Origin of the sequence: Kribbella sp. NBC_00382 (assembly GCF_036067295.1) — a bacterium.
GTDB lineage: Bacteria > Actinomycetota > Actinomycetes > Propionibacteriales > Kribbellaceae > Kribbella.
In genome coordinates, this window is the sequence record NZ_CP107954.1 from 1,240,319 (window position 1) to 1,348,390 (window position 108,072).

Here is a 108,072-nt window from a genome sequence, read left to right on the forward strand (position 1 = left end):
AAGACCTTCGCGTAGAAGGCGTAGGTGAGCCAGAGCAGGAAGCAGAGCATCCCGATGAAGGCGGTCCCGAGCACTCGTCTGGTCATGGTCAGCCCGCCAGCCTGACTGTGGTCGTGGTGCCCCAGATCGCCATCGACAGCAGCAGGTCGACGACGTTGATGACGACGATCGAGGTCCGGACCGCGCGGCCGACCGCGACGCCGACGCCGGCCGGGCCGCCGGTCGCGTGGTACCCGTGGTAGCAGTGCACCAGGATCACCAGGACCGAGAAGACGAGCACCTTGCCGAAGGACCAGAGCACGTCGCCGGGCGGTAAGAACAGATGGAAGTAATGGTCGTACGTCCCAGTGCTCTGGCCGTAGAACGTCGTCACGGTCAGCCGGGTGGCGAAGTACGAGGACAGCAACCCGACGACGTACAAGGGCACGACCGCGATCAGGCCGGCGATGATCCGGGTGGTGACCAAGTACGGCAGCGACGGGACCGCCATCACCTCGAGGGCGTCGATCTCCTCGCTGATCCGCATCGCGCCGAGCTGGGCGGTGAATCCGCAGCCGACCGTCGCGGCGAGCGCGATGCCGGCGATCAGCGGGCCGATCTCGCGGGTGTTGATGTACGCGCTGACGAAGCCGGCGAAGGCCGAGGTGCCGATCTGGTTCAGCGCCGAGTAGCCCTGCAGGCCGACCTCGGTGCCGGTGAAGAAGGCCAGGAAGGTGATCACGCCGACGGTGCCGCCGATCACGGCGAGCGCGCCGGTACCGAGCGTCACCTCGGCCAGCAGCCGGAGGATCTCGCGGCGGTACCGGGTGACCGACTTGCCGGACCAGGCCAGCGCCTTGATGTAGAAGGCGAGCTGCTCACCGAGCCGGTCGAGCGAGTGCAGCGGCTTCTTGACCAGGGTGTCGACGAGGAGGGACATCGTCAGGCCCCCTTCGGCGGTACGAGCTGGAAGTAGATCGCCGTCATCGAGAAGTTCGCGACGAACAGCAGCATGAAGGTGATCACGACGGACTGGTTCACCGCGTCGCCGACGCCCTTCGGGCCACCGCCCGCGTTCACGCCCTTGTACGAGGCGACGACCGCGGCGATGAAGCCGAACACCAGCGCCTTCGCCTGGCCCTGCCAGAGGTCTGGCAGGTGGGCGAGCGCCGTGAACGAGGCTATGTAGCTACCCGGTGTGCCGTCCTGGAGGACCACGTTGAAGACGTAGCCGCCCATCACGCCGACGACGCTGACGAAGCCGTTGAGGAAGAACGCGACCAGCATCGTGGCCAGCACCCGCGGCACGACCAGTCGCTGGATCGGGTCGATGCCGAGCACCATCATCGCGTCGAGCTCTTCGCGGATCTTGCGCGCGCCCAGGTCGGCGCAGATCGCCGAGCCGCCCGCGCCCGCGATCAGCAGCGCGGTCGCGATCGGCGACGCTTCACGGACCACGGCCAGTACGGCGGCCGAGCCGGTGAAGGCCTGCGCGCCGAACTGCTTGATCAGCCCGCCGACCTGCAGCGCGATCACCGCGCCGAACGGGATCGCGACCAGCGCGGTCGGAATGATCGTCACGCTCGCCACGAACCACGCCTGCTGCAGGAACTCGCGCAGCTGGAACGGCCGCCGGACCGAGGCCCTGGCGGTGTCGAGCGCGAAAGCAAAGAGCGATCCTGCATGCTTCAGCGGGGCGGTGGCGGACACGGTCACGAGGTCGTCACCACGTCACTCGCAAACGACCCCGGTGGGGGCGTCACGCCGTTGTCTTCGCACCATTGGCCCGGCGGGCGCTGGGTCGGACGCAGTACGCCGGAACTGGGCAGCTGCTGGATCGGGATCGGGGGCAGCGGTGGCAGCTCCTGGTCGGCCTCGGCGGCGAGCTCGTCGGCGTCCTTCTCCTCCGACATACCGATCGGGCCGATCCGCTGGGCGTTCAGGAACTGGCGGACCACCGGCTCCTCGCTCGACAGCAGCATCTCGCGCGGGCCGAACATCGCCAGGTGGCGGTGGTACAGCAGGCCGATGTTGTCCGGCACCGTGCGCGCTGTGTTGATGTCGTGGGTGACGATCAGGCAGGTCGCCTGGGTCATCTCGTTCAGGTCGATGATCAGCTGGTTCAGGAACGCGGTGCGGACCGGGTCGAGGCCGGAGTCGGGCTCGTCGAACAACAGGATCTCGGGCTCGAGCACGAGCGCGCGGGCGAGGCCGGCGCGCTTGCGCATCCCGCCGGAGATCTCGCCGGGGAGCTTGCGCTCCGCGCCGACGAGGCCGACCATCTCCATCTTCTCCATCACGATGGAGCGGACCTCGGACTCGGACTTCTTGGTGTGCTCGCGGAGCGGGAAGGCGACGTTGTCGTACAGGTTCATCGAGCCGAACATCGCGCCGTCCTGGAACAGCACACCGAACAGCTTGCGGACCTCGTAGAGCGCGCGCTCGGAGCAGGTCGCGATGTCGACGCCCTCGATGTGCACGTGACCCTTGTCCGGTTTGAGCAGACCGATCAGCGTCTTCAGGAATACGGACTTCCCGGTACCGGAAGGGCCGAGCATGACGCAGATCTCACCGGCGGGCAGCGTCAGGGACACGTCGCCCCAGATCAGCTGACTTCCGAAGGACTTGGAGAGTCCCTCGACACGGACCTCTACGCCCACCGGTCCTCCTCACGGGTTCGTCACGCAGCCCCGACCGACGTGCTTTCGCCGGTTCAACGAGGGCGCGGTTGCTTAGGTTACGCACGAGTACGGTTTTACGTAACCCCTGTCTGTCAAGTGATCACGACCGAAGAGTCACGTCTCGGTCACGCACCGGAACCTTGGAGATCCTAGACCTCGTCCGGACATGCCGAAGGGCGGCCCCGTAGGACCGCCCTCCAACTGGTATCACTTTGTTGTGCGGCTAGGCCGCACAGGTCACTTGAGGGTGACGGTGGCGCCGGCGCCCTCGAGGGCTTCCTTCGCCTTCTCGGCCGAAGCCTTGTCGACCTTCTCGAGGATGGCCTTCGGCGCGCTCTCGACGAGGTCCTTGGCCTCCTTCAGGCCGAGGCTCGTGAGGCCACGCACCTCCTTGATGACCTGGATCTTCTTGTCGCCGGCCGACTCCAGGACGACGTCGAACTCGTCCTGCTCCGCGGCCTCTTCGGCCGGGGCGCCCGGGGCGCCCGCAGCGGCGGCGACGGCGACGGGAGCGGCGGCGGTCACGCCGAACTCCTCCTCGAAGGCCTTCACGAACTCAGAGAGCTCGAGCAGGGTGAGGTCCTTGAACTGACCGAGCAGCTCTTCGGTGCTGAGCTTCGCCATTTTGGCGGTCCTTCCTTCAACGTGTTGCTAGGTGATCACTGAATGGGGTGTTGCGTGATTCGAACGAGTCAGCTGTCGGCTGACGCGGTCTCCTCGGTGCTCGCCTCGGCAGGTGCGTCGACTGCGTCCTGCACAGCCTCCGCAGCCGGAGCCTCGTCTGCCACGGGGGCAGCCTCGGCCGGCAGCTTGTCCTGCAGCGCCGCGAACAGGCGGGCAGCCTGCGCGAGCGGAGCAGCGAACAGCGACACCGCTTGCTGCGGGGCCGCCTTCATCGCACCTGCGAGCTTCGAGAGGAGAACCTCACGCGACTCCAGGTCAGCGAGCTTGGTGATCTCGTCGGAGCCGAGTGCCTTGCCATCCAGCACACCGCCCTTGATGACGAGAAGGGGGTTTGCCTTGGCGAAGTCACGCAGCCCCTTGGCCGCGACCACCGGGTCGCCCTTGATAAAGGCGATGGCCGACGGACCCTCGAGCAGGGAGTCGAACGACTCCACACCCGCGTCCTTGGCCGCGATCTTGGTCAGCGTGTTCTTCACCACGGCGTAGTGCACGTCATCACCGAGCGTAGTGCGCAACTGCCGCAACTGCGCCACGGTGAGTCCGCGGTACTCGGTCAGTACGGCGGCGCCTGAGCTTCTGAAGTTCTCAGTCAGCTCCGCGACGTCGGCTGCCTTGTCCGGCCTCGCCATGGGTCTCCTTCCGCCCTGCAGTTCAGCAGGGTTGGCTTCTCTTGCCGCGCAAGCCTTAAGGGACCCAGAAAATCGAAAACGCCCCTGCGCAGGCGCAAGGGCGTGAAGAAACTACTCTCACTTACTTGTCACCTGCGCGGGCCGCCCACGAAATTCATGGGACCTTCAGTTGCTCCGGGAGCAACGACCAGCGGTCTTCGGCAGCCTCAAGAGTAACCGCCGGTGACACGACCACCAAATCGGTTACTCCGGCACCTTCGGCCGGGGCGGGATCCAGTACTTCATCGCGGTCGCCGCGGCCCAGCCGGTGAGTCCCATGAAGAGTACTGCGGGCCCGAGGGCCGCCACGGCTGTGACGGCGGCGATCATGAACGGGCCGGCGGCGCTGCCGGTGTCGGCGAAGAGACGGAACGCACCCAGGAACTGTGCCCGGCCGACCGCCGGCGAGGCATCAGCGCCCAGCGTCATGATCACGCCCGCGCCCAGTCCGTTGCCGACCCCCATCAGCAACGCGACCGCGGTCAACGCCAGCGCCGAGTGCGTCAGCGGGAGCAACAGGTGCGCCAGACCGAGCACGAACATCGACGGCACTGCGACCCACTTGCGCCCGAACCGGTCCATCACCGAGCCGGCCGGATAGAAGAGCAACATGTCGACGGCTCCGGAGATACCGAAGATCAAGCTCGTCGTCTGCGGATCGAGTCCGATGTGCTCGGCCCAGAGCGGGATGACGACCTGTCGCGATGCGCGGACCGCGCCGACGAGGAGGGCCCCGACGCCGAGCGTACGGAGTACCGGGAGGTGCTCGCGGATGACCGCGGTGGTGGATTGCATGACGACTGGATTGGCGAGGCGCTTGCGGCGTACGGACTCGATGTCGGGGAGGCTCAGCAGGACCACGCAGGCGAGGGCGGCCGCCACCAGGTGGACCCAGTAGGCGCCGTCGGTGCCGAGGAACTTCATCGCGAAGGCGCCGAGGAACGGGCCGATGAAGGAGCCGATCCGTTGGACGCCACCGAGGGTGGACAGCGCCCTGGCCCGGAGTTGTAGCGGGACGGCTTCACTGAGGTAGGCCTGTCTGGCCAGGCCCCAGACGGCTGCGGCGAGACCGGTGGCGCCGATGGCGAGGGCGAGGCCCCAGACGTTCGGGACGACCAAGCATGCGACGAGGGCGGCCGAGACGAGAACGGTCGCCGCCAGCATTGCGCGGCGCTCACCGATCCGCGCGGTGAGCGCTCCGGCCGGGATGTCGCCGATCACCTGGCCGACACCGGCGGCCGCCACGACCAGGCTGGCGACGGCGATCGAGGCGCCGAGGCCGCGTGCGGAGAGGGCGACGACCGGGGCGATCGCGCCCGAGCCGATGCCGTACAGCAGCGCCGGTAGATAGATGGACGGAGCGATCTTCCAGAGGCTGACGGGGTCTGCCATCAGTGCGCGGCTGTCTCCAAGGCGAGGGTCCTGAACTCAGCCAAAATATCCCGCTCGACCTCGGCCAGGGACCGCGTCTCACCATCGGTGATCCACTGCCCGAAGGCGACGGCGAAGACGGTGACGCAGGTCTCGGCCGCGAGGGTCGCCGCTGGGTCCTTTATGCGGCGCTTGCGGAGTGCCTCGGTGATCGCGGTTGCCAGACCGGCGAGTTTCAGTAGCTCGCGCTCCTTCAGCGGCTGGTTGGCCTGGATCACCTGGTTGCGCTGCTTCGACCAGGTACGCCGTTCTTCGCCGAAGAACTCCGCTGTCGTGGTCAACGCCGTGGCGACCACGTCGAACGGCGGGCCTGGTGGCGCGGCCTCGATGGCGGCCACGAACGCCTTTTGCAGCTGGTCCTCGCCGTCGAACAGGACTTCCTTCTTGTCCGCGAAGTGCCGGAAGAAGGTGCGCTCGGTCAGGCCGACGCTCCTCGCGATCTCGCCGACCGTCGTCTGCTCGAACCCCTGCGCGACGTACAGCTCCAGCGCGGCGACGCGCAGCCGATCCGTCGCGCCCGGCTCCCATCGCACCATGCCGGACAGTCTAGATGATGACAGCGACTGACATCGCGAGCTATTGTAGTTGATGTCAGCCACTGACATAACTTTTCCGAGGAGAACTCATGCGTGTATTCGTCACCGGGGCATCAGGCTGGATCGGCTCCGCGGCCGTCGACGAGCTGCTCGCCGACGGCCATCAGATCGTCGGCCTGGCTCGCTCGGATGCCTCCGCGGCCGCGTTGGCCGCCAAGGGCGTGGAGGTACTGCGCGGCGATCTCGACGACCTGGACGCGCTGCGCACCGGCGCGGCCGGCGCCGACGCGGTCATCAACCTCGCGAACAAGCACACCTTCGACGCCGCCGCGAACAACGCCGAGCGGCTGGCGGTACAGACCATCGGGGACGAGCTGGCCGGCTCTGACCGGGTGCTCATGATTGCCTCAGGCATCAATCCCGTCGCCGGCCGCGCCTCGACCGAGGCCGACCCGTCACCGCTGCACGGTCCCGACGCGCCTCGCGGTGGCGCCGAGAACCTCGCACTCTCCTACCAGGACAAGGGTGTGCACCCGATCGTCGTCCGCTTCGCCCCGACCGTGCACGGCGCCGGCGACCACGGCCTGATCCGGATGCTCGTCACCGGAGCCCGGACAGCCGGCTTCTCGGCGTACATCGCCGACGGCGCCAACCGCTGGCCCGCCATCCACCGCTCCGACGCCGCCCGGTTGATTGCCCTAGGCATCAACAAGGCTCCCGCCGGCACCATCCTCCACGCCACCACCGAAGAAGGCGTACCAACCCGAGCCATCGCCGAAGCAATAGCCCAGGGCCTCGACATCCCCGCCACCTCCGTCACCCCGGAGGACGCGGTCACCCACCTCGGCTGGCTGGGCGGCTTCTTCGCCATGGACCTACCAACGTCCAGCACAGCCACCCAGACCCTCCTGGGCTGGACCCCCACCGGCCCAACCCTCCTCGAAGACCTGCAGACCTCCAGCTACTTCCAGAACTGACAACAGCCAGTCAGGACGGGTGCGCGACCGGAACGACAACGAGAAGTTCTTCAAGGCCTTTGAAGTCGTCGGGATTCGTCGTGAAAAGCGGTAACTCCTCGGCGACGGCAATGCTGGCGATCATCAGGTCGGCAATCCGGCGCCGCGGCGTCCGGCCGGCCGCGACGACGGCCGCGCAGATCCGCCCGTAGATCCGGGCAGCCTCGGCATCGAACGGGATCGGGTCGAACTCGCTTTCGGCCCGCTGGAGGATGTCCATCCGCCGGGCCCGCTCCGCGTGCTCGCTGTAGCCGGCAGCGCTCCGCACCTGATGAGGGCCTGCGGAGAGCTCGGCCAGGGTGATGGCAGAGATGGCCATCTCGTCGGGCAACTCCGCGGGATCTATCCACTTCCGCAGGATCACGATGTTCGTGTCGAGCAGCCCCTGCCGGTGATCAGCGGGCATACGGGTCGTCCGCCTCCTGGTCGATGTCGACCTGCTGGTCGGCGCGGAAGTCTTCTAGCCGGATGTCCGGCGCCGAGTGCGACATCGCGGCGAACTCGCCGCGCGGGACGAAGCGTCGCCGGCCACGCAGTGGGATCAGCTCGCCGATCCGATGACCGTCCCTGGTGACAGTGAAGGCCTGGCCCCCTTGCACGGCGTCCATGATCTCCTTCGACCGCGTCCGCAGGTCACGTTGGGTGATCTCGGTCTGTGCGCTCATGAAGTCAGAATAGCCGGATATGGCACGTGGTGCTACCAGGTAGCACCACGTGCTCGCCGGTCAGGAAAGGACCGCGAGGGCGTCGATTTCTACCAGCATTTGGGGGAGGGGGAGGCCGGTGAAGACGGTGGTGCGGGAGGGGAGGATGCCGCTCGGGGTGCGCGGGGTGACGAACTCGGCGTAGGCCTCGTTCATCGCGGCGAAGTCGTCGCGGGTGGTGAGGTAGACGCGGAGCATCAGGACGTCGTCGAAGGTGGCGCCGCCGGCCTTGAGGATCGCCTCGATGTTCTGCAGGACGCGGGTGGTCTGCGCCTTCACGTCGCCCTCGTTGACGAACGAGCCGCTCTCCGGGTCGACCGAGCCCTGGCCGGAGACCTGCAGCACGTTGCCCTTGCGGACTCCCTGGGAGAACACGGGCATCGGCGCGGGAGCGTCGGGGGTGGAGATGGCGGTCTTGTCAGACATTTCGAGGGGTTCCTCTCGATCGGTTCGTTGGATTAGTCGGCTAGTTGTTGTAGTCGGCGCCGATGGCGGCCGTGGTGGCGAGCAGGTCGGGCAGCAGCTCCAGCACCTGCTCATAGTTGAGCAGAACGTCCGGCACCGACACCGAGACGGCCCCCACCACCCGGCCGGAGCGCTCGGTGATCGGCGCCCCGATGCAGTTGATGAACGACTCGTGCTCGGCCCGGTCGTGCGCCCAGCCCTGCGACCGGACCAGGTCGAGCTCGTCGCGCAGCTCGTCCGGTCCGGAGATCGTGTTCGGCGTGAACCGGTGGTACTCGATGGTGTTCAGCAGACCTTCCCGCTGGCGCTTCGGCTGCGCGGCGAGCAGCACCTTGCCGACAGCGGTGCAGTGCAAGGCAGCCGGTACGCCGATCTGGCTGTACATCCGCACCGACTGCACACTGTCGAGCTTGTCGATGTAAATGACCTGCCCGTTCTCGTACGCCGCCAAGTGCACCGTCTGCCCGGTCCGCTGGTTGAGCTGCCGCAGATGTGGAGCAGCAACAGCCCGTACTACGTGTTGCTCCCGCGCTGCATCGGCCAAGGAGAACAGTCGCGAGCCCAGCCGGTAGCGGTGGGCCTCGTCGCGGCGTACGAACCGCTCGACCTCCATGGTCCGCAGCAGCCGCAGCACTGTCGTCTTGTGGACGTCGAGCTCGGTCGCGAGCTGGTCCAGTGACCGGTCCCCCTCCCCCAGGCTCACCAGGATCTGCAGGGCTCTCGCCAGACTCTGACTCACACCACACCTCCCATCAGCGCAGGGGACCTGACACCGGCCGGGCCGACCATCGTGTTGGCCCAGTCCTCATCGGAGCAGTCCAGCAACGCCTGCCGCACCCGCGCCTCGGGAGGCGTCGCGTGGTCGTCCGGCACGGCCAGTACCGCCGCAGCGCTCAGGTGTCCGAGCCGCAGCCGCTGCTCCATCGGCAACCCCTGGAGCGTCCCAGCCAAGTAGCCAGCAGCAAAGGCATCCCCTGCCCCCACTGGCTCCACCACGTCGACAGTGAGCGCCGGTACTTCGGTACGCCGCCCACCAGGCTCCATCGCGAGAGCCACATGAGCATCCGACTTCACCACGATGGTCGCCCGCGGCCCGAACAGCTCGCGCAACTCAGCTGGGTCACTGGTCCCGGCGAAAACCATGGCCTCGTCCGCACCGATCAGCACTACATCCGCCGCGCGCAGCAATCGCCACAGCGGAGCAGGGTCGGTGTCACGCCACAGCGCCGGCCGCCAGTTGAGGTCCACACTCAAGGTGAAGCCCAGGCTGTCCCGTAGTGCCGCCAGCCGGTCCAGCAACTCAGCAGCGGTAGTAGAGATCGCCGCAGTGATCCCAGTGGTGTGCACCAGCTCGGCACCGACCAACCGGTTGCGCACTGCGGGCCGATCCAGGAAGTCGGCGTCCATCGCCGCCGCAGCCGAGCCGGAGCGGTAGTAGTGCATCCGAGTCCGGCCGTTGATCGTGTGCTTCACATAGAGCCCGGTCGGCCGGGTCGGGTCGTCCTCTACTCCCCCGACCTCGACCCCACGGCTCTGCAGGTCACTCAGCACATGCCGCCCGAAGCCGTCCGCGCCGAGCCGCGAGATCCAGCCCGTCGGGATCCCTAGCGCGGCGAGTCCACCCGCGACATTGCACTCGGCGCCACCGACCGAACGCCGGAACGTCTCGACGTCCTCCAGCGGGGCACCGGTCTCGGCGGCGAGCATGATCATCGCCTCGCCCAGACAGACCGCCCGAGGTACCAGATCGGCCATCGATGAGTCCTCTCGGGCGGGATGTCGTTGACGGAAGTTCTGACGCGATGCTACAACCGAGACATCAGAATGCGCAACGAACGTTGCGCAGAACGCAACCAGCGCAGAGGACGTCATGTCAGCTTCGTACGATGCCGCCGCCGTCGCAGCCCTGGCCGACCAGCAGGTGAGCTGGCGGGACAAGGCCCTGCCGCCTGCTTTCTGGGGCCGGACCGTCGCCGACGTACTGGCCGGCAAACCGCGACTGTCCGAGCTGCCGACTCCCCTGCTCACTCTGTCCGCGCCCGGCCTGCAGCACAACGTCGAGACGCTCGCCCGCTGGTGCACTGAGCATGGGGTCCAGTTGGCCCCGCACGGCAAGACCACGATGGCTCCGGCGCTCTGGGCGAAGCAGCTCGAGGCAGGAGCCTGGGGAATCACGCTGGCGAACGTCTACCAGCTAGGAGTCGCCAGGGCGTACGGGGTGAGCCGAGTGATGATCGCCAACGCGGTGGTCTCGCCACTGCAGCTCCGGTGGATTGCTGATGAGCTCGCGGCCGACCCGTCGTTCGACGTGATGGTGTGGGCGGACTCGGTGCGCACTGTCGAGATCATGGAGGCAGCGCGGGCAGCACACGTCGATGCAGGGCCGCGGCAACTCGACGTACTGGTTGAGGTTGGTGGAGTCGGTGGGCGGACGGGTGCTCGTGGTGTCGACGCTGCGCTCGAAGTAGCCGCTGCTGTTGCCGCTGCTCCGACGCTGCGGCTTGCTGGGGTCGCTGGCTATGAAGGGGCGATCGCGCACGGCGCTGACGAGGAGGGGCTTGAGCATGTCCGCTCCTACCTGCGGGACCTGGCCACTGTGCACGAGAGCCTCAAGTACGACGAGGGCGTAGTACCGGTCGTCAGTGCGGGTGGTAGCGCGTACTTCGAGCAGGTGGCGCAGGTACTGGCTCCACTCGCCAAGCAAGGTGCTCGCGTTGTACTGCGGTCCGGTGCCTACATCGCGCATGACGACGGCTACTACCGCCGAATCTCTCCGCTGGGCTCCGTGCCGCGGACCGACGGTGACCGGCTGGTACCGGCCATGCACGGCTGGATCCGGATCACCTCGCAACCCGAACCAGGGTTGGCGATCTTCGATGCAGGCAAGCGCGACTTACCGTTCGACGAGGACCTGCCGATGCCTCAGCTGCTCCGGCCGCGCTCCGCCGACGAGCACGTGCGGCCGGTCGAAGGCATGACCGTGACGAAGATGAACGACCAGCACGGCTTCCTGCGCTTCCCATCAGAGGTCCCGCTGGTGATCGGCGACGAACTGCGGGTGGGGCTGTCGCATCCGTGCACCGCCTTCGACAAGTGGGGCCTGATCCCCGTCATCGACGACCCGGACGCCGATGACCCGGTGGTCGTCGACCTGGTTCGAACGTTCTTCTCATGACAGACCTACTCATCACCGGCGGCACCGTCATCGACGGGACCGGCTCGCCGGGCGTCCGGGCCGACGTCGTCGTCGACGCCGGCCGAATCGTAGCCATCGGCAACTACTTGCCGGGAAGCCTCAGCGCCGACCGGACGATCGACGCGACCGGGCTGGTCGTCGCGCCCGGATTCATCGACATGCACGCGCACTCGGACCTGCAGATCCTGGCCAACCCGGACCATACGGCCAAGGTCAGCCAGGGCGTCACGCTCGAGGTGCTCGGCCAGGACGGGTTGTCGTTCGCGCCGATCGACGACCCGACGCGGACCGCCGTACGGCGCCAGATCGCGGGCTGGAACGGAGAGCCGGACGACTTCGACTTCTCCTGGTCAACGGTCGCCGGCTACCTCGACCGGCTCGACCAGGGGATCGCCTGCAACGCGGCGTACCTGGTCCCGCAGGGCACGCTCCGGATGATGGTGATCGGTACTGCGAACCGCCCAGCCACAGCCGCCGAGCTGGACGAGATGAAGCGACTACTGGCCGAAGGACTCCAGCAGGGCGCAGTCGGGATGAGCAGCGGCCTCACCTACACGCCCGGCATGTTCGCCGACACCGCGGAGCTCGTCGAGCTGTGCAAGGTCCTCGCGGAGTACGGCGGCTACTACAGCCCGCATCAGCGCTCGTACGGCAAGGGCGCGCTCGAGGCGTACGGCGAGATGATCGAGATCGCCCGGCAGTCGGGGTGCGCGCTGCACCTGACCCACGCGACGATGAACTTCGAACCGAACAAGGGCCGCGGCGTCGACCTGCTCGCGATGATCGACAAGGCCCTCGCCGACGGCGTCGACATCACCACCGACACCTACCCGTACTTGCCTGGGGCAACCACTCTGTCGGCGATCCTGCCGAGCTGGAGCGCCGAGGGCGGCTCCGACGCGCTGCTCGCCCGGCTGGCCGATCCGGCCGACCGCGAACGGATCACCTACGAGCTGGAGCAGGTCGGCACCGACGGCTGCCACGGCTGCGTCACGGACTGGAACACCATCGAGATCGGCGGCGTGAAGAACGCGACCCTCAGCGGCGCGGTCGGCAACACCGTCGCGGAGATCGCGGCCGGGATCGACAAGCCGCCGTCCTGGGTCTTCTTCGACCTGCTGATCCGCGACAACCTCGCGACGACGATCCTGCAGCACGTCGGCCACGAGGAGAACGTTCAGGCGATCATGAAGCACCCGACGCACACGGGTGGTTCGGACGCGATCCTGGTCGGCGGCAAACCGCACCCCCGGGCATGGGGCACCTTTCCCCGGTACCTCTCCCAGTACGTCCGTGAGCTGGGCGTTCTCGAGCTCGCCGACTGCATCCACCACCTGACCGGCCGACCCGCTCAACGACTGCGGCTGACCGATCGGGGGCTGGTCCGCGAGGGGTATCACGCGGATCTCGTGCTCTTCGACCCCGACGGCGTACGGGACACCGCGACCTTCGACAACCCGCGCCAGCAAGCGCTCGGCATTCCGTGGGTGCTGGTCGGCGGTGTACCCGTCATCGAGGACGGCCACCGCACCGACGCCCTCCCCGGCCGCGCCATCCGCCGTACCTCTTCCGCCGCCCCCACCGCCCCCTGAGGAAGGAAACTAGATGACCACGCTGGACCTGCTCCGCGCCGACCGGGTGCTGAGCGTCGTACGCGCTCCGGCCCTCGACGACGCCCGCGACCTGTGCTCCGCACTCGTTGCCGGCGGCATCCATGTGATCGAGCTGACGTTCACCACACCCGACCTGCCTCGGCACCTCGAGCGGGCGGCGTCCGGTGATACCGGAGCAGTCGTAGGCGCCGGTACGGTCCAGACGGCGGCGCAAGCTCGCTCGGCCGTAGACGCGGGTGCTGCCTTCCTGGTCACGCCGGGCCAGGGGCCCGAGGCTTCGGAGATCGTCAAGGCTGCCCACGATGCCGGAATCCCTATCGTGCTTGGGTCTTTTACGCCGTCCGAGGTGATGACGGCGCTGGCGCTCGGTGCGGACGCGGTCAAGATCTTCCCCGCGCATCACCTCGGCCCGAAGTACCTGAAGGACCTCAACGGCCCGTTCCCGGGAGTACCGCTGGTGCCGTCCGGAGGTGTCAACGCCGGTAACGCCAAGCAGTTTCTCGATGCCGGCGCGCTCGCGGTCAGCGCCGGTACCGATGTCGTCTCCCCCGCCGACATCACCGCCGCCAACTGGTCCCAGATCACCAGCAACGCAAAGGCTTTCTGCGCCGCATTGAGCTGACCCGCCCCATCCACCCCTCGGAGCGTCCCCATGTCCGGAGTCATCGACTGGCTGCACCATGACACGGCAGGCTTGCTGCTGCTGTGTCTGGTGGCCATCGCGCTGCTGTTGTTCCTGATCATCAAGATCAAGCTCGAACCGTTCATCTCGCTGCTGGCCACCGGCCTGTTCCTGGCCCTGGCCGCCGGGCTGAACGTCCGAACCATCGTCGGTACGGCGCTCAAGTCGAGCGACTCCGTGCTGGAGAAGGGCTTCGGCGGCATCCTCGGCCATATCGCCGTCATCATCGGCCTCGGCACCGTGCTCGGCGCGCTGCTGGAGAAGTCCGGCGGCGCCGACGTGCTCAGCCGCCGGCTGCTGAAGCTGTTCGGCCCGAAGGGCACCCCGGTCGCGATGGGCCTGGTCGGCCTGATTTTCGGCATCCCGGTCTTCTTCGACATCGGCATCTTCGTGCTCGCCCCGCTCGTGTACGTCGCGGCGAAACGCGGCGGCAAGTCACTCGTGCTCTATGCCTTGCCCGTACTGGCCGGCCTCTCGATGACGCACGCCTTCCTGCCACCGCACCCGGGTCCGACCGCCGTCGCCGGACTACTGCATGTCGACATGGGCTGGCTGATCATCATCGGCCTGGCCTGCGGGCTGCCCGCGTTCGCCGTCGCGGGCATCCTCTGGCCGCTCTACATTGCTCCCCGGGTACCGGTGACCGTGCCGGAAGAGTTCGTCGCCGCTGAGGTCGAGGGCGAGGAGAAGCCCGAGCCGCCGCTGGGTCTGGTGATGGCGGTCATCCTGCTGCCGCTGGTACTGATCCTCGGCGCGACGTTCGGGACGCTGATCCTCGATCCGCATCGTGATCTGCTGAGCTTCCTCACGTTCCTCGGCAACCCGGCCGTCGCGCTGTTGCTCGCCGTGTTGCTCGCTTACTACCTGCTCGGCGTACGGCGTGGCATGACGAACGCCGAGTTCAGCGAACTGAGCAGCAACTCGCTCAAGCCGGTCGGCATGATCCTGCTCGTCGTCGGTGCGGGTGCGTTCTTCGGCGCGGTCATCTCGGCGACTGGTGTCGGTGCTGCCCTCGCCAAGAGCCTTTCCAGTGCTGGGCTTCCGGTCCTGCTGCTCGCGTACGTCATCTCGTGCGGCCTGCGGATCGCGCAGGGCTCGGCGACCGTCGCGATCGTGACGACCGGCGGCATCGTCGGCCCGCTGATGACGGACCAGGGCTACTCGCAGGCGCACCTCGCGCTGATCGCGGCGGCCATCTGCGCCGGCTCGATCATCCTCAGCCACGTCAACGACGGCGGCTTCTGGATCGTCGCGAAGTACTTCAACATGACCGTCAAGGAGACCCTGCTGACCTGGTCCGTCCTGGAGACCATCCTCTCCCTGGTCGGCTTCGGCATGGCTTCCCTGTTGTGGGTGATCATCTAGTTGGACGCGGCCACTGTGATGCTGCCATTGGTAGTACGCACGTGGAGCTGGCGTTGAGCACCCAGGTCGTTGGGCAGGTCGAGCTGGGTGCTGCCGTTCACCGCGGCAGCGTCGATGGCGTACGAATCGGTCGGTACGAGCACCTGGACCGATCCGTTCGTCGTGTTCGCCACGACGTTGCGCGGTGGACTGTCGAAGGACAGATCGACGGAGCCGCCCCGGGCCGTCACCGCCACCTGTTGGCTCTGCAACTGAACCGCGTTGACCGAGCCGTTGCTGGCGACGAGCCGCACGTCGCCGCCGAGCCCGATCAGGTCGACCGAAACGCCCGAGGTGGTCAGCTTCACCGAGGCCGAGCCGGGCACCCGGATGGACAGATCGATGCGGCAACCAGAGCCGCGACAGGCCGTACTGACCTGCAGTTCCTCCCCTGCCGACTCGCGCACATCGACCGACGGCTCGAGATTCGTATAGGTCCCGCCCACGCTGACATGCACCTTGTCGTCGGTGCTCGGCGTCACCGTCACCGGTACGTCGCTGACGATGCTCACCCCGTTCCGTGGGAGGGCGTAGGCCGAGGAGAAATCGTAGTCGACCTTGCCGCCGATCGAGGCGACGGTGACGGCGCCACCTCCGAGGACGACGGCGATGACCGGGATCAGGCCAAGGGTGAGCAGCCTGCGCTGGCCGCTGGTCAGGCTCATCAGGTCTCCAGGAATTTCAGTACTGCGCGGACGCGGCGGTGCTCGCCGTCGGCGGGGGCGAGGCCGAGCTTGGCGAAGATGTTGCTGATGTGCTTCTCCACCGAGCCTTCGCCGACCACCAGCGCCTCGGCGATCCCCGCGTTGGAACGGCCCTCCGCCATCGCCCGCAGTACGTCCTGCTCGCGCGGGCTCAGCGCGGCGAGCGGGTCGGCCCGGCGCGACCGGACGAGCAGTTGCGAGATCACCTCGGGGTCGAGCGCGGCACCACCGGCCGCGACCCGGCGCAGCCCATCGATGAACTGGTCGACGTCCGCGACCCGGTCCTTGAGCAGATAGCCGACGCCACCAGGGTTGTTGCCGATCAGCTCACTCGCATACCGCTCCTCGACGTACTGCGAGAGCACGAGCACCCCGATCTCCGGCGACCGCTGCCGAATCACCAAGGCGGCCCGCAACCCCTCGTCCGTGAAGGTCGGCGGCATCCTCACGTCAACCACGCACACATCGGGATGGTGCTCGTCGACCGCCTTGAGCAACCCATCACCATCACCGACCACAGCCAGTACTTCGCAGTCCTGCTCCTCGAGCAGCCGCACCAGCCCCTCCCGCAGGAGCACCGAATCCTCGGCGATCACGACACGCATGGGACCTCCGCGGTCAGGGTGGTCGGCCCGCCGAGCGGGCTGACCACGGTGAGCTTTCCGTCGACTCCGGAGACCCGGTCGGCCAGGCCGCGCAGCCCGCTGCCGAGGTCGGCGTCCGCACCGCCTTTGCCGTCATCGGTGACGACGACGCGCAGCACATCGCCGATCCGGTGGATCCTGACCTCCGCCCGCGCCGCCTTGGCGTGCTTGGCGACATTCGTGAGTGCCTCGGTCACCACGAAGTACGCGATCGACTCGATCGTCAGCGACGGCCTTGGCGACACCTGCACCTCGACCCGCACCGGCAGCGGCGCACGAGCCGCCACGGCCGAGATCGCAGCATCAAGCCCGCGGTCGGTCAGTACCGGCGGATGCAGCCCTCTGGTCAGATCCCGCAGCTCACCGATCGCCAGCAACGCCTCCGTATGGGCCTGCCCGATCAGCGTTTGCAGGTCCGCATCGGCATCGCCCGCCTTGTTCTTGGCGCGACCGAGCATCATCGCCAGCGAGACCAGCCGTTGCTGAGCCCCGTCGTGCAGATCGCGTTCCATCCGCCGGCGCTCCGCCTCGGCCGAGTCGACCACCTGCTGCCGGCTCGTCACCAGTTGGTCGACGCGCTCAGCCAGCTCCCCCGTCTCCGAGCGGCCAAGGAAGGTACGGGCGAGCCGACCGTCTACTGCGGACAGCGCCCGGACCAGTACCGGCGATACCAGCAGCAGGAAGAGTAGAGCGCAGCCCGAGACACGCAGCGCCTCGCCGGACGAGTCGATCGAGAACGGACCCAGCTGTGTCCGGGCGGCCGGGAACTTGTCGAAGAACAGCGGCAGGGCGATCAGTACCGGTGGTACCGACCAGGCGACCACTACTCCGACGAGCGAGACCAGTGCCATCGGCAGCAGCAGTACGTAGTACAGGAACTGGCGCCAGAGTCCCCGGTCCATCAGGTCCGCCCTGGCGTCAGCGACCCGCTGGCCGGTCGGCGGGGGCGGGATCAGGCTGTGGATGACCTGGTTCCGGGTGAGCCTCGCGCGCACTCGCTCCCAGCCGGCAGCGGCGTACACGGCCCTGGTTGCCCACGAGGTCAGTGGCAGACCCAGGTAGGCCAGCGGCAGGCCGAGCACGGCCACGAGCAGCATGGCCAGGACCAGCAGTCCCCCGCCGACCACGACAGCCGTGTCCAGGACCAGGTGCACAGTGGCCAGCCACAGGTACGGCGAACGCCAGAGCGCCCAGGGCGTCCTGGGCACAACGCTCACGCTGAGGGTGTTGGCCACAGGCAACAACCTACGACCCTGCGTGATCGAGCGGCAGCCGGGAAACCCCCGATCCCACTGGGGGTTATCCCCCGGTCAGGTTCGTGGGCTGGCCGGGCTGTGCCATGGCACACATCGAGGAATTCTCGAAGGCATGACGACGCTGATTCCAAATGTGCTGGGTGACGCTATCGACGACCGGGTCGCCGAGGCGCTGGACGACTACCTCGCCGAGGGGCGGTTGGACGGGAAGATCCGTCCGCGCCGGTCCGCGGTAGGCATCGCGGCCTTGGTCGCGGGCGGAGTGGCGGTCGTGCTGCTGCCTTGGGTACTGATCCTTGCCGTCACGCTGCCGTCGACCTACGAGGCCAACAACTGGAACCTCGCCTGGATCGGGCTCGATCTGGCCATCGCGGTGACCGCCGGTCTGACCGCCTTCCTGCTGCATCGCCACGATCCCCGCGCCGCGCTGACCGCGGTCGCGGCCGGGACCTTGCTGGTCGCGGACGCCTGGTTCGACATCAGCACCTCGGCTGCCGGCCTCGACCACAATCTCGCACTAGCCCAGGGCCTGGTACTGGAGGTCCCGCTGGCGATCAGCGCGTTCGTTCTCGCCAGCAGGACCCTCAAGCCGCGCCCCGAGCGGGTGACTATCGGCCTATCAGTTCCAGCACGGGTCCCTCGTGCAGCGCCGAGTAGACCTGATCGCGGAGTCGATTGGCCTCAGCATCGGTCAGCGTCCGGTCGAGCGGTCTGAGGACCAGCCTCACCAGTACGTTCCTTTGACCTGGCTCGAGCTGAAGCCGTTCTCGAGCGGCCACGGGCAGGTCGTCGTACGACGTCTCGCCGCGTACCTCGACCGATTCCGCCGCCTCGGCGTCGACCCCCAAGGCCTGCCGGACCCGGTCGCCGAGCACCTCGTCCGAGATGTCGACCTCGGGGCCGACCACAACCGACAGATCACGCCGTACCGCCGGCATGGCCGACACCGGCTTGTACGGCGAGAGGTCCAGCATTTGCTCGGCGACTCGTGGATCCGTTGACCTGAGCAACCGAATGTCCCGGATCCCTTTGCGCAACATGACCAGCCGGTCGAGCCCCGGGCCCATCGCGAGTCCTGTCCAGCTCTCGTCGAGCCCGGCTTTCCGGAGTACGGCGGGAGCCGCAACTCCACACTCGCCGATCTCGATCCATTGGTCGTCGAGCAGGACGTCGATCTGACGGCCGTGAATCGTGTACGGATGGACGGCTGGGACGGTGCGGTAGGTCTGGCCGGGCAGGACCGTCTCCACGAGTTTGGCGATCATCGCCTCCAGCTCGGGCTCTCCGAGGGTGACGTTGCGGCTGATCCGCCAGAGGTCGAGCTGGTGCGGCGTACCGGTGTGCTGCCAGTCGACTGAGTCACGGCGGTAGCAGATGCCTGCGCAGATCATCAGTACGTCGGATGCCTCTGACTTGGCCAGCTCGCGCAGGGCGGGCGGGATCATCGCGGAGGTGTGGCTTCGCAGTACCTGCGTCGGCGAGGCGTAGCGGGTGTAGCGCTCTTCCCGGGTGACCGCGCCGGCGGCGTACCCGAGATTGTCGTAGTTGTCGGCGAGCGAGACGACGGGATGATCCCGACGCGTCCGGATCTCCGTGTACGGCCAGGCTTGACCGAGCGCGGCGCGTACCTGGTCGACAACCAACTGAATCGCATGCGGCCCTTGAGCCGGATCGGCCAGGTCGCGCAGGGCAAGGTTGTCGTTGAGTTCTTCGGCAGTGAGTACAGCCATGGGTTATCTCTCCTGTGAGCAGCGGGTCCAAGGGAGAACACACCCCGACCGGCCGCGGTCACCTCAGGAGAGAGCGCAGCAGCGACTCACCCCGTCGGCACCACTGTGCCGGCCGGGGCGCAGAAATCGCTGCCCGTACTGCTTCATGCCCCCAACGATACCGCCCCGCCCAACCACACGCCCCGCCTTTTTCCTCCCCACCGCCGCCCCACCTCAGCGAACGCACCTGCCGCTGGGCGACTTTGTGCACCGCCTGAGCAGATCAGGCGGCCAAATCCGCTCAAGTCGAGCACAAAGTCGACTCTTGGGGGCCGGTGGGTGGAAGGATCGTCGGCATGCGATGGATCGACGGTCTGGAGGCAGCCGCTGCCGAGAAGCTGCCGGAGCCTGTACACCGGTACTTCCGCCAGGGCTCGGCGAGTGGGATCAGCGTCGGAGAAGCGGTCGCGGCCTGGAGCGCCTACCGCTTCCGGCCGCACGTGCTGACCGATGTGTCGACGGTTGACCTCAGGACGACCGTGCTGGGGACACCTGTCGACCTCCCCGTACTAGTCGCGCCGACGACACTGCAGCGGCAGGCGTCTCCCGACGGCGAGCTGGCCATGGCCGCCGGAGTAGGCGCAGCCGGTTCCGTGCTCGGAGTGTCCAGCAACGCCGGTACTACGTTCGCCGCGATCGGTGAGGTCGGTACGCCGTGGTGGGTGCAGATCTACGTGGTGAAGAACCGCGACATCACCCTCAAGATGCTGGACGCCGCTGTCGCCGGGGGTGCGCGAGCCGTGGTCCTCACCGCAGACACCCCGGTAGTCGGCCGCAAAGAGGACGACGGCCCAACTGTCTGGTCCGTGACCCCCTCTGACCACCTGCTGGCCAACCTGGTGGAGGACGACTACACCGACGACGACCTGACCAAAGCCGACGACCTCACCCCCGACGTCATCGGCTGGCTAACCGAACGCACCGGCCTCCCCGTGGTCGTGAAGGGCGTACTCCGAGGCGACGACGCCAAACGCTGCTCCGACGCCGGCGCAGCAGGCATCATCGTCTCCAACCACGGCGGCCGCCAACTAGACGGCGCAATCCCCACCGCTGAAGCCCTCCCAGAGGTGGCAGCAGCCCTAGCCGGCACCCCCACCGAACTCTACGCAGACGGCGGCATCCGCCGAGGCGAACACATCCTGACCGCCCTAGCCCTAGGCGCCCGAGCCGTCCTACTAGGCCGCCCCGCGTTGTGGGCCCTCGCCGTCGACGGCCAGGCCGGCGTAACCCGCCTACTCACCGACCTCGGCGAAGAACTAGAACACGCCATGCGCCTAGCCGGCACCCCAACCCTCGCCGCCCTAACCCCAGACCTCATCACCAAATAGCCCCTCACACACCACTCCCAACCAGCATCCAGCTACCTGGCCTGACCACACCCCCGGATAGCCCCAGCCAGCCCACAGCCACCCGGCTAGACCACACCCCGGCCAGCTCACAACCACCCTGGCTGGACCACACCCCGGCCAGCCCACATCCACCCGAGCCGGGCCACGGCAACCCGGCCAGCCCACACCGAAGGCGGCCAGGCCGCGTCTACCCCGGCCAGCCCGCCCCAGCCCCATCGACACAGGCACAAGACGGCCCCGCCGGGGACTCGCCTCTGGCGGACCCCAGCCACCCACACACGGGACGCCAACACCTCGCCCACAACAAGCGGACCACCCACCCAGCACACCCCAAGCGCCAACCCCTGCGCGCGACGCCAGCCGCGTCGCCCCCACCAAGGGCGACTCAGGAGCACACCCCCAGCACGACGCTAGGCGCACACCCCTGCCCGGGACCCAACCACGCAGCCCACACCAACTGGACAACGCAGGACCCATCCGCCCAGCACCACCCCAAGCACCACCCCTGCCCGAGACGCCAGCCGCCCCGCCTTCACAAAGCGGGCGACGTAGGAGCACGCGTGTTCTCGCAGGAGGGCGGGCGGGAGCGCCCGGAGCAGCGAGCGACGCAGGAGCGAACAGCGCAGGGCGCGTGGGGACAGCAGAACGCCCCGGTCGTGTGACCGGGGCGTTCTGTAGAAGATAGCGAGGAGGCTCAGGCCTCGTCGTCGCCCTCGAGGAGGTTGCGGGTGAGGTTCGGGTCTACCTGAACGCCCGGGCCCATCGTCGTCGAGAAGACGGTCTTCTTGATGTAGCGGCCCTTCGAGCTGGAGGGCTTCAGCCGGAGAATCTCCTCCAGTGCGGCGCTGTAGTTCTCCACCAGCTGGGCCTCGTCGAAGGAGACCTTGCCGATGATGAAGTGCAGGTTCGCGTGCCGGTCGACGCGGAACTCGATCTTGCCGCCCTTGATGTCCGTGACAGCCTTCGTCACGTCCGGGGTGACCGTGCCGGTCTTCGGGTTCGGCATCAGACCACGCGGTCCGAGCACCCGGCCCAGCCGGCCGACCTTGCCCATCATGTCCGGGGTCGCGACGACGGCGTCGAAGTCGAGCCAGCCGTCGGTGACCTTCTTGATCATGTCGTCGTCACCGACGTAGTCGGCGCCGGCGGCCAGTGCGGCCTCGGCCTTCTCACCGGTGGCGAAGACGAGGACCCGTGCCGTCTTGCCGGTACCGTGCGGAAGGTTGACGGTGCCGCGCACCATCTGGTCGGCCTTGCGAGGGTCGACCCCGAGCCGCATCGCGACGTCGATGGTCGAGTTGAACTTCTTGCCGGTCGCACCCTGCTTGGCGAACTTGATCGCCTCGAGCGGGGTGTACAGGTGGTCGAAGTCGATCTTCTCCGCGATCGCGCGGTAGCTCTTGCTGCGCTGTGCCATGTTCAAATCTCCTGTGTACGAACGCGTTGATCAGCGTTCGTGTCGTGGTGTCAACGGGCGACGAACTGCTCGCCCTTCCACTCCTGCTGGCTCACCGAGGTGAACCGGAAAGAGGTACTACTTCTCGATCGTGACGCCCATCGAGCGCGCGGTGCCCTCGATGATCTTCATCGCGGCGTCGATGTCGCGCGCGTTCAGGTCGGGCATCTTGGTGGTGGCGATCTCGCGGACCTGGTCCTTGGTGATCTTGCCGACCTTGTCCTTCTGCGGGACGGCCGAACCCTTCTGCAGGCCCGCAGCCTTCTTGATCATCTCCGGCGCCGGCGGCGTCTTGGTGATGAACGTGAAGGAGCGGTCTTCGTAGATGGTGATCTCGACCGGTACGACGTTTCCGCGCATGGACTCCGTCTGGGCGTTGTACGCCTTGCAGAACTCCATGATGTTGACGCCGTGCGGACCGAGCGCGGTACCGACCGGCGGGGCCGGCGTCGCGGCGCCGGCCTGGAGCTGCACCTTCACGAGGGCAGCGATCTTCTTCTTCGGAGGCATTCTCTGGGGTCCTTAGACTTTCTGGATCTGGCTGAAGCTGAGTTCCACCGGGGTCTCCCGGCCGAAGATCTCCACCAGCGCCTTGATCCGCTGGGCGTCGGCATTGATCTCCGTGATGGTGGCGTGCAGGGTCGCGAACGGCCCGTCGACGACCATGACCGAGTCGCCCACACCGAAGTCGGCGACCTCGACCTTCTTCTTGGCCGCGGTCTTGGTGGGTGCGGCACCGGTCTCGGCAGCCGCCGCCTCGGCCGCCGCCACGACGGCCGGAGCGAGCATCTTCTCGACCTCTTCGAGGCTGAGCGGGACCGGCTTCTGGCTGTTCCCGACGAAGCCGGTCACCGACGGCGTGTGCCGCACGGTCGACCAGGACTCGTCGGTCAGGTCCATCCGGACCAGCACGTAGCCGGGGAGCACGGTGCGCTTGACCATCCGGCGCTGCCCGTTCTTGATCTCGGCGACCTCTTCGGTCGGCACGACGATCTCGAAGATGAAGTCCTCCATGTTCAGGGAGTTGATCCGGTTCTCAAGGTTTCCCTTGACCCGGTTCTCCATCCCTGAGTACGTGTGCACCACGTACCAGTCGCCGATCTGGGAGCGCAGCGTGTTGCGCAGCTCCTCCAGCGGGTCACCCGGCTCGACCTCTTCGGCGACCTCTTCCTCCGCCTCATCGGCAGAGTCAGCGTCGTCGGAGTCGCCGGCGGACGAGAAGACGACCTCGTCGACCTCGGGCTCCGCCTCGGTGGTGTCGTCCGGAGCCGTCTCGGCGGTCTCCTCGGCGAGCTCGTCCGCGGCGTCGTCGATGTCGGCCTCGGTGACCACCTCGGCGTCCTCCGCGTCGTCGGCGGCCGCTACGACCACCACCGGCTCGTCGTCGGAGTCGTCCGCGTCGGCATCGCCGGTCTCGGCGTCGTCGTCGGCCGCGTACTCGCTCTCGGCCGCCAGCGGCACCTCGTCGTCGTCGCCGACCTCGACCTCGATGTCCTTGAACAGGTCGTCGTCGTCGTCATCGTCGTCGGAGTCGTCGAAACCCAGGTCGAGATCGATTTCGTCGTCGGAGTCAGCGGTTACGTCGAACTCGTCCTCGTCGAGGACCTCGTCGTCGCGCTGGTCGGACACGTTGTACTCCGTCATCTGTGCATCGGGTGGTGGAACCGGGTGGGCTCCGGCTGTGGTGCGGGCGGCGGCTGGGTCAGCCGAAGATCTTGAACATCGCCCAGCCGAAGGCGAGGTCGAGCACCGAAACGATCGCGATGACGAACACCACGAAGGTCAGCACGACCACGAAGTAGGTGGACAGCTGCTTGCGGGTCGGCCAGACCACCTTGCGGAGCTCGGCGACCACCTGGCGGTAGAAGCGCAGCAGGCGGTTGCCGCCCTTGCTCTCCGCAGGCTTGCCGGCGCCGGACGGTGCCGGGGTGCGCGTCTCCGTCACGACCTACCTCTTTCGCTAGCGGCGGCCTGACCGGCCTTGTACCGATCAGGATTTGCAGGGCACGAGGGACTTGAACCCCCAACCTTCGGTTTTGGAGACCGATGCTCTGCCAGTTGAGCTAGTGCCCTCTGCAAAGTTCCGAACGCCGCTGGACCTGATCTCGGGCATGCCGAGTCAGGGCCATCTACGCCCGGACTAGAAGAGTGTACGGGGTCGGGGCCACCTGGTCGAACTGAGCCCCAGGGTGCTCCGGGTCCCCGCCACGGCGGCGAACCTCCGTGGACTTCGGGCCGGACGTCGTACTGCGGGCAGAACCTTACCGTCTCCACGACGTTGCCAACGCCAGGGGGCCCACCATGGTTCCGGTCACCAGGCGATACCCGGATGTGACCACGGGCAGGTCAGTGCCAGGATGGGGCCTATGGTCTCCCGCATCTCCGCACGTATCGGTGCAATCAGTGAATCGGCCACCCTCGCTGTCGACGCGAAGGCGAAGGCCCTCAAGGCGGCCGGCCGCCCGGTCATCGGCTTCGGCGCCGGTGAGCCGGACTTCCCGACCCCGGACTACATCGTCGAGGCGGCCGTCGCGGCCGCCCGCGATCCCAAGAACCACCGCTACAGCCCGGCGGGTGGTCTGCCCGAGCTCAAGCAGGCCATCGTCGAGAAGACGAAGCGGGATTCCGGCTACGAGATCGAGGCGTCGCAGGTCCTGGTGACCAACGGCGGCAAGCACGCGGTCTACAACACGTTCGCCACTCTGCTCGACCCGGGCGACGAGGTACTGCTGCCCGCGCCGTACTGGACGACGTACCCCGAGACGATCCAGCTGGCCGGCGGCGTGCCGGTCGAGGTGCTCGCCGACGAGACCCAGAACTACCTGGTCACCGTCGAGCAGCTCGAGGCGGCCCGGACCGAGAAGACGAAGGCGCTGCTGTTCTGCTCGCCGTCGAACCCGACCGGCGCGGTGGACACCCCGGAGGCGATCGAGGCGATCGGCCGCTGGGCCCTCGAGCACGGCATCTGGGTGATCACCGACGAGATCTACGAGCACCTCACCTACGGCGACACCAAGTCGACCTCGCTGCCGGTCGCGGTACCGGAGCTGGCCGACCAGACCGTCGTCCTGAACGGCGTCGCCAAGACGTACGCGATGACCGGCTGGCGGGTCGGCTGGATGATCGGCCCGAAGGACGTCATCAAGGCCGCGACGAACCTGCAGTCGCACCAGACCTCGAACGTCTGCAACGTCGCCCAGCGGGCCGCGATCGCCGCGCTGACCGGTGACCTGAGCGCGGTCGACGAGATGAAGCTGGCCTTCGACCGCCGCCGCAAACTGATGGTGCAGATGCTCAACGACATCCCCGGCATCGAGTGCCCGGAGCCGACCGGCGCGTTCTACGCCTACCCGTCGGTCAAGGGCGTGCTCGGCCGCGAGATCAACGGCAAGGCGGCAAACACCTCGACCGATCTGGCCGGCATCATCCTCGACGAGGTCGAGGTCGCGGTCGTGCCCGGCGAGGCGTTCGGCGCTCCGGGCTACTTGCGGCTCTCCTACGCCCTGGGCGACGCAGACCTGACCGAGGGCGTCTCCCGGATCGCCAAGCTGCTCAGCTGACCACCCCCGACAGACCGCCCGGTTTCTCCTCTGGGCGGTCTGTCGGTAACCTTCTGTAATGACGGATCGGGACCTGCGGCTGCTGCCGAAGACCCACCTGCACCTGCACTTCAGCGGGTCGATGCGGCACCTCACCCTGGTCGAGCTGGCCGACAAGCACGGTGTGCGGCTGCCCGACGCTCTGCGCACCGATTGGCCGCCGCAGCTGTCCGCGGCCGACGAGCGCGGCTGGTTCCGCTTCCAGCGCCTGTACGACGTCGCCCGGTCGGTACTCCGCACCGAGGATGACGTCCGTCGCCTGGTCCGGGAGGCGGCCGAGGACGATCGCGCGGACGGCTCCCGCTGGCTGGAGATCCAGGTCGACCCATCCGGGTATGCGAGCCGATTCCGCGGCATCACCGAGTTCACCGACCTGGTACTAGACGCCGCCCGCGACGCCTCGGCGAGCACCGGGATCTCGGTCCAGGTCGTCATCGCCGCCAACCGCACCAGGCATCCCCTCGACGCGCGGACCCTTGCCCGGCTCGCCGCGCAGTACGTGGGCCGTGGAGTGGTCGGCTTCGGCCTGTCCAACGACGAGCGACGCGGTACTACGTCCGAGTTCGCCCCGGCGTTCCGGATAGCCCGTCATGCGGGCCTTCTGTCCGCACCTCATGGCGGCGAACTCTGTGGCCCCGCGACCGTGCGGACCTGCCTCGACGAGCTCGGTGCCGGGCGGATCGGACATGGCGTGCGCTCCGTCGAAGACCCCGACCTGCTGAAGCGAGTGGTCGACGCCCAGGTCGCGCTGGAGGTCTGCCCGGCGTCCAACGTGTCGCTGGGGGTCTACCGGCGCCCGGAGGATGTGCCGCTACGACAGCTGTACGAGGCGGGCGCCCGGATCGCGTTGGGTGCCGACGACCCGTTGCTGTTCGGCTCGCGGCTGGCCGAGCAGTACGAGACGGCCAGGAGCGTGCACGGCTTCACCGACGCCGAACTGGCCGACCTGGCGAGGGGCTCGGTGCTCGCGTCGACCGCACCATCCGAAGTACAGAAGAGCTTGCTCGGTGAGATCGACCAGTGGCTCGGTGTCGACCAGCCGGTATCGGTTCCCACTGCGTTCTAGCGGGTGCACGAGGAGTGCTCGCCGGGTGCATGACGAGGGCATTGCGGCGGGCTGGGAGCGGGCCTAACTTTGCGTGCATGACGCCGACGAAGATCCTGCTGCCCGAGGACGAGCTGCCGACCCGCTGGTACAACGTGCTGCACGATCTGCCCACGCCTCCGCCACCGGTGCTGCATCCGGGCACCGGGCAACCTGTGGGGCCGGATGACCTTGCTCCGCTGTTCCCGATGGACCTGATCCTGCAAGAGGTGTCGCAGGAGCAGTACATCGACATCCCGGGCGAGGTGCTCGACGTCTACCGGTTGTGGCGGCCGAGTCCGCTCTATCGCGCGCACCGGCTGGAGAAGGCGCTCGATACGCCGGCCCGGATCTACTACAAGTACGAGGGCGTCTCCCCCGCCGGCTCGCACAAGCCGAACACGGCAGTGCCGCAGGCCTACTACAACGCCAAGTCAGGAGTCCGGAAGCTCACGACCGAGACGGGCGCCGGGCAGTGGGGCACCGCGCTGGCGTTCGCGTGCGCGCAGTACGGGCTGGAGTGCGAGGTCTGGCAGGTGCGGGCTTCGTACGACCAGAAGCCGTACCGGCGGACGATGATGGAGGTGTTCGGGGCGACCGTGCACCCGAGCCCGTCGGACCTGACCGAGTCGGGGCGGAGGATCCTTGCCGAGAACCCTGATTCCACCGGGTCGCTCGGGATCGCGATCAGCGAAGCGGTCGAGATGGCGGTCGCCGATCCGACCGTGCACTACGCGCTCGGCAGCGTGCTCAACCACGTACTGCTGCACCAGACGATCATCGGCGAGGAAGCGCTGATGCAGCTCGCGATGGTCGGCGAGACTCCCGATGTACTGGTCGGCTGCACCGGTGGCGGGTCGAACTTCGGCGGGCTCGCGTTCCCGTTCCTGCGGGAGAAATGGGCGGGCCGGATGTCACCCGTCGTACGGGCCGTGGAGCCGGCCGCGTGTCCGTCGCTGACGCAGGGCACGTACGCCTACGACTTCGGCGACACGATCGGGATGACGCCGCTGATGAAGATGCACACGCTCGGGCACGACTTCGTGCCGGATCCGATCCATGCGGGTGGGCTCCGGTACCACGGGATGAGCCCGCTGATCAGCCACCTCTACGAGACGGGCGAGATCGAGGCGATCGCGAAGCCGCAGTCGGAGTGTTTCGCCGCCGGAGTGCTGTTCGCGCGGTCCGAGGGAATCTTGCCGGCGCCGGAGCCGACGCATGCGCTGGCCGCGGCGATCGAGGAAGCCCAACGCTGCAAGGAGTCCGGCGAGGAGAAGGTCATCCTCACGGCACTCTGCGGACACGGACACCTGGATCTGGCGGCGTACGACGCATATCTGTCGGGCGCGATGACCGACCGAGCGTGGGACGACGCCGAGCTACAGGCTTCTGTCGCGGCTGCACTGGAGAAGCTGCCTGCGGTCTAGAAGCGCTTCCACCAGGGTTTGGGGGTCTTCGAGGGTGCGTTGAGCCAGTCCTCGGGGACTGCCCAGCCCTTGGCGGCGATCGCGTCGAAGTACTGGATCTTGAGGGTGTGGGGCAGCCAATACGTCGCTCTGCTCTTGTCGGTCACCTCGAAGTAGGTGGTCCGGCGGCGCTGGCTCCACACGGTCGCCAGGTCGGAGCAGTAGGCGAGCCGGGTGAAGTCCCAGCGAGCCTGCACGTCATCCAGGTCGTACGAGCGCTCCGCCACGACCAGCAGCCGCCGCTGCGGCGCAGGCTCGTTGCCGATGGCATCGATCAGCTCCCGGACGACGGCACGGTCGTCGGTCATCTCCTCCGGCAGGTAAAGCTGCCTGGGGTCCAGCGCTGCCGTCTCGAGCCGGGGCCGGGCGACCTCGAGGAAGGTCTCCAGCAGCGCGAAGGCCTCCTCAGCCCGCCCGAACCGGCGCAACTCGGCACGCAACGTCGTCACTGCTTCTTCGGCCACCTGCCAAAGCCTAAGCGGGGTTGGGAAACGGGGCAGCTCGGGGCATCGCGGGGCAGCTTGGGGCAGCTCGTCCACAGGGGCCCTGAAGACCGTCGCGGAGCGTGTCCGGGCACCTACAGTTACCGCCATGTCAGAGTCGAACGAGTTGTTGCGAGCCGCCCGGGAACGGACGCCGTCCCCCAACACCCCGGGCGCGCACCTGTCCCGCGCGGAGCTGGCCGAGGCGGTCTGCGCCTGGCTGTGGGCGACCACCGACACGAGGTACGAGCTGGATGGGCATTACATCGCCAAGCTCGAACGCGGCGCGGTGCGCTGGCCGGGCGCGGCGTACCGGGCCGGGCTGCGCGAGGTGCTGCACGTCGCCACCGACAGTGAGCTGGGCTTCAACCAGGCGGGGGCATCGGGCCCGCTCGCGCCGGAGGCGACCAGCTGCTCGATGGCCGGGATGGAGGACAAGCTGATCGATGCTGCCGACCAGTCGATCTCGCTGCTCGCGCTGGCCGAGGAGTCGAACGTCGGCGGCCTCACCGTCGAGCAGCTGCACGCGGACATCCAGCGGATCGCGCAGAACTACCTCAAGGTGCCGACCAAGGCGCTGTTCCAGCGCAGCCTCGCCGTCCGCGACCGCGCCTTCAAACTGCTCGGCGGCCGGCAGCCACCGCAGCAGACCCGCGACCTGTACGCCGCTGCGGGCTGGGCGCTGACGCTGCTCGGCTGGATGTCAGTCGACCTCGGCCGACCGGAGGTCGCGGAGAGCCATACGCGGACTGCCTGGGCGTGTGCCGACGCCTCGGGCTACGACGAGCTGCGCGCCTGGGTCCGGGCCACCCAGCACACCACCGCCTTCTGGCAGGACGACATCGACCACGCGCTGGACTTCGCCCTCGACGGCCTGCGCTACGCAGCCGGTACCTCCGCCCTCTTCCTGGCGTCGGCCGCCGCCCTGGACCTCACCCGAGCCGGCCGGACCGACGAAGCCCGCGCCATGCTCGACCAGGCCAAGCGCACGAAGCCCGACCCTTCGGTGCCTGAGCTCGGCGGCCTCTTCCTCTGTACTCCGGAACGCGCCGAAGGCCTCTGGTCCGACGCCTACCTCACCCTGGGTCAGCCCCAGCTGACTCTGGACCATGCGAACCACAGCGTCGCCCTCTTCGAGTCCGCACCACATGCCCTGCGCAACCCCGGTTCCGAACGCATGGCCCGCCTCCAGCAGGCAAAGGCCCACCTCCTCCTCGGAGAGCTGGACGGCGCCCGGGAGGCTCTCACCCCAGTCCTCGCCACCAGGACGGAGTACAGAGTGCGCCCCCTGATCCACCGGGTCAGCGAGGTAGCCGCCCTGACCCGCTCCACCCCCTACGCCGACGACCCCAAAGCTCAGTCGCTCCAGGCCGTCATCCGAGAGTTCACCCGCTTCCCCGCCACCACCCGCGACCCCCTCGACGAGATAGCACAGGGCGAACCGGACACAACGACAGGTAGTAGCAGACGGAAGAGTCTCAGCAAACGCTAGGCCGGCGCTTGGCAGGGTCCTTCTCCTTTCACTACGTCCTGTCCTTCTGCACACCGCCCCTTTGCACCAGAGCCGCCCGGATCATGTCCCCCACCCACTCCGGCTCGGCCAGCACCTGCCAGTAGGTGAACCGCAGCACCAGCCACCCCGCCGCCACCAACTCGTCGTAGCGGCGACAGTCGGCGGCGAAGTCACCACTCGACCCGTGGAACGCGAATCCTTCCGCCTCCAACGCGATCCGGGCCTCCTGATGCCCAAGGTCGACCCGCACCTCGAAGCCGCCGGTCTCCACCCGGAGCTGAGGCGTGAACCCATCGATCCGCTGTGTCAGCAGCAACGAACGGCGGAATACGACCGCAATCGAGAACCGTACGCAGCACCGAGGTGATCCTTTCCGACCGATCTCCGGCCGCGATCGGCGCCCAATGCAGTACTGCCGGCGGCCCTTTCCTCGGGCGGCGCTTCGGCGGGATGGTGATGTGCGGCTTCTCCGGTGTGGCGAGGATCGGGAGCCCCCAGGCTGCTGCGGCACTCAGGTGCGACACAACGCCGGCGTAGGCCACTGCGACTTGCTTGTCGGTCCCGGTCGTGACGCCGCCGGATCTCTCGGCGTCACTCGCTGGAAGGGTGTAGATCCCTCGTGCGAGCCGCTCGATCACTCCACTCTTCACCGCAGCGTCAAGCTTGCGGCGCGTGGTGACCGCACGCAGTTCCGTGAAGGTGGCATGGCCGTTGCCGGCCAGCACGTCCACGACTGATTGCACCCGCCGATGGTGGCTTGTTCAGGGTCGTTGTGTTCGGAGGCTGCAAAGGCCCTGGCCTGAACCGGCTGTCAGTTCCCGGTGAGAATGGCGATCAGGTAAAGCACCAGGAGAACGGCGATGTTCATCCCGGCCCCGAGAGCCGCCGGCCCGGGCGACTTGCGCAGGAGGACCAGGGCAGCCACAACGCCCAGCAGAGCCACCGGGAGAGCGACGATGACCCCGAACAGCAGGCCCAAGATCAGCGCCAGCACCGCCAGACCGCCGGCCTTCAGCAAGGGCCGGCGTCGCACGGCCGAGTCATTCATCGTCGATATCATCAGTCCTCCGCTGTCTGACTCGCACAGGAGTACAGCGTCGGCGCATCGAGGACCTGGATCAATAGATCGGCGCTGCAACAACCAGCAAGCACCTCGCCAATGAGTTGATCAGAGGCTGCAGTTCACCAGGACTGGTTCGTTGACGAGGGTGATGTTGAAGGCGTGGTGGACCTGGGTGCGGACGTGAGTGGCCAGGGCCAGGAGTTCCTTCGAGGTGGCGTTGCCTCGGTTGGTGAGGGCGAGGGTGTGTTTGGTGGAGACGGCAGCGTCGCCGATCGAGAAGCCCTTGGGGATACCGGCGTGTTCGATCAGCCAGGCGGCGCTGGTCTTCACGCGTCCGTCGGGCTGGGGCCATTGGGGGGCTCCGGCGGGGACCTCGGCGGTGGTGTCGAGGAGGGGGTTGGTGAAGAAGGAGCCGGCGCTCCAGGTGTCGTGGTCCTCGGGGTCGAGGACCATGCCCTTGCTGCGGCGCAGGGCGAGGACGGCCTCGCGGACCTCGGTCATCGGGGCGCGGGAGCCGGGCTCGACGTCGAGGGTGCGGGCCAGTTCGGCGTACCCGATCGGAGCGGAGAGGTCGCCAAGGGGGAGCTGGAAGGCGACCTCCAGTACGGCGTACCGGCTGGGGTCTGCCTTGAAGCGGGAGTTGCGGTAGGTGAAGCCGCAGTTGGCGGCGAAGATCGTGCGGACCGCGTTGTCGACCCGGTCCCAGACGCGGACGGATGCGATCGTCTCGGCGACCTCGTGCCCGTAGGCGCCGACATTCTGGACCGGGGTCGAGCCGGCCAGTCCGGGGATGCCGGACATCGACTCGAGGCCGCTCCACTCCTCGGCGATAGCGCGCTGTACTACGGCGTCCCAGTCCTCACCGGCTTGCACGTGGATCATCGCGCCGGAGCAGGCGTCCGCGTCGACCCGGATGCCGCGGGTGGCGATCTTGACGACCGTTCCGCGGAAGCCCTCGTCGCCGATCACCACGTTGCTGCCGCCGGACAACAGCAGTACCGGCTGAGCGGCCGCGTCGGCCTCGCGGACCGCGTCGATCAACTCCTGCTCGGTGGTCACCTCGATCAGCTGGTCGGCGGGACCGCCGATCCGCAAGGTGGTGAAGTCCGCCAACCGGACGTCCTTGGCCACGGCGGCTCCTGCAGCTCCGGCGACCGGGGTAACGGTGGCCGGGGCGTCCGTGGCCGGGGTGCCGATGGTTGAGGCGTCGGTAGCGGGGGCGTCGGTGACCGGGTCACCGGTGGCTGAGGCGTCGGTGGCAGGTGTGTCGGTGGCCGGGGGGTGCGGAGTGGTCACGGGAGTCGCACGACCGCTCGGGCTCGGCCCAGGACTTTTTCTTCGCCGGCCAAGGCGGTGATGTCGATCTCGGCGTGGCCGTCGCCGGTCAGCTTGTCGACCTTGGCGGAGAAGGTGACCGTGGCGCCCTTCTCGTCATCCGGTACGACGACGAACTTCGTGAACCGCACCCCGTACTCGACCAGGTCAGCCGGGTCGTCCAGCCAGTCGGTGACAACGCGGGCCGCGCTAGCCATCGTGAGCATCCCGTGCGCGATCACGCCGGGCAGCCCGAGAGCAGCCGCCATCCGGTCGTTCCAGTGGATCGGGTTGAAGTCGCCACTCGCACCGGCGTACCGAACGAGGTCCTCGCGCCGCAACGTGATGGTCAGCGGCGGCAACTCAGTTCCGACCTCGACAGGCGTGCTCATGAGTCCGCCCGGTTGTGCGAGATCGTCGACGTGGAGGTGGCGATCGGCTCGCCGTCGACGGTGGTCAGCGCGGTCTCGTACATGATCACCTCGACGTCACCGGCCTTGCGCACGGTGGTGATGGTGGCGGTCGCGGCGATCTCGTCGCCGGCCTTGATCGGGCGGGTGTAGCTGAACTTCTGCGCGCCGTGCACGATCCGGTCCAGCCGCAGCCCGAGCTCCGCGTCGGCGAGCATCACGAGCAGCGCAGGGTTGGCGACCATGAAGGCGAAGGTCGGTGGTGCGACCGCGTCAACTCCCCGGTACGCCGGGTTGGGATCGCCGATCGCGTCGGCGAACTCCCGGATCTTCTCCCGGCCGACCTGGTAGGACTCGGCGGCCGAATAGCTCCGGCCGACCATCGTGGCGTCGATCGTCATGTCCAGTAACCCTACTGGCAGACTGTGACCAGAGTGCCGCCACCCACTCCTCCCGAGACGGAAGGGTCAGGACGAAGGTGACGGCAGGACGGGGAGGTGTAGCCGGTTTGGCCCGCTACGCCCCGAGGTACGGGCTGGAGATCGGCGAGCCGAGCGGGACCGACTGGCTCAGGGTCGATCGGCTGCTCGAACCGGACGGTCCGGAGCTGACCGAGCTGCTCAAGCGCGACCACGACGCGAGCGACCACGTCTCGGCCCACGCGAACGCGCTCAGCCTGATGTCCTTCTACGCGGGCCGCGCCCCGGCGACCGCACTGCTGCTCTGGGCCCTCGAAGGCCGCGTCCTCGACATCCGCCCGCACAACCTCTGGGTGAAGCCCCACGACGGCCACGGCATCGCCTCCGTCGCCGTCCGCTCGGCCGACTTCCTCCCCGGCGACCTGCAGACCCTGTACGACGTGGTGCTGACGCAGCACCTGCTCCCTCTCTCGGCCGAGCTCCACCGCCGAACCCGAGCCGGCCTCCGCCAACTCCACGGCGGCGTCGCCGCAGGTTGCGCCATGGCCTTCTGCGCCGCCACCCGCGAGCAGGAAACGGTAGCCCCGTCCTTCCTCCTGGACCGCTGGCAAACCTTCATCACCAACGCCCCCGCCGGCCTCTCCCGCCTGGGCGAGGTCACCGAAGCAGCCGGCAAACTCGTCTACCTCCGCAACACCTGCTGCCTCTACTACACGAGCACCAAGGGCTGCGGCACCGTCTGCGGCTCCTGCTGCCTGACCTCCCGCGAAGACCGCCTCACCGCCTACGCGGCCGGCAAGCCCATCCTCACCGTCTGAGAACAGCGAAAGGCCCGCTTCGCGAAACGAAGCGGGCCTGACGTGAAGACTGCTGAGGTCAGCGGGTCTCGCGGTGGTCGGTGTGGTCGTTGCAGCGGGCGCAGTACTTCTTCAGCTCAAGACGGTCCGGGTCGTTGCGCCGGTTCTTCTTGGTGATGTAGTTGCGCTCCTTGCAGACCGTGCACGCAAGGGTGATCTTCGGGCGGACGTCGCTTGCCTTAGCCATTACTGCCTCTTTTGTCTGGAACGCGCAACTGGAGTGATCGCGTTCTCGAAGTAGCGGGGGCGGGAGTCGAACCCGCGACACCACGATTATGAGCCGTGTGCTCTAACCACCTGAGCTACCCCGCCGGGTAAGTCCGCCATCCCACCCGGCGGACCAGGTGGGATGCGATCTTTGAGCCCCTTTACGGAATCGAACCGTAGACCTTCTCCTTACCATGGAGACGCTCTGCCGACTGAGCTAAAGGGGCGGGCCGAGGAGAGATTACACGGTCTCCTACCCCGATGTGAAATCGGGGAAGAAGCGCCTTGCAGGCCCCTCGTTCCGACCAGAGAAGCATACCGGGTCCGGCGAGTGCTTCCGACCAATTTTCGGCCCAGTTCGGTCAGGACCAGACGCGACTCGGGTACGACGCCCGCAGTACCGGTACGACCTCAGTGACGAAGGTCTCGACGCTGGCCCGGTTCTCGTCCTCCGGCAGCCCGGAGACCTCCAGCGAGACGCCGGACAGCTCATGCCCGAACGCCTCCTGGTACCGCCCGAACTTGTCGATCACCTGCTCCGGCGACCCGACCAGCACCGACCCCTGCGCCAGGAACTCCTCCAGCGTCGAGAACGGCAGCTTGTTGTGCTTGGCCCCCGGTGAGTCCATGAAGGCGTCGAAGATCGGCCGGTACCCCTCCAGCGCCTCCTGCGAGCTCTTCTTCACGTAGAGCCCGTTGAACCCGGCCCCGACCACCGCATCGGCCGGGTCGTGCCCGTACGCCTCCCAGCGCTCCCGGTAGTGCCGGATCAACCCTGCGTACTTCTCCATCGGGTGGAAGCCGTTAGCGGAGAACAGCGGCTCGCCCCACTTGGCCGCGAGCTCCGTCGACTCCGTGGATGACGCAGAACCATGCCAGATCGGCAGGGGCGACTGCAGCGGCCTCGGCTGGGTAGTGGCGTCCACCAGGGCCGGCCGGTAGGTCCCGGACCAGGACACCGACTCCTCCCGCAGCAGCCGCCGCAGTAGCTCGTACTTCTCCCTGTTCCGCTCCCACTGCCCGTCGAGGTCGTACCCGAACAGTGCGTTCTGATCCGGGTCGTTGCCCTTGCCGATGATGATGTCGAGCCGCCCGCCCGACAGCTGGTCCAGCGTCGCGTACTCCTCAGCCACCCGCACCGGGTCCAGCAGCGACAGCACCGTCACCGTAGTGAGCAGCCTGATCCGGCTAGTAGACGCAGCGATATAGGCAAGCACCACCGGCGGCGAGGAGGAGATGAACCGCTGCGCATGCCGCTCCCCCACCCCGTACCCGTCGAAGCCGAGCTCCTCCGCCCACTGCGCCTGCCGGACCACGTGCTGGAACCGCTCGTACGTCGTGAGCTGCCGCCCGCTGATCGGGTCCGGCGAGTTGTCGATCAGCGTGTAGGTACAGAACTTCACCGCGGCCTCTTCTCCCCTGCAGTGACAGGTACTGCCAGCTGGTTGCCCGCCACCGGCGCTGGGCAGGTGCCGTAGTCGGTGAAGGCGTACGGCAGGTTGGTAGTCCGGTTGAAGTCCACGACCACACTCCGATCGGCCTGCACCGGCCCAGTGGTCACAGTGCGCCAGAGAGCCGTCTCGACCCCATTGGTCTCGTCACGGAACGACAGCGCCACCCTCCCCTCCCCCGCCGCAGTAGCCACCAACTCGTACGCCGAATCGCCCAGCGCCAGGTGAACCGTCCCGATGGCCGTCACGTGCTGCCGAAGGTCGGGCCGAGCAGTAGTCACCTCAACCCGCACAGGCTCCTCGTACGGACTGAAGTGGCCAGTGACCACCCAGGACGGGTCCACCGGATAGGTGGGCACTCCGTTGAAGCCGACCCGGGTAGTGGCGCGGGGATCGCGCTGACGGATCGCGTAGCGGCCTCCGCGGAGTACCAGCTCAACCAGCTTGTCCCCGTGCAGCAGCCAACTCAGGGAACCGGCCTCCGCGACACTGGCTGAGGCACTGCCCTCCAACGGCTCTCCATTGAGCGTCAACCCCTCAGCCGCCGTCACATGCGCCTGACCATCAGCCGTCCACCACTCACCGGGCAGCCCGGGGAGCGCGGACGGTGAAGTAGACAGCCAGTTGAAGGCGACGATGGTGAGCCAGCCGTAGTCGGTGTTCAGGTCCTGCTCGCGCAACGCATGCCAGGTCTGCCAGTCCTGCTCCAGCTCGGCCTGTTGCTGCTCGGTCGTGATGGTCATGAGGCCAGGTCCTCTCGGGTGGCGTTCTCGCGGTGGGCGACTTCCTCGCGGACGAGCGGGATGACGTACCGGCCGAAGTCGACGGCGTCGTCGTAGATGTCGTAGCCCCGGGCGGAGAAGATCCGCACCCCGAGGTCGTAGTAGTCGAGCAACGCGGCGGCGACCGTCTCCGGCGTACCAACGAGTGCGGTGGAGTTGCCGCCACCACCGGTCAGGCCGGTCGGCGCGGTCCACAGCGCGCGGTCGTGCCGCTCGCCGGCCTCGACCGCCTTCAACAGTCGCTGGGAGCCGGCGTTCTCGGGTGTCTTGCGCGGATCGCGGTACCGACCGCGCGCAGCTCCACCGGCCTGCGCATCCTTGATCCGCCCGAGGATCCGCTCGGCCTTCGCCCACGCCAACTCGTCCGTCTCCGCCAGGATCGGCCGGAACGCGATCTGGATGGTGGGCCTGGGGCGCCCTGCCTTCAAAGCCTCCGCATCGATCGTGGCGAGCTGTTCCTTGGTACCGGCCAACGGCTCGCCCCACAGCGCGAAGATGTCCGCCTCCGACGCCCCGACGGCATAAGCGGCCGCCGACGAGCCACCGAAGGAGATCCGCGGCCGCGGCTGCTGCAACGGCTTGATGTCCGCCACGAATTGCTCGAACTGGTAGTGCTCGCCGGCGAAGTCGAACCGCTCGTCAGAGGTCCAGGCCTGCTTGAGGATCTGGATGAACTCCCGCGTCCGCCCGTACCGATCGTCCTTGGCGAGGAAGTCACCTTCCGCGGCCTGGTCCGCCGTCGACCCACCAGTGATCACGTGTACTTCGAATCGCCCACCGCTGATGTGATCCAGCGTCGCAAAGGTCTTCGCCGTCAACGTCGGGTAAGCCACGTTGGGCCGGTGCGCGACGACCAGGTTGATCCGCTCGGTCTTGCTCGCCACGTAGGCCGCGACCTGCGACGGGTCCGGCGAGCCCGAGTGGTACGCGAAGAGGATCCGGTCCCACCCGTTGTCCTCGTGCGCCCGGGCGAGCTTGGCGGTGTACTCGAGATCGAGGGCGCCACCGGTTCGCGGCGTGACCTCGCTGGCCGGGTTCGTCCCGGCGATACCGAGGAACTCAACTGGCATGACGTCGACCTGCTTTCTGCGACTGAACAGCGACTAGCTGAAGGAGTTGACGGGCGACCGCGTCGTTCTGGCGGAAGCCCGGACCGTTGAAATGTGGCCGGGAGAAGCCGGACGAGCCGGCCGAGCCGGAGACCGACGGCCCCAGCAGGAACAGCGACGGATGCACCGACCCGTCGGCCTTGATCGCGCGGCACTCGCCATCCGCCTTAAGCTGACCGCCGCCGAGGCTCGTACCGTCCGAGGCGATCAACTCGTCGGCGGCGAGCAGTCCCGACTTGAGCAAGCCGGTCAGCAAGGGATCGGGGGTCGCGAGTACGTCCGGTCGCGGCAACCGTGCCTCGACAAACGCCCGAGCCTCGATCTCCCCAGGCAGGGCCGGGCTGGAGGCAACGAACCGGTCATTGCGTAGAGCAACGGTTAAGGATGGTCCGGCGAAGCGGACCAGGCCGGCCCGGTGCAGGGCGAGCAGCTCCTCGAGGCGACGCGGCGGCGGGCCGCTGGCCACGAAGGAGAAGAAGCCGTGCCACTCGGTCTCGACGTGCCGGACGCGGTCCTCGTCGGAGAGGCGGCCTTCGGTGATGGCGACCGAGAGCACGCTGTAGACGCTCAGCAAGGCGTTGAAGACGGCGAGATCGGCGGAGTAGGCGGGGTCGGCGCGGCGGAGGAGGTCGGTCTCGATCAGCCGTACCAGTTCGCGATCCAGCTGGTCGGGGTCCTCGAAGGTGAGTCCCGCGAGTGGTTTGTCGACGTCGGCCAGGACGAAGCGGTCATCAGGAGAAGGGACGGCCTCGTTGACTGCTGCAACGAATTCCGGGGCTGCTGGCAACGTTCTGTCGAGCACCTCGAAGAACTGTTGCCATGGCCAAGCGGTTCGCTCCGGGTGGGCCAGGAAGAGCTGCTGGTAGTGGGCGAAGGTGAGTTCCTTGTCGACGAGCGGGCGGACTTGGGTGGCGAAGTCGAGTACGCCGTCGCCCAGTTCGTCGAGGGCCGTCTTGGTCAGGTACCGGGTGGGGACGGGGGTCGTACCGGGCACGGTGTAGCCGAGTTTGGCGTGGTACGGGACGCCGCGGCGCGAACCGACGTACAGGATGGGTTCGCTGCCGGAGGGGTTGTACTCGAGCCGGCCGCTGCATTCGTCATACCAGCCGCCGCGGCCTTCGGTGAGCAGCACCATCAGGTCGATGAACGCCTGTCCGAAGCCGCGCACGATGACTGGCTCGGCGGGGCGCAGTGAGCTCAGGTCGACGTCGGCGGTGTAGCCAGGCGGGATGTAGGTCAGGCCGGCCGACGATGCGGCGTCCGCCAGCGCCGCCTCGTCGGCCGTCGGCGCCCGATCGAGGTACCCGAGCGCGAGCACCACGAGATCCGCCTCCAGCACCTCCCCCGACGCCAGCTCCACCCGATTACCCCACTCCGAGGTGAGCGAGACGGCCCGCTCAAGGTGAGTCGTCACCCGCACGTGAGAAGGCAGCGACCGGACAACCCGATCCCAGACCCAACTCAGGTACTCCGCCTGCAGCAACCGAGGCGGAAAATCCATCGGCCCAGCCGTCTCCAGCCCGGCCTCCTCCAGCAACGTCGCCCCGACTCCATTGGCCCACGTCGCCAAATCCGGCCCCGGCACGATCGGCCCGTCACACACCACCGACTCGTCCGTAAAGATCGTCACGTCCGACGCCATCGAGTTCATCCACAACAACCGCGACTGATCCCGCCGCCAAATCCGCCCACCGCCGGCGGGATACGGATCGACGACATGGATCTCCACCTCACGCCCACCAAGCAACTCATCAGCGCTGGCGGCGAACCGCTCCAACAATCCAACGGTCCGGGGTCCACCACCGACGAACACCACCGTCGCCGGATCCTCGGTGGAACGTCGGGGATGAAGCACAGTCGGCGTGGTCATGCGTCCAGCCCGAGGTGGTGGCGCAGCGTCGTACCGGTGTATTCGGAGCGGAGGACGCCGCGGTCGCGGAGGAGGGGGACGACGGAGTCGACGAAGTCGTCTAGACCGCCAGGTGTCAGGTGTGGGACCAGTACGAAGCCGTCGGCGGCGTCTTCCTGGACGTGGCGGTTCATGGCGGCGGCGACCGTTGACGGGGAGCCGATGAAGGTTTGGCGGTTTTGCTGGTTGATGACTGTTTGGCGGAGGGACCAGCCGTGGGCCTCGGCTTGGGCTCGCCATTCGGCGACGATGGGGGCGGGGTCGTTGTAGCCGACGCGTCCCTGCGTGACAGCCGAGCCGACGACCGGGTCCTCGGCAGGCAACGGTCCGTCGGGGTCGTACGACGACAGGTCGCGGCCCCACAACAGCTCGGCCAGCACGATCGCTGTCGGCCCCGATACCTGCTGCTCGCGGATGTACTGCGCCTTGTCCGCCGCCTCGCGATCGTTGTCGGCGACAACGACCGTCACCGCCGGCATGATCTTCAGCGAATCCTCGGACCGCCCGTACTGCGGAAGCCGCGCCTTCACGTCCTTGTAGAACGCCTGCCCCGCCTCAAAACTCCCATGCCGGCTGAAGATCACATCAGCACCCTCAGCAGCGAAGTCCCGCCCCTGATCGCTGTCCCCCGCCTGGATCACCACCGGATGCCCTTGCGGCGAAGGCGGCAACCCAAAGCGCCCGCGGATGTTGAAGTGAGCGCCTTCGTCCGCGAAGGCCCCAGCGCCCTCACGAGCGAAGACCCCACCGTCTTGGTCCAGCACGAGCTCCGAGGACCAGGAATCCCAGAGCTTCCGCACGACCCGCAACGCCTCCTGCGCCCGGACGTACCGGTCCGCCTTGTCGAGATAACCACCACGCCGGAAGTTCTCGCCAGTGAAGGCATCCCACGAGGTGACGACGTTCCACGCGGCCCGTCCACCCGACAGGTGGTCGAGCGTCGCGAGCCGCTTCGCCAGTTCGTACGGTTCGTTGAAAGTCGAGTTCACCGTCGCCGCGAGCCCGAGATGCGTCGTCACCGCCGCCAGCGCACTGAGCACGGTCAGCGACTCCGGCCGCCCGACCACGTCCAGGTCGTGGATCCGGCCCTTGACCTCGCGCAGCCGCAGTCCCTCGGCCAGGAAGAAGAAGTCGAAGGTCCCCCGCTCGGCCGTATCCGCAAGGTGCCGGAACGACGCGAAGTCGATCTGCGACCTGGACTCAGGATCGGACCACACGGTCGTGTTGTTGACGCCAGGAAAGTGCGCCGCCAGATGGATCTGCTTCGTCATCGCCCACTCCCCGCATACCGATTGGCCGGCCGCCTCAACCCGAGCCGGTTCCGCAACGACGTCGCCCGACCGGCGGATGGCCCGAGCAACCGCCGCTCCCGCAGCAACGGCACAAGCCGCTCCGCGATCACCGGTACGTCGAGCTCGAGCGAGGCCGGTCGAAGATGGATCCCATCCAGCCCGGCCGCGTTCCACCCCTCGATGAGATCGGCCAGCTCCTCCACACCGCCGGCGTAATCGACCCCATCCGCCGGACCGTCGCTGAGCGCCACACTCACTGAGAGCAGCACCCGCGGATTGAGACTCGCCGCCCGTACTGCGGCCAGCCGATCCTCGAGATCAGTTGTCCCCGGCAACAACACCAAATCCGCATCGGCCGCAGCCTGCAGTGCCTCCGGAGAACTCAGCCGTACTACGGTCAGCGGGTGCCCCTGCGGCGGCCGAGGCACGATCGACGGCCCCTTGATCGAGAACGCCGGCGAGCTGTAGTCGACGTAATGGATGCGATCCCGATCGATGAACCGCCCACTGGGAGCGTCCCGGATGATCGCGTCGTCCTCCCACGAATCCCACAGCCGACGGCTGACGTCAACGACGTACCGGGCCTCCCGCCACGTATCGGCAGCCTCCGCCGGCTCCCGTCGACCGATGACCGCAGCCGCCTCCGCACTGGTCGACACCTCAGCGAGCCACCCCGCGCGACCGCCCGAGACATAGTCGAGCGTCGCCACAGACGCCTGTACGTGGAACGGCTCCGTGTGAGTCACCGTCAGCGTCGGGATCAGCCCGATGCGATCGGTCGACGGCGCGATCCGCGCGGCTAATCCCAACGCATCCAGCCGCACGCTGACCCGCGACGGCTCATCGGCCGGCGCCTCCAACGTGTCCACGAAGGTGGCGAAGTCGATCCCCGCCGCCTCCGCCCGCTGGACCGCATGCCGAGCCAACTCCCCGGTCAGGATCGCCGAAGGGTCGACCGCGGCGCCTCGCCAAGCATCAGGATGGCTGCCCGCGCCGTCGATCTCGATGGCGGTGATCAGTCGGCGGCTCATGACGCCACCTGCAGGCTCACAGGCAGGTTCTTGCTGAACGGCAACGGCCCGATCGACTCCGGATCAGCATCAACGTCGAACTGTGGCTCGAACCCGGCCGCCAGGTACAACGCACTAGCCTCGGGCTGTCGCGGCCCCGTGGTCAGATACAGCCGTCGATAGCCGAGATCGCGAGCCACCACCTCCAACTCCGCCAGCACGCGGCGGCCGAGCCCCTGTCGTCGATGCAGGTGCGAGGTCCACATCCGCTTCACCTCGGCGGTCTGGTCGTCGTACCGCCGAATGGCGCCCCCGGCCACGGTCTGCCCACCGTGCCGCAGCAGGACGAACGAGCCGCCTTGCTCAGCATGGAAGTCCGACGGCGGTACCTCGGTCAGCAAGATCTGGTCGTTACTCCGCCCGTACCGAGTGCTGTACTCAACGACCAGGTCGGCCAGTAGAGGCGCGGCCTCCGGGTCTTCCGGTCGAGCCCGTACCACCTCAAGCGCGGCCGGCTGCACGGGAACGCTCTCCACCAGTTGCTCGCCTTCCACAGTGGACAAGAACGCCTCGGTCACCTGATAGAGCGGCACCGAAGCCTCCGGATCGAGGAGCAGCCCGCCCCCGTCGTACAGGCGGATGTGCGACGACAACACGAACCACCCCTGCCCGATCGAGCCCGCACCAAGGCTGGTGAGCACCGGCCGGAGCGCGTAGTCGATCACCAGCACATGAGCCGGCGACCCGCCCGTTGCCAACGGCAACACTGGCTTGCCCCGCAGCGCGTACTGCGGGAGCAGGTCCAGGAAGACCTTCAACAGCCCCGCGTACGCCGCCTTGTAGACCGGCGTCGTCACCACCACCGCATCGGCGGCGGCCAGCGTCTCGACCGCCCGCGCGATCTCCGGGTCGTTGGCCCGCCCGCGCAGCAACGGCGTCGCCGGGAGGTCGCGCAGGACGATCGGCGTGACCCGATGTCCGTGGCTGGTCAGCCGCTTGGTCACATAGGAGAGCACCGCGTCGGTCCGGGACACGTCGGACGGACTGCTGGAGATGGTCGCGATAGTTGCCATTAGCCCCTTGCTCCTTCGCTCACTTCTGTAGCCCCCGCTCCTTCTTTCACTTCTGTTTGTTCTTGGGTAGTCCGGGCGGGTTCACCAGTGACTTCTGCACGCCCTCCGCCTCCAGGTGCCACTTGGCCAGGACCTTCGCGTAGCTGCCGTCGGCGATCGCCGCGTTGAGCGCGTCCGCGAACGGCTTGGCCAGCCCACTGCCCTTCTTGGTCGTCACGCCGACCAACCCCTGGATCGGGTAGCTCGACGAGACGGTGCCGACGATCTCGGTCTTGCCCGACGTCGCGACGTGGTAGGTCGCGGTCGGGTTCGGCCCGAGGTACAGGTCGATCCGGCCGGAATCCAGCGCGAGGTAGTAGTCGGTCGCCGACTGGTAGTACTTCGGGCTCGCGGGCTTCAGCCCCGCGGCGACGTTCTGCTTGTTCCAGTCGAGCAAGATCGCCTCCTGCAAGGTGCCCGAGCTGACCGCCACCGTCTTGCCCGCGATGTCGGCCGGCTTGGTGATCTTCCAGCCCGACCCCTTCTTCGCCTCCCAGGCATGCAGCCCGAGCCGGTACGTCGCGAAGTCGTACTTCTCCTTGCGCAGCTCGGAGACGCCGATGTTCGAGATACCGGCCTGGTACTTGCCGGAGTCCAGCCCGAGGAAGAGGTTCTCCCAGCTGGTGGTCTGGATCTCCACCTGCAGCCCCAGCACACTCCCGACCAGGTAGGCGAAGTCGATGTCGACCCCGACCGGCGTCTTGTTGTCATCGGCCGTGAACGCCAGCGGCGGCAGCCCGCCACCGGCCGAACCACTGCCGACCACGAGCTTCCCGCTGTCCCGTACCGCTGCAGGCAATTCGGCCGCGATGCTGTCCACCTTGGCCGAGGTGATGTGTGACTGCCCGGCCGAGGTGTCGAACGAGATCGCCGACGCGTCACTGCCCTTCGGCGACTCAGCGACCGGATCCGCGCAGCCCGCCAGCGCCAGCAACAGCACGCCCAGGCCGGCGACAAGTGTCTTCTTCATCGGTAGTCCTCAGCTCGTAATCGGGAGGCCGGGCGGATTGATCTCGGACTTGTCGACCGCTTCGTTCGAGACGTTCCAGCGGGCGAGGACCTTGGCGTAGGTGCCGTCCGCGATCGCCGCGTTCAGCGCTGCCTGGAAGGCCTTCACCAGCCCGCTGTCCTTCTTCGTGGTCGCCGCGATCAGTCCCTGCAGCGAGGCGCCGGCCCCGGAGAACTTGCCGATCGTCTCGGTCTGGCCGCTCGTCTTGACGTGGTACGCGACGCTCGGGTTCGGCCCGAAGTACGCGTCGATCCGGCCCGACGACAGCGCCAGGTAGGTGTCGGACGCGCTCTGGAAGTACTTGATCGAGGCGGCCGGCAGACCGGCCTTGATGTTCGCCTCGTTCCAGTCGACCAGGATCTTCTCCTGGTTGGTACCGGTGCCGACCGCGATGGTCTTACCGGCCACGTCCTTGCCGCTGCCGACCTTCCAGCTGCCACCCTTCTTCGCCTCGAACGAGATGTCGTCCTTGCGATAGGTGGCGAAGTCGTACTTCTGTTTGCGCTTTTCGGTCACCGTGATGTTCGAGAAGCCGACGTCGTACTTCGCGGAGTCGAGCCCGACGAACAGGTTCTCCCAGCTGGTCACCTGGAACTCCGGCTTCAGCCCGAGCTCGCTCGCGACCAGGGTGGCGATGTCGATCTCGATGCCGATCGGGGTCTTGTTGTCATCGGCAACGAACCCGAGCGGCGGCGTACCGACCGTGCCACCGATCACCAGGGTGCCGCGCTCGCGGACCTTGGCCGGCAACAGCGCGGCGGCCGCGTCGTTCTTGGCCGCCGCCGTCACCCGGTTCTGTTCGGGCGCGGTGTTGATGCCGCCGGTGTCGGCGGCGGCGTTCTGCGTAGTAGTGGGATCAGCGCCGCAAGCCGCCAAGAGAGCGACAGGTAGCAGGACGGCAGCGAGCAGGGATCGTTTCATCAGAGAACCTTGGAGATGAAGGCGCGGGTGCGCTCATGGGAAGGGTTGTCGAGAACTTGGTGTGGTGGTCCGGACTCGACGATCACGCCGCCGTCCATGAAGACCACCGTGTCGGCCACCTCGCGGGCGAAGCCGATCTCGTGGGTGACGACGACCATCGTGGAGCCGTCCCGGGCGAGCTCCTTGATCACGTCGAGCACCTCGCCGACCAGCTCGGGATCGAGCGCGCTGGTGGGTTCGTCGAACAACAGCACCTTTGGTCGCAGGGCCAGCGCCCTCGCGATGGCTACTCGTTGCTGTTGCCCGCCGGACAGCTGGCGCGGGTAGACATCGGCCTTGTCGCCGACCCCGACCCGTTCCAGCAGCTCCCGCGCGACCGGCTCCACCTCGCGACGCTTCCGGCGCTGCGCCGAGACGGGGGCCTCCACGACGTTCTGCAGTGCGGTCAGATGCGCGAACAGGTTGAAGTTCTGGAACACGAACCCGACCTGTGAGCGCTGGTGCAGGATCTCCCGCTCGCGCAGCTCGTGCAGCTTGTCACCGCGCCGCTTGTACCCGATCAGCTCACCGTCGATCCGGATCAGGCCGCGATCGACCTTCTCCAGGTGGTTGATCGACCGCAGCAGCGTCGACTTGCCCGAACCCGACGGCCCGAGGATCACCGTGACGGTGCCGGCCCGGACCTCCAGGTCGACGCCACGCAGTACCTCCAGCGTGCCGAAGCTCTTGTGCACGCCCTTGACGTCGAGCATGGCGGTCATGAGGCGACCCCCGCTCCGGGTCGTGCCGTGGCCTTGGCCTGCAGGGTCCGCCAGGTTCGGCGGACCCGCTGGATCGGGGTCGGGGGCAACGAGCGGCTGGTACCGCGGGCGAAGTACCGCTCGAGGTAGAACTGCGCGATCGACAGCAGGGTGGTGAGGACGATGTACCAAACCGTTGCCACCATCAACAACGGCACCACCCGGCTGTTGCGGCCGTAGATCACCTGTACTTGATAGAAGAGCTCCGGGATCGCCATCACCGAGACGATCGAGGTGCCCTTGAAGAGCTGGATCACCTCGTTCGCGCCGTTCGGCAGGATCGAGCGCATCGCCTGCGGCAGTACGATCCGGAAGAACTGCCGGCTCCGCGGAATGCCGAGGGCCGCCGCTGCCTCCGACTGCCCCTGGTCGACCGAGATGATGCCGCCGCGGATGATCTCGGCGGCGTACGCGGCCTGATGCAGCGCGAGCCCCAGTACTGCGGCACCGAGCGGCCCGAACAGGTTGTTCGTGCTGAACCGCACGAACTCCGGTCCGAACGGGATACCGATGCTCAGCTCCTGGTAGAGATAGGCCAGGTTGAACCAGAACAGCAGCTGGACGATCAACGGGATCGAGCGGAACACCCAGATGTAGCCCCAGGCAACTACTTGCAGGAACGGGCTGCTGGACAACCGCATGGTCGCGATCACCGCGCCGAGCGCGAAGCCCAGAACCGTTCCGTACAAGGTCAACTGCAGCGTCACCGCCAGCGCCGAGAAGATCGTCCTGGTGGTGAAGAACTGGAAGAACGTGGGCCAGTCCCAGCCCGGGTTGGTGATCAGGCCGTGCGCGAACATGGCCAGCAGCACCAGGACGACGGCGACGCCGACCCAGCGCCAGGGGTGCCGGCGCCCGATCACGGGCAGGTCGGCGTCTTGCAGGGCAGGGCTGTGCGGTGGGTCGGTGGCGGCGGTGGCCGAGGTCAGCGAAGTGGTCGACACAGTGAGCTCCCGGGCGGCGGGCAGGCGGGGGACGCCGAACCCGGTAGCGGGCACGGCGCTGCGGACGGTTCCCGGTCACGGGCCGTCATGAGACGTGTGCTTCAGGCGGAGGTCTGCCTCGGAAAGGGGGGCCTCAGAGAGCGGCTAGAGCCGACAGAGGGCGCTGGAGACGCGCTGCAGATCGATGTGGAGACGGTAGTAGGCGAGTTCGCGCCGGGCTGGTTCTGACATCACCGTCTCCTTCCTTGGGGCCTGATGATCCCAGTATGAGATGTGAATGAAAGGGAAGTAAGTCAGTCGACAAACCTCTCATATTCTGGACGCCCTATAACGGGTCCGGAGGGCTCCGGACAGCTATGACCCAGGTGATCCCCGTCACGGCGTTATTCAACTACCCACGGGTCACCTCCACGCCTGAGCGGCGACAGTTGGCGCGGTTTTGATTACCATCCGTGACCGAATTCGGTGATCTGATCGCAATGTGCGTTTGAGGAGACCGTGACCTCCTCGTTATGGTCGATGAGCCGCTGGGGATGACCCTGGCGGCAACTCGACTCTGGAAGGCTCTCGTGTCCCCTCACCATGACGTGTCGGAAGCAGGACGTACGGCACCTCGTCGTACTCCGGCCGGCGCGCGTCGGGTGGCGAAGCACCGCCTGACCCGCCGTACTTCCGTCCGTGGCGTCCAACTGGTCGGCCTGACGGCTGCCCTCGCGGCCGCCGCCGGCACCAGTGCCGTCGCCCTCTCCCCCTCAGCCGGTCCGGCCAGCGCCGGTACCAGCGCCACCGCAGGCCAGCTCGAAGCGATGACCGCAGCCCGGGTCGAGCGCCGTGACCTCGCCTCGCGGGACATGGCACGCTTCGACCTGTCGCTCGCCTCCACCCGCAAGACGCAGACCGACGCGGCCACCATCGCCAAGGCTCGTCAGGCGAAGCTGACCGCCAACGCCACGCTGACTGCCCGCCGCGCACTGGCGCTATCGGCTGCCAAGGCACAGGCTGCGGCGAAGGCCAAGGCTCTCGCCAAGGCAGCCGCTGCCGCCAAGGCTGAGGCCCTTGCCAAGGCAGCGGCCGCACCGAAGGTCGTGCTGCCGACGACCGGCTACCACCTGACGGCCGGCTTCGGCCAGGCGGGCGGACGCTGGGCGGCGAACCACACCGGCCTCGACTTCGCGGCTCCGATCGGTACGCCGATCCGCTCGGTGATGGCGGGTGAAGTGATCCAGGCCGACTACGAGGGCGCCTACGGGCGTCAGGTGAAGGTCCGTCACGCCGACGGCACCGTCACGTCGTACAGCCACATGTCGGAGTTCGACGTCTCCGTGGGTGACACGGTCAAAGCCGGCGACCAGGTCGGCGCGATCGGCGTCACCGGCAACACGACCGGCCCGCACGTGCACTTCGAAGTACTGCCCGGTGGCGGCAGCCCGATCGACCCGAAGCCTTGGCTCCGGGAGCACGGGCTGAACCCGTAATCAGAGATCCCTGGCTCAGAAGCCCCTGGCTCAGAGGTCCTTGGCCAGCGTCAGCTTGTCGACGTACTGGCCCTCGATCAGGAACTCACGTGGGTGGGTTCCTTCGAGGATGTAACCGTGGCGCTCGTAAAGCCGCCTTGCGACGGTGTTCGTACCGTGAACGTTCAAGGTGATTTTGCGGGCGCTGCGGCGCGTCCCCTCCTCGGTCGCCGCGGTGAGCAGGATCGACCCGATCCCGCGCCCCTGCGCCTCCTTGGCCACGGCCACCCCGTTGATGGAGAGCACGCCGTTGCCCTCGGGGAACGTGTACTTCTCCTGTAGCCGGAGATAGCCCAGTACCTCGCCGTCGTCCTCGGCGACCAGATGCGCGTCCGGCCCACTCCGCTCGTTGAAGAACCCGCTCTTGTCGGTCGGCGTCATCGACGGAAACCCCGACGACGCATCCCACACGGTCGACTCGATCGCCAGCAGCGCCGGCTCGTCCGCCTCGACGGCCCGCCGCACAGTCACCTCACCCATGCCCCAATCCTCACCCGAGACAGGTCCACCGGACCTCCACCACACACCAACCACGGCAAACCCCGGCCTAGGCACCCCTCCCACGCGGAAGCGGCCGCCACGCCGACGCCCGTCACGGAGTTGGTGTGTGGTGGCGGTCCGGTCTGGGAGTTGCCGGGCGCAGACGGACTGAGATATTGAGACCGCCGGTTGGTTGGGCTGCCAAATCGAAGGCGCCGCCGTGGGCAGTGGTGATGGCGGCCACCAGGGCGAGGCCTAGGCCGTGGCCGCTGGGTTGGCCCTGGCGTTTGGCCAGGCGGGCGCCTCGGGTGAAGGGTTCGGTGAGGGTGGCGGCCTTGGCGGGGTCGATGAGTTCGCCGGTGTTGACGACGGTCAGCCGGCCATCGGCCTGCACGGTCAACAGCGCAATACCGGCGACCGGAAGGTTGTGGCGGATCGCGTTCTGGCCGAGGTTGACGATCAGTTGGTGCAGCAGCGTCTCGTTGCCCTCGACGATCGAGCCCTCGATCGACGTACCGAGCGTGACGCCGGCCGCCTCCGCCTCGGGTCGCAGCTCCTCGACCGCCCGCCGCGCGACCGACGCGAGATTGACCGGCTCGAGCTCGACCTTCCGATTGCCGAGCGACGCCAGCGCCAGCAACGCCTCGACGATGTCGATCCCGCGCTGATTCGTCTCGTCCAGCCGGCGCGCCAGCTCCCGCACATCCTGATGATCGGGATCCGCGATCGCCACCTCGAGCATCGTCTTCATCACCGCGTGCGGTGTGCGCAGCTCGTGCGAGGCGTTCGCCGCGAACCGCCGGTACTGCGTGAACGCCCGCTCCAGTCGCTCGAGCATCTCGTCGAACGTGTCAGACAGATCCGTGAACTCGTCGCGCGGTCCACCCAGCCTGATCCGATGGTCGAGCGATCCGCTCGCGGCCAGCCGAGCTGCCGCTGTGATCTCCTGCAACGGCCGCAGCATCCGCCCAGCGATGATCCACCCGGCGCCCATCCCGATCGCGGCCAGCAACGCCAACGCGTACAGGGTCAGCTTGACGACGGTGTCGAGGATCTCGCCGCGCGTTGCGACCGGAGTCTGGTCGTGGGGGTTGGCCGCGGTCAGCGGGTAGTTCGGCACGAACCGCATCACGGCGTAGATGATGATGCCGATCACGCCACCCGCGAGCACCAGCAGCAACGCGTAGCTCAGCGTCAACCGGAGCCGCACGGTCAACCGCGGCCGCCAGCTCATCAAAGGTTCCGCGGACGCAGTACTCATGAGTCGCCGATCCGGTAGCCGACGCCTGGCACGGTGTGGATCACCCAGGGGTCGCCGAGCCGCTTGCGCAGCGTGGAGATCGTGATCCGGACCGTGTTGCTGAACGGATCGGCGTTCTCGTCCCAGGCCCGTTCGAGCAGCGTCTCGGCGCTGATCACTCCACCCTTGGCCGTCATCAACACCTCCAGTACAGAGAACTGTTTGCGGGTCAGCTTCACGTAGTGCCCGAACCGGTAGACCTCCCGCCGGAACGGATCGAGGCTGACCCCGGCGTACTCGATCACCGTCGGCGCCGACTCGGCCGGCCTCCGAGCCAGCGCCCGCAGCCGCACGACCAGCTCGCGCAGCTCGAACGGTTTGGTCAGGTAGTCGTCGGCGCCGACCTCGAAGCCGCTGATCTTGTCGTCGAGCTCACCGGCCGCGGTGAGCATCAGGATCCGTACCGGCAATTGCTGGGCGATAATCCGGCGGGCCACCTCGTCACCGTTCGGCGGCGGGATGTCCCGGTCGAGTACGACCACGTCGTACTCGTTGATGCTGATCGACTCCAGCGCCGTCTCGCCGTCGAAGGCGAGGTCGGCCGCGATCGCCTCCAGCCGCAGCCCGGCCCGGATCGCCTCGGCGAGGTAGACCTCGTCCTCCACGACCAGAACCCGCATGACCACCATTGAAGCAGGCCGGGTGTATCGAAAACGTATCCAGAAACGTTGACGCTCCGGCAACGTCCTCAGTTGTTGCCTGGAGCCATGGTCCCTGACGAACTCGTTGCCACCCGCAAGAAGATGCGCCGGCTCACCGTACTGGTCGCGGCGGCGGTCGTTGCCGCGGTCATCTGTTTCGCCCTCGCCGCCTGTACTTCGGTCGACAGCACGCAATCCGCTGCCTCCGGCACCGGCTCTGGCCCTGGCTCTGGCCCTGGCTCGGTGAAATCGAGCAAGCAGCATCGCGGTGAGCCGGGCGCGGCTGACGGCGTACTGCCTGACAACGCGTCGCCCTTCGACACCTCGCTGCCCGGGGTGGCGAACCTGAATCCTCAGCTGCTGAAGGCGATCCAGGATGCCGCCCGGGCCGCCGAGAAGGCCGGGATCAAGCTTCGTCTGACCACTGGCTGGCGGAGCAAGGAGTACCAGAAAGAGCTGCTGGACAAGGCGATCAAGCGCTACGGCAGCCGGGAGAAGGCCAGCGAGTACGTTGCTACGCCGGAGGAATCGCACCACGTCACCGGCAACGCGGTCGACGTCGGGCCGACCGACGCCGACGACTGGCTGAACCGCAAGGGCGCCCGCTTCGGGCTCTGCCAGACGCTGGCCAACGAGATCTGGCACTTCGAACTGGTCACGACTCCGGGCGGAACCTGCCCACCCATGAAGAGCACGTCCAGCAGCAGGTAGACCTTCCTCCTGCTGCTGGACGGTTGGTGCGGGTCATGCGGCGTCGAGTGCTCCGGTGATCTTGCGAGCCATGTCGGTCAGTACCGGGCTCGGCGCGCCCTGGTGGGTCTGCGCCGCCTCGATCGCGAGGACGACGGTGCTGCGGAAGTTGTCGGCCTCGGCCGGGGCCTGGTCCTTGAGCAGGGTCATGGCCGCGGTCAGGGCCGGCAGGACGTTGTCGGCCATCTCGGCGACGGTCTTGCCGCCGAGGTTCATACCCTTCGACTTCTCGTTGAGCACGTGGCCGACGAGACCGGTCGCGGAGGTCAGCGCGATGGTGCCGTCGGTGGCGACCTTGTGCGGCTTGCTCGCGGCAGCGGCGATCAGCGAGACGGCGCCGTACGCGGCGGTGCGGAGGGTGATCTTGTCCTGGTCGTTGAGGGTGATGCTCATGGTCGTTCTCCTTGCGATGTTTTGTTTGGGAATCTCTGAACAAGAAGAACGCTACATTGCGTTCAGAGATCTTGCAATACTTATTTCTGGCCGGCTTGCCTTATTTGCGGCGGATCTTGGCTTGTTTTGCAATGGGTATGGTGGTGAACGCAAAGGCTTTTGGGGCATTGCATTGCAATGGCCTGAGGGTGAATGCATACTTGGCGGACGTCCTTCGACCGCGACAGGAGACTCCGTACCGATGCCTGGAGGCAGACTCACCGAGGAGGACCGCCGGTTGATCGCCGCGGGCCTGGCCGAGGGACTCGGCTATGCCGAGCTGGGCCGGCGACTGGACCGCCCCGCCTCGACGATCATGCGAGAGGTCACCCGCAACGGCGGCCCCGACGACTACCAGGCCGACCGCGCGCAACAAGACACCAGCACCCGCGCCCGGCGCAACAACCAGCCCCAACCACCGGCGCCTTTGGTTGTGGACAACAGCTACGGACGCGACCCCCAAGCGGTCCAGGACTTCACCGAGTCCTTCACCGACCTCCTGGTCCAGCAAGGCCTGCCCAGAATGGAGGCCCGAGTGATGGCCTGCCTACACATCACCGACTCCGGCGCCCTCAGCGCCGCCGACCTGGTCCAGCGCCTCCGCGTCAGCCCCGCATCCATCTCCCACGCCGTCGCCTTCCTCGAACAACAAGGAATGCTCGTCCGCGAACGCCTCCCCGGCGAACGCCGCGAACGCTACGTCATCGACGACGAGATCTGGCTCCGCAACCTCCTGGCATCCCTCCAAATGAACAACGCCCTCATCGCCGCCTCCCGCCAGGCCACCAAGATCCTCGGCCCCACCACCCCTGCCGGCGACCGCTTCGACAAGTCCGCCGAACTCCTGACCCTGGTAACCAAAGCCCTAAAACAAGCAATGGAAGACTGGCGCCACCACCTAACCACCCGCCCCAACTAACCCCACGCCTGCTCCGATAGCCGCTCCTACGTCGCGTCCGTCGTCGCTAGCTCCCACCCACCCCGGGACGCAGGCTCCTCCGTCGCCCGCTTTGCGAGTACGGCGTGGTCGGCCGTGCCATGTCTGCTGGATGTAGTGGGCTCAGTGGCGCCGACCGCATTGACGACGGCACCTGTGGTTCCCCCACGCCATCTCCGACGGCCGCTCCTACGTCGCGTCCTTCGTCGCTAGCTCCCACCCGCCCCGGGACGCAGGCTCCTCCGTCGCCCGCTTCGCGAGAACTCCGTGGCTGGCCGCGCCACGTCGGGTAGACGTCTGCGCGGCTACTTGCGTTTGCTGCGTCGCATACCGGCCCTTCACATGTCGATCGCCGGCTCGGTCATAGGAGAAGCAACCATGGGCGCCCCAGAACCGGAAGGTGCGCTGGCCGATACCCATCGGGCAGCATCGCCGACGAACTGACTGACCTGAACCTGGAGATGGGTCTGTACTGACGTCTTGCCCATCGGGGGAGCCATGACTCACACGCATCGGATCGACGTGAGTGGTGAGGTTGTCACCGTCCTCGTCCTGCTGCGCTTGGCAGCCCTCTCTTGAGACTTCCTCATAGATCCCGTAGAGTCATCTGTGACATCTGAGTCACTTATGACATTTAGCCGGGTGAGACGCCTATGAAGACGACCTTTGAGACCGCCAAGATTCCCGCCGCTCAGCTTGAGGAGCTCGAGCAGTTCGCTCGGGAGCGCACTGTCCCTGAGCTCCGTGACGCTCTCCTGATCGTCGCTCGCTGCGTCCGCGAGTCCGCTCACCTGATCGTCAGCGACGCCAGCCAGACCCTGACGCCGAGTGAAGCGGCCAAGCACCTCGGTATGAGCCGTACGCACCTTTACAAGCTCCTCGATGCCGGCGAAATCCCTTTTCACCATGTCGGTCGTGACCGACGGATCGAGATGCGCGACCTTCTCGCCTTCGAGGAGAAGCGCGACGTGGCCCGTCGAGAACTGGCCGAGCGTTTCGCGCAGCAGCGTGCGACGACCGAGACAGCAGTCGACGAGCTCGCAGCTGAGCTGTAACCGGCGAGTAGGCAACCAGTTCGGCAGAATGCCTCGATGCACAATCGCCGCGCCCGCCCGACACTTCGAGTGCTCGAGGAAGACCTGATCTCGGACTGGGGATCGGCTCGACCTCGACGCCTGCTGGCAGACCGCGAGTACGCGGGACTCCATCCCCTCAGCGAACTTCCCCACCCCATCGTGGCCAAGGCCGTGGAGTCCTTCGGCACGGATCCAGACAACGACAACCACGCCGGAGCCATCAAGAGTTCGGTCGAGATCCCGCTGCTGGAGATCAAGAACTCCCAGTGGCGGGGCGGCATCTGGACGGACACCGACGACGGCGTCTGCTGGCTGCTGGTCGCCGGCCTGGCAAAAGGAGGCCATGAGGACCGGGATGACTTCTACCGCCGGGTCGAGCGAGAAAACGACTCGGGCGCGTCAGCGAAGTGGCTGCCGACGGATGATGACCGGCGCCTGCTCAGGCAAGAGACCGCAGCGCGCCTAACGCTCGAGTGGGAGCTCGGTCTTCAGCGGCGAATCCTCCAAGCGCTCGAAGCGATTCACACCGGTGGGAGCATCCGCTTCCCGGTGCCGCACCCATCGCCCAAGCAGCCAAGGGACCTCGCAGAGGTCGAGCTGACGGTCGACCTGGTCCGCGACAGCGACATCAGTACCGACGATGTCGTGGTGGAGGTTCGGCCTCGCCCAGGCGCCAGCTACGCATGGGTCACGAAGCTCGAGACGAGGATGCTGATCTCGATCAACCCACCCGAACAAGGATGGGACACCTCCGGAAATCACCTCTTCTCGAACATGGCAGAACCTGGCGCCTGGACCGAGCGCATCGTCGAACTGAAGGCGCTGTGCGAAGCGAACGAACTGGCAGTCTCCGAGCCGGGGACAGCAAGCCACTACACACATCGCGCCGGTCTGGTCAGCAGCACCATTGACGGCCGAGCCGTTCGCGCATTGTGCGGCGTCTACTTCGTCCCAACCCAGGATCACGAGCGGCTCCCCCAGTGCGACACCTGCGCGACGCGGTATTCGAACCTCCCCCAAGACGTCTGACAGCAGTTGCCACCAGCAAGATCCTGGGTGGCAGTCGCGCTTCTTAGGTTGGTTCAGTAGGTGGGTCGTCGGTGGTCGCCAAGCGGCGTTGGGTCCAGTGGACGTCGTGCCAGGTGTTGTGTTTCCAGCCTATTTTTCGGTAGGTGCCTATGGGTTCGAAGCCTAGGGCGGTGTGGAGGCCTTCGCTGGCGGGGTTGGGTAGCGTCATGCCGGCTACGGCTGTGCGGTAGCCGCGGGCGGTAAGGCGGTCGAAGAGGGCTTCGTACAGGGCTCGGCCTCCGCCGGTACGACGGCGGCCTTGCTCCAGGTAGATGCTGACTTCGCAGGACCAGCGGTACGCCGCGCGCGGCTTCAGCACCCCGCCGTACGCGTAGCCGACGACCGTACCGTCGTCGTCCTCGAGGACCAGCCACGCGTGCGTCTGCACAGCGGTGGCGATCCGGGTGGCCATTTCGTCAACCGTCGGTGGGTCGAGTTCGAAGGTGATGGCGGTGTCGCGGACGTATGGCGCGTAGATCGCCACGCAGGCCTCGGCATCCAGTTCTGGAGAAGCATCCCTGATCTTTCCCATGTCACGATAGTAGCCATAGATGACGCTATAGTGGCAAGGATGAATGATCCGCTCTCTGCCTCGCTTGCGGCGACGGTGCAGGCTGCGCGCCTCAGCCGCGAGTTGTCGGTCAACGCGCTCGCTGATCGGTCCGGGGTCTCGCGGGCGATGATCGGCAAGATCGAGCGCGGGGAGGCGCAGCCGACCGCAGTACTGCTGGGCAGGCTCTCAGGAGCACTCGGGCTGACGCTGTCCGAGCTGGTCGCCCGGGCCGAGGGAGGTCCCGATGACCTCCTCCGGCGAGCGGAAGACCAACCCGTATGGACCGACCCGGCGACCGGGTACCAGCGCCGAGCGATCTCCCCGATCAGCGACAGCCCGCTCGAGCTGGTCGAGGTCGAGCTCCCGCCAGCAACCGAGGTCTCCTACCCAGCGGACGCCTACATCTTCAAGTACCAGCAGATCTGGGTCCTGGAAGGCAGCCTGCACTTTCAAGAAGGCCCTGTACTTCACCAGCTGGCGACCGGCGACTGCCTGCAGCTAGGCGCCCCCGCCCCGTGCACCTTCATCAACCCCAGCAGCGATCCCACCCGGTACCTCGTTGCCTTGGTCAAAAGTCGCTGAACCATCCGCCGACCGCTCGGGAGCGGGAGATCGGCTCACCCTGTCCGACAGCTTGAGCCAGACGACGCCGGTGACGATCACGGCGAGCCAGCAGGCCTTGGCCGGAGTGAGCGTCTCGTCGAAGAAGACGGGACCGAGCAGCGCGGCCCCGACCGCGCCGATCCCGGCCCAGACGGCGTAGCCGATGCCCATGTCGATGGTGCGCAGGGCGATGCTGAGCGCGAGCAGCGTCAGCAGGAAGAACACGACCGCGACGAGCGACCAGGAGAGCACGGTGAAGCCGTGACTTCCGCCGACGGACAGTGCGTAGCCGACCTCGAAAACCCCCGCGAGTACCAGTACCAGCCATCCGCGTGCCCGCCCCGTCACAGCGTCGATCCGCTGAGTTGAAGTCCGGCGACTCCGACGATGATGACGGCGATACCGAGCAGTTTCCGCCAGCCGAGGCGTTGCCGGAACAGGATCGCGCCGAGGACGGCGATCCCGATTCCGGCGACCGAGGTCCAGACGGCGTACCCGACGCCGACGTCGAAGGTGAGCAGCGCGAGGCTGAGGAAGTACGTCGCGACGCCACCGCTGACCAGCGTCGCCGCGGTCCAGCCCGGCCGGGTGAACCCTTGCGCCTTGCTGGCCGCGATCGCGACGGTGATCTCGAAGACGACGGCGACGCCGAGATAGAGCCAGTGCATTGCGTTGTCCTTTCGTGGTTGCCCGGCCCTCATCGTGAAACCTCACACTGGCGTCAACTGCAAGAATGGTTCTCATGCGGATCGGAGAACTAGCTGATGCCAGCGGCGTCAGCACGCGCTCTCTGCGGTACTACGAGGAGCACGGGCTGATCCGCGCCGCCCGTACCCCCGGCGGCTGGCGCGATTTCGACACCTCCACCGTCGAACGCGTCGTCCTGATCCAGCACCTCTTCGCCGCCGGCCTCTGCAGCGTCAGCATCAACGAACTACTCCCCTGCCTGGAGTCCCCACCCGAAGAACGCACCGGCGTCATGGAGCAACTCCTGGCCGACCAACTAGACCGCCTAGAGTCCAAACGCCGAGACATCAACCGAGAAATAGAAATCCTCGAAGCCCTCCGCGCCGAAACCACCCTCCCCACCGCCTGACAACCGGCCGATCACCACCGAGTCCGGCTGTCGTTCCACAGCTGGTGAGCTCAGACGTCGCGTATCCACACCCGTCCACTCCGCGACCGTCCGGGAGCGGCCGACCTGCGTCGTCACCACGCACACGACAGCTGAACTCACACCCGTGCGCGGGCGACGAAGGACTCCGACGCGGGACCTGCCAACGGAGCAGGTGCAGAGGAAATCACCGCCGCCGTGGCCCGCTCGGTCAGCTCGGTCAGCCAGCATGCTTCGCCACCGCACCGGTGCAAGGCCTGCCCATCCACCAGCACCACCGAGCCGACTCGACCGACCCGGCACGGCACGGCACGGCCAGCCACCGCGTTCTCGCAAAGCGGGCAACGGAGGAGCACGCGTTCCAGGGCGGGCGGGAGCCTGCGACGAAAGGACGCGACGTAGGAGCGGCCATCGGGAGCTGGCGTGGGGGAAGCAGGGTGGGGAATGTGGGTTGGTTGGGGACATTGGATGGTTTGGCGTGATTGGGTGGGGGCGGCTACGCCCCTCGTGATCGGATCTTGGTGATGAGCGCTTCTGGGTTGGTCTGGGTTCTGACGATTCTGGCGATCGTCGGACTGCTTGCCTTCGACTACTTCTTTCATGTCCGGAGCGCGCACGTGCCGACGCTGCGGGAGGCGGCGGTCTGGTCGAGCCTGTACGTCGGGATCGCGATCCTGTTCGGGCTCGGCACGCTCGTCATCGGTGGTAGCGGGATGGGGTCGGAGTACTTCGCGGGATACATCACCGAGAAGGCGTTGTCGGTCGACAACCTGTTCGTGTTCCTGATCATCATGACCAGCTTCCGGGTGCCGCGGGAGAACCAGCAGAAGGTGCTGCTGGTCGGGATCGTCATCTCGCTGATCGCCCGGGCCGGCTTCATCTTTCTCGGGTCGGCGTTGCTGAACACGTTCGCCTGGGTGTTCTACCTGTTCGGCCTCGCGCTCCTGATCACCGCCGGCAACATGCTCAAACCGCAGACCGAGGAGTCCCACTCGGCGCAGAACGTCATCGTCCGGCTGGCGCGCCGGCTGTTCCCGACGACCGAGAACTACGACGACGACAAGCTGATCACGCACCAGAACGGCCGCCGGGTGATGACGCCGATGCTGCTGGTGATGGTCGCGATCGGCGGTACCGACCTGATGTTCGCGCTGGACTCGATCCCGGCGATCTTCGGGCTGACCCAGAACGTCTACGTCGTCTTCACCGCCACCGCGTTCAGCCTGCTCGGCCTGCGACAGCTGTACTTCCTGCTCGACGGCCTCCTGGACCGCCTCATCTACCTGTCCTTCGGCCTGGCCGCGATCCTCGCCTTCATCGGCGCCAAGCTGATCCTGCACGCGCTGCACGAGAACAACCTGCCGTTCATCAACGGCGGCGAGCCGATCGAGGTGATGGAGATCAGCACCGGCCTGTCACTGGTGGTGATCCTGGTGGTGCTGGTGATCACGATCCTCGCGTCGCTGTTCAGCACCCGCGGCCGGACCCAGACGGCGATGGCCAACATCCGCCGCGACGCGCTCGCCTACCTCGACGCGGACTACACCGAGAACGAAAACGAGCGGGAGCGCCTCTTCGTGAGGCTGCAGGAGTCCAAGGAGCACATCGTTGCCCTTGGCCCCAAAGCCAAGCAGATCGTGAAGAACGAGACCGAGCTGATGGAGCTCTGCGCCCGCGTCATCGAGACGCGTCAAACGAGCAATAGATCCTAAGTACTACGAAGTCGATCCTGATGGCGGCGCGCCTTCAGCCGATTGCCGCAGGTTGACATCGAGCACCAGCGGCGGGCATTGGCCTTGCTCCGGTCGATGAGGAACAAGGTGCACTCGGCATCGTTCTCGCACGGCCGCAACCGCCCCTGAACGGCCGCCCAGGCCAGCACGACCCGAGCAGCGAACCGCGTCCCCTCCAGCTTCCACTCCACCCCGGACTCCCCCACCACGGGCACCTGCCGCACGTCCGCGACGAACCGCTGCAGACCAGCCGCCGGCGCCTGACCCCGTACTACGCCCGCGATCGCGTCACGGACCTCGCGGGCCGCGGCCGGCGTACCGGGGATGTCGTGCGCGCGCAGCCAGTCGGTCGCGCCCGCACCGCGCAGCTCATCGGTCGGTACGCCGTCCACGATCGGCGCCGAGTTGAGCAGCTCGAGCAAGGCTGCCTCATCAGGCATAACCGGATTGACCATGTTGACAGGTTACACCCCGAGGGTGTTCGCTAACCCCTGTAACCAGATAAAACATCCAAAGGGGTTAAGTGATGACCGTTCACCACCGCACCGTCGAGGTCGATGGACACGAACTCTTCTACCGCGAGGCGGGCCCGGCCGATGCGCCGGTACTGCTGCTCTTGCACGGCTTCCCGGCGAGCTCGCACATGTTCCGCGACCTGATCCCGTTGCTCGAGGACCGCTATCACCTGATCGCCCCCGACCACCTAGGCTTCGGGCACTCCGCGATGCCGTCGGCGAATGATTTCGAGTACAGCTTCGCGGCGCTGGCCGCCCTGACGACCGCTCTCACCGAGAAGCTCGGCCTGACGCAGTACGCGATGTATGTGCAGGACTTCGGCGCACCGATCGGGTGGCGGATGGCGCTGGAGCACCCGGAGCGGATCACGGCGATCATCACCCAGAACGGCAACGCCTACGAGGACGGGTACGTCGAGGCGATGTGGGCCGCCGTCGTCGCGTACGACGCGGACCCCACACCGGAAAACGCCAAGGCGGCCGCCGAGATGCAGTCTGAGGCCCTGGTGAAGTGGGCCTACCAGCACGGTGTGAAGGACCAGACCCTGCTCAGCCCCGACGCATGGCAGCACGACCTCTCGTTGCTCGCCCGCCCCGGCGCAGAGCAGGTTCAGGTGGATCTAGTCCGCACCTACCTGGACAACTTCAAGCTGTACCCGAAGTTCCAGGAGTACTTCCGTACCAGCCAGGTCCCGCTGCTCGCCGCCTGGGGCGCAGGCGACGAGATCTTCCCGCCAGCCGGCGCCAAGGCCTTCCAGCGCGACCTCCCGGACGCCGAGATCCACCTCCTCGACGCCGGCCACTTCGCCCTCGAATCCAACGCCCCGGAGATCGCCACCCTGATCCGGGACTTCCTCGGCCGCAAGCTGGTCTGAACCCACTCAGGCATGGCGAGGGGGCGTTTTGGGCACCGGGCTGCGTGGGAGAGTGCCGCCCGGACCCGGGTGGCCGCCGAAGAGGTGAGGGCGAAAGTGACGTTCAAGGCAGTGCTTGCGGTGATTCCGGTTCATGAGCTCGAGCCGGCGGCTCAGTGGTACGAGTCGTTCTTCGGGCGGCCTGCGGATCAGCGGCCGATGGACACGCTGGCCGAGTGGCACCTGAGCGACCTCGGCGTGGTCCAGGTCTTCCAGGACCCGTCCCGGGCAGGGCACACGTCGGTCAACTTCACCGTTGACGACCTCGACACCGCCCTCTCGACGCTCGCCGGTTCGGGGATCACCGCCACCGATCCTCAGATCGTCTCCAGCGGTCGCCAGCGCCTGGCCACCACCACGGACGCGGACGGCAACACACTCGGGCTGATCCAGGTCGTCGCCTGACCTCGCCGCCCCCTACGGTTCAGGAAACGTAGGGGGATGCGCGTGCTGCGGAAGTTGCTGATCGGTATCGCCGTGGTGGCGAGCCTGCTGTCGTTGCTGGGTACCGCGCGGTTGGTACTGCCCCGCGGCGAACCCACCGACGGCGCCGTCAAGCAACTCCAGTTCCTTCGGCAAGCGATCGAAGGCGGAGCCGACCAGGACGCTCAAGGGCTGAAGCCCGAGGGGTACTTCTTCATGAACGTGCTCTACGGGCTGTCCTGGGTGCAGGTCGGGCTCGACTCGCCGGTACGCCGGGCCGAGGCGGCAACCCAAGCGCAATGGGCACTCAACCGGCTCTACACGGCCGACGGCACCAGACCCTTCGACCTCACCGGCCTCACACCCCGGTACGGCGTATTCCACGCGGGCTGGACCAACTGGCTCCGCGGCGGCATCGTCGCGCTGCAGCCGGCGGAGTCGCGCGACCTCGCGGAGTACACAAAAGCCTCGACCGAACTGGCGCAGGCCTTCGATGCGTCTCAAACCCCTTACCTGGATGCGTATCCGGGTCAGGCCTGGCCGGTGGACTCGACGGTGGCGATGGCCTCACTCGCCTTGTACGACCAGCTGGCGACGCCACGTTTCCAGCCGACTGTGGAGCGCTGGGTGGCCGGGGTGAAGACGCGACTGGATCCGGCGACCGGGCTGATGCCGCACCAGGTGACGCCGGTGAGTACGGGCGCTCGGGGTACTTCGCAGACGCTCATCCATCGGTTCCTGCTGGAGATCGATCCGGGGTTCGCGCGATCGCAGTACGAGGTGTTCCGGCAGAAGTTCGTCACCGGGCTCGGGCCGGCGATCCGGGAGTTCCCCAAGCGGACCGCCGGGAGTGGGGATGTCGACTCCGGGCCGCTGGTGTTCGGGGTCAGCCTGTCGGCGACGACGGTCGGGCTCGGGGCAGCGCGCGTCCAGCACGACTCATTGGCCGGCGTACTGGCTCGGGAGGGCGACCTGCTCGGAGTACCGGTCAGCGGGTTGCACACCAAGCGGTATGCGCTCGGGCTGGTACCGATCGGCGACGCGTTTCTGGTCTGGTCGGCGACAGCGCTACCGTTTGCCGCCGACCAGCAACCGGAGCTGAACAACGGGTTCAAAGCCTGGTGGCTCCCGTGGCTCGTGCTCGTCTGGCTGCCGAGCCTCGTACTGTGGGGGTTCGTTCGGCTGACCAGACGGAGGACCGATGCCCGCGGCGCAGCGGATCAGTAGCAGGAATGCCCGCTTCCAGGTGTGGGAGGCACTGCTCACCAACCGGAACAAGCGGCTGCGGGCCGGCGAGTTCCTGGTCCAGGGAGTCCGGCCGATCAGCCTGGCGCTCGAGCACGGATGGACCATCCGCGCGTTCCTGTACGACTCGGAGCGGGGGCTGTCTCGGTGGGCCGGTGATCTGTTGCAGGGCAACCGCAGCGTCGAGCGGGTCAGCATGGCGCCGGAGTTGCTGGCTGAACTGGGCGAGAAGGGCGAGACACCGCCTGAGCTGATCGCGGTGGTGGAGATGCCCGCGGATGAGCTCGATCGGATCAAGGTGGGGCCGGACTTCCTCGGAGTCGTGTTCGATCGGCCGACCGGGCCAGGCAACATCGGGTCGATCATCCGGTCCGCCGACGCGTTCGGTGCGGACGGCGTGATCGTCACCGGGCACGCAGCCGACGTTTATGACTCGAAGGCCGTCCGGGCGAGCACGGGGTCGCTGTTCGCAGTACCGGCTGTGCGGGTGCCGTCGCAGCGTGAGGTGATGGCGTGGGTCTCGGAACAGCGCGACGCCGGTACGCCGGTTGTCGTGGTCGGCACCGATGAGCACGGCGAGGCCGACATCTTCGACTTCGACCTGACCCGGCCGACCCTGCTGCTGATCGGCAACGAGACGTCAGGCCTCAGCGCCGCCTGGAAGGAGCTCGCCGACCACCTCGTCCGCATCCCGATGACGGGCTCGGCGAGTTCGCTGAATGCCGCCAACGCGGCGACCGCTGTCCTCTACGAGGTCTCCCGCCAGCGCTCCCATTCGTTCAAGACCGGCGGCGACCGCAGCAGCTAGCGTCGGCGGCATGACAGTTCAACCACAGCCCATGATCGCCGTCCACGACGTCGAGAAGAGCAGTGCCTGGTACTGCGCTGTACTGGGCGCGACGAGCGGCCACGGCGGCCCGGAGTACGAGCAACTCCTCGTCGGCGACGCGATGATCCTCCAACTCCACAAGCTGGAACTCGGCCACCACCACGGCACGATCGGCGACCCCACGCTGCCCGTCGGCAACGGCGTTGCACTGTGGTTCGAGGTCGAGCCCCTGGAGGCCGAGCGCATCAAGGCGACCGGCGCCACTGTCCAGACCGACCTGCACCACAATCCCAACGCCGGCCACCATGAACTCTGGCTCCGTGACCCCGACGGTTACCTCGTCGTGCTGGCGTCACGCAGTGGCGAGGATCTCTCCGTGGAGTAAGGAGATGAAGGCGGCGGGGTCGGCTGCCCAGGCCTGCCAGGCCTTGGAGATCTCGTCGAGCGTTTCTTGCGGTACGCCGGAAGCGAGCGCCTGCTCGGCCATCGCCGACTGGAGGATCCGGTCGGCCCACATGCCGCCCCACCAGGCCCGGTCCTCGTCGGTGGTGAAGGTCCAGTTGCTGGCCGTCGCCTCGACCTTCTCGAAGCCGGCCTCCAGTGCCCAGGAGAGCAGGCGGCGACCAGCGTCGGGTTCGCCACCGTTGGCGCGGGCGAGGCGTTGGTAGAGCGTCATCCACTCGGTGAGCTCGGGCAACTCGGGGAACCAGGCGAAGGCTTGGTAGTCGGAGTCACGGGCCGCGACGATGCCGCCGGGCTTGCAGACGCGGCGCATCTCGCGGAGTGCCTGGACCGGGTCGGCCACGTGCTGCAAGACCTGGTGAGCGTGGACGACGTCGAAGGAGTCGTCGGGCAGGTCGAGGTGGTGGACGTCGCCGACGATGAAGTCGACCGAGATGTCGAGCTTGGCGAAGGTCGCGCGGGTGATGTCGAGCGCGCCCTCGTTCGCCTCGAGAGCCGTCGTCCGACCGGGCTGGACGAGCCGGGCGAGGTCGGCCGTGATGGTGCCGGGGCCTGCGCCGATGTCGAGCAAGGACTGGCCTGGACGCAGCTGCGGCAACAGGTAGCCGGCCGAGTTCTCAGCGGTGCGCCAGCTGTGCGAGCGCAGTACGGATTCGTGGTGGCCGTGCGTGTACACGTTGTTCATGACGGACTCCCTTGTCCTCGGTCAGCACGCTCAGGCTAGCGCTTCATCTTGTTTTGTGAGACATATCGTCTTGAATTATGAGACTGGATGATGGCCGGATATGGCCAGACCGGGACGGCCTCCGCGGGTGATTCTTGAGTCCTGAGAACGCATCCATCAGGAGGAAGAAAGTGCTTGCAAAGGTATTCCCCATCCACCTCAAGGCCGGCAACCAGGCGAAGGCCGAGGAGCTCGTTCAGGCGTTCGCACCGCAAGGGCCCGGGCAGGAGGAAGGCACGTTGTCGTTCCGGGTGTATCGCGATCCTGCGACGCCCGACTACCTGCTGTTCGTGGAGCACTTCGCGGACCAGGCGGCGTACGACGCGCACACCGGCTCGTCGGCGTACAAGGAGCTGATCGCGGGGCAGTTCGCCGAGCTGATCGTGGAGTTCGTCGAGATCGACCACGAGCTGCTGGTCAGCGTATGAGCACCGACCGGAAGGCACAGGCCCGGGCTTTCCGGGCGCTGCATGCAGACGGGCCGCTCGTCCTGCCGAACGCGTGGGACCCCGGTTCGGCGCGCGCGATCGAGGCGGCGGGCGCCAAAGCCGTCGCGACGACGAGTGCAGGCGTTTCGTGGGCCGAGGGAGTCGCGGACGCGGGTGGTCTCACCCGCGCCGCGGCGCTCGCGGTACTGCGCCGCATCGCGGCGGTGATCTCGGTACCACTCACCGCCGATCTGGAATCCGGGTACGGCGCGACGCCGGCCGAGGTCGGCGAAACCGTTGCCGAGGTCATCGAGATCGGCGTCGTCGGCATCAATCTCGAGGACAGCGTCGCGCATGTGCTGAGCGATCCGGCGGTGCTGGCCGCGCGGATCGCGGCGGCTCGCTCAGCAGCGGTTGCCTCAGGCATCGATCTCGTGATCAACGCACGGACGGACACTCATCTGTTCGGCGATGGGACCGGGACGCTGGAACGAGCACGCCTGTACGCCGAAGCAGGCGCTGATGTGCTCTTCGTTCCGGGTGTCGGCGATCCGAAGATCATCCGCGAACTCGTTGCCGGGTCACCGCTTCCGTTGAACGTGATGACGGGGCCCGGCGGACCGACTGTCGGCGAGTTGGCCGCCTTGGGGGTCGCGCGGATCAGTCTTGGGCCGGCAATCAGTGCGGGGGCCTATGGGCTCGCGGCCGCGGCTGCGCAGGAAGTGCTTGCTACTGGCACCTACGAGATCTTGGGTGACTTGGGCAAGCACAACGCGCTACTGCGATAGGTGAAGGTAAGCGAGAGCCCGCCACGGACGCCAGGCTTCGGAGTCCGTGGCGGGCCCTGCAGGAAAGGCATCGCGGGCACCCAGGCGGAGGGCGATGTGGTGGGCGGCGATGTCGCTGATCCCATCGATGCACGTGAGGCTCAGGACGAGGGTTTCGAGTGGTTCACCGCCATCGAGCTTGATGTTGCCTGCGGCAACTTCGTTGGCCAGCGCGCGGAGGGTGTCGCTGACGCGACCCGGCTGGTCGTACCGGCTCGCCAGCGTCTCCGCCGAAGGAAATGCATGGGTGAGTCCATGGCCGAGCCCCGCAACCGGCGTACCGACGGTCTCCACCAACTCCTTGAGCAGCTCGGTCGAATCTTGGTCTCGGACTATTGCTGCGACGGCGATCTCGAACGGGCCCCATGCTCCGGGCACTCGGAGGCCGGGACGGTCTTTGATCAGCGGGCCGATGACGGGATCGCCGCTTAGCTGGGCGGTGGCTAGTACCGGTTCGGTTTCGAGGCCGACGAGTTGGGCTGCGCGTTCCGCGACGTGGATGACGCCTTCCCAGTAAGGGAGATGGGCGCGCAGGAGGAGGTGGTCGGGGCCGCCCGCGGTGATTTCGAGGAGGCCGGGGTCGCCGTCGAGGGCGATCGTGCGGCGGTACACACCGTCGATGACGGACTCCACGCCGGGGATCGCGTGGGTGGTGAGGAAGGCGAGCATCGCGGGCCAGTCGTACGGCGGGGTGTACGGCATCCGTAGTACGAGGCCTCCGTCGGCGGCCAGCCGGTCGGTACGGCGACGACGATCGCGCAGCTCACGTGGGGTCGACCGGAAGATCTCACGCATCGCGCGGTTGAACTGGCGCAGGCTGCCGAAGCCGGACGCGAAGGCGACGTCGGCGATCGTCAGATCCGAGTCGTCGAGCAGTCGACGGGCGAAATGCGCGCGGCGGGAGCGGGCGAACTGGTCGGGCGTGACGCCGAGATGGTCGTTGAACATCCGGCGCAGATGGCGTGCGGACAACCCCAGTCGCGCGGCCAGTGCGGTCTCGTCCGCGTCGTCGAGCACGCCGGTGATGATCAGCTGGACTGCGCGGCAGACGAGTTCGGGGGCTTCGTCGGCGACGGTGCCAGCCACCCGGTACGGACGGCAGCGTAGGCAGGCGCGGTAGCCGGCGGCCTCGGCGGCGGACGGCAGTTCGAAGGTTTCGACGTTCTCCGCGAGGGGTTTGGCGCCGCAACCCGGGCGGCAGTAGATACCGGTGGTACGGACTGCGGAGTACGTGGTCACTCAGCCATGGTGCGGATACCGGGCTAGTCCGTCCAGTCATATCCGGACGGATCCCGATCAGCAGCGGACGCTAAGGTGCCGAGGTGTCGTCGAAGCCCATGCTCATCGTGGTCAGCGGTCCGCCGGGCAGCGGCAAGACCACGCTCGCCCACCGGATCGCGGCCGCCGTCGGCTGTCCGGCGATCTGCCGGGACGAGATCAAGGAGGGGATGGCGCACGCGACGCCTGGCTTCGTACCGGGTCCGGCCGATCCGCTGACGATGCGCACGCTCGCGACGTTCTTCGACGTGATCGGCCTGCTGATCGGCCGCGGCTCGACGGTGGTCGCCGAGGCCGCATTCCAGGATCGTGTCTGGCGGCCGGGACTCACGCCGTTCCTCGGGCTGGCCGAGCTTCGGATCGTGCATTGCGTGGTCTCCGCTGAGGTCGCGCAGGAGCGGATCACCACCCGCGCCGCGGAGAACACCCTCCGCAAGGCGCATGAGGACGGTCACCGTTCCGCGGAGACGTGGCGGCGCGGTCACGATGCCTTCGACCCGATCACGCTCCCGGTCCCGACCCTGACGGTCGACACCACTGACGGCTACCAGCCGGACCTCCCCCGGATCATCCAGTTCCTCGACCGCTAGTACTGCGACCTTCTGGTTCCGTATCGACTCGCTGACTAAAGTCAGGGAATGGATCTGCTGAAGCGGTTCGAGAGTCTGACCACTGCTCATGTCGCCGACGCCTGCCTGCGCGCGGACGTTCCGGTGCGGACGGTGTCGCTACAACCCGTCACCTCCTGGCGCGTCGCCGGCCGGGTACTTCCGGTACGCCACGTCGGGAGCGTCGACATCTACTTGGAGGCATTCGACTCGGCCGAGGCCGGTGACGTGCTCGTCGTCGACAACGGCGCGCGCCGCGACGAGGCCTGCGTCGGCGACATGGTGGCCGAGGAGGCGAAGGCTGCCGGCCTCACCGGGCTGGTCATCTGGGGTCTGCACCGGGACACGGTCGACATCCGGGCGGTCGGCCTGCCTGTGTACAGCCTCGGCGCGCTTCCGACCGGGCCGCTCCGGCTCGATCCCCAGGCGCCGGACGCGCTGGAGTACGCGGTCGTCGGCGATTGGACGGTCACGCGCGCTGACGTAGTACTGGGTGACGAGGACGGTGTCATCTTCATCCCGGCCGACCGGGCCGAGGAACTGCTCGACCTCGCCACCTCGATCCAGGCGACCGAACGACGCCAGGCCGAGCTGATCCGCTCCGGTACTTCGTTGCGCCGGCAGGTCGGTTTCGACGCCTACCTCGCGGCACGCAAGGAGCGTCCGTCGCTCACGTTTCGCGAGCATCTTCGCGGCGTCGGTGGCGCGATCGAGGAGTGAGTAGGCTCGATGTGTGCCTTCACCTGAGCTGACCGCGGCTGCCGCGGGGACCTGGAAACTCGGCGGCTTCACGGTCAACCGGATGGGCTTCGGCTCGATGCGGCTGGCGGGCAGTCCGGATCGTGAGGTCGCGCTCCAAGTACTGCGGCGCGCGGTCGAGCTCGGCGTCAACCACATCGACACGGCCGCGTTCTACGGGCCGGCGCTCGACCTGATCCGGGAGGCACTGTCGCCGTACCCGGAGGAGCTCGTCATCACCACCAAGATCGGGCCGGGCGACAGCCCCGAGCGCGGTTTCTACAACGCGACGACGGCGGCCGAACTCCGCGTCCAGCTCGACGAGAACCTGCGCCGGCTCGGCGTCGACCACCTCGACGTGGTCAACCTGCGGATCATGAACCAGCCCGGCGAGTCACTGGCCGAACGCTTCGGCTGGCTCACCGAGTTCCGCGACGCCGGCCTGATCCGCCACCTCGGCATCTCCAACGTCAGCCCGCATCACCTCGACGAGGCCGAGGCGATCGCCCCCGTGGTCTGCATCCAGAACCGCTACTCGATCGAGACGTCCCGCTCCGACGACGCATTCATCCAACTCTGCGCCGATCGTGGCGTCGCCTACGTCCCGTTCTTCGCCATCGCCGGCGCGACGGGCGCGGCAGCAACCGCAGTACAAACCGTCGCCGCCTCCCACGGCGTAACGGAACAACAGATCCGCCTGGCCTGGACCCTCCACCAATCCCCCAACGTCCTAGCCATCCCCGGCACCGGCAACCCAGCCCACCTCGACCAGAACATCGCCGCAGCCGCCATCATGTTGTCTACGGAGGACCTCACCCTCCTGAGTGCCTGACCCACCTGGCGACGTCATGCGACGGGTCGTTCACCAGCGGCCTGAGCAAGCCGCGCAAAGGCGATGAGATCTATTACCTGGCGCCATCAGTGGTGAACAAGAGCCGACAGACGCTCGAACTCGTCGCGGTCGAACCGCAGACAGTCGACTCCGGGATGGAGTTCATCGAGGCCCGGATCTACCCGGAGCCGGACCGGATCGACGGACCCTGGCTCGCCTGGTCGCCCGGCGCAGAGGACCAGTCGAGCCCACCGAGCCTCCCGTCCAAGCCGATCGGCGGCCAGCAGATCGCGCCCAAATCGACCCTCGCCGGCATCATCTACCTCCGCTACCGAGTCACGTCCGACCAGCGCCCGTTGCGGTCATCCGGCGTCAAGATCACCTACCACCGAGGCTTCCGCAACCACACCCAGGTACTGGACGCAAATTACGAGGTCGTCCTCCCGACCAGCCCCTAACGGCGCTCGCCACTCATTGGACTCCGGCCTACCCTTCACGGTTGCGACCTCTGCAGCAAGTTGCAATTGTTTTTTCCACCGTTGACCCACGCCACCGGATCACATTTGCTGTGACTCCGGAGCAATCGACAACGGAGGACCATCAATGCAAACTCGGAAACGGATTGCCGGACTATTTGCAGTCGGCGGCGCGGCCTGTCTACTGACAGCGGGACTGGCGGCACCGGCCACTGCGAGCCAGTCGTTCGCCGGGGAATGGATCGTGAACGCCAACAGCAGCAAATGCGTGGCCGACCCGGCCGCCTCGACCACCTCTGGCGTCCAGGCAATCCAGTTCGACTGCGAGCCCGACGGCCCGTCCAGGCGGTGGGCCGTCACGGTGTACCCGAAGGACCACGGCCGTGTGGTCTATTCGTTCAGGAGCACGGCCGCCCCCGACCTGTGTTTGACGGGAACCGGCGCAAGCGGCGGAGCGGTCAAGCTGTTGCCGTGTGTGAGCGGCGCGGCCGGGGCCAACCAGAGGTGGGCCTATGACAGCTACCACCGGCTGATCAACACCGCCAGCTGGAAGTGCCTTGCCGTACCGGCAGCCCAACTGGGCAACGGCGTCAAGTTGATCCAATTCGACTGCAGGGAGCCGAACTCGGAGACCGGCCTGGGCTTTGAGCAGGTGTGGACCGGCTGGATCTGAACTACTGGGCAGCCAGGTAATTCTCGTATTGGGTCCAGACTCGGCGCCATAATGCATCTCGGTCTGCGCTGGTGAAATGCGGGAGTGGTAGCAGGAAAACGTCCGCGAGGATTTCGTAGTATTCGGGCTGGGTTTCGATGATTTTGTTGTCGATTCGGTCTTTGTTTGTTTGCGTCAGGCCGACCGAGCGCAACGACGACATGCTGTCGGGCCGGCGGAGGAAGGCTGAGCAGGTGCGGACGAACGGGGAGTCCGCAGCCAGCGAGAGGTGTTGGTGCTGGGCTTCGAAGTCGGTGAAAGCAGCGGGGGCCGACTCGAAGTCCATGCCGACCAGACCTGCGCGGGGGTCGTGGTCGAGGCGCCAGCCGTCGACGAGTTCCGACTCCCGCAGCTTCAGAGTGAAGGGCTCCTGGTACGCCGTGGCGCCGACCTGCAGCGGCATCGGGGTCAGGAGGCCGTCGCCGAGACCTGCGTCGACCAGCCAGGGCTCGTCGTCGAGTACGACCGTCAGGACCATATGGCTGGCGTCGACGACGGCTGGGCGGGTGGCCGTCTGGACGCCGCCGCGATGCATCGTCACGTCGTACCCGAGTGAGGTCAGCAGGTGCGCGAGGACACCGTTGAGCTGGAAGCAATAGCCACCCGCCTCCCGCGCGATGATGCGCCGGGCCACCACCTCGGGATCCATCGATCCGCCCTGGCCGAACTGGAACTGCACCGACTCGTACGGAACGGTGCTGACGAAGGCCTCGTGCAGCTCCGACAAGCCCTCGATGCTCGGTGCGGAGTGCTCGGCAACGCCGATGCGGCGGAGGAAGGCGGCGGTGTCCATGGGCTGAGCCTACGAGCCCGATGGGTGCTTGCGATTGAGTTAGCTGGCAGGGTGGGGGCATGACCTCGGAGCAGATCTATGTCGGCAGTTACACCCTTCGGGACGGTGGCGGTGAGGGCATTGGGTTCGGTACCACGGAGGAGTTGCAGGTCGCCGCGGCGACCGCCAATCCGTCGTTCCTGACCATCTCGGCCGACGGCCGGTACCTCTACGCGACCAACGAACTGCCGTCCGGCCGGGTCAGCGCCTTCGCCATCGCGGACAGCGGCGCGCTGGAGTTCCTCAACCACCAGCCCACCGGTGGCGCCGACCCTTGTCACCTCGAGATCGACCCGACCGGCAAGTTCCTGTTGTCGGCCAACTACAGCTCCGGGTCCATCGCGATCCACCCGATCAAGGACGACGGCTCGCTCGGCGACCCGAGCCAGATCCTGCAACGCGAGGGCACCGGCCCGAACGAGGAGCGCCAGGAGGGCCCGCACGCCCACCAGGTCACCTTCGACCCGTCCGGATCGTTTGCCTTCGACATCGATCTCGGCTCGGACAGCGTGTACGTCTCGACGCTGACCAAGGAGGGCACGCTGCAGGAGGTGAGCCGGCTGCAGGTGCACCCGGGCGCCGGGCCGCGGCATCTCGTCTTCCACCCCGGCGGCCACGCGGCGTACCTGATCAACGAACTCGACTCGACGCTGATCGTGCTCAGCCACGCCGAGGGCAAGCTGGCGATCGCCGAGACCGTGTCGACGCGACCCGACGACGCCTCGGGCGACAACTTCCCGGCGGAGATCCTGGTGTCGGCCGACGGCCGGTTCGTCTACGGCTCGAACCGCGGCGACGACACGATCGCGGTCTTCGAGACCGGCGCGGAAGGCCTCGAGGCGGAGCTGATCCAGACGATCGGCTCCGGCGGGACCTGGCCGCGGCACCTCGCCTTCAGCAAGGATGGCCTCCAGCTGTACGCCGGGAACGAGACCTCGGACACGATCGCGGTCTTCACCGTCGACCAGAGCAGCGGCGCCCTCACCGCAACGGGGACGCCGCTGGACTGGCCGAAACCGGTCTGTGTCCTTGCCTACTAATCCAACACTGCCTAGAGGGCGACGAGCTTCTCGAAGAAGAACTCGTGCTTGAGGAACGACACGTCGTACTCGTGACCCGGCTGCGGCGGGAGCAGCTGCGCGGCCTGGAAGAGCCGCCAGCCGTCCTTGAGCGCGTCGAGTCCGCTCGCGTACGGCGGGACGTCGGAGTCACCCGTGGTGGGCGACGTCGAACCGGTCCCGTCGTACGTCGACCAGCCGACCGTGCGCGAGTCCAGCGCGGAAGAGGCCAGGTAGAGCACCAGGACCTGCTGGCGGACCACCTGCTCACCGATGGCCTGCAGGCCGAGGGCTTGCTGGTCGGGGGTGATGCTCATGCCATCTCCTTCTTCGCTGCGTGCGGGTTGAGGCTGCGCTGGGCGACGACGCGGCGCGGACGGTTGGTCACGCGAGTGACCCAGTAGTCCGGATCGTAGGTGTCATCTCCGGTCAACGCCTGCCAAAGCTTGACCCGGTTAAAGATTTCGAGTCGGCCGGTGGCGTTCTCGTACCAGGGGAAGTACTGGCCGAGTTCGTGCGCCACGGCGTCGTCGTACAGATCGTCGGTGTTCCACAGCCGGATCTGGCGGACGGTCGGGTTGAAGCGGATCTTGAACATGTACCGGTCGATGGCGCTGTCGTTCTTGCGGCCGCCGTGCCAGATGCCGTGGTGCAGCAGGACAACCGTGCCGGGCGGGCAGGTGAGCCGGGTCTGGCCGAGCAGGTTCTGGTACCGGCCGGTGTCGGACTCGTTGGTCCGGCGCAGGTGGCTGCCGGGGACGCTGAGGGTGCCGCCCATCTCGAGCGTCACCTCCTGCGGGTAGTACATGAGCTGCACGTCGAAGGCGTCCTCGCGGACGTCGATGATCGCGTCGCCGTGCAGGTTCTGCGCCTCGCCCTCGTGCGCCTTGCGGATGTGCACGGCGTGGTGGTCGACGGTCGGCTCGGGGCCGACCAGGCTGTGGATGGCGCCGGCGACCTCGGGCAGCTGCACCAGCCGCTGGACGAACTCGCTGTCCACGAACGCCTCCGACAGCGGGGTGCCGTACGGGACGCCGGGGATGCCGGCCTTCAGGACGTCGAGCGCCTGCTGGTTCATCTCGTCGGGGACGACGGCGTCCATCCGGAACGCGCCGGTGGCGACGAAACTCGCCATCTGGACGGAAGTGAGGAGGTTCTTGCGATGCGGGTGGGGCATGTCTCTCCCTCTCGGGGCGACGGGTCCTGGGTGGTTGGTACTCCTCCAGGCTAGGTATCTTTGCTGTGCATTTGCGTGGGTTGTGTTCACCACTGGTGGTAATTTCTCACCATGATTCCGCTGCATCTGGCTGAGCCGCCCGAGCTGGTGAACGTCGGCGTGGGGGTGCACGGGGTGCGTGGGCTGCGGGACGTGTTCCGGTTGCCGGACCTTTGGCAGCTCCACCTTTACGGGTACACGGCTGACCTGACGGTGGGCGGTACGACGTACCCGGTCGCGCCCGGTTCGGTCAGCTTGACGCCGGCCGGAGTACCGGTGCAGTTCGACTACCGGGGGCGGTCGGAGCACCTCTTCGCGCACTTCCGTCCACGGCTCGTGGGCGAACCGTCGTACGTGCCAGTAGTGCAAGACGCCGGTACTACGGCTCCGGTGCTCTCCGACATGCTCCGCTCAGCCATCGGGGCATCACCAAGCGGCTCTGCTCGAGTGGTAGCCGAGGTATGGGCCGCGCTCTGGCGGGTGGCCCAACTGTCGGCGCCGTTGACTGAAGGCGGCGCTGCGGCCGGCCACTCGGCAGTGGTGGCAGCCATCAGCTACATCGAGGCCAACCTCGCCAGGGTTCTCACTGTGCCCGCACTGGCCGCCACTGCCGGCGTCTCCCACAACCACCTCACCAGACTCTTCCGGGCGGAGACGGGGATGACAGTGGTCGCCTACATCCGCCAACGGCGCATGGCCCGGGCCCGCCACCTCCTGGTCTCCACCACCCTCTCCATCCCCGCAGTAGCCGCCTCGGTAGGCATCCCCGACCTCCAGGCCTTCAACAAGACCTGCCATCGAGAACTGGGCGGGGCGCCACGCGCAGTACGGGCTGGAAATGCAGTGGCCGGAGGTGGACGGGCGGTCTAGCGTGCTGGGCATGTATGAGCTGATCCCGGTCTCTGCCGCGCCCGAGCTGGACGAAGAGGCGAGCGAGCGCTTCGCGGAGGAATGGCCGGAGTTCATCTTCCACGACGAGAAGGTGGCCCTGTACCGGGATCGGCGCCGCTCGTACTTCCTCGACTGGGAGTTCTACCTCGTCGACGACACCCACCGCCTGATCGGCGGCTGCTGGGGCGTCCCCCTCCCCTGGGACGGCACCGTCGCAGACCTCCCCGGCGGCTTCACCGACTCACTCGCCCGCTCGGTCGACTCCCACGAGGCCGGCGTAGAACCCAACACCTTCGTCCTGATGGCCGCCGCAGTCCGCAACGACGAACAAGGCAAAGGCCACGCATCCCGAGTAATCACCACCGTCAAAGAGCAGGCGGCCGCGCGGGGGTTGACCCGGATGATCGCCCCAGTCCGCCCCACCTTGAAGTCGCGCTACCCCTTGACCGACATAGCCGAGTTCATGACCTGGACCCGCGACGACGGCCTCCCCCTAGACCCCTGGCTCCGCACCCACGTCCGCCTCGGCGCCACCCTCCTAGCCCCCGCCCCCGCCTCCCAAACCATGACCGGCACCGTCCCCGACTGGGAATCCTGGACCGGCCTGCCACTACCCGCCACCGGCACCTACGTAATCCCCGACGGCCTAACCACCCTCGCCATAGACCGCACAGCCAACACCGGCCTCTATGTAGAACCCAACATCTGGATGCGCCACCTCTAGCTGAGCGCTTGTACTACAAGCCCGTCGGGGCCGAGGACGCCTTGGAGGATCTCCAGGCAGTCCTCACGGTTGGGGCCAGTGAGGGCTTGTTCGGCCCAGAGGGTTGTGTCTTCTAGGGCTCGGGCTGAGCGGTAGTAGGTGAGGCGGGTGGGGTCTAGGGCGGTTGGGCCGTAGCCGGTGAAGAAGGCTTCCTGGTCTTGGGGTGTGGCTGGGCCTAGGGAGCCCATGCCGCCGAGCATGAAGAGGAGGTCTTGTTCGATGGGGGCCAGTACTGCGTCGTCCCAGTCGATCAAGTAGAGCTGGGTGGGGGTGACTAGGACGTTGCCCAGATGGGGGTCGGCGTGGCAGATCACGCGTGGGCCAGGAACCGGGAGCTGGGCGGCGCGCTCTACGAGGGCGTCGATCGCGGTCTGGTGGGCCAGCCAGGTGGTGGCGAGCTCGGCCTCTAGGTCGTCCGCAGGGGTCTGCGTGGCGAACCTCTGGGCGAGTTCACGGGCCAGGGCCGGCATGCGGGCGTTGATGGGGTTGAGGGGTGGCAGCAGGGCTTTGAGGCGGGCCGGGACCTCTTGGGAGTGCACCTCGGCCAGCAGAGCGCCGTACTGGGTCCACTGGGCTGTGGTGAGCCCGGTCTCGGCTGCACGGGCTCCGGGGATCCAGGGGGTCAGTGAGAGGCGTTTGCCATCCCGGTCGCTCCACAGGTGGCCGGTAGTTGTTCTGACCGGCGCTGGGACGCCACGGACACCGGCCTCAGCCAGGTACGAGGTGGTCTCGGGTGCTGCGGTGGTGCCGCCGGTACTCCATTTGACGGCGTAGTCGTCGGCTCGCCAGACCTCGGCGGCGAGGTCGGCGCCGTGGTGGACCTGGGTGAGTTCGGTCACGTCCAGACCGAAGTCGTCCCTGATCCACCTCCGCAAATCCGGCACCCGGAGGAGTCAGCGGTAGTTGACGAACTGGACGGCGAAGTCGAGGTCCTGGGCCTTGATCAGGGACTGGACGGCCTGCAGGTCGTCGCGGCTCTTGCTGGAGACGCGGAGCTCGTCGCCCTGGATCTGGGCCTTGACGCCCTTGGGGCCCTCGTCGCGGATCAGCTTGGAGATCTTCTTCGCGTTCTCCTGGCTGATGCCGGCGCTGATGGTGGCCTGCAGCTTGTAGATCTTGCCGGACAGCTTGGGCTCCTCGACCTCCAGGCCCTTGAGCGAGATCTGCCGCTTGACCAGCTTGTCCTTCAGCACGTCGAGGACGGCGTTGCAGCGCTCCTCGGTGTTCGCCTGCATGTCGATCGCCTCGCCGGACAACTTGATCTCGGCGCCCACGTTCTTGAAGTCGAACCGCTGGCTGATCTCCTTGGCCGCCTGGTTCACGGCGTTGTCCACCTCCTGCTGGTCGACCTTGTTCACGATGTCGAAGGAGGACTCCGAAGCCATGGGCACGTCCTTTCTGAAGCTTGCTGTCATTACCGATTTGCTGTCAGGGGCACTGTCTGTTGTATCGTCTCTCACGCTGGTTCACGAACCGGCAGCACCCTGGCGGGTTGCCCGAGTGGCCAAAGGGAGCAGACTGTAAATCTGTCGGCTTATGCCTACGCAGGTTCGAACCCTGCACCCGCCACAGGAGCTGAAACAGCCCCTGACCTGAAGAACAGGTCAGGGGCTGTTCTCGTTGTGGGGGCGCGGGGTGGCGGGGGAATAGGGTTGGGGGCGGCGGGGGTTGCTGGTTAGGTCGGGGTTGGCTGAGGAGTAGGAGAGAGCGGGCGATGAAACCCACCGAGTTCGTGAAGGTGAACAGTCAGTTCTGGGGGGAGCACCTCAAGAGCGTGAGTGAGCACCTGCCGGGGAGTCATGGGCGCGAGTTGGTGGGGCCGTTGCTGTATCCGCGGCAGTTGGTGCTGACGGAGACGCCGGACTGGAACATCCTGGAGCTCGTCGGGGTGACTCGGGAGTTCAGGTCGCTGGAGGTGCGGCGGCAGAAGGCTGCGGGGGTCGACGAGTACTTCGGGGCCGCAGCAGACCAGGCCGGTACGGTCGTGGTGCTGCGGAACGACGACCGGTACCAGGACGCGACCATCGCGACCGAGGTCGGGCGGAGCGCGCTGGACAGCCGCTACCCGAGCGCTGAGCGGATCATCGGACGCGAGCTGGTCGGGACCGGTGAGAGCAAGCTGCTGAGCTTCTCCCCCGGCAACTACTCGACGCTCGAGCGGGTGCTGCTCGCCTCCAGCGCGGAGTCGACGGTGCGGGTGCGCTGGACCTTCCTGGCCATCGCGATCCACCGCTCCGAGCCGGCCGACAAGTACCGCGAGTACCTGCAGCGGCTGGTCAACGAGGCCGCACACCTCGACCCGGTCGGCACCCTTGCCGTGCCGCGCGGTCAGGTGGAGGAGCTGCTCAAGGCTGACCCGTTCGGCGCGACGTACCAGCACGGGCTGCACAAGACGACGGTCGGTGAGTTCCTCCAGCAGCACGAGGAGATCCTGCTGTCCGCGTTCAGCGCGACCCAGCTGGTCCGCGAGCCGGTGCTCGAAGCGGCAGACGGTACTTCCGTAACGCCGGACTTCATCCTCGCCCGCGAGGACGGCAGCCACATCGTCGGCGACCTGGCCTTGCCGCTGCTCGAGACGGGCAAGGACGGCAAGAAGCGTCGCCGCTCCACCACGGCGCAAGACGGGGTCGCACGACTCACGCAGTACGGGGAGTACTTCAAGAACGCGGAGAACCAGGCGTTCGCGAAGACGAAGTACAACGTCGAGGTCACCGACCCCCGCAAGCTGCTGGTCCTCGCCACGAGCGAGACCACCACCGAGCCCGGAGTCGAACTGGTCGACTACGACACCATCCTGCGCTTGGCCCTCGCCGCAAAGTAGCCGCCCGCCCCCACAGGCAGGTTCTCGGGCCGCTGGCATGAAGCATCATGTCAGCGGCACCAAAACCTGCCAGCGAACGCTGTTTCTTCGCCGACTGACGCTCCACAGGCCCGCCAGGTCGCCCTGCGCCGACGTCAGCTCGCCGATCGTCGAGCACATCACGTCGGACCAGATGATGAGCACCCGCGTCGGCACCGGGGTCGTGGTCGGGACGCTGGACGGGCTGTCCTCAACGGGTCAGTTAGTTGACCAAGGCAAACAGTGTGCCTGGCAGGATCGACAGGACGACTGCGCCGCCGACGCATAGGGAGATGACGGTGACCGCGGGTGTCTCGATGTCGACCGAGAATGGGTCGTCGGCCGGGAGCCGGACCAGCTCGGCGATCCAGCGGAGGTAGACGGCCAGGCCGATCATCACGTTCACAGCCATGACGACGGCCAGCCAGCCGTAGTGGGCATCGATGACGGACTGGAAAGCGGCGAACTTGGTGAAGAGGCCCGCGAGGCCCGGCGGCAGGCCTGCAAGGACGACCAGGAAGAAGATGAGGGCCGTACCAAGCCCCGGCTCCGAACGGACCATGCCGCGGTAGTCCGACAGCAGCAGCCCACCCGGCCGATGGCGCTGCACGACGGCAACCGCCCCGAAAGCGCCGAGCGTGACGACGACGTACGCCGCCAAGTACGCCACGACCGCTTGAGCATCCCCGACCGCAAGCGGCGCGAGCAGGAAGCCGACCTGCCCGATCGACGACCAAGCGAGCAACCGCACAGCCTCCACCTGACGCAACGCGGCCAGGTTGCCCACCGTCATCGTCAAAGCCGCGAGCACAGCAACGGCAACCCGTAGATCCGACCCCGAAGGCGCGATCCCGTAGGTCACCAGCACGAGTAGCCCGCCGACGCCGGCCGACTTCGACACCACAGCAAGGAACGCGGTCACCTCGACCGGCGCGCCGGCGTACGTGTCCGGAAGCCAACCGTGGAACGGCACCGCCGCGATCTTGAACCCGAAGCCCACGATCACGAACAGCCCCGCGGCAAAGGCCACCCGCCGCAGATCCGGATCGATCCCCGGCAGCCGGCTCCCAATCGTCTGCAGGTAGAGCGACCCCGTCACGCCATACAGGTAAGAGATCCCGAACAGCATCACGGCCGTCGACAACACCGACACCAGGAAAGCCTTCAGCGCGGCCTCGGACCCGCGCCGATCCCGCCGCAGCGCGACCATCGCGAAGCTCGGCAGCGAGACCACCTCGAGAGCGATCACCACCGTCGCGAGATCGCGCGCCCCCGCCAGCACCGTCGCGCCGACCAGCGCACTGAGCAGCAGGAAGTGGTACTCCCCCACCGGGACGTCAGCCGACAACAGCCTGTACGCCGAAAGCCCGACGACCCCCAGGCCGCCGATCAGCAGCACCGCCCACAACCCGATCGTCAGCGGATCGAGCACCAGGCTGCACTCCGCCGGCCCCTCGACCGCGCCCCGGCAGAAGGCCGGCTTGAACGCGTTCCGCTGCACCACCACGAAGACGAGCCCGAACACGATCACGCCACCGGTGATCAACGTGGCCACGGTGTGTTTGGCCTGCTTGGTGCCCGTCCGCCAGAACCCGTCGATCAGCAGCACGGCGACGGCACCGAGCGCCAGTACCAGCGGTACGGCGGTCGCCTGCCAGTCGGTCCAGGTGATCGTCATAGGAACGTCCAGTGGTCGAGCAGGAACGGTGGCCAGAGTCCGAGCACGACGGTCAGCACGACCAGCGGCGCCCAGGTGATCAGCTCGATCCGGCTGAGATCCACCGCGAAGGCAGAGGCCGGATGGTCGGCCGGATCACCCTGGTTGAGCTGGCGGATGAGCTTGAGGAAGTACGCGGCAGTCAGTACTGCGCCCAGCCCCGCAATCACCATCAGCACCAAGAAGGTTGTCCGTGGCAACACATCAGCTGGGTGGTAGGCACCCAGCAGAATCAGCATCTCGCCCCAGAACCCGGCCAGCCCGGGCAGCCCGAGCGACGCCAGGCACGCGAACGTGAGCAACCCACCGATCCGCGGCAACCGGGCATACAACGCGCGACCGATAGCGCGCAGGTCGCTCGTATCGTGCCGGTCCTTGATCGCCCCGGCCAGGAAGAACAGCAGGCCGGTGATGATGCCGTGGGCAATGTTCGCGTACAGCGCGCCGGCCAGGCCCTCCGGCGACATGGTCGCGATGCCGAGCCCGATGAAGCCCATGTGCCCGACGCTCGAGTACGCGATCAGCCGCTTGACGTCCGTCTGCGCGAGACAGGCCAGCGAGCCGGCGATGATCGCGACGGTCGAGAAGCCGGCCAGGTACGGCGCGATGGTCGCCGTTGCGTCCGGCAACACGGGGAGCAGTATCCGGATCATGCCGTAGCTGCCGAGCTTCAGCAGTACTCCGGCGAGCAGCACCGAGCCGACCGTCGGCGCCTTCGCGTGCGCGTCGGGCAACCAGATGTGCAACGGCCAGAGCGGCATCTTCACCGCCAGCCCGATGGCGATCAGCACGGCCGCGATCAACGCGATCCCGTGCCCGCCGGCGATCGGGTTGTTGCCCAGTACTTCGAGATCGAACGTCCCCGCCAGCCGATGCACCAGCAGGAAGCCGAGCAGCATCAGCGCCGACCCGAACACCGTCATCAGCACGAACGTGGTCGCCGCCCGCCGTCGCCCGGCCGGGTCGTGATCGTCGCCCCAGATGTCGATCACCAGCCACATCGGGATCAGCACGACCTCGAAGAACAGGAAGAACAGCACCAGGTCGAGCGCCGAGAAGGTCCCGATCACGCCCGTCTCGATGACCAGGAGCAAGGCGATGAGGGAACGCGTACGGCCGATGCGCGGCGTGATGCGCAGGGAGTACAGGCAGCAGAGGAAGACCAGCAGCGCGGTCAGCACGATCAGCGGCATCGAGATGGTGTCGACGCCGAGATGGAACCGCACATCCAGCGCCGGGATCCACGAGCTGTCGGTCTCGGCGAACGCGTGGATCTTGCCGGGCAGGGTCCTCGGCACGTTGCTGGTGGTGACGAGGCTCGCGGTGCACGGACAGTGCGGTCTCAGCAGGTCCAGCCAGAGCACGACCGAGCCGATCAGCACCAAGCCGGAAACGACCGATCCAACGATCGCCGCCACCCGATCCCCGGTACCAGCAGGTAGTGCCCAAAGGATTGCCGCAGCCAGCGCCGGCACAGCCAGCAGCGCGATCAACAACGCACTCATGAGCCGATCACCCCCGCCAGGATCGCCAGCGCGACCGCCCCGATCACAGCCGCCGTCAAGTACGTCTGCACGTTGCCCGTCTGCAACTTCCGGAACCCAGCAGAAGCCAGTACTCCGGCCCGCCCAGCCCCACGCACATACCCACCGATCACGTCCCGATCCCCACCAACCGCCAGCCGCGCCAGCCACTGGACCGGTACGACGAACACCCGCTGGTACGCCGAATCCACCCCGAACTCGCGTTCCAGGAACACCGGCCGCGGATCAGCACCCCGTTGCCACAACGAGTACGCCGGCAGCGCGCCGAACAGCGCGAGCACCGTCGTCACCAACGCGATCGGCCACTTGATGTGGATCCCATCCGTGTACCCCAGTCCGATGGCGCCGATGGCGAGCAGCACCAGCGGCGCGAGCATCAGCCAGGACCCATCCCGCAGCTTGCTGGAGTCCGGCTCGTCGAGATCAGCCATCGCGTCGTCGTCCTCGAACGCACCCAGAGCGCCGGCGAGTGCCGGAGTACGGAAGAAGACCCACAACCACAGGCGGACGCAGTAGAAGGCGGTCAGCGCGGCCGTCAGGCAGACCGAGACGAGCACCACCCAGCCGATGGTCGAGCCGTCGCGAGCGTGATGCCAGGCGGCTTCGACCACCGAGTCCTTGGAGAAGAAGCCGGCAAAACCCGGTACTCCGGCCAGCGCGGCGAGCCCGATCGTCATCGTGATGAAGGTGACCGGCATGCGCTTCCGCAGGGCGCCGCGGCGCGTGTAACGCCGTAGTACGACGAAGGCGGCGCTGCCGACCTGGTGCAGCAGGACGCCGGCGCAGAGGAAGAGCAGACCCTTGAAGGCTGCGTGCGTGAGCAGGTGGAAGAGCGCTGCGTGGCGTCCGTCGCGGGTGCCGAGCGAGAGGCCGGCGAACATGATCGCCAACTGGCTGACCGTCGACCAGGCGAGCACCCGCTTCACCTCGACGGCCGCCATCGCACAGAGGGCGGCGAAAAGCATCGTCACGCAGGCGATCACGGCCAGTACGGTGAAGGTCGTCTCGGCCGCCGCGAAAACGTCGTACAGGCGGGCGATCAGGAAGACGCCGGCGGCGACCATGGTGGCCGCGTGGATCAATGCGCTGACCGGGCTCGGGCCGGGCATCGCGTCAGGGAGCCAGGTCTGCAACGGGACCTGTGCGGACTTGCCGACGATGCCGACCAGGATCAGGAGCGTGCCGGTGGTCAGCGTGCCGGGCGAGATCGGGCTGTCGCCGAGCTCGGAGATGGTGAAGGTCTGGTAGCCGAGGCCGAGCACGAAGATGCCGAACAGGAAGCCGACGTCGCCGAGCCGGGTCATCAGGAACGCCTTCATCGCGCCCGAGCGGGCGTCGCGGCGTTCCCAGTAGTGACCGATCAGCAGGTACGAGCAGGCGCCCATCAGCTCCCAGCCGATGAGGAGCAGGAAGAGGCTGTCCGAGACGACGACCGTCACCATCGACGCGGTGAACAGCGTGACGAGGGCGGTGTAGGAGGCGACGCGTTCGTGCACGTAGGCGATCGAGTAGACCTGCACGCAGAGCGAGACGACGCCGACGATCGCGAGCATGAAGACGGTCAGGTCGTCGGTACGGACGCCGTAGCTGAGAAACACCTCGTGGCCGACGAAGGTGCCGCCGAAGGCCTTCTGCTGCGGGTCGACGCCGTAGAGGAGTGCGGCCGTCAGGAGGACGAGCAGGGAGAAACCGACGCCGATCACGCGCCAAGCGGTGGCGATCACTGGCCCTCCACCAGGTCGCGAGCCGCATCCGCGTCCACATGGCCGTGGCCTCGGAAGAGCAGCAGGATGATCGCGAGGCCGAGACCGATCTCGGCGGCGGCCAGGGTGATGACGAAGACCGCGAGCGTCTGGCCTGTCGCGAGGCCGTCGACGCGCCAGGCGTCGAACGCGACCAGGTTGAGGGTGACCGCGTTCAGCATCAGCTCGAAGGACATCAGCATCGTGATCGCGTTGCGGCGCGCCAGTACGCCGTACACGCCGATGCAGAACAGCGCGACGGCGAGCAGGAGTGGCAGGACGATCGGCATGGTCAGTCGCCCTTCTTCCCGGATCGCTGGGACAGGACGATCGCGCCGATCAGGGCGGCGAGGAGGAGGACCGAGAGGACTTCGAAGGGCAGCACCCAGGTGCGGAAGACCCCGGTACCGATGGCTTCGGGGCTGCCGTCGGGTACCGGCTGGATCTTTTGGTTGCCGAAGGCAAGTACCACGCCGGTGCCGAGGATCAGCGCGAAGACCAGCGCGACCGCGGCGGCGAACGGGCTGCGGCGGGTGGTCAGCGCGGGCAGCGGGTTGGTCGGGGCCTTGGTCAGCATCAGGGCGAAGAGGACGAGGACGACGATCGCGCCGACGTACACGAGGATCTGTACCAGCGCGACGAACTCGGCATGCAGGGCGCCGAAGCAGCCGGCCACCGCGCCGAGCGTGACGACCAGCCAGAGCGCGGCATGCACGATCCGGCGGGACGTGACTGTGATGACCGCTGCCAGCAGCGCCACCGCCCCCGCGATGGAGAAGAGCGCAGTGGTCACTCCCGGCCCTCCGCGTTCGGCTTCGCCGCCGTGGGTTCGATCGCCTCGCTCGGAGCCGGCTCGATCGGTTCGATCACCGACGGGCCGGGGTCGATCGGTTGCGGCGCGGGGACGGTCCACATCCAGTCGCGCAGGCGGTCCTTCTCGTGGGTGAGGTTGCGCAGCTCGGTCTCGGCGTACTCGAACTCCGGCGACCAGAACAGCGCGTCGAACGGGCACGCCTCGATGCAGATCCCGCAGTACATGCAGAGGCTGAAGTCGATCGCGAACCGGTCCAGCACGTTCCGGCTGCGCTCCCGCGCCTGCTCACCGACCGACGGCGCGGTCTCGGTGTGCGAGTCGATGTAGATGCACCAGCTCGGGCATTCCCGCGCGCAGAGCATGCAGGAGGTGCAGTTCTCCTCCATCAGCGCGATGACTCCACGCGTCCGGGGTGCCAGTTCGGGCTGCACATCCGGGTACTGCTCGGTGACGGCACGGCGCCCCAGCGTCTTGGCGGTGACCTTCAGGCCATCGATCAGACCCTTCCCTGGTACGTCCACGCCCCCTCCTCCCTCAGTCAGTCCTGCACGCTGACATTAGTCGGTTTCGGCCGGTGACGGAGCCAACAGGTGTCCCGAGGTGTCACAGTTCGCGTTCGAGGCGTGCCGCGACCTGCCGGTAGCGGCTCACCGGGATGAGATGGACACCCTGGAAGGCGCCGCTGTCGCGGATCTTGAGGATCTGCTCGCAGGCGGCCTCCACACCGGCATCGCGGTCGCGTTCGACCGCCTCGACGAGCGCGTCCGGGATGGTCAGCTGCGGCAGTTTCGCCAGGTCAGCAGCCATTTTGGCGCTCGCGAGCACCATCACCCCGGCGTACACGGGGATGTTCAGGTCGACGCTGTCACGCCATCTGAGCAGCTCGTCGAGGTCGTAGCTGACCTGCACGTAGAGGAAGTCGGCCTCGGCCTTCCACGCCGGTACTGCGCGCAGCCGCGTCGCCGCGCCGACCTGGAACGGTTCGATCCCCGGGAAGCTGGTCGCGCGAGCCTCGTCGATCATCATGCGCACGGTGAGCTGGCTGGTCCGCGCACCTTCGGTCGGGTTGTCGCCATGGACGAAGAGGAACTGCTCCACCCCGTACGCCGCCGCGGTGAGCAGGTCGCGCCGGAAGCCGAGCAGGTTGCGATCGCGTGAGTTGAGGCAGGCGATCCCCCGCGCCCCCATCGCCTGCACCTCGTTGGCCACGGCAACACTGCTGACCGTCGCCCGCCCGATGTGGTTGTCCGGAATCAAGAACGCATCCGCGATCGGACTCATCACCCCGATCTGATGCCGCACCCGCTTCAAATCCGGCCGCGTCGGCGGCTCCACCTCACACACCAACTCAAACCCATCAGCCATGGCAAGCGAGCCTAACCGTCCGTACGGTCTTGGGATGGGCCCATACCAAGCACTGATCTGGTGTCTGACCGGGGCAGCCTTGCTGGTTGTCGTCAACGTTGGGTACTGCTGGTTCGCGACCGCGCCTGACCACTACGAGTGGACCGATCCGGCGCTGTTCATGGCGCCGTTCCTCGCTGTCATCGGCGGGGCGATCGGCGGGATCGCCGGGACCGCCCGCCGCCGCAGGCTGCTGCGGCGGCAGGACGGCGGCGGTTAGTTCTTGGTCAGGTGGGGGTTGTCGATGGACCAGTACCAGTCGTTGTCGCCGTTGGTCAGGGACCAGGCGATTTTGATGGAGCGGGCGCCTGCCGGGACGGGGATGGTCAGGCGCTCGATCTTGGCGATGGTGTCTTTGGTGTAGGTGAGGACGGGCTTGGGGGCGGCGCCGTCGAAGGAGGCCTGGACGGTGGCGGTTTCGTTGCCGCTCTTGAGGTAGTGGGAGGAGAAGGTGAGGGTCGCCGAGGTGGCGCCGGTGACGTCGTACGCCGGTGAGCTCAGCTTGCTGTTGAGGAGGCCGGAGCGGGTCTTGTCGGACCACTCGTCGGAGTCGGCGACAGCGAACACGCCGCGCGCCCGCACGTTGCTCTCACGCTGCTGGTCAGGCGCCGCCCGGGTCCAGAAGTCGTCCGTGGTGAACGACCAGCCCTGCCATTCCCGTACGCCGCCAGTGCCCAGCCCGGTGTTGTCGATCGTCCAGCCCGACGGCGTGGTGTGCGTCCAGCCCTTCACATCAGCCGGTACGCCGGTCTCGTCCAGGCGCGACTGCAACGACCCGACCAGCGAGTCGAACGGGTCGGCCGACGGCGCGACCTGACCGTCGAGGTCGGAGGCGGTCACCCCGAAGGTGTTCAGCACGATCGCCGCGATGTCGACGTTCTTCGGCGCGATCCCCGGCGTGCCAGGCGTCGTACCGGGGCCGTTGCGGATGATGAACGACGACCGCTCGGGCACCGAGCTGCCACCGTGCCCGCCGGCGTCGGTGTGGCCGTGGTCCGCTGTCACGAGGTAGGTCCAGTCCTCGTTCGCGTAGGTCGGACGCGCTTTGATCGCGGCCAGCAGGGTCGCTACGTGCCGGTCGGTGTTCTCGATCGCGGTCCGGTAGCAGGCGCCGGCGGCACCACAGCTGTGGCCGGCGATGTCGACGTCACCGAAGTACACGAAGGAAGCGTCCGGCCCGGTGCCCTTCAGGTACGCCGCCGCCTCGGTCGCGATCTTCGCGTCAGCGGCGGTCCAGCCGAGCGCGTCACCGTCGTACGTGACCTTCTTCTGGATCTCGTCGGTGAAGATCGCCTGGCCCGCGCTATTGGTCGTGAGCGGCGTCCAGTCGGCGATCGCGTACGTCGAGAGCGCGGGGCGGGCGCGTTCCAGCCGCGTCAGGAAGTCCGGGTACTGCGTCAGGTTGGTCCCGGTACCCCAGCTGTTGCTCAGCACCTTGTGCTTGTCCGGCCAGACGCCGGTCGCGTTGGTCGCCCAGCCGGGTCCGGACAGCGTGGGCGCGAAAGGCTGGGCGTACAAGGTGGTCCGGCTCGAGGACCCGGTGCTGATCAGGCCTTTGAGGGCAGGCGTGGTGTACGCCTGGATCTTGCTGAGCAACGCGCCGTCGATGCCGATGACAAGCACCTTCGGCACCCGCGCCGCGGGCGCGGCGGTGGAGGTGGAGGCTGCGCTGGTGGATGCCGCGCCGCCGGCGCCGAAGGCGGTGGTGGCGAGGACTGTGGTCAAGGCGAGCGTGGCTAGTGCGGTGAGAGCGAGGGGGCGGTTCACGGGCTCCTCCGAGGTTCGGCGATTGGTCCGGACCAATCCCATCAAGGAGTTCCGCCACGGTCAACGGCTCGGCGGTGGCGAGGAGGTGAATCTCAGAGGGCGTCGAGGCTGCGCTGCAGGAAGTCGCGTTCCGCCGTGTTCTCGCTCAGTTCAAGAGCCGACCGGTACGCCGACGCCGCCTCGTCCCGCTGCTCCAACCGCTTGAGGAGTTCGGCGCGGATCGCGTGGAAGAGGTAATAGCTGCCGAGATCCAACTCGTCGACCAGCTTGAGCGCAGCAGCTGGTCCGTCCACCTCGCCGACCGCAACGGCCCGGTTGAGGGCGACGATCGGGGTCGGCTCGAGGGTGAGCAGGTGGTCGTACAGCTGGACGATCTGGCCCCAGTCGGTGTCCGCTGCAGATGCAGCATCGCTGTGGACCGCGTTCATCGCCGCCTGCAACTGGTACGGACCGGGCTGGCCGCGGCGCAGGCATCGGCGTACCAGGTCCTGGCCCTCGGCGATGAGCGCGCGATCCCAGAGGGAGCGGTCCTGGTCGGCCAGCAAGACCAGCGAGCCGTCATTGGAGACGCGCGCCGGGCGACGGGATTCCTGAAGCAGCATCAGGGCGAGCAGGCCGACCGCCTCGGGCTCGTCGGGCATCAGCTCGACCAGCAGCCGGCCGAGGCGCACGGCCTCCTGGCAGAGTTCCGTGCGGATCAGTTCGTCGCCGGACGAAGCGGCGTACCCCTCGTTGAAGATCAGGTAGACGACCGCCAGTACGCCGCGGACGCGCTCCGGGAGATCTGCCTCGTAGGGCACGCGATAGGGGATGCCCGCGGTCCGGATCTTCGCCTTCGCGCGGACGATCCGCTGCGCCATCGTCGGTTCGGGGACCAGGAACGCGTGCGCGATCTCGGTCGTGGTGAGGCCGCCGAGCAGCCGCAGGGTGAGGGCGACCCGGACGTTCAGGGCGAGCGCCGGATGGCAGCAGGTGAAGATCAGGCGGAGCCTGTCGTCGCGCACAACCCCCTCCTCCACTGGCTCGTCCTGGGCATGCAGCAGTGCTGCCTGGGCGTGCTTGTCCTCGCGGGAGGATTCGCGCCGCAGGCGGTCGATCGCGCCGTTGCGCGCGGTCGTGATGATCCAGCCGGCCGGGCTCGGCGGAAGCCCACTGTCCGGCCACTTCTCCAGCGCCTTCGCGAAGGCCTCCTGGACCGAGTCCTCGGCGATGTCGAGATCCCCGAATACCCGGGCCAGTACCGCCACCGCCCGCCCGTGCTCCGCCCGAAACACAGCCGCCACCTCCGCCGCCGAAACCGCCGGCTGTGCGGAACCCACCGGCTGCAGGCTCTGCGGCTGCGCGGAGACGGCTGGTTGCGGGCTCTCGGACTGCTCGGTCATCCGGTGAACGGGCGGACTTCGACGGAGAGCGGGTTGAGGATGGCGGCCAGCTTGCGGGCCCACCCGAGCGCCTCGTCGAGATCGGCCGCCCGCACGATGGTGAATCCGCCGAGATGCTCCTTGCCCTCGGTGAACGGCCCGTCGGTCAGCAGGACCTCGTCGCCGTCGGCGCGGAGTACCGTCGCCGACTCCGGCGGATGCAGTCCCGCGCTGAACACCCACGCGTCGGCGGCCCGCAACTCGTCGTTCCAGACCGCGAGGTTCTTCAGGATCGGGTCGAGGATCTCGGCCGCGGGCGCCGGTCCGTCAGGCTGGTAAATGCTGAGCAGGTACTGCTTCATGCTGCCTCCTTTACCTCTACACGAACGCCCTCGGCCCAGATCGACAGGCGCGGTCTAGTAGAAGACGACAACCCCGATACCGGTCAGCGCGAGTTGGAGCAGAGCCACCGGTACGAGACCTTGCCAGGCGAGCTTCTGCAGTTGGTCGGCGCGCAAACGCGGGAACGCCACCCGCACCCAGATGACGAGCAACGACACGGCCGCCACCTTCAGGACGGTCCAGATCCAGCCGATGCTGTCCGGCCCCGGCCCGCTCCAGCCACCGAGGTACAGGACCGTCGTGAGCCCGGCGAGCACCACGATGCCGGCGTACTCCGCGAGCAGGAACATCGCGAACCGGAGCCCGGTGTACTCCGTGTACGGCCCGAAGATCACCTCGGAATCGGCCACCGGCATGTCGAACGGCGGCCGTTGCAGCTCGGCCAGCCCGGCGATGAAGAACACCACCATGCCGGGCAGTTGCCAGAGCAACCACCACGGATTCCAGACGCCGACGATCCCGGTCAGGCTCAGCGTGCCGGCCGCGACCGCGACGCTCGCGGCGGACAGTACGAACGGAAGCTCGTAGCTCATCAGCTGCGCCGCGACCCGCAGGCCGCCGAGCAGGCTGTACTTGTTGCCGCTCGCCCAGCCGGCCATCAGCGAACCCAGTACGCCGACGCTCATCACCGCGAGCACGTAGAAGAGCCCCGAATCCAGGTCGGCTCCGACGATGCCGGGGGCGAGCGGGATCGCGGCGAGCGCGGCCATGTACGGCAGGATCGCGACGATCGGCGCCCACTCGAAGACGCGCTTGTCCGCGGCCGCCGGGGTGACGCTCTCCTTCTGGATGAACTTCACCCCATCGGCGACCAGCTGCGCCCAGCCGTGGAACGCCCCGGCGTACATCGGCCCCAGCCGCGACTGCATGTGCGCCATCACTTTGTGCTCGGCCTGACCGACCACGAGGGGCGCGACGAGGAACGCAACCAGCACTCCCACGACGCGCACCACGAATTCGAGCATGGCGGCAGCCTATCTACTCCGGCTTGACCTGAACGACTGTTGAGGTACCAGGGTGTGGATAAACACCGATCCACAGGAGTTGTTGCGAGATGACCACGATCCTCGTCACCGGGGCCACCGGCCGCGTCGGGCGTCACGTAGTACAGGGCCTGCTGGATGCCGGGGTTGGCGTGCGAGCCCTGGTGCGCAACCCGGCACTAGCTGCCCTGCCCGCGGAGGTCGAGCTGGTGCAAGGCGACACCTACGACCCAACTGCGGTCTCGGGTGCGGCTGCCGACGTCGACGCGGCATTCCTACTCTGGCCGGCCTTCACCGCCGACGGCGCTGCCGAGGTAGTCACCGCACTGACCAAGCAGGTGTCGCGCGTGGTCTACCTATCGTCGATGAACGTCAGCGACGCCGACCCCGCCGCCAGCGGCGTTTGGGGCGAGCTAGAGCTCTTGCTGACAGATGCGGCTGCGGCCTGGACCTTCATCCGCCCCGGCGGCTTCGCGGCGAACACGCTCGAGTGGGCCGATCAAATCCGCACCGGCAACGTCGTCCGCATGCCCTCCCCCAACGCCGCCCGCTCCCTCATCCACGAACGCGACGTCGCCGCCGTCGCAGTACAAGCCCTCCTGAACGACAAGCACATCGGCCAGTCCTACGCCCTCACCGGCCCAGAAGTCCTAACCCAAGCCGACCAGGTAGCCACCATCGCGACCGTCCTCGGCAAACCACTCCAAGTCGAGGAAATCCCACTCCCCGAAGCCCGCCACACCATGATCACCCAAGGCGCCGACCCAGCCTTCATCGACAACGCCCTGGCCTACTGGCACTCCCTGATCGCCAACCCCGAACCAGTAACCACCACAGTAGAAGCCCTCCTAGCCCGCCCCGCCCTCACCTACCACCAATGGACCAAAGACCACGCAGACGACTTTCGGGGCTGAGATCATCTGAGGCAGACGGAGGGAGTGATGAATGTGGACGGCATGCTGAGCGGCGATGAGGCCGAAGAGGTTCCCGCAGTGAGCGCCGACGACCTTCGGCGGTTCTCGGCGATCGCGCATGATCTGGCCGATCCGGCTGTGCTGGAGCAGGTGTGGAGCTGAGGCCGGGTCAGAGAGGCTGGAGGAGCCAGCCGCCTATGTCTTGGCGGCCGGCTCGGGTGGCTGCGGTGGTGGCGCCGGTGTTGTTGGCGTGGATGGTGCCTATGAGGATGGGGTGGGTGGTGGGGAGGGACTGGGCCATCAGGGTGCTCAGGTGGGTGCCTAGGCCTTGGCCTCGGTAGGTGGGGGTGAGGATCAGTTCCTCTACTACGTAGGCGGGGAGGGCTAGGGCTTCCTCGCTCTCCGTCAGGGCGCTGACGTAGCCGGCCCAAACTCCGTCCACGGTGATGTCGAACAGTAGGCCGGCCTCAACCGACTCCTCCAGGTTTTCCTTTGACTGGAGCTGGGCTTGGGCCTGGTGGTCAGGGTGAGACTCGTCTACGGCGGCGTAGGCGCGTACCGCGTCCTCGTAGTGGTCCAGGGCCTTGGCGGGGGTCAGTACTAAGCCGGGCGGGACGTTGCGGGGCTGTAGGTCCGTGATGAGCGCGGCGAATTGGCGGCGGTCGCGGACGGCTCCGGGGAAGGCGTCGACTGGCTCTGAGCTCCACAGCCTGACGTAGCGCGGGTGGTGGATGCCGTAGAAGTCTCGGGCCACTGCAGCCAGGGCGGGGAGGTCGCGGGACTCCAGTGGGCGGCTCAGGGGTGAGGCGTCGACGAAGGGCTTGGTGACGTCGAGGCCCTCGAAGCGCATGCTCAGCATGGCGGACAGGTCGTCGCCCACTGCCACCCAATGGTTGAGCATGGCGTCCACCGGCGTACCGGGTGCCATCCGCTCAACGCGGGACTCCGCGATCGAGCGGTCGGTGGCGAGCAGGACATCTACTCCGGCGTGCAACTCGGCTAGCAATCCCAGGCGGGTCTCGTCGTCCACCCACTTCCGGGTCAGCGGATGCTGACGTTCGAGGGTGTAGGCGGCAAGCTCCCAAGGATCGGGGATCACTCAGTCTCCGGCTTCGGTTCGGATGGCCTCGGTTCGGCCGCCGTCGGTTCGGTTGCCGTCTGATCGGCCGGCTTCGGCTCGGTTTGTTTGGCCGTACGCCGCTCGCCCGCGGCTCGACGTGGACGGGCCGGGGTTGCCGCCGACAGGGCCGGCGCCAGCGGGTCAGGATCCGGCGACCCCGGCGGCCGCGGACCCCACGACTCGGGATCGGGTACCCCCGGCGGCAAGGTGCGACGTCGACTCGGCGCCCCCGGCTTCGGCGCGTGATCGGACTCGCCCGGCTCCTTGGCACCCGGCCACGGCTTGGCGATCCGCGAGGCGAGTACGAACTCCTTGCGCAGCGGATTCCCCTCGAAGCCGTCGGGCAGCAGCAGCGGGATCAGGTTCGGGTGCCCCTCGAACGTGATGCCGAACATCTCGAAGGTCTCCCGCTCGTGCCAGTTCGCGCCGGCGTACAGGCCGGAAAGCGTCGCCAGCGAAGGCTTTGAACGCGGGATCAATGTCCGCACGATCAGGTGGTCGACATGCGCGCCACCCCAGAAGTCGGCGAGGTGGGTGACGATGCGGAAGCCGTCGTTGAGCTCGTCGCTCGCCGTGAGGAAGTCGAAGAAGGTCATCCCGACCTCGTCGCGCAGCACCTCGTGGGTGGCGATCCACGACTCGGCCGGCACGTCGATCGTCTCCGGGCCGAAGCTGTCGACCTTGGTCGCGGCGATGCCCGCCTCGGTCAGCGCGCCGAGCGCGTCATCGGTCACTGCGACACCTCGGGAGGAGCGACCAGACCGCGGGTCAACGCCTGCGCGGACGGCTCGTACCGGGAAGTGACGTTCTCGCCGGCGATCTTCTCCTGCAGCTTGAGGATGCCCTGCAGCAACGCCTCCGGCCGCGGCGGGCAGCCGGGCACGTAGACGTCGACCGGGATGATCTGGTCGACGCCCTTCGTCACGCAGTACGAGTCCCAGTACGGCCCGCCCGAGTTGGAGCAGGAGCCGAACGAGATCACGTACTTCGGCTCCGGCATCTGGTCGTACAGCCGCTTGATCGCGGGCGCCATCTTGTCCGTCACCGTGCCCGACACGACCATCAGGTCGGCCTGCCGCGGTCCGGGCGCGAACGGGATCACACCGAGCCGGATGAAGTCGTGCCGGCCCATCGACGCCGCGATGAACTCGATCGCGCAGCAGGCGAGGCCGAAGTTGAAGACCCAGAGCGAGTACTTGCGGCCCCAGTTGAGCAGGTACCGCACCGGCTCGGGCGCGAGCCTGGCCAGGGCGCCCACCTGCGGCCGCACCGTCGGTGTGGGCAGATGAACAGGGCTGTCGGGCATGGAGGTCAGCCTAGTCCGACAATCTCCTCGGCGAGGATCTCTGGGTACTCGAGTGGCGCGTAGTGCCCGACCCCGTCGACCGGTCGCAGCCGGACGTCGCTGAAGAAGTCGTCGAGCCGGTCCGACCAGGCCCGCGGGAACAGTGGATCGAACTCCGGCCACAGCACCACCGTCGGTACGCCGATCCGGTCGTACGACGCAGGAGCCGTCTCAGCCGCCGAGGTCGCCACCGACCCCGCACCGGCCCGGTACCAGTTGATCGAGGCGGTGAATGCGCCAGGCGCCGAGTAGACCTCCACCAGGTGGTCCAACTCGGGTACGAAGCCCGGACCCGACCAGTGCGTCCAGAAGTGCTCCAGGTACGCCCGTACCGCCTCAGGCCGGCCGTCGACGAGTGACTCGATCACCTCCAGCTTGTGGAAGGCCTGGTACCAGAACTCCGCCTGCGCCTTCTCCGAGAACACCCGCTTCCCGATGCCCGGCAGCGGCGGCGCAACTACCAGCCCGTCCACCAGGTCCGGGTGGCTGCGCGCAATCCCCTGCGCGATCCGGCTACCGACGTCGTACCCGGCTAGTACCGGCCGATCGAGCCCCAACTCCTCGATCAACCCCAGTACGCTCCGCGCCTGCCCAGCGACTCCGTACTGCGCAGCCGGGTCAGCCTCATGCTTGTCCGACTCCCCGAACCCACGCAGATCCGGTACTACGACCTCATGCCCCTGCTCGACCAGCAACGGCACCAGCCGCCGGTAGTCGGTCCTATCCCCCGGCCAGCCGTGGAGCAGAACGACAGCAGGTCCCTCTCCCAAGCGGTCGTAAGCCAGTGAGAACCCGTCTACAGCTGCAGAGTTCGGCATGCCCCCATCACAACAGATTGAGCAAGTGACCGGGGCCGGACGTCAGACCACCCTCCACCGGCAGGCTGATCCCAGTGATCCAGGAGGCGTCCTCGGAGGCCAGGAAGGCGATCGCTGCCGCCACATCCTCAGCACGGCCGACCCTGCCCAGCGGGTAGATCGCCTTGAGCTCCTCCAGCAGTGCTTCCTTGCCAAGAAACCTGTCCGTGGCAACAGTCGCCGGAGCCACTACGTTGAAGCGCACGCCGCGAGGACCGTGGTCGGCGGCCAGGTTGCGAACCAGGTTGGCCAGCGCGGCCTTCGCAGCGGCATAGGGCGCAGTACCGAGCGCTACCTCTCCACTGATCGACCCGACCAGTACTACGGACCCGCGGGACTCCAGCAGATGCGGCAGCGCGGCCTGGATGCAGCGGGTCGCTCCGACGAACGTGAAGTCGTACTGCCGAGCCCACTGCTCATCAGTCCCCTCCAACGCGAGGTTGTGGCCGGCAACATTCGCCAGTACGTCGAGCCGCCCGAACCGCTCGACCGTCGCCGCAACAGCCGCCTCAACCGAGGCAGTGGACGTGATGTCACAGTCGACCGCAACAACAGACCCACCAGCTTCGGCTACGACGGCAGCGGTCGCCTCGGTGTCAATGTCGGCCGCCCCGACGGCCGCGCCCTCGGCCGCCAGGCGTAGTACCGTCGCCCGCCCGATCCCATGGGCGGCGCCCGTCACGAAAGCCACCTTGTTCTCGAACCTCTGCACAGCCAGCTCCTAGCGTCGGGGATCCCGACGCTAGGTCCTAGACAGCTCTCTAGGTCAAACCCCAGCTCCTTGACCCGGCGACACCGCCGACCTACCGTGAACTGGACAGGACTGGACAGGTTCATTTCGGGTTGGAGCGCGAATGGCCGATCAGCTGCGAGTAGATGCGGTCGAGGGCCGAACGGCGCTCTCGGTCGAAAGCAACGGTCTGAACGTCATCAGCGACGCGGATCGCAAGGGCACGCCACGCCAGCTCTTCTGGCCGTGGTTCGGGGCGAACGTGTCCGTGCTCGGGCTCAGCTACGGCGCCTTCGCGCTGGGCTTCGGCATCTCGTTCTGGCAGGCGGTGATCGCCGGGGTGGTCGGGATCGTCTTCTCGTTCCTGCTCTGCGGGCTGATCGCGCTGGCCGGCAAGCGCGGCTCGGCGCCGACGCTCGTGCTGAGCCGGGCGGCGTTCGGCGTACGGGGCAACAAGCTTCCGTCGCTGGTGAGCTGGCTGCTGACGGTCGGCTGGGAAACGGTACTGACGATCCTCGCGACGCTGGCCACGGCGACCGTGTTCGAGCGGCTCGGCTGGGGCGGCGGCGCCGTCACCAAGGTGATCGCACTGGTCGTCGTCGGCACCCTGACCGTTGCCTGCGGCGTACTCGGCTTCGACCTGATCATGCGCGCGCAGACGGTCATCACGATCGTCACCGGCGTACTGACCGTCGTCTACATCATCCTGGTCGCCGACCAGGTCCACTGGAGCGCCGTCAGCGCCCTGCCGAGCGGCTCAGGCCAAGCGGTGATCGGCGCGCTCGTCTTCCTGATGACCGGCTTCGGCCTCGGCTGGGTCAACGCCGCCGCCGACTACTCCCGCTACCTCCCCCGTACTGCGTCCAGCCGCGGCGTGATCGGCTGGACGACCTTCGGCTCCTCGGTCGCACCCGTCGTACTGTTCGTCTTCGGACTCCTGCTGGCCGGCTCCTCGCAGGACCTGAGCACCTCGATCGCGGCCGACCCGATCGGTGCACTGGCCGAGGCACTACCGACCTGGTTCCTGGTGCCGTTCGTGATCGTGGCGGTGCTCGGGCTCGTGGGCGGCGCAGTACTGGACATCTACTCGTCCGGTCTCGCGCTGCTGTCCGTCGGGTTGCCCGCGCCGCGGTACGTCGCCGCCTTCATCGACGGCCTCGTGATGATCGCCGGGACGATCTACGTGGTCTTCTTCTCCAGCGACAGCTTCCTGTCCCAGTTCCAGGGCTTCCTGATCACCCTCGGCGTCCCGGTGGCGGCCTGGTGCGGCATCATGCTCGCCGACATCGCCAGCCGGCGGCGCGACTACGCCGAGGCCGAGCTGTTCGACCGGCGCGGCCGGTACGGCGACGTGCAGTGGTTGCCGATAGCAACCATCGTGATCGCGACGGCGATCGGCTGGGGCCTGGTCACCAACGGCCTGGCCAGCTGGCTGACCTGGCAGGGCTACCTGCTCGGCCCGTTGGGCCTGGGCGGCAAGGAAGGCGCGTGGGCGTTCGCCAACCTCGGCGTGCTCTTCACGCTGGTGATCGGCTTCCTGATCCAGTACTTCGTCGCGCGGCCGCAGGTGCGTGCTCAGGAGCAGGTGGCATGACCGTCCTGGCGCTGATCGACCTGCAGCGGATCTTCGCCGAACCGGAGAGCGGCTGGGCGACGCCCGACTTCCAACGGGTGATCAAGCCGACCCAGCAGCTCATCGAGCTCTTCCCGACCGTCGTCTTCACCCGTTTCGTCGCGCCCGCCGAGCCGACCGGGTCGTGGATCCCGTACTACGAACAGTGGCCGTTCGCGTTGCAGCCGCCGGACTCGTACGCCTATCAACTGGTGGACGAGTTCCGGGGTGCGCCGACACTCGACAAGACCACCTTCGGCAAGTGGGGTCCCGAGCTGGCGGAGGCCGTCGGGCCGGGCGGGCGGCTGGTGCTGTCCGGCGTCACGACTGATTGCTGCGTGCTGACGACTGCGCTCGCGGCGGTCGACGCCGGCGTACAGGTTCAGGTGGTTGCGGATGCGTGCGCTGGGGTTGACGAGGCGAGTCATCAGAAGACGCTCGACATCATGCGGCTGTACTCGCCGATGCTGGAGGTCGTGACGGTCGAGGAAGTACGCAACCAGTGATCCGTGGGATGAACCTGAAGCACGAGCGGATCGCGTCGATCCTGGCCCGGGAGATCCGCTCGGGACGGGTCGGGCACGGCGATCAACTGCCGGGCGAGGTCGAACTGGCCAAGCGGTTCGCGGTGAGCCGGAATACTGTGCGGTCGGCTCTCGCAGTACTGAGTGAAGACGGGTTGATCACCACTCGGACCGGCAAAGGTTCCTTTGTACTGTTCGACGGGCGGCCGCTGGACGATCGGCTGGGATGGACGCATGCCCTTGCTGAGCAGGGCGTCGAGACGCGGGTGCAGATGCTGCGGCTCGCACACGAACAGGACCACGAACTGGCCGACCGGCTCGGCCTCGACTCCCCCGACGTCATCGTCATCCAGCGCCTCCGGGTGATCGTCGGCGGCGCGGCGATCTCGATCGAACGCAGCTGTATCCCCGCCCTCGACGAACTCCGCGACCTGCCGGAACGCGGCCTGGACGACAACTCCATCACCGCCACCCTCGCCCGAGCCGGCCTGCACCTGGACCACGGCGAGCAACGCCTCCGCGGCCGCCCCCTGGACCCCGAAGAGGCGACCCTCCTGGACCGCCCCGAAGGCACCTGGTTCCTCCACACCCGCCGAGTCAGCTACACCCCCGACAACCGCTTCGCCGAACAGGTAGACAGCCTCCTAGACCCCGAACACTTCGAACTCAGCCTCACCTACACCGGGCCAAACCGATGACAACACCACCCTCCGTACCTGGCAGCCCTCCACCGCAGCCCTCGCCCCCCGCCCGGACGAACGCTCCCCCATTTCAGGGGTTAACCCCTGAGTTGGTGGGTTGCCCTAGCTGCATCCAGGGTGGCAACCCACCATTTGAGGGGTTAACCCCTCAAATGGGTCGCAGCAACGCGGGGCGACCTGCGGTGAAGCGAGCGACGCCATGAACGGGCGAGCTCCGAGCGGGGTGAGTGGCGCTGCGGGCTCCCGCGCCATCGGCGCACTCTATGGGCTTGCCATCGGGGATGCGTTGGGGATGCCTACGCAGTCGTTGCCGAGGGCACTCATCGTGGCGCGGTACGGCGAGGTGATTGGCGGGTTTGAGCCGGCGCCGGAGGATCAGCCGTTGGCTGCCGGAATGGTGGCTGGGGCGGTTACTGATGACACCGAGCAGGCTGTGTTGCTGGGGCGGCTGGTGGTGGAGTCGGGTGGGAAGGTTGATGGGCGGGAGCTGGCACAGCGGTTGCTGGTGTGGGAGGACGGGATGCGGGCGCGCGGCTCGCTCGATCTGCTCGGGCCGTCGACCAAGCGGGCCATCGACGAACTGCTGCAGGGCAAGGACATCGACGAGACCGGACGGTACGGGACGACCAACGGCGCCGCGATGCGAATCACCCCGGTCGGTATCGCCACCCCTTCGACCGACCTCGACCTGCTGATCGAGCGCGTGATCGCCGCCAGCGCGGCGACCCACAACACCGGTCTCGCACTCTCTGCCGCCGCAGCCGTCGCAGCAGCGGTCAGCGCAGGCATCGACGGCGCAACCATCCCCGAAGCGACCTCCCTGGCCATCGAGGCCGCAACCAAAGCATCAACCAGTGGCCATTGGGTAGCCGGCGCAGACATCGCCACCCGCATCAACTGGGCCACCTCCCTGGTGACCGGCTCCCGCATCGAGCCGGCCGCCTCCAAGATCGACACGGCGTCTGGCAATACCCCTCCTCGGCCGGGCGCCGTGTCTGCACTTCTGTACGACCTGGTCGGTACCAGCCTCGCCAGCCAGGAATCCGTACCGGCCGCGTTCGCCGTCCTCGCCGCCTACCCCGACGACCCCTGGCTCGCCGTCCGCCTAGCCGCCTCGGCCGGTGGCGACACCGACACCATCGCCGCCATCGCCGGCGCGATCGCAGGCGCCTGCCACGGCCTCGACGGCTTCCCCGCCGGCGCCCGTACCACCGTTGCCGAGGTCAACAACCTCGACCTCGACACCCTCGCGAGCCAGCTCCTGAAGGTCCGCGAAGGATGAGACTCCTCCACCTCGGCAACGTCGTCGTCGACCTCGTCCTGACAGTCGGCGACCTCCCACCCCGCGGCGGCGACGTCATCGCCTCCAGCACCGCGACCACCCCCGGCGGCGGCTTCAACGTGATGGCCGCCGCCGTCCGCCAAGGCCTGCCCACCCTGTACGCCGGTGCGCATGGCACCGGCCCCTTCGGCGCGCTAGCCCGGGAGGCGCTCGCCGGAGCGGGCATCAAGTGGTTGCACCCGGCAAGGGAGGACCTGGACACCGGCTTCGTCGTCACCCTCGTCGACGCGACCGGCGAACGTACCTTCGTCACCAGCCGCGGAGCCGAGGCCACCCTGACCGGTGACGAGCTCCCAGCCCCGGATGAGGACGACATCGTGTACCTGTCCGGGTACAGCCTGTTGCACGACTCCAACCGGGCCGCCCTACTCCCCTGGCTGGCCAAGCTGCCTGACGATATCGAGGTCTTCTTCGACCCGGGTCCACTCGTCGCCGAGATCCCCGAGCCGGCACTGGAGGCAGTACTCGCCAGAGTCGACTGGTGGAGCTCCAACGCCGCCGAGGCCACCCAGCTGACCGGCATGGGCGACCCGGCCGACGCGGCTCGCGCAGTACGGCGGAGGACCTGCCGGGCCGATGTGCTCGTCCGCACTGGACCGGGTGGGTGCCTGCTCGCAGTACGGGGTCAGGACGTCACGCAGGTGGACGGGTTCGCAGTACAGGCTGTGGACCTCAACGGCGCTGGAGATGCGCATGCCGGGGCGTTCCTGGCGGGGATTGCCCAGGGCAAGGAACCGGCTGAGGCAGCCCGTCGCGCGAACGCGGCGGCAGCCCTTGCGGTGACCCGGCGCGGACCGGCCACTGCACCCACTAGGGACGAGCTAGAGGCCTATCTAAGGGGTCAGTAGGCAGCGCATAGGGAGTAGTACTGATGTGGCCCTCCTCCTCAGGCGAGCACAGTCGTGGCATCGACCGAAGCTCCCGGAGGACACCATGTTCTACCTCACCATGCCAGCGCTTCAGGCGGAGGTCTCCTACCGCCAGGAGCGGCTCAAGCGTGACTACCAGCGTCCGCTGTGGCTCAAGCGCACGCCCAAGAGGCCGGTGAGCACAACACCGTGCCTGCCGGTGGTCCAGGCCAGGCCCGCGATGTGAGCGCCCGACCACCACCCCACTGACCAGAGCGGCCGAGACCTTCACCCAGGTCTCGGCCGCTCTGCTGTTCCGGCTAGGCCGCTCCTAGGCGTCAAGCGGATTACCTAGTAGGCGCCTAAGGCCCGTGGATAGGGACTAGTTCGGATGTGCCGCCCCTCCTCAGACGAGCAGATTAGGGGCATCAACCAAAGCAGCCAGGAGGCAGCGAGATGTTCACGAACGAGTCGGTCAAGGCAGAGGTCAGCTACCGCAAGGAGCGCCTCACCCGCGACTACCGCCGGTCTGCCGGCAAGCCGGTGACCCGCCGGATCGTCCACCTGTTCACCAAGAGCGCCTGAAGGGAGGAACACACCATGTCAATGTTCATCAGCACCCAGTCCATCCAGGCGGAGACCGCCTACCGGCAGGAGCGGATCAAGCGCGACTACAGCCGGGCCAACGGCCGCCGGCTGCGCGCGAAGCGGGCCGAGAAGCCCGAGCCGCTGCAGGCGCGCCACGCGCTGCGACCCACTACCGCCGCATGACCGCCGTGGCCGCCGTCCCCGACCGGATAGTCCCGGTCGGGGACGGCGTTTTTTTCGCCGCGGACGCACCGCGGACGGGATGCCGTCGAATTGTGTCGGTGCAAGGGGCGAAGATGGACGACGTGCCCTGGAACTCGACACCTCTCGTCGGCCGCTCGTCCGAGCTGGCCGCACTGCTCAGCGCCGTCGACGAGGCGAAGACCCGCCGCGCCGGTGCCATCCTGCTGTCCGGTGACGCCGGTGTCGGCAAGACCCGGATGCTCGACGAGGTGGCCAACGGGGCGCACGAGCGCGGGTTCGGAGTACTGGTCGGGCACTGCACCGACTTCGGCGACGCCGGCCTGCCGTACCTGCCGTTCACCGAGATCTTCGGCCGGCTGGCCGACGAGCGCCCGCAGGTGGTCGAGAGCGTCCTGACCAACTTCCCGGCGATCGGCCGGCTGCTGCCGACCCACCGGCTGATCGGCGCGCAGACCGTCCCGCAGGACGGGCAGCTCGACCGTGCCGCGCTCTTCGATGCCGTACTCGGCGCCTTCACCGCGCTGTCGACCAGCGAGCCGCTGGTGGTGATCATCGAGGACGCGCACTGGGCCGACGACTCCAGCCGCGACCTGATCGGGTTCCTGATCACCCGGCTCACGTCGCAACGGCTCGCGCTCGTCGTGTCGTACCGGAGCGATGACCTGCACCGGCGGCACCCGCTGCGCCGGCCGATCGCCGAGTGGTCCCGCAACCCGCGCGTACGCCGGGTCAGCCTGCTGCCGCTGGACGCCGCCGACTCCCGCACGCTGCTGACCGCATTGCTCACTGAGCCGCTGCCCGAGCTGGAGGAGCTCCGGATCCTCGAGCGTGCGGGCGGCAACGCGTTCTTTACCGAGGAACTGGTCGCCGCGGCGTCGATGGGCGACGCAGACGCAGTACCACCGGACCTTGCCGACCTACTGCTCGTCCGGCTCGACCCGCTGTCGGATGACGCCCGGCAGGTCGCGCGGGTGATCGCTGTGGCAGGCCGACGCGTTCCCCACACGCTGCTGACGGCTGTGGCCGGGCTGCCAGACCGTGAGCTGGATGCCGCGCTGCGGGAGCTCATCGACGCGCACATCATCGAGCACCCGGGCAATGCGAGCTACTACTTCCGGCATGCGCTGCTGGCCGAGGCCGTGTACGACGATTTGCTCCCGGGCGAGCGCGTGCGGCAGCACGCGGCGTACGCGAAAGCACTGAAGGACCAGACCGTCGCCGGTACTGCGGCGGAGCTGGCCGGGCACGCGACCAGGTCCCACGACCTGGCCACTGCTTTCGAGGCGCGCGTGCGGGCCGGGCAAGAGGCGATCTCGGTCGCGGCGCCGCAGGAGGCGCTGAAGCACTACGAGATGGCACTGGAGCTACTGCCGAACGCAGCACCCGACGCGAGCATCGACAAGACCTGGCTGATCGTCGAGACCGCTACTGCGGCTGCCCTGTCCGCACAGCACCTACGCGCGGTCAAGCTACTGCGCAAGGCGTTGAGCGAGCTGCCGGCTGACGCTCCGCGGCTGCAGCGAGCTGAGCTGCTGATGCCGCTGGCCGAGATCGCGCTGACCATCGACAACGACCAAGAGGCGCACGAGGCGATCTCGCAGGCGCTGCGGTTGACGTCGGACGAGCCGGCGACTGTGTTCAAGGCTCAGGTGGCCTCGATGTACGCACGCGTCTCGGATGCGCTCGGGCGGCCGATGGAGGCCGAGCGGTGGGCCCATGAGGCGCTGCAGATCGCGCGCGAGGTCGGCCAGGAGTCGGCTGCGAGCGACGCTGGCATCACGTTGGCTCAGTTGCGTCGGCGGGCCGGCGATCCGGTGGCTGCGGCCAAGCAGTTGGAGGAGGCGGCGGTACGGGCTCAGTTGGCCGGCGATTCGGCTGCCGAAGTACGGAGCAGGTTTTTGCTGGGGTCGAACCATTACGAGATGGGCGACCTCGCCAGCGCCCGGAACGCGCTCCAGTTGGCGGCTGAACGTGCGGGCGAGTTGGGGCGTCAGTGGGCGGCGTACGGGTTCGATGCTCGGCGGACGCTGGCGCTGACCCAGTTCGTACTGGGCGAGTGGGACGCGTCGGCGGCGACCGCGCGGACGGACTCGATGACGCCGGCCGCGGCGGAGGCCGCGCTGCGTGGAGTGGGGCTGAACGTACGCGGTGGCCGTGGTGACACGTCGGTCGCCGAGGAGCTGGAGCGGCTGCGCAAGTGGTGGTCGCTCGACGTCATGGTGCCGATCATCGGCCTGCAACCGGCGGTCGACGCCTATCTCCGGCTCAACCGGCCGGCCGAGGCGGAGAAGCTGATCACCGACGTGTCGTCGCTGTGCGCGGAGATCTTCCAGACCGAGTGGTTCATGGCACGGATCCGGTTCTCGACGCTGGGTCTGCAGGTGCTGTGCCATCGCGTCGTCCACGAGCCGTCCGCGGCGGCCGAGCTGGTGGCTCGTGGAGCCGAGCTGGTGGCGGACGGTCAATCGACCGCCGAGAAGGGGATGCCGCCCGGTCGTGTGCTGGGGGTCGAGGGGATCGCTTGGCTGGCCATGTTGGAGGCGGAATGGGAGCGCCTCCGCTGGCTGGCCGACATCGATCCGCCGACGCCGGCCGAGCACGTCGCCACCTGGCAACGCACGGTCGACGCCTTCGGCTACGGGGACGTCCACCAGCAGGCTTGGGCGCGGCTGCACTTCTCGGCTGCCTTGCGAGCGGCCGGGCGGGTGGCCGATGCGAATGAGCAGGTGACGCTTGCTGCTGAGACCGCCCGCCAGTTGGGCGCCAAGCCATTGCTCGACGAGTTGGGTGGAGCCGAGGGTGGTGGCAGCACGGGTCCGGCGGCGCTCACGGCGCGCGAGACCGAAGTACTGGCTCTGCTGGCCGAGGGTAGGACCAACCGGCAGCTGGCCCGGGAGCTCTACATCTCGGAGAAGACGGTGAGCGTTCATGTCTCGAACATCCTGGCCAAACTGGGTGTCCGCAGCCGGACGGAGGCTGCGGCGGTGGCTCGGCGAGACGGGTTACTCGGCTAGTTCTGTTCACTTGGCGTGGGGGTCTGTTCACCCATCGTCGATTCTTATTAGCGTGAAGTATGTACTGACGTGCCCTTGAGGTGTCATCCTCTTCAACGTTCGCAACCGCCCAGCGACACCGTTGAAAAGAGCGAAGCATGGAAAAGCTGTCGCCCCCTTCCGCCCCCGCTTCAAAGCCTCAGCCCAGGCGCCGCCGCCGGATCTTCGGCATCGCACTCGGTACCGCCGCCCTGATGGTCACCTCCGCGGCCGCAGCGTTCGCCGCCCCGCCGCCGAGCCTGCCGCAGAACGCCGGCGGCTGGGAGTCATCCTTCTCCCCGGCCTACGACTACGACACCGACGGCTGCTACGCCACCCCCGCCATCGGCGCCGACGGCACACTCAACCCCGGCCTCAACCCGAGCGGCGCCGTCAACGGCAACTGCCGGGACCAGTCCGACCTCGACAACTCCCAGACCTACGCCCGGTCGAAGTGCAACAACGGCTGGTGCGCGGTCATCTACGCCAGCTACTTCGAGAAGGACCAGGCCGTCGCCGGCAGCGGTCTCGGCGGCCACCGGCACGACTTCGAGCACGTCATCTCGTGGATCAACCAGGCCGCGAACGAGGTCCAGTACGTGACCACGACGCAGCACTCCAGCCAGGTCACGTACACCCGCTCACAGGTCCGCTTCGACGGTTCGCACCCGAAGGTCGTCTATCACAAGGACGGCCTCAGCACGCATTACTTCCGCCTGGCCAACAGCAACGACGAGCCGCCGGAGAACCACTACCACAACTGGCGCTACCCCCCGCTCGTCGACTGGAACGGCTGGCCGAGCACCGGCCTGCGCGACACCTTGATGAACGCCGACTTCGGCTCAGCCACCATCAAGATCACCGATAAGGACGACCGCTTCCGCAACCTCCTCAACGCCTCCAAACCAGCCGGCATCCCCTTCGACCCCTGGGCCTGATCTGTAGGCCCTACCCGTACTTGTCCTGCGCCCTGCCGTCTCGAACCCACCCGAACCACTTGCCCATGACCGTTCTTGGGCAAGTGGCTCGGGTCCTCGGTCAGACTGCATAGACCCCACCCGTACTCGCTCGTCGAGCAGGAGTCTCGAGCCCACCCGAACCACTGGCGGCGTGCCCGAGATGGCCTCACCCACACGCTCATGGGCCGGACGCCTACGCCTCCCCGCCCGGGGTCGCCTGCGCGCCAACGCATGGCACCGGCCCGAGCCACCCGCCTGGGCCCATCCGCACTTGCCTTGCGCGGAAGCACACTGGCGCCTGCGGGGTACGACGTGGGTGGTCAGTGGAGTACGCGGTAGGTGGCCAGGAGGTAGCCGCTCGGGGACATGGTCCCGCTGAGCGCTTCGAGCTGGATGGGCGGGAGGTTGTCGAGCAGCCGGCGCTTACCCGCGGCCGGGGCGACGGTCGGGGCGATGACGAACTGGAGCTCGTCAACCAGACCGGCGGCCAGCAGCGTCTGCGTGACCGAGATGCTGCCGTGGATGCCGATGTCGCCACCCGGCTGGGCCTTCAACTGCTTGACGAAGTCGACCAGGTCGCCCTCGATCACACTCGAATTGGCCCACTCGCCGGTGAGCGGCGTCGACGTCGCGACGAACTTGGGAGCAGCGTTGACGAACGACGCGAACGGTTCGATGTCGCTGCCCGGCCAGAACCCGACCCACTCGTCATAGGTCCGCCGCCCGAGGATCACCGTGTCCTGCGTCGCGATGAGCTCGGCACCCCTCGCATCCAACTAGTCATCCCAGCCGGTCATGAACTGGTCAGCAGCCTCAGCCACCCCATCCAAAGACAGGAAATAGGCAGCAACAAACCTTGCGCTCGCTCTGACCCGGGTTGATGGCGTCTTGCGTCATGGTGACTCCTTAGAAGATGTCGATTACTTGCTTGCTCATCCCCTGGTCGAACGGCTCCGGCGTAGATCGACAACCCTTCCAAATTTTCTTTAGCCCGGGCTCCCCTTCGCCCTGGACCCACCAAAAACCGGGTGCCGCTCATCTCTGAGCGACACCCGATTCGGCGGTTAGCGCGTGATCAGCGGAGAGAAGTCATCCCAGACGCTGCTGGTGCCGGCGACGTAGGCGCGGTACTTGCGGCTCTTGCCGGCGAAGTACGTGTAGGTCGCCTTGCCCTTGCTGTCGGTGGTCACGTAGGCGAGACCCTTCCAGGTCGTACTGCCGACCTCTTGGTACTGCAGCAGGACCTTCCTGTTCGGCCAGGCCACGAACCTGTCGGAGTTCGGCCGCCAGTACGAAGCCGCCGCGATCAGCGCGGTCCTGGTCCCCTTACGCCCGCCGATGACGGAAGCCGTCGACGCGGCCCGGATCACCGAGGTGGTCGCGTTGAGAGTTGCCACCTTGACGCCGCTGATGTTCGTGGCGCTACCGGCCGGATTCCAGGCCACCTTCCCGATGTGCGGGACCGTACCGGTGATGACGAACTGCGCCTCCCGGTTTCCGTACAGGAACTGGAGCTTGCCCTGTGGAGCCATGGTGGCGTTCGGCGAGCTCTTCCAGACGGCGGTGTAGACGGTGTCCGGGCAGTTGCTCCCGAGCTTCCCGAAGAAGTAGTTGACGTCAGCCTTGATGCTGATCCTCGCCGGCAGCACCAGCGAGCAGGTGGCGGTCGCCTGGTTGACGGCGGTTGGTACTGCGGCTTGGGCCGGCTGGGCGAGCGTGAGGCTCGCGGCCAGCAGGCTGACGGCTGCTAGTGCGGACTTGTAGCGCATGTGAGTTCCCCTCCTGGAATTCGACGGAGGAACGATAGCGGCACGCGAGCTGAGCACCTGAAGGCGAGCTTTCCAGCGAGGGCAGCCTCGATGAAGTCGCCGTCCGGGTCTACCTCCGCCGTGGCGGCGCGAGCACCGAGCTCGGTGGGCCGGGCAGGGCGCAACACTCCGGCCCGACGAGCGAGCACGGGTAGGACCAAGTCACCGCCCCGCAGCCAACACGGCTCGCATTACCCAAGACGCCGCACGCCCCGTGGTTCGGGTGGGCTCAAGACTCTCGCCCGACAAGCGAGCACGGGTGGGGCCAAGCCATCACCCCGCAGCCAACACGCTCGCCTTACCCAACACGCCTGCATGCCCAGTGGTTCGGGTGGGCTCAAGACCTCGGCCCGACAAGCGAGCACGGGTGGGGCCAGGCGGTGGTACCAAATAAACGCGATGTGGGCACCCAGCTGCAGGTGGGGTCCAGGGCCGGGGGGTTGGTGGCCCGGTGGAGCCGACGTTTGCAGTGGGTGCCCACGGATCACCGCTAGGCGCGTCCCAGGGTCAGTGGTGGCCGCGTGTGCGGTGCTCTTGATGGGCGGGCTGTGGGAACCAGGTCAGCCGCGGTTCTTGCCGGCGGCGGTACTTGATCAGGTCGTCGACCGTGGCGTCTGCCCGGTCGGGACGTGGTCGTGCTGTCCGGTCGGGACGTGGTCGGGACGCGGGCTCGACGATGCGCTCGAAGACTTCTTGGGCCTGGCTGAACTTCACCAGCAGGACCGCCGCGACACCGCTTGCTGCCGCCGCAATCAATACCCAGAGTTGCCACTGCATGGCCCCACCGCCCCGTGATCGCCTCATATCCCCCAGTAATTACTGTAACCCCGATCTCAGCAATTGGCGATGGTTCCATCGCAATCCGTTACATAGGGAGCTTTCCGAACACAATCGTTGTCCAATGCAATGACTAATGGTGACAAGGCAACGACCTCCGATCGGGGCCGGTAGGTCACTCTCGGTGATCAGTCCCGGTGCAGGACGCGGACCAGATTGGTCCCGAGGATCTTGCGGATGACGGCCTCGGGCAGCCCGCGTTTCTGCAGCGCCTCGGTGACCAGCGGCATCCCGGCCGGGCCTTCCAGCCCGGGCACGAGGATCGCGGTATCGAGTCCCTCGATGATCAGCGGCAGGTCGCAGGCCGGGATCTTCTCCCCGAACACCTCGTCGACGAAGTCGCTGCCCAGCCCGACATGGTCCTCGCCGGCCACGCTCACGACGTACTCGATGTGGTCGGCCAGATGCTCGACGGTCGGCCGCGGATCGGCGGTCAGGAAGCCGGCGAAGAAGTTGACGCAGACGACCCCGCCGGTCGCGGCGATCCCGCGGAGCTGTTCGTCGGTCAGGTTGCGGTGGTGCTCGCGGACGGCGAAGGCGCTCGAGTGCGACGCGACGACCGGCTTGGTCGCCAGTTCGAGAATGTGCTCGACCCCGCGCCGGCCCACGTGCGAGACATCGATCAGTACGTCGAGCTCCTCCAGCAACCCGACCGCCTCGACCCCGGCCTTCGTCAGCCGGCTTCCGGTCGCATCCTCGCCCGATCCGTCGCCGAGCGCGCTGCGCCCGAAGTGTGTGAACGAGGCCATCCGTACGCCGAGCCGCTCCAGCGTCTGGAAGATCTCCACATCCTTGTCGATCTGCGGGCAGCCCTCGAGCGCGAGCACCAGCGCGATCCGCCCGGCCGCGACGGCCTCATCGATCTCCGCGCCGGTCCGGCACAGCGTCACCTGATCGGCATTGCCCTCGGCGATCCGGTGCGCGGCCTCGATCATCCGCAGCGTCTCGCGCAACGCGCCCTCGGGCAGGAACTCGCTGTCCAGAAACACCGGCAGCACCTGTACGTCGATCCCGCCGGCCCGCAGCTGCGGAATCCACCGATCACGGAAGTACTCGACCCAGACCTCCTTCGGCCGCCGCGCCACCAGCATCAGCAGGTCGTTGTGCCCATCGGCC

124 protein-coding genes, 4 tRNA genes and 1 pseudogene (2 of these 129 only partly in view) are annotated in these 108,072 nt (G+C 67.4%); 50 read left to right on the plus strand and 79 right to left on the minus strand.

The window, feature by feature from the left end:
- From OHA70_RS06110 to OHA70_RS06145, 8 genes are all read right to left on the minus strand, one after another.
- Positions 1-86 carry the beginning of an MCE family protein gene (locus tag OHA70_RS06110; RefSeq protein WP_328329448.1) on the minus strand. 1,231 nt of this gene lie to the left of the window's left edge, so only the first 86 of its 1,317 coding nucleotides appear in the window; the start codon lies at positions 84-86; its stop codon lies beyond the left edge, outside the window.
- Between the two features lie 2 nt (positions 87-88).
- Positions 89-919: an MlaE family ABC transporter permease gene (locus tag OHA70_RS06115; protein WP_328329450.1), complete on the minus strand. Its 831-nt coding sequence runs from the start codon at positions 917-919 to the stop codon at positions 89-91.
- A 2-nt stretch (positions 920-921) separates the two neighbouring features.
- Positions 922-1,695, minus strand: coding sequence for an MlaE family ABC transporter permease (locus tag OHA70_RS06120; RefSeq protein ID WP_132284867.1), 774 nt, complete (start codon positions 1,693-1,695; stop codon positions 922-924).
- Entirely contained in the window at positions 1,692-2,639 is a 948-nt protein-coding gene (locus tag OHA70_RS06125) for an ABC transporter ATP-binding protein (protein ID WP_328329455.1), read from the minus strand. Before OHA70_RS06125 ends, OHA70_RS06120 begins: the two co-directional genes overlap by 4 nt.
- A gap of 258 nt (positions 2,640-2,897) precedes the next feature.
- Entirely contained in the window at positions 2,898-3,284 is a 387-nt protein-coding gene (rplL, locus tag OHA70_RS06130) for a 50S ribosomal protein L7/L12 (protein ID WP_328329457.1), read from the minus strand.
- Between the two features lie 68 nt (positions 3,285-3,352).
- Positions 3,353-3,973, minus strand: coding sequence for a 50S ribosomal protein L10 (gene rplJ, locus OHA70_RS06135; protein ID WP_328329459.1), 621 nt, complete (start codon positions 3,971-3,973; stop codon positions 3,353-3,355).
- A gap of 243 nt (positions 3,974-4,216) precedes the next feature.
- On the minus strand, positions 4,217-5,404 hold the full coding sequence (locus OHA70_RS06140) for an MFS transporter (RefSeq protein WP_328329461.1): 1,188 nt from the start codon (positions 5,402-5,404) through the stop codon (positions 4,217-4,219).
- Positions 5,404-5,979 carry a TetR/AcrR family transcriptional regulator gene (locus OHA70_RS06145; protein ID WP_328329463.1) on the minus strand — a complete coding sequence of 192 codons (576 nt, stop codon included), beginning with the start codon at positions 5,977-5,979 and terminating at the stop codon, positions 5,404-5,406. The genes OHA70_RS06140 and OHA70_RS06145 overlap by 1 nt, the downstream gene beginning before the upstream one ends.
- Positions 5,980-6,068: 89 nt before the next feature.
- Here OHA70_RS06145 and OHA70_RS06150 point away from each other — a divergent pair, with 89 nt between their 5' ends.
- Positions 6,069-6,956 carry an SDR family oxidoreductase gene (locus OHA70_RS06150; RefSeq protein ID WP_328329465.1) on the plus strand — a complete coding sequence of 296 codons (888 nt, stop codon included), beginning with the start codon at positions 6,069-6,071 and terminating at the stop codon, positions 6,954-6,956.
- 10 nt (positions 6,957-6,966) lie between these two features.
- Here OHA70_RS06150 and OHA70_RS06155 read toward each other — a convergent pair whose 3' ends face one another.
- Genes OHA70_RS06155 through OHA70_RS06175 form a run of 5 tightly spaced genes read right to left on the minus strand, consistent with a single transcriptional unit; the run spans position 6,967 to position 9,919 of the window.
- Positions 6,967-7,401: a type II toxin-antitoxin system VapC family toxin gene (locus OHA70_RS06155; RefSeq protein ID WP_328329467.1), complete on the minus strand. Its 435-nt coding sequence runs from the start codon at positions 7,399-7,401 to the stop codon at positions 6,967-6,969.
- Positions 7,391-7,660, minus strand: coding sequence for a type II toxin-antitoxin system Phd/YefM family antitoxin (locus OHA70_RS06160; RefSeq protein ID WP_328329469.1), 270 nt, complete (start codon positions 7,658-7,660; stop codon positions 7,391-7,393). Before OHA70_RS06160 ends, OHA70_RS06155 begins: the two co-directional genes overlap by 11 nt.
- A gap of 60 nt (positions 7,661-7,720) precedes the next feature.
- Positions 7,721-8,125 (minus strand): RidA family protein, encoded by a 405-nt coding sequence (locus OHA70_RS06165; RefSeq protein ID WP_328329471.1) that lies wholly within the window; start codon positions 8,123-8,125, stop codon positions 7,721-7,723.
- A 40-nt stretch (positions 8,126-8,165) separates the two neighbouring features.
- Positions 8,166-8,903 carry an IclR family transcriptional regulator gene (locus OHA70_RS06170; protein ID WP_328329473.1) on the minus strand — a complete coding sequence of 246 codons (738 nt, stop codon included), beginning with the start codon at positions 8,901-8,903 and terminating at the stop codon, positions 8,166-8,168.
- A complete protein-coding gene (locus OHA70_RS06175) occupies positions 8,900-9,919 on the minus strand; it encodes a sugar kinase (RefSeq protein ID WP_328329475.1) in 1,020 nt (339 codons plus the stop codon). The genes OHA70_RS06170 and OHA70_RS06175 overlap by 4 nt, the downstream gene beginning before the upstream one ends.
- A gap of 115 nt (positions 9,920-10,034) precedes the next feature.
- On the opposite strand from OHA70_RS06175, the gene OHA70_RS06180 reads away from it, so the two are divergent.
- From OHA70_RS06180 to OHA70_RS06195, 4 genes are read left to right on the plus strand one after another with little or no spacing between them, the layout of a single operon-like run.
- Positions 10,035-11,339 carry an alanine racemase gene (locus OHA70_RS06180; RefSeq protein WP_328329476.1) on the plus strand — a complete coding sequence of 435 codons (1,305 nt, stop codon included), beginning with the start codon at positions 10,035-10,037 and terminating at the stop codon, positions 11,337-11,339.
- On the plus strand, positions 11,336-12,952 hold the full coding sequence (locus OHA70_RS06185) for an N-acyl-D-amino-acid deacylase family protein (protein WP_328329478.1): 1,617 nt from the start codon (positions 11,336-11,338) through the stop codon (positions 12,950-12,952). Before OHA70_RS06180 ends, OHA70_RS06185 begins: the two co-directional genes overlap by 4 nt.
- Before the next feature lie 13 nt (positions 12,953-12,965).
- On the plus strand, positions 12,966-13,595 hold the full coding sequence (locus OHA70_RS06190) for a bifunctional 4-hydroxy-2-oxoglutarate aldolase/2-dehydro-3-deoxy-phosphogluconate aldolase (protein WP_328329480.1): 630 nt from the start codon (positions 12,966-12,968) through the stop codon (positions 13,593-13,595).
- A gap of 30 nt (positions 13,596-13,625) precedes the next feature.
- Positions 13,626-15,020 (plus strand): GntP family permease, encoded by a 1,395-nt coding sequence (locus tag OHA70_RS06195; protein ID WP_328329482.1) that lies wholly within the window; start codon positions 13,626-13,628, stop codon positions 15,018-15,020.
- Here the strand turns inward: OHA70_RS06195 and OHA70_RS06200 are convergent.
- From OHA70_RS06200 to OHA70_RS06210, 3 genes are read right to left on the minus strand one after another with little or no spacing between them, the layout of a single operon-like run.
- Complete coding sequence (locus OHA70_RS06200) at positions 15,017-15,724, minus strand: DUF4097 family beta strand repeat-containing protein (protein ID WP_328329484.1); 708 nt, start codon at positions 15,722-15,724, stop codon at positions 15,017-15,019. The genes OHA70_RS06195 and OHA70_RS06200 overlap by 4 nt on opposite strands.
- Positions 15,724-16,368, minus strand: coding sequence for a response regulator transcription factor (locus tag OHA70_RS06205; RefSeq protein ID WP_328329486.1), 645 nt, complete (start codon positions 16,366-16,368; stop codon positions 15,724-15,726). The genes OHA70_RS06200 and OHA70_RS06205 overlap by 1 nt, the downstream gene beginning before the upstream one ends.
- Entirely contained in the window at positions 16,356-17,615 is a 1,260-nt protein-coding gene (locus OHA70_RS06210) for a sensor histidine kinase (protein ID WP_328329488.1), read from the minus strand. Before OHA70_RS06210 ends, OHA70_RS06205 begins: the two co-directional genes overlap by 13 nt.
- Before the next feature lie 160 nt (positions 17,616-17,775).
- On the opposite strand from OHA70_RS06210, the gene OHA70_RS06215 reads away from it, so the two are divergent.
- Positions 17,776-18,378 (plus strand): hypothetical protein, encoded by a 603-nt coding sequence (locus OHA70_RS06215; RefSeq protein ID WP_328329490.1) that lies wholly within the window; start codon positions 17,776-17,778, stop codon positions 18,376-18,378.
- Here the strand turns inward: OHA70_RS06215 and srmL are convergent.
- The gene (gene srmL, locus OHA70_RS06220; RefSeq protein WP_328329492.1) at positions 18,272-19,393 is read right to left on the minus strand and encodes a PheS-related mystery ligase SrmL; all 1,122 of its coding nucleotides are present in this window, start codon (positions 19,391-19,393) and stop codon (positions 18,272-18,274) included. The two genes, OHA70_RS06215 and srmL, sit on opposite strands and share 107 nt — an antisense overlap.
- Before the next feature lie 335 nt (positions 19,394-19,728).
- Here srmL and OHA70_RS06225 point away from each other — a divergent pair, with 335 nt between their 5' ends.
- Positions 19,729-20,760, plus strand: coding sequence for an alpha-hydroxy acid oxidase (locus OHA70_RS06225; protein ID WP_328329494.1), 1,032 nt, complete (start codon positions 19,729-19,731; stop codon positions 20,758-20,760).
- 715 nt (positions 20,761-21,475) lie between these two features.
- Here the strand turns inward: OHA70_RS06225 and rplA are convergent.
- The 5 genes from rplA to OHA70_RS06250 form a co-directional block, all read right to left on the minus strand.
- Positions 21,476-22,198, minus strand: coding sequence for a 50S ribosomal protein L1 (gene rplA / locus OHA70_RS06230; protein WP_328329495.1), 723 nt, complete (start codon positions 22,196-22,198; stop codon positions 21,476-21,478).
- Positions 22,199-22,315: 117 nt separating this feature from the next.
- A complete protein-coding gene (rplK, locus tag OHA70_RS06235; RefSeq protein WP_020388147.1) occupies positions 22,316-22,747 on the minus strand; it encodes a 50S ribosomal protein L11 in 432 nt (143 codons plus the stop codon).
- A gap of 12 nt (positions 22,748-22,759) precedes the next feature.
- A complete protein-coding gene (gene nusG / locus OHA70_RS06240) occupies positions 22,760-23,881 on the minus strand; it encodes a transcription termination/antitermination protein NusG (protein WP_328329497.1) in 1,122 nt (373 codons plus the stop codon).
- 58 nt (positions 23,882-23,939) lie between these two features.
- Positions 23,940-24,182, minus strand: coding sequence for a preprotein translocase subunit SecE (secE, locus tag OHA70_RS06245; RefSeq protein WP_328329499.1), 243 nt, complete (start codon positions 24,180-24,182; stop codon positions 23,940-23,942).
- Positions 24,183-24,237: 55 nt separating this feature from the next.
- Positions 24,238-24,310 (minus strand) — tRNA-Trp (locus OHA70_RS06250).
- A 293-nt stretch (positions 24,311-24,603) separates the two neighbouring features.
- On the opposite strand from OHA70_RS06250, the gene OHA70_RS06255 reads away from it, so the two are divergent.
- The 3 genes from OHA70_RS06255 (at position 24,604) to OHA70_RS06265 (ending at position 28,347) form a co-directional block, all read left to right on the plus strand.
- Positions 24,604-25,797: a pyridoxal phosphate-dependent aminotransferase gene (locus OHA70_RS06255; RefSeq protein ID WP_328329501.1), complete on the plus strand. Its 1,194-nt coding sequence runs from the start codon at positions 24,604-24,606 to the stop codon at positions 25,795-25,797.
- A gap of 58 nt (positions 25,798-25,855) precedes the next feature.
- The gene (locus OHA70_RS06260; protein WP_328329503.1) at positions 25,856-26,902 is read left to right on the plus strand and encodes an adenosine deaminase; all 1,047 of its coding nucleotides are present in this window, start codon (positions 25,856-25,858) and stop codon (positions 26,900-26,902) included.
- A 77-nt stretch (positions 26,903-26,979) separates the two neighbouring features.
- Entirely contained in the window at positions 26,980-28,347 is a 1,368-nt protein-coding gene (locus tag OHA70_RS06265) for a TrpB-like pyridoxal phosphate-dependent enzyme (RefSeq protein ID WP_328329505.1), read from the plus strand.
- Here the strand turns inward: OHA70_RS06265 and OHA70_RS06270 are convergent.
- Positions 28,344-28,850 carry a hypothetical protein gene (locus OHA70_RS06270; RefSeq protein WP_328329507.1) on the minus strand — a complete coding sequence of 169 codons (507 nt, stop codon included), beginning with the start codon at positions 28,848-28,850 and terminating at the stop codon, positions 28,344-28,346. The two genes, OHA70_RS06265 and OHA70_RS06270, sit on opposite strands and share 4 nt — an antisense overlap.
- Before the next feature lie 127 nt (positions 28,851-28,977).
- Here OHA70_RS06270 and OHA70_RS06275 point away from each other — a divergent pair, with 127 nt between their 5' ends.
- Positions 28,978-30,360 (plus strand): hypothetical protein, encoded by a 1,383-nt coding sequence (locus tag OHA70_RS06275; protein WP_328329509.1) that lies wholly within the window; start codon positions 28,978-28,980, stop codon positions 30,358-30,360.
- 31 nt (positions 30,361-30,391) lie between these two features.
- On the opposite strand, the gene OHA70_RS06280 is transcribed toward OHA70_RS06275, so the two are convergent.
- The 5 genes from OHA70_RS06280 to OHA70_RS06300 all read right to left on the minus strand — a co-directional run bounded on the left by OHA70_RS06280 (position 30,392) and on the right by OHA70_RS06300 (position 33,569).
- Positions 30,392-30,697 (minus strand): endonuclease domain-containing protein, encoded by a 306-nt coding sequence (locus OHA70_RS06280; protein ID WP_328329512.1) that lies wholly within the window; start codon positions 30,695-30,697, stop codon positions 30,392-30,394.
- Between the two features lie 495 nt (positions 30,698-31,192).
- Positions 31,193-31,429 carry a hypothetical protein gene (locus tag OHA70_RS06285; protein WP_328329514.1) on the minus strand — a complete coding sequence of 79 codons (237 nt, stop codon included), beginning with the start codon at positions 31,427-31,429 and terminating at the stop codon, positions 31,193-31,195.
- A gap of 120 nt (positions 31,430-31,549) precedes the next feature.
- Complete coding sequence (locus tag OHA70_RS06290; RefSeq protein ID WP_328329516.1) at positions 31,550-32,740, minus strand: UDP-N-acetylmuramate dehydrogenase; 1,191 nt, start codon at positions 32,738-32,740, stop codon at positions 31,550-31,552.
- Positions 32,737-33,150: a MaoC family dehydratase gene (locus OHA70_RS06295; protein ID WP_328329518.1), complete on the minus strand. Its 414-nt coding sequence runs from the start codon at positions 33,148-33,150 to the stop codon at positions 32,737-32,739. The genes OHA70_RS06290 and OHA70_RS06295 overlap by 4 nt, the downstream gene beginning before the upstream one ends.
- Positions 33,147-33,569, minus strand: a complete 423-nt coding sequence (locus OHA70_RS06300; RefSeq protein WP_328329520.1) for an FAS1-like dehydratase domain-containing protein — start codon at positions 33,567-33,569, stop codon at positions 33,147-33,149. The genes OHA70_RS06295 and OHA70_RS06300 overlap by 4 nt, the downstream gene beginning before the upstream one ends.
- A gap of 107 nt (positions 33,570-33,676) precedes the next feature.
- Here OHA70_RS06300 and OHA70_RS06305 point away from each other — a divergent pair, with 107 nt between their 5' ends.
- Positions 33,677-34,405, plus strand: a complete 729-nt coding sequence (locus OHA70_RS06305; protein WP_328329522.1) for a hypothetical protein — start codon at positions 33,677-33,679, stop codon at positions 34,403-34,405.
- Between the two features lie 58 nt (positions 34,406-34,463).
- Here OHA70_RS06305 and rpmG read toward each other — a convergent pair whose 3' ends face one another.
- The 15 genes from rpmG to OHA70_RS39770 form a co-directional block, all read right to left on the minus strand.
- On the minus strand, positions 34,464-34,631 hold the full coding sequence (gene rpmG / locus OHA70_RS06310; RefSeq protein WP_020388160.1) for a 50S ribosomal protein L33: 168 nt from the start codon (positions 34,629-34,631) through the stop codon (positions 34,464-34,466).
- 51 nt (positions 34,632-34,682) lie between these two features.
- Positions 34,683-34,756: transfer RNA gene (locus OHA70_RS06315), tRNA-Met, on the minus strand.
- Positions 34,757-34,805: 49 nt separating this feature from the next.
- Positions 34,806-34,878: transfer RNA gene (locus OHA70_RS06320), tRNA-Thr, on the minus strand.
- 135 nt (positions 34,879-35,013) lie between these two features.
- Positions 35,014-36,054 carry an LLM class flavin-dependent oxidoreductase gene (locus OHA70_RS06325; protein WP_328329525.1) on the minus strand — a complete coding sequence of 347 codons (1,041 nt, stop codon included), beginning with the start codon at positions 36,052-36,054 and terminating at the stop codon, positions 35,014-35,016.
- Positions 36,051-36,845: a DUF1684 domain-containing protein gene (locus OHA70_RS06330; protein ID WP_328329527.1), complete on the minus strand. Its 795-nt coding sequence runs from the start codon at positions 36,843-36,845 to the stop codon at positions 36,051-36,053. The genes OHA70_RS06325 and OHA70_RS06330 overlap by 4 nt, the downstream gene beginning before the upstream one ends.
- Entirely contained in the window at positions 36,842-37,954 is a 1,113-nt protein-coding gene (locus OHA70_RS06335) for an LLM class flavin-dependent oxidoreductase (RefSeq protein ID WP_328329529.1), read from the minus strand. The genes OHA70_RS06330 and OHA70_RS06335 overlap by 4 nt, the downstream gene beginning before the upstream one ends.
- On the minus strand, positions 37,944-39,863 hold the full coding sequence (locus OHA70_RS06340; protein ID WP_328329531.1) for an FAD/NAD(P)-binding protein: 1,920 nt from the start codon (positions 39,861-39,863) through the stop codon (positions 37,944-37,946). Before OHA70_RS06340 ends, OHA70_RS06335 begins: the two co-directional genes overlap by 11 nt.
- Complete coding sequence (locus tag OHA70_RS06345; RefSeq protein WP_328329533.1) at positions 39,860-41,173, minus strand: NtaA/DmoA family FMN-dependent monooxygenase; 1,314 nt, start codon at positions 41,171-41,173, stop codon at positions 39,860-39,862. The genes OHA70_RS06340 and OHA70_RS06345 overlap by 4 nt, the downstream gene beginning before the upstream one ends.
- On the minus strand, positions 41,170-42,225 hold the full coding sequence (locus OHA70_RS06350) for an LLM class flavin-dependent oxidoreductase (RefSeq protein ID WP_328329535.1): 1,056 nt from the start codon (positions 42,223-42,225) through the stop codon (positions 41,170-41,172). Before OHA70_RS06350 ends, OHA70_RS06345 begins: the two co-directional genes overlap by 4 nt.
- Positions 42,222-43,277, minus strand: coding sequence for an NADPH-dependent FMN reductase (ssuE, locus tag OHA70_RS06355; RefSeq protein WP_328329537.1), 1,056 nt, complete (start codon positions 43,275-43,277; stop codon positions 42,222-42,224). The genes OHA70_RS06350 and ssuE overlap by 4 nt, the downstream gene beginning before the upstream one ends.
- A gap of 46 nt (positions 43,278-43,323) precedes the next feature.
- The gene (locus OHA70_RS06360) at positions 43,324-44,286 is read right to left on the minus strand and encodes an ABC transporter substrate-binding protein (RefSeq protein ID WP_328329539.1); all 963 of its coding nucleotides are present in this window, start codon (positions 44,284-44,286) and stop codon (positions 43,324-43,326) included.
- Positions 44,287-44,295: 9 nt separating this feature from the next.
- A complete protein-coding gene (locus OHA70_RS06365; protein WP_328329541.1) occupies positions 44,296-45,246 on the minus strand; it encodes an ABC transporter substrate-binding protein in 951 nt (316 codons plus the stop codon).
- Positions 45,246-45,998 carry an amino acid ABC transporter ATP-binding protein gene (locus OHA70_RS06370; RefSeq protein ID WP_442913901.1) on the minus strand — a complete coding sequence of 251 codons (753 nt, stop codon included), beginning with the start codon at positions 45,996-45,998 and terminating at the stop codon, positions 45,246-45,248. Before OHA70_RS06370 ends, OHA70_RS06365 begins: the two co-directional genes overlap by 1 nt.
- 5 nt (positions 45,999-46,003) lie before the next feature.
- A complete protein-coding gene (locus OHA70_RS06375) occupies positions 46,004-47,044 on the minus strand; it encodes an amino acid ABC transporter permease (protein WP_328329545.1) in 1,041 nt (346 codons plus the stop codon).
- 90 nt (positions 47,045-47,134) lie between these two features.
- Positions 47,135-47,221: a putative leader peptide gene (locus OHA70_RS39770; RefSeq protein ID WP_442913902.1), complete on the minus strand. Its 87-nt coding sequence runs from the start codon at positions 47,219-47,221 to the stop codon at positions 47,135-47,137.
- A 356-nt stretch (positions 47,222-47,577) separates the two neighbouring features.
- Between OHA70_RS39770 and OHA70_RS06380 the strand changes: the two genes are divergently transcribed.
- Positions 47,578-48,465 carry a M23 family metallopeptidase gene (locus tag OHA70_RS06380; RefSeq protein WP_328329547.1) on the plus strand — a complete coding sequence of 296 codons (888 nt, stop codon included), beginning with the start codon at positions 47,578-47,580 and terminating at the stop codon, positions 48,463-48,465.
- 30 nt (positions 48,466-48,495) lie between these two features.
- Here OHA70_RS06380 and OHA70_RS06385 read toward each other — a convergent pair whose 3' ends face one another.
- From OHA70_RS06385 to OHA70_RS06395, 3 genes are all read right to left on the minus strand, one after another.
- Positions 48,496-48,984: a GNAT family N-acetyltransferase gene (locus tag OHA70_RS06385; protein WP_328329549.1), complete on the minus strand. Its 489-nt coding sequence runs from the start codon at positions 48,982-48,984 to the stop codon at positions 48,496-48,498.
- Between the two features lie 112 nt (positions 48,985-49,096).
- Positions 49,097-50,218: a sensor histidine kinase gene (locus tag OHA70_RS06390; RefSeq protein ID WP_328329551.1), complete on the minus strand. Its 1,122-nt coding sequence runs from the start codon at positions 50,216-50,218 to the stop codon at positions 49,097-49,099.
- Positions 50,219-50,241: 23 nt separating this feature from the next.
- Entirely contained in the window at positions 50,242-50,904 is a 663-nt protein-coding gene (locus tag OHA70_RS06395) for a response regulator transcription factor (protein ID WP_328329554.1), read from the minus strand.
- 87 nt (positions 50,905-50,991) lie between these two features.
- Here OHA70_RS06395 and OHA70_RS06400 point away from each other — a divergent pair, with 87 nt between their 5' ends.
- Positions 50,992-51,636 carry a M15 family metallopeptidase gene (locus OHA70_RS06400; protein WP_328329556.1) on the plus strand — a complete coding sequence of 215 codons (645 nt, stop codon included), beginning with the start codon at positions 50,992-50,994 and terminating at the stop codon, positions 51,634-51,636.
- A gap of 33 nt (positions 51,637-51,669) precedes the next feature.
- Here the strand turns inward: OHA70_RS06400 and OHA70_RS06405 are convergent, their stop codons facing one another.
- Entirely contained in the window at positions 51,670-52,068 is a 399-nt protein-coding gene (locus tag OHA70_RS06405; protein ID WP_328329558.1) for a hypothetical protein, read from the minus strand.
- 241 nt (positions 52,069-52,309) lie between these two features.
- Here OHA70_RS06405 and OHA70_RS06410 point away from each other — a divergent pair, with 241 nt between their 5' ends.
- The 3 genes from OHA70_RS06410 to OHA70_RS06420 all read left to right on the plus strand — a co-directional run bounded on the left by OHA70_RS06410 (position 52,310) and on the right by OHA70_RS06420 (position 55,149).
- On the plus strand, positions 52,310-53,026 hold the full coding sequence (locus OHA70_RS06410) for a GbsR/MarR family transcriptional regulator (RefSeq protein WP_328329560.1): 717 nt from the start codon (positions 52,310-52,312) through the stop codon (positions 53,024-53,026).
- 671 nt (positions 53,027-53,697) lie between these two features.
- Positions 53,698-54,099: a helix-turn-helix domain-containing protein gene (locus OHA70_RS06415; RefSeq protein ID WP_328329562.1), complete on the plus strand. Its 402-nt coding sequence runs from the start codon at positions 53,698-53,700 to the stop codon at positions 54,097-54,099.
- Between the two features lie 36 nt (positions 54,100-54,135).
- The gene (locus OHA70_RS06420; RefSeq protein ID WP_328329563.1) at positions 54,136-55,149 is read left to right on the plus strand and encodes a DUF3039 domain-containing protein; all 1,014 of its coding nucleotides are present in this window, start codon (positions 54,136-54,138) and stop codon (positions 55,147-55,149) included.
- Positions 55,150-55,192: 43 nt separating this feature from the next.
- On the opposite strand, the gene OHA70_RS06425 is transcribed toward OHA70_RS06420, so the two are convergent.
- The gene (locus OHA70_RS06425; protein ID WP_328329565.1) at positions 55,193-55,720 is read right to left on the minus strand and encodes a GNAT family N-acetyltransferase; all 528 of its coding nucleotides are present in this window, start codon (positions 55,718-55,720) and stop codon (positions 55,193-55,195) included.
- A gap of 39 nt (positions 55,721-55,759) precedes the next feature.
- On the opposite strand from OHA70_RS06425, the gene OHA70_RS06430 reads away from it, so the two are divergent.
- A complete protein-coding gene (locus OHA70_RS06430; RefSeq protein WP_328329567.1) occupies positions 55,760-56,323 on the plus strand; it encodes a helix-turn-helix domain-containing protein in 564 nt (187 codons plus the stop codon).
- Here OHA70_RS06430 and OHA70_RS06435 read toward each other — a convergent pair.
- Both OHA70_RS06435 and OHA70_RS06440 read right to left on the minus strand, forming a co-directional pair.
- Positions 56,240-56,692: a DMT family transporter gene (locus OHA70_RS06435; protein ID WP_328329569.1), complete on the minus strand. Its 453-nt coding sequence runs from the start codon at positions 56,690-56,692 to the stop codon at positions 56,240-56,242. The genes OHA70_RS06430 and OHA70_RS06435 overlap by 84 nt on opposite strands.
- Positions 56,689-57,012, minus strand: a complete 324-nt coding sequence (locus OHA70_RS06440; RefSeq protein ID WP_328329570.1) for a DMT family transporter — start codon at positions 57,010-57,012, stop codon at positions 56,689-56,691. Before OHA70_RS06440 ends, OHA70_RS06435 begins: the two co-directional genes overlap by 4 nt.
- A gap of 74 nt (positions 57,013-57,086) precedes the next feature.
- Between OHA70_RS06440 and OHA70_RS06445 the strand changes: the two genes are divergently transcribed.
- On the plus strand, positions 57,087-57,440 hold the full coding sequence (locus OHA70_RS06445) for a MerR family transcriptional regulator (RefSeq protein ID WP_328329572.1): 354 nt from the start codon (positions 57,087-57,089) through the stop codon (positions 57,438-57,440).
- Between the two features lie 542 nt (positions 57,441-57,982).
- Positions 57,983-59,170, plus strand: coding sequence for a TerC family protein (locus OHA70_RS06450; protein WP_328329574.1), 1,188 nt, complete (start codon positions 57,983-57,985; stop codon positions 59,168-59,170).
- Here the strand turns inward: OHA70_RS06450 and OHA70_RS06455 are convergent.
- Positions 59,167-59,646 carry a CGNR zinc finger domain-containing protein gene (locus OHA70_RS06455; RefSeq protein ID WP_328329576.1) on the minus strand — a complete coding sequence of 160 codons (480 nt, stop codon included), beginning with the start codon at positions 59,644-59,646 and terminating at the stop codon, positions 59,167-59,169. The genes OHA70_RS06450 and OHA70_RS06455 overlap by 4 nt on opposite strands.
- A 71-nt stretch (positions 59,647-59,717) precedes the next feature.
- Between OHA70_RS06455 and OHA70_RS06460 the strand changes: the two genes are divergently transcribed.
- The 5 genes from OHA70_RS06460 to OHA70_RS06480 all read left to right on the plus strand — a co-directional run bounded on the left by OHA70_RS06460 (position 59,718) and on the right by OHA70_RS06480 (position 63,502).
- Positions 59,718-60,581 (plus strand): alpha/beta fold hydrolase, encoded by an 864-nt coding sequence (locus tag OHA70_RS06460; RefSeq protein WP_328329578.1) that lies wholly within the window; start codon positions 59,718-59,720, stop codon positions 60,579-60,581.
- A 96-nt stretch (positions 60,582-60,677) separates the two neighbouring features.
- Positions 60,678-61,025, plus strand: coding sequence for a VOC family protein (locus OHA70_RS06465; RefSeq protein ID WP_328329580.1), 348 nt, complete (start codon positions 60,678-60,680; stop codon positions 61,023-61,025).
- A 36-nt stretch (positions 61,026-61,061) separates the two neighbouring features.
- Positions 61,062-62,270: a hypothetical protein gene (locus OHA70_RS06470; RefSeq protein ID WP_328329582.1), complete on the plus strand. Its 1,209-nt coding sequence runs from the start codon at positions 61,062-61,064 to the stop codon at positions 62,268-62,270.
- The gene (locus OHA70_RS06475; RefSeq protein ID WP_328329584.1) at positions 62,245-63,096 is read left to right on the plus strand and encodes a TrmH family RNA methyltransferase; all 852 of its coding nucleotides are present in this window, start codon (positions 62,245-62,247) and stop codon (positions 63,094-63,096) included. The genes OHA70_RS06470 and OHA70_RS06475 overlap by 26 nt, the downstream gene beginning before the upstream one ends.
- A gap of 10 nt (positions 63,097-63,106) precedes the next feature.
- Complete coding sequence (locus OHA70_RS06480) at positions 63,107-63,502, plus strand: VOC family protein (RefSeq protein WP_328329586.1); 396 nt, start codon at positions 63,107-63,109, stop codon at positions 63,500-63,502.
- Here the strand turns inward: OHA70_RS06480 and OHA70_RS06485 are convergent.
- Positions 63,470-64,264, minus strand: a complete 795-nt coding sequence (locus OHA70_RS06485; RefSeq protein ID WP_328329588.1) for a class I SAM-dependent methyltransferase — start codon at positions 64,262-64,264, stop codon at positions 63,470-63,472. The two genes, OHA70_RS06480 and OHA70_RS06485, sit on opposite strands and share 33 nt — an antisense overlap.
- Positions 64,265-64,434: 170 nt before the next feature.
- Between OHA70_RS06485 and OHA70_RS06490 the strand changes: the two genes are divergently transcribed.
- The gene (locus OHA70_RS06490) at positions 64,435-64,731 is read left to right on the plus strand and encodes a putative quinol monooxygenase (protein WP_328329590.1); all 297 of its coding nucleotides are present in this window, start codon (positions 64,435-64,437) and stop codon (positions 64,729-64,731) included.
- Positions 64,728-65,519: an isocitrate lyase/PEP mutase family protein gene (locus OHA70_RS06495; RefSeq protein WP_328329592.1), complete on the plus strand. Its 792-nt coding sequence runs from the start codon at positions 64,728-64,730 to the stop codon at positions 65,517-65,519. Before OHA70_RS06490 ends, OHA70_RS06495 begins: the two co-directional genes overlap by 4 nt.
- Here OHA70_RS06495 and OHA70_RS06500 read toward each other — a convergent pair.
- Positions 65,508-66,797, minus strand: a complete 1,290-nt coding sequence (locus OHA70_RS06500; RefSeq protein ID WP_328329594.1) for a DNA-3-methyladenine glycosylase 2 family protein — start codon at positions 66,795-66,797, stop codon at positions 65,508-65,510. The genes OHA70_RS06495 and OHA70_RS06500 overlap by 12 nt on opposite strands.
- An 83-nt stretch (positions 66,798-66,880) precedes the next feature.
- On the opposite strand from OHA70_RS06500, the gene OHA70_RS06505 reads away from it, so the two are divergent.
- The 5 genes from OHA70_RS06505 (at position 66,881) to OHA70_RS06525 (ending at position 70,163) form a co-directional block, all read left to right on the plus strand.
- Entirely contained in the window at positions 66,881-67,426 is a 546-nt protein-coding gene (locus OHA70_RS06505; protein ID WP_328329596.1) for an AAA family ATPase, read from the plus strand.
- A gap of 48 nt (positions 67,427-67,474) precedes the next feature.
- Complete coding sequence (locus OHA70_RS06510) at positions 67,475-68,164, plus strand: RraA family protein (protein WP_328329598.1); 690 nt, start codon at positions 67,475-67,477, stop codon at positions 68,162-68,164.
- A gap of 13 nt (positions 68,165-68,177) precedes the next feature.
- A complete protein-coding gene (locus tag OHA70_RS06515; protein WP_328329600.1) occupies positions 68,178-69,014 on the plus strand; it encodes an oxidoreductase in 837 nt (278 codons plus the stop codon).
- 92 nt (positions 69,015-69,106) lie between these two features.
- The gene (locus OHA70_RS06520) at positions 69,107-69,472 is read left to right on the plus strand and encodes a hypothetical protein (protein WP_328329602.1); all 366 of its coding nucleotides are present in this window, start codon (positions 69,107-69,109) and stop codon (positions 69,470-69,472) included.
- 145 nt (positions 69,473-69,617) lie between these two features.
- Positions 69,618-70,163 carry an RICIN domain-containing protein gene (locus tag OHA70_RS06525; protein ID WP_328329604.1) on the plus strand — a complete coding sequence of 182 codons (546 nt, stop codon included), beginning with the start codon at positions 69,618-69,620 and terminating at the stop codon, positions 70,161-70,163.
- Between the two features lies 1 nt (position 70,164).
- Here the strand turns inward: OHA70_RS06525 and OHA70_RS06530 are convergent, their stop codons facing one another.
- Positions 70,165-70,995, minus strand: a complete 831-nt coding sequence (locus OHA70_RS06530; protein WP_328329606.1) for an arylamine N-acetyltransferase family protein — start codon at positions 70,993-70,995, stop codon at positions 70,165-70,167.
- A 59-nt stretch (positions 70,996-71,054) separates the two neighbouring features.
- On the opposite strand from OHA70_RS06530, the gene OHA70_RS06535 reads away from it, so the two are divergent.
- Positions 71,055-72,074, plus strand: coding sequence for a lactonase family protein (locus OHA70_RS06535; RefSeq protein WP_328329608.1), 1,020 nt, complete (start codon positions 71,055-71,057; stop codon positions 72,072-72,074).
- Between the two features lie 11 nt (positions 72,075-72,085).
- On the opposite strand, the gene OHA70_RS06540 is transcribed toward OHA70_RS06535, so the two are convergent.
- Both OHA70_RS06540 and OHA70_RS06545 read right to left on the minus strand, forming a co-directional pair.
- Entirely contained in the window at positions 72,086-72,409 is a 324-nt protein-coding gene (locus OHA70_RS06540; protein WP_328329610.1) for a hypothetical protein, read from the minus strand.
- Positions 72,406-73,269, minus strand: coding sequence for a phytanoyl-CoA dioxygenase family protein (locus OHA70_RS06545; RefSeq protein WP_328329612.1), 864 nt, complete (start codon positions 73,267-73,269; stop codon positions 72,406-72,408). The genes OHA70_RS06540 and OHA70_RS06545 overlap by 4 nt, the downstream gene beginning before the upstream one ends.
- A 111-nt stretch (positions 73,270-73,380) precedes the next feature.
- Here OHA70_RS06545 and OHA70_RS06550 point away from each other — a divergent pair, with 111 nt between their 5' ends.
- The gene (locus tag OHA70_RS06550) at positions 73,381-74,178 is read left to right on the plus strand and encodes an AraC family transcriptional regulator (protein WP_328329614.1); all 798 of its coding nucleotides are present in this window, start codon (positions 73,381-73,383) and stop codon (positions 74,176-74,178) included.
- 10 nt (positions 74,179-74,188) lie between these two features.
- On the plus strand, positions 74,189-74,923 hold the full coding sequence (locus tag OHA70_RS06555; RefSeq protein ID WP_328329616.1) for a GNAT family N-acetyltransferase: 735 nt from the start codon (positions 74,189-74,191) through the stop codon (positions 74,921-74,923).
- Here OHA70_RS06555 and OHA70_RS06560 read toward each other — a convergent pair.
- The gene (locus tag OHA70_RS06560; RefSeq protein ID WP_328329618.1) at positions 74,920-75,801 is read right to left on the minus strand and encodes a phosphotransferase enzyme family protein; all 882 of its coding nucleotides are present in this window, start codon (positions 75,799-75,801) and stop codon (positions 74,920-74,922) included. The two genes, OHA70_RS06555 and OHA70_RS06560, sit on opposite strands and share 4 nt — an antisense overlap.
- Positions 75,802-75,855: 54 nt before the next feature.
- Positions 75,856-76,347 (minus strand): YajQ family cyclic di-GMP-binding protein, encoded by a 492-nt coding sequence (locus OHA70_RS06565; RefSeq protein WP_328329620.1) that lies wholly within the window; start codon positions 76,345-76,347, stop codon positions 75,856-75,858.
- A gap of 101 nt (positions 76,348-76,448) precedes the next feature.
- Here OHA70_RS06565 and OHA70_RS06570 point away from each other — a divergent pair.
- Both OHA70_RS06570 and OHA70_RS06575 read left to right on the plus strand, forming a co-directional pair.
- A tRNA-Tyr gene (locus tag OHA70_RS06570) sits at positions 76,449-76,531 on the plus strand.
- Between the two features lie 145 nt (positions 76,532-76,676).
- A complete protein-coding gene (locus OHA70_RS06575; RefSeq protein ID WP_328329622.1) occupies positions 76,677-77,783 on the plus strand; it encodes a hypothetical protein in 1,107 nt (368 codons plus the stop codon).
- Between the two features lie 45 nt (positions 77,784-77,828).
- On the opposite strand, the gene OHA70_RS06580 is transcribed toward OHA70_RS06575, so the two are convergent.
- The 8 genes and pseudogenes from OHA70_RS06580 to OHA70_RS06615 form a co-directional block, all read right to left on the minus strand.
- A complete protein-coding gene (locus OHA70_RS06580) occupies positions 77,829-77,978 on the minus strand; it encodes a hypothetical protein (RefSeq protein ID WP_328329624.1) in 150 nt (49 codons plus the stop codon).
- A 46-nt stretch (positions 77,979-78,024) separates the two neighbouring features.
- Entirely contained in the window at positions 78,025-79,479 is a 1,455-nt protein-coding gene (locus OHA70_RS06585) for an NADH-quinone oxidoreductase subunit N (RefSeq protein ID WP_328329626.1), read from the minus strand.
- A complete protein-coding gene (locus tag OHA70_RS06590) occupies positions 79,476-81,023 on the minus strand; it encodes a complex I subunit 4 family protein (RefSeq protein WP_328329628.1) in 1,548 nt (515 codons plus the stop codon). The genes OHA70_RS06585 and OHA70_RS06590 overlap by 4 nt, the downstream gene beginning before the upstream one ends.
- A complete protein-coding gene (locus tag OHA70_RS06595) occupies positions 81,020-82,786 on the minus strand; it encodes an NADH-quinone oxidoreductase subunit 5 family protein (protein WP_328329630.1) in 1,767 nt (588 codons plus the stop codon). Before OHA70_RS06595 ends, OHA70_RS06590 begins: the two co-directional genes overlap by 4 nt.
- Positions 82,783-83,094, minus strand: coding sequence for an NADH-quinone oxidoreductase subunit NuoK (gene nuoK / locus OHA70_RS06600; protein ID WP_328329632.1), 312 nt, complete (start codon positions 83,092-83,094; stop codon positions 82,783-82,785). Before nuoK ends, OHA70_RS06595 begins: the two co-directional genes overlap by 4 nt.
- A gap of 2 nt (positions 83,095-83,096) precedes the next feature.
- Positions 83,097-83,597: an NADH-quinone oxidoreductase subunit J family protein gene (locus tag OHA70_RS06605; protein ID WP_328329634.1), complete on the minus strand. Its 501-nt coding sequence runs from the start codon at positions 83,595-83,597 to the stop codon at positions 83,097-83,099.
- Between the two features lie 191 nt (positions 83,598-83,788).
- Positions 83,789-84,004, minus strand: a pseudogene (locus OHA70_RS06610) (4Fe-4S binding protein); the annotation flags it as partial.
- 217 nt (positions 84,005-84,221) lie between these two features.
- Entirely contained in the window at positions 84,222-84,983 is a 762-nt protein-coding gene (locus OHA70_RS06615; RefSeq protein ID WP_328329636.1) for a methylenetetrahydrofolate reductase, read from the minus strand.
- Between the two features lie 34 nt (positions 84,984-85,017).
- On the opposite strand from OHA70_RS06615, the gene OHA70_RS06620 reads away from it, so the two are divergent.
- A complete protein-coding gene (locus OHA70_RS06620; RefSeq protein WP_328329638.1) occupies positions 85,018-85,242 on the plus strand; it encodes a hypothetical protein in 225 nt (74 codons plus the stop codon).
- Here OHA70_RS06620 and OHA70_RS06625 read toward each other — a convergent pair.
- The 4 genes from OHA70_RS06625 to OHA70_RS06640 form a co-directional block, all read right to left on the minus strand.
- Positions 85,239-86,789 (minus strand): alkaline phosphatase family protein, encoded by a 1,551-nt coding sequence (locus OHA70_RS06625; RefSeq protein ID WP_328329640.1) that lies wholly within the window; start codon positions 86,787-86,789, stop codon positions 85,239-85,241. The genes OHA70_RS06620 and OHA70_RS06625 overlap by 4 nt on opposite strands.
- 92 nt (positions 86,790-86,881) lie before the next feature.
- A complete protein-coding gene (locus OHA70_RS06630; RefSeq protein ID WP_328329642.1) occupies positions 86,882-88,171 on the minus strand; it encodes an RNA polymerase sigma factor in 1,290 nt (429 codons plus the stop codon).
- Complete coding sequence (locus OHA70_RS06635) at positions 88,168-88,512, minus strand: YciI family protein (protein ID WP_328329644.1); 345 nt, start codon at positions 88,510-88,512, stop codon at positions 88,168-88,170. Before OHA70_RS06635 ends, OHA70_RS06630 begins: the two co-directional genes overlap by 4 nt.
- A gap of 54 nt (positions 88,513-88,566) precedes the next feature.
- Positions 88,567-89,517 carry a complex I subunit 1/NuoH family protein gene (locus OHA70_RS06640; RefSeq protein ID WP_328329646.1) on the minus strand — a complete coding sequence of 317 codons (951 nt, stop codon included), beginning with the start codon at positions 89,515-89,517 and terminating at the stop codon, positions 88,567-88,569.
- Between the two features lie 89 nt (positions 89,518-89,606).
- Between OHA70_RS06640 and OHA70_RS06645 the strand changes: the two genes are divergently transcribed.
- A complete protein-coding gene (locus tag OHA70_RS06645; protein WP_328329648.1) occupies positions 89,607-90,449 on the plus strand; it encodes an SDR family oxidoreductase in 843 nt (280 codons plus the stop codon).
- 27 nt (positions 90,450-90,476) lie between these two features.
- Positions 90,477-90,611, plus strand: a complete 135-nt coding sequence (locus OHA70_RS06650; protein ID WP_328329650.1) for a hypothetical protein — start codon at positions 90,477-90,479, stop codon at positions 90,609-90,611.
- Positions 90,612-90,618: 7 nt separating this feature from the next.
- Here the strand turns inward: OHA70_RS06650 and OHA70_RS06655 are convergent, their stop codons facing one another.
- The 5 genes from OHA70_RS06655 to OHA70_RS06675 are packed head-to-tail and all read right to left on the minus strand — an operon-like array spanning position 90,619 to position 94,483.
- Positions 90,619-91,548, minus strand: a complete 930-nt coding sequence (locus tag OHA70_RS06655; protein ID WP_328329652.1) for a GNAT family N-acetyltransferase — start codon at positions 91,546-91,548, stop codon at positions 90,619-90,621.
- Positions 91,545-92,303: an NADH-quinone oxidoreductase subunit C gene (locus OHA70_RS06660; RefSeq protein WP_328329654.1), complete on the minus strand. Its 759-nt coding sequence runs from the start codon at positions 92,301-92,303 to the stop codon at positions 91,545-91,547. The genes OHA70_RS06655 and OHA70_RS06660 overlap by 4 nt, the downstream gene beginning before the upstream one ends.
- Positions 92,300-92,875 (minus strand): NADH-quinone oxidoreductase subunit B, encoded by a 576-nt coding sequence (locus OHA70_RS06665; RefSeq protein ID WP_328329656.1) that lies wholly within the window; start codon positions 92,873-92,875, stop codon positions 92,300-92,302. The genes OHA70_RS06660 and OHA70_RS06665 overlap by 4 nt, the downstream gene beginning before the upstream one ends.
- A gap of 5 nt (positions 92,876-92,880) precedes the next feature.
- Positions 92,881-93,732 (minus strand): alpha/beta fold hydrolase, encoded by an 852-nt coding sequence (locus OHA70_RS06670; protein WP_328329658.1) that lies wholly within the window; start codon positions 93,730-93,732, stop codon positions 92,881-92,883.
- A 7-nt stretch (positions 93,733-93,739) separates the two neighbouring features.
- Positions 93,740-94,483: an SDR family NAD(P)-dependent oxidoreductase gene (locus OHA70_RS06675; protein WP_328329660.1), complete on the minus strand. Its 744-nt coding sequence runs from the start codon at positions 94,481-94,483 to the stop codon at positions 93,740-93,742.
- 142 nt (positions 94,484-94,625) lie between these two features.
- Here OHA70_RS06675 and OHA70_RS06680 point away from each other — a divergent pair, with 142 nt between their 5' ends.
- The 10 genes from OHA70_RS06680 (at position 94,626) to OHA70_RS06725 (ending at position 104,290) form a co-directional block, all read left to right on the plus strand.
- The gene (locus OHA70_RS06680; RefSeq protein ID WP_328329662.1) at positions 94,626-96,095 is read left to right on the plus strand and encodes a purine-cytosine permease family protein; all 1,470 of its coding nucleotides are present in this window, start codon (positions 94,626-94,628) and stop codon (positions 96,093-96,095) included.
- Entirely contained in the window at positions 96,092-96,619 is a 528-nt protein-coding gene (locus OHA70_RS06685; RefSeq protein WP_328329664.1) for a cysteine hydrolase family protein, read from the plus strand. The genes OHA70_RS06680 and OHA70_RS06685 overlap by 4 nt, the downstream gene beginning before the upstream one ends.
- An 8-nt stretch (positions 96,620-96,627) precedes the next feature.
- Positions 96,628-97,335 carry a GntR family transcriptional regulator gene (locus OHA70_RS06690; protein WP_328329666.1) on the plus strand — a complete coding sequence of 236 codons (708 nt, stop codon included), beginning with the start codon at positions 96,628-96,630 and terminating at the stop codon, positions 97,333-97,335.
- 295 nt (positions 97,336-97,630) lie between these two features.
- Positions 97,631-98,620, plus strand: a complete 990-nt coding sequence (locus OHA70_RS06695; protein ID WP_442913871.1) for an ADP-ribosylglycohydrolase family protein — start codon at positions 97,631-97,633, stop codon at positions 98,618-98,620.
- Complete coding sequence (locus OHA70_RS06700) at positions 98,617-99,528, plus strand: PfkB family carbohydrate kinase (RefSeq protein WP_328329670.1); 912 nt, start codon at positions 98,617-98,619, stop codon at positions 99,526-99,528. The genes OHA70_RS06695 and OHA70_RS06700 overlap by 4 nt, the downstream gene beginning before the upstream one ends.
- A gap of 85 nt (positions 99,529-99,613) precedes the next feature.
- Positions 99,614-99,775 (plus strand): hypothetical protein, encoded by a 162-nt coding sequence (locus OHA70_RS06705; protein WP_328329672.1) that lies wholly within the window; start codon positions 99,614-99,616, stop codon positions 99,773-99,775.
- Between the two features lie 209 nt (positions 99,776-99,984).
- Positions 99,985-100,113: a hypothetical protein gene (locus OHA70_RS06710; RefSeq protein WP_328329674.1), complete on the plus strand. Its 129-nt coding sequence runs from the start codon at positions 99,985-99,987 to the stop codon at positions 100,111-100,113.
- Positions 100,114-100,128: 15 nt separating this feature from the next.
- The gene (locus OHA70_RS06715; protein WP_328329676.1) at positions 100,129-100,299 is read left to right on the plus strand and encodes a hypothetical protein; all 171 of its coding nucleotides are present in this window, start codon (positions 100,129-100,131) and stop codon (positions 100,297-100,299) included.
- A gap of 113 nt (positions 100,300-100,412) precedes the next feature.
- The gene (locus OHA70_RS06720) at positions 100,413-103,334 is read left to right on the plus strand and encodes a helix-turn-helix transcriptional regulator (protein WP_328329678.1); all 2,922 of its coding nucleotides are present in this window, start codon (positions 100,413-100,415) and stop codon (positions 103,332-103,334) included.
- Between the two features lie 137 nt (positions 103,335-103,471).
- Positions 103,472-104,290 carry an NPP1 family protein gene (locus OHA70_RS06725; protein ID WP_328329680.1) on the plus strand — a complete coding sequence of 273 codons (819 nt, stop codon included), beginning with the start codon at positions 103,472-103,474 and terminating at the stop codon, positions 104,288-104,290.
- 341 nt (positions 104,291-104,631) lie between these two features.
- On the opposite strand, the gene OHA70_RS06730 is transcribed toward OHA70_RS06725, so the two are convergent.
- From OHA70_RS06730 to OHA70_RS06745, 4 genes are all read right to left on the minus strand, one after another.
- On the minus strand, positions 104,632-105,087 hold the full coding sequence (locus OHA70_RS06730; protein ID WP_328329682.1) for a dihydrofolate reductase family protein: 456 nt from the start codon (positions 105,085-105,087) through the stop codon (positions 104,632-104,634).
- A gap of 288 nt (positions 105,088-105,375) precedes the next feature.
- Complete coding sequence (locus tag OHA70_RS06735; RefSeq protein ID WP_328329684.1) at positions 105,376-106,080, minus strand: hypothetical protein; 705 nt, start codon at positions 106,078-106,080, stop codon at positions 105,376-105,378.
- Positions 106,081-106,626: 546 nt separating this feature from the next.
- Entirely contained in the window at positions 106,627-106,896 is a 270-nt protein-coding gene (locus OHA70_RS06740) for a hypothetical protein (protein WP_328329686.1), read from the minus strand.
- A gap of 188 nt (positions 106,897-107,084) precedes the next feature.
- Positions 107,085-108,072 carry the 3' portion of a dipeptidase gene (locus tag OHA70_RS06745; RefSeq protein WP_328329688.1) on the minus strand. Its footprint extends 29 nt past the window's final position, so 988 of the gene's 1,017 nt are visible here — the last part of the coding sequence; its start codon lies beyond the right edge, outside the window — the gene reads right to left on this strand; it ends in the stop codon at positions 107,085-107,087.

Excerpts from the sequence above, each read along its gene's own strand:
- OHA70_RS06115 (WP_328329450.1), bottom strand. The coding sequence starts at position 919 with ATGTCCCTCCTCGTCGACACCCTGGTCAAGAAGCCGCTGCACTCGCTC.
- rplL (WP_328329457.1), bottom strand. The coding sequence starts at position 3,284 with ATGGCGAAGCTCAGCACCGAAGAGCTGCTCGGTCAGTTCAAGGACCTC.
- rplJ (WP_328329459.1), bottom strand. The coding sequence starts at position 3,973 with ATGGCGAGGCCGGACAAGGCAGCCGACGTCGCGGAGCTGACTGAGAAC.
- OHA70_RS06140 (WP_328329461.1), bottom strand. The coding sequence starts at position 5,404 with ATGGCAGACCCCGTCAGCCTCTGGAAGATCGCTCCGTCCATCTATCTA.
- OHA70_RS06145 (WP_328329463.1), bottom strand. The coding sequence starts at position 5,979 with ATGGTGCGATGGGAGCCGGGCGCGACGGATCGGCTGCGCGTCGCCGCG.
- OHA70_RS06150 (WP_328329465.1), top strand. The coding sequence starts at position 6,069 with ATGCGTGTATTCGTCACCGGGGCATCAGGCTGGATCGGCTCCGCGGCC.
- OHA70_RS06155 (WP_328329467.1), bottom strand. The coding sequence starts at position 7,401 with ATGCCCGCTGATCACCGGCAGGGGCTGCTCGACACGAACATCGTGATC.
- OHA70_RS06160 (WP_328329469.1), bottom strand. The coding sequence starts at position 7,660 with ATGAGCGCACAGACCGAGATCACCCAACGTGACCTGCGGACGCGGTCG.
- OHA70_RS06165 (WP_328329471.1), bottom strand. The coding sequence starts at position 8,125 with ATGTCTGACAAGACCGCCATCTCCACCCCCGACGCTCCCGCGCCGATG.
- OHA70_RS06175 (WP_328329475.1), bottom strand. The coding sequence starts at position 9,919 with ATGGCCGATCTGGTACCTCGGGCGGTCTGTCTGGGCGAGGCGATGATC.
- OHA70_RS06180 (WP_328329476.1), top strand. The coding sequence starts at position 10,035 with ATGTCAGCTTCGTACGATGCCGCCGCCGTCGCAGCCCTGGCCGACCAG.
- OHA70_RS06185 (WP_328329478.1), top strand. The coding sequence starts at position 11,336 with ATGACAGACCTACTCATCACCGGCGGCACCGTCATCGACGGGACCGGC.
- OHA70_RS06190 (WP_328329480.1), top strand. The coding sequence starts at position 12,966 with ATGACCACGCTGGACCTGCTCCGCGCCGACCGGGTGCTGAGCGTCGTA.
- OHA70_RS06195 (WP_328329482.1), top strand. The coding sequence starts at position 13,626 with ATGTCCGGAGTCATCGACTGGCTGCACCATGACACGGCAGGCTTGCTG.
- OHA70_RS06200 (WP_328329484.1), bottom strand. The coding sequence starts at position 15,724 with ATGAGCCTGACCAGCGGCCAGCGCAGGCTGCTCACCCTTGGCCTGATC.
- OHA70_RS06205 (WP_328329486.1), bottom strand. The coding sequence starts at position 16,368 with ATGCGTGTCGTGATCGCCGAGGATTCGGTGCTCCTGCGGGAGGGGCTG.
- OHA70_RS06215 (WP_328329490.1), top strand. The coding sequence starts at position 17,776 with ATGACGACGCTGATTCCAAATGTGCTGGGTGACGCTATCGACGACCGG.
- srmL (WP_328329492.1), bottom strand. The coding sequence starts at position 19,393 with ATGGCTGTACTCACTGCCGAAGAACTCAACGACAACCTTGCCCTGCGC.
- OHA70_RS06225 (WP_328329494.1), top strand. The coding sequence starts at position 19,729 with ATGCGATGGATCGACGGTCTGGAGGCAGCCGCTGCCGAGAAGCTGCCG.
- rplA (WP_328329495.1), bottom strand. The coding sequence starts at position 22,198 with ATGGCACAGCGCAGCAAGAGCTACCGCGCGATCGCGGAGAAGATCGAC.
- rplK (WP_020388147.1), bottom strand. The coding sequence starts at position 22,747 with ATGCCTCCGAAGAAGAAGATCGCTGCCCTCGTGAAGGTGCAGCTCCAG.
- nusG (WP_328329497.1), bottom strand. The coding sequence starts at position 23,881 with ATGACGGAGTACAACGTGTCCGACCAGCGCGACGACGAGGTCCTCGAC.
- OHA70_RS06255 (WP_328329501.1), top strand. The coding sequence starts at position 24,604 with ATGGTCTCCCGCATCTCCGCACGTATCGGTGCAATCAGTGAATCGGCC.
- OHA70_RS06260 (WP_328329503.1), top strand. The coding sequence starts at position 25,856 with ATGACGGATCGGGACCTGCGGCTGCTGCCGAAGACCCACCTGCACCTG.
- OHA70_RS06265 (WP_328329505.1), top strand. The coding sequence starts at position 26,980 with ATGACGCCGACGAAGATCCTGCTGCCCGAGGACGAGCTGCCGACCCGC.
- OHA70_RS06275 (WP_328329509.1), top strand. The coding sequence starts at position 28,978 with ATGTCAGAGTCGAACGAGTTGTTGCGAGCCGCCCGGGAACGGACGCCG.
- OHA70_RS06285 (WP_328329514.1), bottom strand. The coding sequence starts at position 31,429 with ATGAATGACTCGGCCGTGCGACGCCGGCCCTTGCTGAAGGCCGGCGGT.
- OHA70_RS06295 (WP_328329518.1), bottom strand. The coding sequence starts at position 33,150 with ATGAGCACGCCTGTCGAGGTCGGAACTGAGTTGCCGCCGCTGACCATC.
- OHA70_RS06300 (WP_328329520.1), bottom strand. The coding sequence starts at position 33,569 with ATGACGATCGACGCCACGATGGTCGGCCGGAGCTATTCGGCCGCCGAG.
- rpmG (WP_020388160.1), bottom strand. The coding sequence starts at position 34,631 with ATGGCTAAGGCAAGCGACGTCCGCCCGAAGATCACCCTTGCGTGCACG.
- OHA70_RS06330 (WP_328329527.1), bottom strand. The coding sequence starts at position 36,845 with ATGACCATCACGACCGAGCAGCAACAGGCCGAGCTGGAGCAGGACTGG.
- OHA70_RS06335 (WP_328329529.1), bottom strand. The coding sequence starts at position 37,954 with ATGCCAGTTGAGTTCCTCGGTATCGCCGGGACGAACCCGGCCAGCGAG.
- OHA70_RS06340 (WP_328329531.1), bottom strand. The coding sequence starts at position 39,863 with ATGACCACGCCGACTGTGCTTCATCCCCGACGTTCCACCGAGGATCCG.
- OHA70_RS06345 (WP_328329533.1), bottom strand. The coding sequence starts at position 41,173 with ATGACGAAGCAGATCCATCTGGCGGCGCACTTTCCTGGCGTCAACAAC.
- OHA70_RS06350 (WP_328329535.1), bottom strand. The coding sequence starts at position 42,225 with ATGAGCCGCCGACTGATCACCGCCATCGAGATCGACGGCGCGGGCAGC.
- ssuE (WP_328329537.1), bottom strand. The coding sequence starts at position 43,277 with ATGGCAACTATCGCGACCATCTCCAGCAGTCCGTCCGACGTGTCCCGG.
- OHA70_RS06360 (WP_328329539.1), bottom strand. The coding sequence starts at position 44,286 with ATGAAGAAGACACTTGTCGCCGGCCTGGGCGTGCTGTTGCTGGCGCTG.
- OHA70_RS06365 (WP_328329541.1), bottom strand. The coding sequence starts at position 45,246 with ATGAAACGATCCCTGCTCGCTGCCGTCCTGCTACCTGTCGCTCTCTTG.
- OHA70_RS06370 (WP_442913901.1), bottom strand. The coding sequence starts at position 45,998 with ATGCTCGACGTCAAGGGCGTGCACAAGAGCTTCGGCACGCTGGAGGTA.
- OHA70_RS39770 (WP_442913902.1), bottom strand. The coding sequence starts at position 47,221 with ATGTCAGAACCAGCCCGGCGCGAACTCGCCTACTACCGTCTCCACATC.
- OHA70_RS06385 (WP_328329549.1), bottom strand. The coding sequence starts at position 48,984 with ATGGGTGAGGTGACTGTGCGGCGGGCCGTCGAGGCGGACGAGCCGGCG.
- OHA70_RS06390 (WP_328329551.1), bottom strand. The coding sequence starts at position 50,218 with ATGAGCTGGCGGCCGCGGTTGACCGTGCGGCTCCGGTTGACGCTGAGC.
- OHA70_RS06395 (WP_328329554.1), bottom strand. The coding sequence starts at position 50,904 with ATGCGGGTTCTGGTCGTGGAGGACGAGGTCTACCTCGCCGAGGCGATC.
- OHA70_RS06400 (WP_328329556.1), top strand. The coding sequence starts at position 50,992 with ATGGTCCCTGACGAACTCGTTGCCACCCGCAAGAAGATGCGCCGGCTC.
- OHA70_RS06405 (WP_328329558.1), bottom strand. The coding sequence starts at position 52,068 with ATGAGCATCACCCTCAACGACCAGGACAAGATCACCCTCCGCACCGCC.
- OHA70_RS06410 (WP_328329560.1), top strand. The coding sequence starts at position 52,310 with ATGCCTGGAGGCAGACTCACCGAGGAGGACCGCCGGTTGATCGCCGCG.
- OHA70_RS06415 (WP_328329562.1), top strand. The coding sequence starts at position 53,698 with ATGAAGACGACCTTTGAGACCGCCAAGATTCCCGCCGCTCAGCTTGAG.
- OHA70_RS06420 (WP_328329563.1), top strand. The coding sequence starts at position 54,136 with ATGCACAATCGCCGCGCCCGCCCGACACTTCGAGTGCTCGAGGAAGAC.
- OHA70_RS06425 (WP_328329565.1), bottom strand. The coding sequence starts at position 55,720 with ATGGGAAAGATCAGGGATGCTTCTCCAGAACTGGATGCCGAGGCCTGC.
- OHA70_RS06430 (WP_328329567.1), top strand. The coding sequence starts at position 55,760 with ATGAATGATCCGCTCTCTGCCTCGCTTGCGGCGACGGTGCAGGCTGCG.
- OHA70_RS06440 (WP_328329570.1), bottom strand. The coding sequence starts at position 57,012 with ATGCACTGGCTCTATCTCGGCGTCGCCGTCGTCTTCGAGATCACCGTC.
- OHA70_RS06445 (WP_328329572.1), top strand. The coding sequence starts at position 57,087 with ATGCGGATCGGAGAACTAGCTGATGCCAGCGGCGTCAGCACGCGCTCT.
- OHA70_RS06450 (WP_328329574.1), top strand. The coding sequence starts at position 57,983 with ATGAGCGCTTCTGGGTTGGTCTGGGTTCTGACGATTCTGGCGATCGTC.
- OHA70_RS06455 (WP_328329576.1), bottom strand. The coding sequence starts at position 59,646 with ATGGTCAATCCGGTTATGCCTGATGAGGCAGCCTTGCTCGAGCTGCTC.
- OHA70_RS06460 (WP_328329578.1), top strand. The coding sequence starts at position 59,718 with ATGACCGTTCACCACCGCACCGTCGAGGTCGATGGACACGAACTCTTC.
- OHA70_RS06470 (WP_328329582.1), top strand. The coding sequence starts at position 61,062 with ATGCGCGTGCTGCGGAAGTTGCTGATCGGTATCGCCGTGGTGGCGAGC.
- OHA70_RS06475 (WP_328329584.1), top strand. The coding sequence starts at position 62,245 with ATGCCCGCGGCGCAGCGGATCAGTAGCAGGAATGCCCGCTTCCAGGTG.
- OHA70_RS06480 (WP_328329586.1), top strand. The coding sequence starts at position 63,107 with ATGACAGTTCAACCACAGCCCATGATCGCCGTCCACGACGTCGAGAAG.
- OHA70_RS06485 (WP_328329588.1), bottom strand. The coding sequence starts at position 64,264 with ATGAACAACGTGTACACGCACGGCCACCACGAATCCGTACTGCGCTCG.
- OHA70_RS06495 (WP_328329592.1), top strand. The coding sequence starts at position 64,728 with ATGAGCACCGACCGGAAGGCACAGGCCCGGGCTTTCCGGGCGCTGCAT.
- OHA70_RS06510 (WP_328329598.1), top strand. The coding sequence starts at position 67,475 with ATGGATCTGCTGAAGCGGTTCGAGAGTCTGACCACTGCTCATGTCGCC.
- OHA70_RS06525 (WP_328329604.1), top strand. The coding sequence starts at position 69,618 with ATGCAAACTCGGAAACGGATTGCCGGACTATTTGCAGTCGGCGGCGCG.
- OHA70_RS06530 (WP_328329606.1), bottom strand. The coding sequence starts at position 70,995 with ATGGACACCGCCGCCTTCCTCCGCCGCATCGGCGTTGCCGAGCACTCC.
- OHA70_RS06535 (WP_328329608.1), top strand. The coding sequence starts at position 71,055 with ATGACCTCGGAGCAGATCTATGTCGGCAGTTACACCCTTCGGGACGGT.
- OHA70_RS06540 (WP_328329610.1), bottom strand. The coding sequence starts at position 72,409 with ATGAGCATCACCCCCGACCAGCAAGCCCTCGGCCTGCAGGCCATCGGT.
- OHA70_RS06545 (WP_328329612.1), bottom strand. The coding sequence starts at position 73,269 with ATGCCCCACCCGCATCGCAAGAACCTCCTCACTTCCGTCCAGATGGCG.
- OHA70_RS06550 (WP_328329614.1), top strand. The coding sequence starts at position 73,381 with ATGATTCCGCTGCATCTGGCTGAGCCGCCCGAGCTGGTGAACGTCGGC.
- OHA70_RS06555 (WP_328329616.1), top strand. The coding sequence starts at position 74,189 with ATGTATGAGCTGATCCCGGTCTCTGCCGCGCCCGAGCTGGACGAAGAG.
- OHA70_RS06565 (WP_328329620.1), bottom strand. The coding sequence starts at position 76,347 with ATGGCTTCGGAGTCCTCCTTCGACATCGTGAACAAGGTCGACCAGCAG.
- OHA70_RS06575 (WP_328329622.1), top strand. The coding sequence starts at position 76,677 with ATGAAACCCACCGAGTTCGTGAAGGTGAACAGTCAGTTCTGGGGGGAG.
- OHA70_RS06585 (WP_328329626.1), bottom strand. The coding sequence starts at position 79,479 with ATGACGATCACCTGGACCGACTGGCAGGCGACCGCCGTACCGCTGGTA.
- OHA70_RS06590 (WP_328329628.1), bottom strand. The coding sequence starts at position 81,023 with ATGAGTGCGTTGTTGATCGCGCTGCTGGCTGTGCCGGCGCTGGCTGCG.
- nuoK (WP_328329632.1), bottom strand. The coding sequence starts at position 83,094 with ATGCCGATCGTCCTGCCACTCCTGCTCGCCGTCGCGCTGTTCTGCATC.
- OHA70_RS06615 (WP_328329636.1), bottom strand. The coding sequence starts at position 84,983 with ATGGCTGATGGGTTTGAGTTGGTGTGTGAGGTGGAGCCGCCGACGCGG.
- OHA70_RS06620 (WP_328329638.1), top strand. The coding sequence starts at position 85,018 with ATGGGCCCATACCAAGCACTGATCTGGTGTCTGACCGGGGCAGCCTTG.
- OHA70_RS06630 (WP_328329642.1), bottom strand. The coding sequence starts at position 88,171 with ATGACCGAGCAGTCCGAGAGCCCGCAACCAGCCGTCTCCGCGCAGCCG.
- OHA70_RS06635 (WP_328329644.1), bottom strand. The coding sequence starts at position 88,512 with ATGAAGCAGTACCTGCTCAGCATTTACCAGCCTGACGGACCGGCGCCC.
- OHA70_RS06640 (WP_328329646.1), bottom strand. The coding sequence starts at position 89,517 with ATGCTCGAATTCGTGGTGCGCGTCGTGGGAGTGCTGGTTGCGTTCCTC.
- OHA70_RS06645 (WP_328329648.1), top strand. The coding sequence starts at position 89,607 with ATGACCACGATCCTCGTCACCGGGGCCACCGGCCGCGTCGGGCGTCAC.
- OHA70_RS06650 (WP_328329650.1), top strand. The coding sequence starts at position 90,477 with ATGAATGTGGACGGCATGCTGAGCGGCGATGAGGCCGAAGAGGTTCCC.
- OHA70_RS06665 (WP_328329656.1), bottom strand. The coding sequence starts at position 92,875 with ATGCCCGACAGCCCTGTTCATCTGCCCACACCGACGGTGCGGCCGCAG.
- OHA70_RS06670 (WP_328329658.1), bottom strand. The coding sequence starts at position 93,732 with ATGCCGAACTCTGCAGCTGTAGACGGGTTCTCACTGGCTTACGACCGC.
- OHA70_RS06680 (WP_328329662.1), top strand. The coding sequence starts at position 94,626 with ATGGCCGATCAGCTGCGAGTAGATGCGGTCGAGGGCCGAACGGCGCTC.
- OHA70_RS06685 (WP_328329664.1), top strand. The coding sequence starts at position 96,092 with ATGACCGTCCTGGCGCTGATCGACCTGCAGCGGATCTTCGCCGAACCG.
- OHA70_RS06690 (WP_328329666.1), top strand. The coding sequence starts at position 96,628 with ATGAACCTGAAGCACGAGCGGATCGCGTCGATCCTGGCCCGGGAGATC.
- OHA70_RS06695 (WP_442913871.1), top strand. The coding sequence starts at position 97,631 with ATGCCTACGCAGTCGTTGCCGAGGGCACTCATCGTGGCGCGGTACGGC.
- OHA70_RS06700 (WP_328329670.1), top strand. The coding sequence starts at position 98,617 with ATGAGACTCCTCCACCTCGGCAACGTCGTCGTCGACCTCGTCCTGACA.
- OHA70_RS06705 (WP_328329672.1), top strand. The coding sequence starts at position 99,614 with ATGTTCTACCTCACCATGCCAGCGCTTCAGGCGGAGGTCTCCTACCGC.
- OHA70_RS06710 (WP_328329674.1), top strand. The coding sequence starts at position 99,985 with ATGTTCACGAACGAGTCGGTCAAGGCAGAGGTCAGCTACCGCAAGGAG.
- OHA70_RS06715 (WP_328329676.1), top strand. The coding sequence starts at position 100,129 with ATGTCAATGTTCATCAGCACCCAGTCCATCCAGGCGGAGACCGCCTAC.
- OHA70_RS06720 (WP_328329678.1), top strand. The coding sequence starts at position 100,413 with ATGGACGACGTGCCCTGGAACTCGACACCTCTCGTCGGCCGCTCGTCC.
- OHA70_RS06725 (WP_328329680.1), top strand. The coding sequence starts at position 103,472 with ATGGAAAAGCTGTCGCCCCCTTCCGCCCCCGCTTCAAAGCCTCAGCCC.
- OHA70_RS06735 (WP_328329684.1), bottom strand. The coding sequence starts at position 106,080 with ATGCGCTACAAGTCCGCACTAGCAGCCGTCAGCCTGCTGGCCGCGAGC.
- OHA70_RS06740 (WP_328329686.1), bottom strand. The coding sequence starts at position 106,896 with ATGCAGTGGCAACTCTGGGTATTGATTGCGGCGGCAGCAAGCGGTGTC.